Annotated in this window: 105 protein-coding genes and 2 pseudogenes (2 of these 107 running past the window's edge); 50 read left to right on the top strand and 57 right to left on the bottom strand. The window is 73.4% G+C overall.

What is annotated here, in order from left to right; genetic code table 11:
- Both metF and BLW47_RS25645 read right to left on the bottom strand, forming a co-directional pair.
- A protein-coding gene (gene metF / locus BLW47_RS15730; protein WP_091557269.1) for a methylenetetrahydrofolate reductase [NAD(P)H] crosses the window boundary here: on the bottom strand, nucleotides 1–361 show its 5' portion. Its footprint begins 557 nt before the window's first position; only the first 361 of its 918 coding nucleotides appear in the window; the start codon lies at nucleotides 359–361; the stop codon falls past the left edge of the window.
- 67 nt (nucleotides 362–428) lie between these two features.
- Nucleotides 429–716 carry a hypothetical protein gene (locus BLW47_RS25645; protein WP_175543653.1) on the bottom strand — a complete coding sequence of 96 codons (288 nt, stop codon included), beginning with the start codon at nucleotides 714–716 and terminating at the stop codon, nucleotides 429–431.
- Nucleotides 717–903: 187 nt separating this feature from the next.
- Here BLW47_RS25645 and BLW47_RS15725 point away from each other — a divergent pair, with 187 nt between their 5' ends.
- Together BLW47_RS15725 and BLW47_RS15720 are read left to right on the top strand one after the other, a co-directional pair.
- Nucleotides 904–2280, top strand: a complete 1377-nt coding sequence (locus BLW47_RS15725) for a helix-turn-helix domain-containing protein (RefSeq protein ID WP_245736682.1) — start codon at nucleotides 904–906, stop codon at nucleotides 2278–2280.
- A gap of 9 nt (nucleotides 2281–2289) precedes the next feature.
- Nucleotides 2290–3369, top strand: coding sequence for a polyprenyl synthetase family protein (locus BLW47_RS15720; RefSeq protein WP_091557262.1), 1080 nt, complete (start codon nucleotides 2290–2292; stop codon nucleotides 3367–3369).
- Between the two features lie 43 nt (nucleotides 3370–3412).
- On the opposite strand, the gene BLW47_RS15715 is transcribed toward BLW47_RS15720, so the two are convergent.
- The 4 genes from BLW47_RS15715 to BLW47_RS15700 all read right to left on the bottom strand — a co-directional run bounded on the left by BLW47_RS15715 (nucleotide 3413) and on the right by BLW47_RS15700 (nucleotide 5250).
- Nucleotides 3413–3943 (bottom strand): barstar family protein, encoded by a 531-nt coding sequence (locus BLW47_RS15715; protein ID WP_091557258.1) that lies wholly within the window; start codon nucleotides 3941–3943, stop codon nucleotides 3413–3415.
- A 201-nt stretch (nucleotides 3944–4144) separates the two neighbouring features.
- Nucleotides 4145–4501 (bottom strand): lycopene cyclase domain-containing protein, encoded by a 357-nt coding sequence (locus BLW47_RS15710; protein WP_091557255.1) that lies wholly within the window; start codon nucleotides 4499–4501, stop codon nucleotides 4145–4147.
- Nucleotides 4498–4863 (bottom strand): lycopene cyclase domain-containing protein, encoded by a 366-nt coding sequence (locus tag BLW47_RS15705; RefSeq protein WP_091557251.1) that lies wholly within the window; start codon nucleotides 4861–4863, stop codon nucleotides 4498–4500. Before BLW47_RS15705 ends, BLW47_RS15710 begins: the two co-directional genes overlap by 4 nt.
- 6 nt (nucleotides 4864–4869) lie before the next feature.
- Nucleotides 4870–5250, bottom strand: coding sequence for an Rv2175c family DNA-binding protein (locus BLW47_RS15700; RefSeq protein WP_091557247.1), 381 nt, complete (start codon nucleotides 5248–5250; stop codon nucleotides 4870–4872).
- Nucleotides 5251–5419: 169 nt separating this feature from the next.
- Between BLW47_RS15700 and BLW47_RS15695 the strand changes: the two genes are divergently transcribed.
- The 3 genes from BLW47_RS15695 (at nucleotide 5420) to BLW47_RS15685 (ending at nucleotide 8953) form a co-directional block, all read left to right on the top strand.
- Nucleotides 5420–6004 (top strand): hypothetical protein, encoded by a 585-nt coding sequence (locus tag BLW47_RS15695; protein ID WP_139307317.1) that lies wholly within the window; start codon nucleotides 5420–5422, stop codon nucleotides 6002–6004.
- Between the two features lie 122 nt (nucleotides 6005–6126).
- On the top strand, nucleotides 6127–8091 hold the full coding sequence (gene pknB / locus BLW47_RS15690; RefSeq protein WP_091557240.1) for a Stk1 family PASTA domain-containing Ser/Thr kinase: 1965 nt from the start codon (nucleotides 6127–6129) through the stop codon (nucleotides 8089–8091).
- A 1-nt stretch (nucleotide 8092) separates the two neighbouring features.
- Entirely contained in the window at nucleotides 8093–8953 is an 861-nt protein-coding gene (locus tag BLW47_RS15685; RefSeq protein WP_091557238.1) for a deoxyribonuclease IV, read from the top strand.
- A gap of 32 nt (nucleotides 8954–8985) precedes the next feature.
- Here BLW47_RS15685 and BLW47_RS15680 read toward each other — a convergent pair whose 3' ends face one another.
- The 5 genes from BLW47_RS15680 to BLW47_RS15660 form a co-directional block, all read right to left on the bottom strand.
- Nucleotides 8986–9402 (bottom strand): hypothetical protein, encoded by a 417-nt coding sequence (locus BLW47_RS15680; RefSeq protein ID WP_091557234.1) that lies wholly within the window; start codon nucleotides 9400–9402, stop codon nucleotides 8986–8988.
- Nucleotides 9403–9568: 166 nt separating this feature from the next.
- Entirely contained in the window at nucleotides 9569–10591 is a 1023-nt protein-coding gene (locus BLW47_RS15675) for a threonine aldolase family protein (RefSeq protein ID WP_091557230.1), read from the bottom strand.
- Nucleotides 10584–11990 (bottom strand): class II 3-deoxy-7-phosphoheptulonate synthase, encoded by a 1407-nt coding sequence (locus tag BLW47_RS15670; protein WP_091557226.1) that lies wholly within the window; start codon nucleotides 11988–11990, stop codon nucleotides 10584–10586. The genes BLW47_RS15675 and BLW47_RS15670 overlap by 8 nt, the downstream gene beginning before the upstream one ends.
- Before the next feature lie 214 nt (nucleotides 11991–12204).
- A complete protein-coding gene (locus BLW47_RS15665) occupies nucleotides 12205–13821 on the bottom strand; it encodes a glycosyl hydrolase family 18 protein (protein WP_091557223.1) in 1617 nt (538 codons plus the stop codon).
- A 220-nt stretch (nucleotides 13822–14041) separates the two neighbouring features.
- A complete protein-coding gene (locus tag BLW47_RS15660; RefSeq protein ID WP_091557220.1) occupies nucleotides 14042–16972 on the bottom strand; it encodes a M36 family metallopeptidase in 2931 nt (976 codons plus the stop codon).
- A gap of 232 nt (nucleotides 16973–17204) precedes the next feature.
- On the opposite strand from BLW47_RS15660, the gene BLW47_RS15655 reads away from it, so the two are divergent.
- Nucleotides 17205–17762, top strand: a complete 558-nt coding sequence (locus tag BLW47_RS15655; protein WP_091557216.1) for a flavoprotein — start codon at nucleotides 17205–17207, stop codon at nucleotides 17760–17762.
- Nucleotides 17763–17781: 19 nt separating this feature from the next.
- Here the strand turns inward: BLW47_RS15655 and BLW47_RS15650 are convergent, their stop codons facing one another.
- Nucleotides 17782–18132, bottom strand: coding sequence for a DUF2203 domain-containing protein (locus tag BLW47_RS15650; RefSeq protein ID WP_091557213.1), 351 nt, complete (start codon nucleotides 18130–18132; stop codon nucleotides 17782–17784).
- A 74-nt stretch (nucleotides 18133–18206) separates the two neighbouring features.
- Here BLW47_RS15650 and BLW47_RS15645 point away from each other — a divergent pair, with 74 nt between their 5' ends.
- On the top strand, nucleotides 18207–18584 hold the full coding sequence (locus tag BLW47_RS15645; protein ID WP_091557209.1) for a hypothetical protein: 378 nt from the start codon (nucleotides 18207–18209) through the stop codon (nucleotides 18582–18584).
- A gap of 138 nt (nucleotides 18585–18722) precedes the next feature.
- On the opposite strand, the gene BLW47_RS15640 is transcribed toward BLW47_RS15645, so the two are convergent.
- The 4 genes from BLW47_RS15640 to BLW47_RS15625 all read right to left on the bottom strand — a co-directional run bounded on the left by BLW47_RS15640 (nucleotide 18723) and on the right by BLW47_RS15625 (nucleotide 21860).
- Nucleotides 18723–19088, bottom strand: a complete 366-nt coding sequence (locus BLW47_RS15640; protein ID WP_091557206.1) for a hypothetical protein — start codon at nucleotides 19086–19088, stop codon at nucleotides 18723–18725.
- A gap of 99 nt (nucleotides 19089–19187) precedes the next feature.
- The gene (gene proC, locus BLW47_RS15635) at nucleotides 19188–20006 is read right to left on the bottom strand and encodes a pyrroline-5-carboxylate reductase (protein WP_091557201.1); all 819 of its coding nucleotides are present in this window, start codon (nucleotides 20004–20006) and stop codon (nucleotides 19188–19190) included.
- A 103-nt stretch (nucleotides 20007–20109) separates the two neighbouring features.
- Nucleotides 20110–21138: a 6-phosphofructokinase gene (locus BLW47_RS15630; protein ID WP_091558152.1), complete on the bottom strand. Its 1029-nt coding sequence runs from the start codon at nucleotides 21136–21138 to the stop codon at nucleotides 20110–20112.
- A gap of 221 nt (nucleotides 21139–21359) precedes the next feature.
- Nucleotides 21360–21860 (bottom strand): polyadenylate-specific 3'-exoribonuclease AS, encoded by a 501-nt coding sequence (locus BLW47_RS15625; RefSeq protein ID WP_091558148.1) that lies wholly within the window; start codon nucleotides 21858–21860, stop codon nucleotides 21360–21362.
- A gap of 505 nt (nucleotides 21861–22365) precedes the next feature.
- Here BLW47_RS15625 and BLW47_RS15620 point away from each other — a divergent pair.
- A complete protein-coding gene (locus BLW47_RS15620) occupies nucleotides 22366–23058 on the top strand; it encodes a Crp/Fnr family transcriptional regulator (RefSeq protein WP_091557198.1) in 693 nt (230 codons plus the stop codon).
- Between the two features lie 45 nt (nucleotides 23059–23103).
- On the opposite strand, the gene BLW47_RS15615 is transcribed toward BLW47_RS15620, so the two are convergent.
- Nucleotides 23104–23394: a hypothetical protein gene (locus BLW47_RS15615; RefSeq protein ID WP_139307316.1), complete on the bottom strand. Its 291-nt coding sequence runs from the start codon at nucleotides 23392–23394 to the stop codon at nucleotides 23104–23106.
- A gap of 182 nt (nucleotides 23395–23576) precedes the next feature.
- On the opposite strand from BLW47_RS15615, the gene BLW47_RS15610 reads away from it, so the two are divergent.
- Nucleotides 23577–27206, top strand: a complete 3630-nt coding sequence (locus BLW47_RS15610) for an adenylate/guanylate cyclase domain-containing protein (RefSeq protein ID WP_245736701.1) — start codon at nucleotides 23577–23579, stop codon at nucleotides 27204–27206.
- 10 nt (nucleotides 27207–27216) lie between these two features.
- Here the strand turns inward: BLW47_RS15610 and BLW47_RS15605 are convergent, their stop codons facing one another.
- Nucleotides 27217–27933: a lysophospholipid acyltransferase family protein gene (locus BLW47_RS15605; RefSeq protein WP_091557190.1), complete on the bottom strand. Its 717-nt coding sequence runs from the start codon at nucleotides 27931–27933 to the stop codon at nucleotides 27217–27219.
- Between the two features lie 212 nt (nucleotides 27934–28145).
- Here BLW47_RS15605 and BLW47_RS15600 point away from each other — a divergent pair, with 212 nt between their 5' ends.
- Nucleotides 28146–29027 carry a DUF308 domain-containing protein gene (locus BLW47_RS15600; protein WP_091557186.1) on the top strand — a complete coding sequence of 294 codons (882 nt, stop codon included), beginning with the start codon at nucleotides 28146–28148 and terminating at the stop codon, nucleotides 29025–29027.
- A gap of 157 nt (nucleotides 29028–29184) precedes the next feature.
- Nucleotides 29185–30597, top strand: coding sequence for an alpha,alpha-trehalose-phosphate synthase (UDP-forming) (locus BLW47_RS15595; protein WP_091557183.1), 1413 nt, complete (start codon nucleotides 29185–29187; stop codon nucleotides 30595–30597).
- Nucleotides 30598–30629: 32 nt separating this feature from the next.
- Here the strand turns inward: BLW47_RS15595 and BLW47_RS15590 are convergent, their stop codons facing one another.
- From BLW47_RS15590 to BLW47_RS15565, 6 genes and pseudogenes are all read right to left on the bottom strand, one after another.
- Entirely contained in the window at nucleotides 30630–31448 is an 819-nt protein-coding gene (locus BLW47_RS15590) for an alpha/beta hydrolase (protein WP_091557178.1), read from the bottom strand.
- Nucleotides 31445–32842 (bottom strand): flavin-containing monooxygenase, encoded by a 1398-nt coding sequence (locus BLW47_RS15585; protein ID WP_091557175.1) that lies wholly within the window; start codon nucleotides 32840–32842, stop codon nucleotides 31445–31447. Before BLW47_RS15585 ends, BLW47_RS15590 begins: the two co-directional genes overlap by 4 nt.
- 117 nt (nucleotides 32843–32959) lie before the next feature.
- Complete coding sequence (locus tag BLW47_RS15580) at nucleotides 32960–33700, bottom strand: endonuclease/exonuclease/phosphatase family protein (RefSeq protein WP_091558141.1); 741 nt, start codon at nucleotides 33698–33700, stop codon at nucleotides 32960–32962.
- A 44-nt stretch (nucleotides 33701–33744) separates the two neighbouring features.
- Nucleotides 33745–34692 (bottom strand): ROK family glucokinase, encoded by a 948-nt coding sequence (locus BLW47_RS15575; RefSeq protein ID WP_091557171.1) that lies wholly within the window; start codon nucleotides 34690–34692, stop codon nucleotides 33745–33747.
- 619 nt (nucleotides 34693–35311) lie between these two features.
- Nucleotides 35312–35662, bottom strand: a pseudogene (locus BLW47_RS25925) (hypothetical protein); the annotation flags it as partial.
- A 20-nt stretch (nucleotides 35663–35682) separates the two neighbouring features.
- Nucleotides 35683–36138: an SRPBCC family protein gene (locus BLW47_RS15565; RefSeq protein WP_091557168.1), complete on the bottom strand. Its 456-nt coding sequence runs from the start codon at nucleotides 36136–36138 to the stop codon at nucleotides 35683–35685.
- A 196-nt stretch (nucleotides 36139–36334) separates the two neighbouring features.
- Between BLW47_RS15565 and BLW47_RS15560 the strand changes: the two genes are divergently transcribed.
- The 3 genes from BLW47_RS15560 to BLW47_RS15550 all read left to right on the top strand — a co-directional run bounded on the left by BLW47_RS15560 (nucleotide 36335) and on the right by BLW47_RS15550 (nucleotide 40519).
- Nucleotides 36335–38131 carry an AMP-dependent synthetase/ligase gene (locus BLW47_RS15560; protein ID WP_091558138.1) on the top strand — a complete coding sequence of 599 codons (1797 nt, stop codon included), beginning with the start codon at nucleotides 36335–36337 and terminating at the stop codon, nucleotides 38129–38131.
- Nucleotides 38132–38202: 71 nt separating this feature from the next.
- Complete coding sequence (locus BLW47_RS15555; RefSeq protein ID WP_245736700.1) at nucleotides 38203–39825, top strand: sensor histidine kinase; 1623 nt, start codon at nucleotides 38203–38205, stop codon at nucleotides 39823–39825.
- A 25-nt stretch (nucleotides 39826–39850) separates the two neighbouring features.
- Nucleotides 39851–40519, top strand: coding sequence for a response regulator transcription factor (locus tag BLW47_RS15550; protein ID WP_091557164.1), 669 nt, complete (start codon nucleotides 39851–39853; stop codon nucleotides 40517–40519).
- 64 nt (nucleotides 40520–40583) lie between these two features.
- Here the strand turns inward: BLW47_RS15550 and BLW47_RS15545 are convergent, their stop codons facing one another.
- On the bottom strand, nucleotides 40584–41036 hold the full coding sequence (locus BLW47_RS15545) for a DUF4395 domain-containing protein (protein WP_091557161.1): 453 nt from the start codon (nucleotides 41034–41036) through the stop codon (nucleotides 40584–40586).
- A 94-nt stretch (nucleotides 41037–41130) separates the two neighbouring features.
- A complete protein-coding gene (locus tag BLW47_RS15540; protein ID WP_245736680.1) occupies nucleotides 41131–41736 on the bottom strand; it encodes a thioredoxin family protein in 606 nt (201 codons plus the stop codon).
- A 208-nt stretch (nucleotides 41737–41944) separates the two neighbouring features.
- On the opposite strand from BLW47_RS15540, the gene BLW47_RS15535 reads away from it, so the two are divergent.
- Nucleotides 41945–42754, top strand: coding sequence for an SAM-dependent methyltransferase (locus BLW47_RS15535; RefSeq protein ID WP_091557155.1), 810 nt, complete (start codon nucleotides 41945–41947; stop codon nucleotides 42752–42754).
- 97 nt (nucleotides 42755–42851) lie between these two features.
- A complete protein-coding gene (locus tag BLW47_RS15530; RefSeq protein ID WP_091558132.1) occupies nucleotides 42852–44516 on the top strand; it encodes a putative bifunctional diguanylate cyclase/phosphodiesterase in 1665 nt (554 codons plus the stop codon).
- A gap of 112 nt (nucleotides 44517–44628) precedes the next feature.
- On the opposite strand, the gene BLW47_RS15525 is transcribed toward BLW47_RS15530, so the two are convergent.
- From BLW47_RS15525 to BLW47_RS15510, 4 genes are all read right to left on the bottom strand, one after another.
- A complete protein-coding gene (locus BLW47_RS15525; RefSeq protein WP_091557151.1) occupies nucleotides 44629–45753 on the bottom strand; it encodes a glycosyltransferase family 4 protein in 1125 nt (374 codons plus the stop codon).
- Nucleotides 45750–47009, bottom strand: coding sequence for a M48 family metallopeptidase (locus BLW47_RS15520; protein WP_091557147.1), 1260 nt, complete (start codon nucleotides 47007–47009; stop codon nucleotides 45750–45752). The genes BLW47_RS15525 and BLW47_RS15520 overlap by 4 nt, the downstream gene beginning before the upstream one ends.
- 95 nt (nucleotides 47010–47104) lie before the next feature.
- Nucleotides 47105–47335, bottom strand: a complete 231-nt coding sequence (locus BLW47_RS15515) for a hypothetical protein (protein WP_091557143.1) — start codon at nucleotides 47333–47335, stop codon at nucleotides 47105–47107.
- Nucleotides 47336–47498: 163 nt separating this feature from the next.
- Nucleotides 47499–48884 carry an NYN domain-containing protein gene (locus tag BLW47_RS15510; RefSeq protein ID WP_091557140.1) on the bottom strand — a complete coding sequence of 462 codons (1386 nt, stop codon included), beginning with the start codon at nucleotides 48882–48884 and terminating at the stop codon, nucleotides 47499–47501.
- 128 nt (nucleotides 48885–49012) lie between these two features.
- On the opposite strand from BLW47_RS15510, the gene BLW47_RS15505 reads away from it, so the two are divergent.
- The 5 genes from BLW47_RS15505 to BLW47_RS15485 all read left to right on the top strand — a co-directional run bounded on the left by BLW47_RS15505 (nucleotide 49013) and on the right by BLW47_RS15485 (nucleotide 54436).
- A complete protein-coding gene (locus BLW47_RS15505; RefSeq protein ID WP_091557138.1) occupies nucleotides 49013–50746 on the top strand; it encodes a DEDD exonuclease domain-containing protein in 1734 nt (577 codons plus the stop codon).
- A 160-nt stretch (nucleotides 50747–50906) separates the two neighbouring features.
- Nucleotides 50907–52697, top strand: coding sequence for a RelA/SpoT family protein (locus tag BLW47_RS15500; RefSeq protein ID WP_091557134.1), 1791 nt, complete (start codon nucleotides 50907–50909; stop codon nucleotides 52695–52697).
- Between the two features lie 46 nt (nucleotides 52698–52743).
- Entirely contained in the window at nucleotides 52744–53262 is a 519-nt protein-coding gene (locus tag BLW47_RS15495; RefSeq protein ID WP_175543666.1) for an NUDIX hydrolase, read from the top strand.
- Nucleotides 53259–54119 carry a nucleotidyltransferase family protein gene (locus BLW47_RS15490; protein ID WP_091557125.1) on the top strand — a complete coding sequence of 287 codons (861 nt, stop codon included), beginning with the start codon at nucleotides 53259–53261 and terminating at the stop codon, nucleotides 54117–54119. The genes BLW47_RS15495 and BLW47_RS15490 overlap by 4 nt, the downstream gene beginning before the upstream one ends.
- 29 nt (nucleotides 54120–54148) lie before the next feature.
- Nucleotides 54149–54436 carry an Lrp/AsnC family transcriptional regulator gene (locus BLW47_RS15485; protein WP_091558128.1) on the top strand — a complete coding sequence of 96 codons (288 nt, stop codon included), beginning with the start codon at nucleotides 54149–54151 and terminating at the stop codon, nucleotides 54434–54436.
- 114 nt (nucleotides 54437–54550) lie between these two features.
- Here BLW47_RS15485 and BLW47_RS15480 read toward each other — a convergent pair whose 3' ends face one another.
- Nucleotides 54551–54895, bottom strand: a complete 345-nt coding sequence (locus BLW47_RS15480) for a hypothetical protein (protein WP_091557122.1) — start codon at nucleotides 54893–54895, stop codon at nucleotides 54551–54553.
- A 204-nt stretch (nucleotides 54896–55099) separates the two neighbouring features.
- On the opposite strand from BLW47_RS15480, the pseudogene BLW47_RS15475 reads away from it, so the two are divergent.
- The 5 genes and pseudogenes from BLW47_RS15475 to BLW47_RS24750 all read left to right on the top strand — a co-directional run.
- Nucleotides 55100–55468, top strand: a pseudogene (locus BLW47_RS15475) (transposase); the annotation flags it as partial.
- 47 nt (nucleotides 55469–55515) lie between these two features.
- Complete coding sequence (locus BLW47_RS15470; RefSeq protein ID WP_245736679.1) at nucleotides 55516–56376, top strand: alpha/beta hydrolase family protein; 861 nt, start codon at nucleotides 55516–55518, stop codon at nucleotides 56374–56376.
- Between the two features lie 493 nt (nucleotides 56377–56869).
- Nucleotides 56870–57289, top strand: coding sequence for a hypothetical protein (locus tag BLW47_RS24760; protein ID WP_139307315.1), 420 nt, complete (start codon nucleotides 56870–56872; stop codon nucleotides 57287–57289).
- Between the two features lie 64 nt (nucleotides 57290–57353).
- The gene (locus BLW47_RS24755) at nucleotides 57354–57785 is read left to right on the top strand and encodes a hypothetical protein (RefSeq protein WP_139307314.1); all 432 of its coding nucleotides are present in this window, start codon (nucleotides 57354–57356) and stop codon (nucleotides 57783–57785) included.
- Nucleotides 57786–57806: 21 nt separating this feature from the next.
- Complete coding sequence (locus BLW47_RS24750; protein ID WP_139307313.1) at nucleotides 57807–58316, top strand: hypothetical protein; 510 nt, start codon at nucleotides 57807–57809, stop codon at nucleotides 58314–58316.
- A gap of 164 nt (nucleotides 58317–58480) precedes the next feature.
- Here BLW47_RS24750 and BLW47_RS15460 read toward each other — a convergent pair whose 3' ends face one another.
- The 5 genes from BLW47_RS15460 to ctaE form a co-directional block, all read right to left on the bottom strand.
- Nucleotides 58481–58678: a hypothetical protein gene (locus tag BLW47_RS15460; RefSeq protein WP_091557112.1), complete on the bottom strand. Its 198-nt coding sequence runs from the start codon at nucleotides 58676–58678 to the stop codon at nucleotides 58481–58483.
- Nucleotides 58679–58873: 195 nt separating this feature from the next.
- Complete coding sequence (qcrB, locus tag BLW47_RS15455) at nucleotides 58874–60496, bottom strand: cytochrome bc1 complex cytochrome b subunit (protein ID WP_091557108.1); 1623 nt, start codon at nucleotides 60494–60496, stop codon at nucleotides 58874–58876.
- Entirely contained in the window at nucleotides 60493–61584 is a 1092-nt protein-coding gene (gene qcrA, locus BLW47_RS15450; RefSeq protein ID WP_091557105.1) for a cytochrome bc1 complex Rieske iron-sulfur subunit, read from the bottom strand. Before qcrA ends, qcrB begins: the two co-directional genes overlap by 4 nt.
- Complete coding sequence (gene qcrC, locus BLW47_RS15445) at nucleotides 61581–62438, bottom strand: cytochrome bc1 complex diheme cytochrome c subunit (protein WP_091557102.1); 858 nt, start codon at nucleotides 62436–62438, stop codon at nucleotides 61581–61583. The genes qcrA and qcrC overlap by 4 nt, the downstream gene beginning before the upstream one ends.
- A gap of 69 nt (nucleotides 62439–62507) precedes the next feature.
- Entirely contained in the window at nucleotides 62508–63107 is a 600-nt protein-coding gene (gene ctaE / locus BLW47_RS15440; RefSeq protein WP_091557099.1) for an aa3-type cytochrome oxidase subunit III, read from the bottom strand.
- Between the two features lie 108 nt (nucleotides 63108–63215).
- Between ctaE and BLW47_RS15435 the strand changes: the two genes are divergently transcribed.
- The 3 genes from BLW47_RS15435 to trpD all read left to right on the top strand — a co-directional run bounded on the left by BLW47_RS15435 (nucleotide 63216) and on the right by trpD (nucleotide 65808).
- Complete coding sequence (locus BLW47_RS15435; protein ID WP_425435406.1) at nucleotides 63216–64166, top strand: cytochrome c oxidase assembly protein; 951 nt, start codon at nucleotides 63216–63218, stop codon at nucleotides 64164–64166.
- A gap of 117 nt (nucleotides 64167–64283) precedes the next feature.
- A complete protein-coding gene (locus tag BLW47_RS15430; RefSeq protein WP_091557096.1) occupies nucleotides 64284–64688 on the top strand; it encodes a response regulator in 405 nt (134 codons plus the stop codon).
- 61 nt (nucleotides 64689–64749) lie between these two features.
- Nucleotides 64750–65808, top strand: coding sequence for an anthranilate phosphoribosyltransferase (gene trpD / locus BLW47_RS15425; RefSeq protein ID WP_091557093.1), 1059 nt, complete (start codon nucleotides 64750–64752; stop codon nucleotides 65806–65808).
- 121 nt (nucleotides 65809–65929) lie between these two features.
- On the opposite strand, the gene BLW47_RS15420 is transcribed toward trpD, so the two are convergent.
- Nucleotides 65930–66355, bottom strand: a complete 426-nt coding sequence (locus BLW47_RS15420; protein ID WP_091557090.1) for a cytochrome c oxidase subunit 4 — start codon at nucleotides 66353–66355, stop codon at nucleotides 65930–65932.
- Nucleotides 66356–66362: 7 nt separating this feature from the next.
- On the bottom strand, nucleotides 66363–67298 hold the full coding sequence (gene ctaC, locus BLW47_RS15415) for an aa3-type cytochrome oxidase subunit II (RefSeq protein WP_091557088.1): 936 nt from the start codon (nucleotides 67296–67298) through the stop codon (nucleotides 66363–66365).
- 169 nt (nucleotides 67299–67467) lie between these two features.
- Between ctaC and BLW47_RS15410 the strand changes: the two genes are divergently transcribed.
- Both BLW47_RS15410 and BLW47_RS15405 read left to right on the top strand, forming a co-directional pair.
- Nucleotides 67468–68619 (top strand): cysteine desulfurase family protein, encoded by a 1152-nt coding sequence (locus BLW47_RS15410; protein WP_091557084.1) that lies wholly within the window; start codon nucleotides 67468–67470, stop codon nucleotides 68617–68619.
- Nucleotides 68616–68840 carry a sulfurtransferase TusA family protein gene (locus tag BLW47_RS15405; RefSeq protein WP_091557081.1) on the top strand — a complete coding sequence of 75 codons (225 nt, stop codon included), beginning with the start codon at nucleotides 68616–68618 and terminating at the stop codon, nucleotides 68838–68840. Before BLW47_RS15410 ends, BLW47_RS15405 begins: the two co-directional genes overlap by 4 nt.
- 20 nt (nucleotides 68841–68860) lie before the next feature.
- Here the strand turns inward: BLW47_RS15405 and BLW47_RS15400 are convergent, their stop codons facing one another.
- The 3 genes from BLW47_RS15400 to BLW47_RS15390 form a co-directional block, all read right to left on the bottom strand.
- Nucleotides 68861–69838, bottom strand: coding sequence for a carbohydrate kinase family protein (locus tag BLW47_RS15400; protein WP_091557077.1), 978 nt, complete (start codon nucleotides 69836–69838; stop codon nucleotides 68861–68863).
- Between the two features lie 155 nt (nucleotides 69839–69993).
- Nucleotides 69994–70362: an iron-sulfur cluster insertion protein ErpA gene (erpA, locus tag BLW47_RS15395; RefSeq protein ID WP_091557074.1), complete on the bottom strand. Its 369-nt coding sequence runs from the start codon at nucleotides 70360–70362 to the stop codon at nucleotides 69994–69996.
- Between the two features lie 127 nt (nucleotides 70363–70489).
- A complete protein-coding gene (locus BLW47_RS15390) occupies nucleotides 70490–71635 on the bottom strand; it encodes a glycerate kinase family protein (protein ID WP_175543652.1) in 1146 nt (381 codons plus the stop codon).
- 44 nt (nucleotides 71636–71679) lie between these two features.
- Between BLW47_RS15390 and nadA the strand changes: the two genes are divergently transcribed.
- The 3 genes from nadA (at nucleotide 71680) to BLW47_RS15375 (ending at nucleotide 75134) form a co-directional block, all read left to right on the top strand.
- Complete coding sequence (nadA, locus tag BLW47_RS15385; protein ID WP_091558120.1) at nucleotides 71680–72849, top strand: quinolinate synthase NadA; 1170 nt, start codon at nucleotides 71680–71682, stop codon at nucleotides 72847–72849.
- A gap of 139 nt (nucleotides 72850–72988) precedes the next feature.
- Nucleotides 72989–74392 carry a UDP-N-acetylglucosamine 1-carboxyvinyltransferase gene (gene murA / locus BLW47_RS15380; RefSeq protein WP_245736678.1) on the top strand — a complete coding sequence of 468 codons (1404 nt, stop codon included), beginning with the start codon at nucleotides 72989–72991 and terminating at the stop codon, nucleotides 74390–74392.
- Between the two features lie 94 nt (nucleotides 74393–74486).
- Nucleotides 74487–75134 (top strand): DUF3043 domain-containing protein, encoded by a 648-nt coding sequence (locus BLW47_RS15375; RefSeq protein ID WP_091558113.1) that lies wholly within the window; start codon nucleotides 74487–74489, stop codon nucleotides 75132–75134.
- Nucleotides 75135–75243: 109 nt separating this feature from the next.
- On the opposite strand, the gene BLW47_RS15370 is transcribed toward BLW47_RS15375, so the two are convergent.
- Complete coding sequence (locus BLW47_RS15370) at nucleotides 75244–75552, bottom strand: AzlD domain-containing protein (RefSeq protein ID WP_091557066.1); 309 nt, start codon at nucleotides 75550–75552, stop codon at nucleotides 75244–75246.
- Nucleotides 75546–76166 carry an AzlC family ABC transporter permease gene (locus tag BLW47_RS15365; protein ID WP_245736676.1) on the bottom strand — a complete coding sequence of 207 codons (621 nt, stop codon included), beginning with the start codon at nucleotides 76164–76166 and terminating at the stop codon, nucleotides 75546–75548. The genes BLW47_RS15370 and BLW47_RS15365 overlap by 7 nt, the downstream gene beginning before the upstream one ends.
- 133 nt (nucleotides 76167–76299) lie before the next feature.
- Here BLW47_RS15365 and BLW47_RS15360 point away from each other — a divergent pair, with 133 nt between their 5' ends.
- Nucleotides 76300–76857 (top strand): helix-turn-helix domain-containing protein, encoded by a 558-nt coding sequence (locus tag BLW47_RS15360; protein WP_245736675.1) that lies wholly within the window; start codon nucleotides 76300–76302, stop codon nucleotides 76855–76857.
- Between the two features lie 921 nt (nucleotides 76858–77778).
- Here BLW47_RS15360 and BLW47_RS24745 read toward each other — a convergent pair.
- Nucleotides 77779–78402, bottom strand: coding sequence for a hypothetical protein (locus tag BLW47_RS24745; protein ID WP_139307312.1), 624 nt, complete (start codon nucleotides 78400–78402; stop codon nucleotides 77779–77781).
- 589 nt (nucleotides 78403–78991) lie between these two features.
- On the opposite strand from BLW47_RS24745, the gene BLW47_RS15345 reads away from it, so the two are divergent.
- Both BLW47_RS15345 and BLW47_RS15340 read left to right on the top strand, forming a co-directional pair.
- Complete coding sequence (locus BLW47_RS15345) at nucleotides 78992–80779, top strand: WG repeat-containing protein (protein WP_245736674.1); 1788 nt, start codon at nucleotides 78992–78994, stop codon at nucleotides 80777–80779.
- A gap of 57 nt (nucleotides 80780–80836) precedes the next feature.
- Nucleotides 80837–81835, top strand: coding sequence for an aldo/keto reductase family protein (locus BLW47_RS15340; RefSeq protein ID WP_091557052.1), 999 nt, complete (start codon nucleotides 80837–80839; stop codon nucleotides 81833–81835).
- 117 nt (nucleotides 81836–81952) lie between these two features.
- Here the strand turns inward: BLW47_RS15340 and BLW47_RS15335 are convergent, their stop codons facing one another.
- Nucleotides 81953–82747 (bottom strand): site-2 protease family protein, encoded by a 795-nt coding sequence (locus BLW47_RS15335; protein WP_091557048.1) that lies wholly within the window; start codon nucleotides 82745–82747, stop codon nucleotides 81953–81955.
- Between the two features lie 13 nt (nucleotides 82748–82760).
- Nucleotides 82761–82961, bottom strand: coding sequence for a hypothetical protein (locus BLW47_RS15330; RefSeq protein WP_091557045.1), 201 nt, complete (start codon nucleotides 82959–82961; stop codon nucleotides 82761–82763).
- A gap of 131 nt (nucleotides 82962–83092) precedes the next feature.
- Between BLW47_RS15330 and BLW47_RS15325 the strand changes: the two genes are divergently transcribed.
- From BLW47_RS15325 to BLW47_RS15315, 3 genes are all read left to right on the top strand, one after another.
- Nucleotides 83093–84979 carry a bifunctional adenosylcobinamide kinase/adenosylcobinamide-phosphate guanylyltransferase gene (locus BLW47_RS15325; RefSeq protein WP_091557041.1) on the top strand — a complete coding sequence of 629 codons (1887 nt, stop codon included), beginning with the start codon at nucleotides 83093–83095 and terminating at the stop codon, nucleotides 84977–84979.
- On the top strand, nucleotides 84972–85745 hold the full coding sequence (gene cobS / locus BLW47_RS15320) for an adenosylcobinamide-GDP ribazoletransferase (RefSeq protein ID WP_091557037.1): 774 nt from the start codon (nucleotides 84972–84974) through the stop codon (nucleotides 85743–85745). Before BLW47_RS15325 ends, cobS begins: the two co-directional genes overlap by 8 nt.
- A 69-nt stretch (nucleotides 85746–85814) precedes the next feature.
- Entirely contained in the window at nucleotides 85815–87092 is a 1278-nt protein-coding gene (locus BLW47_RS15315; protein WP_091557033.1) for a DUF2314 domain-containing protein, read from the top strand.
- A 10-nt stretch (nucleotides 87093–87102) separates the two neighbouring features.
- On the opposite strand, the gene gcvT is transcribed toward BLW47_RS15315, so the two are convergent.
- The gene (gene gcvT, locus BLW47_RS15310) at nucleotides 87103–88236 is read right to left on the bottom strand and encodes a glycine cleavage system aminomethyltransferase GcvT (protein ID WP_091557030.1); all 1134 of its coding nucleotides are present in this window, start codon (nucleotides 88234–88236) and stop codon (nucleotides 87103–87105) included.
- Between the two features lie 139 nt (nucleotides 88237–88375).
- Here gcvT and BLW47_RS15305 point away from each other — a divergent pair, with 139 nt between their 5' ends.
- A complete protein-coding gene (locus BLW47_RS15305) occupies nucleotides 88376–89947 on the top strand; it encodes a leucyl aminopeptidase (protein ID WP_091557027.1) in 1572 nt (523 codons plus the stop codon).
- Between the two features lie 24 nt (nucleotides 89948–89971).
- Here the strand turns inward: BLW47_RS15305 and BLW47_RS15300 are convergent, their stop codons facing one another.
- Nucleotides 89972–90295 carry a hypothetical protein gene (locus BLW47_RS15300; protein WP_091557024.1) on the bottom strand — a complete coding sequence of 108 codons (324 nt, stop codon included), beginning with the start codon at nucleotides 90293–90295 and terminating at the stop codon, nucleotides 89972–89974.
- A 176-nt stretch (nucleotides 90296–90471) separates the two neighbouring features.
- On the opposite strand from BLW47_RS15300, the gene lpdA reads away from it, so the two are divergent.
- From lpdA to BLW47_RS15285, 3 genes are all read left to right on the top strand, one after another.
- The gene (gene lpdA / locus BLW47_RS15295) at nucleotides 90472–91860 is read left to right on the top strand and encodes a dihydrolipoyl dehydrogenase (protein WP_091557021.1); all 1389 of its coding nucleotides are present in this window, start codon (nucleotides 90472–90474) and stop codon (nucleotides 91858–91860) included.
- A 70-nt stretch (nucleotides 91861–91930) separates the two neighbouring features.
- Nucleotides 91931–93712 (top strand): 2-oxoglutarate dehydrogenase, E2 component, dihydrolipoamide succinyltransferase, encoded by a 1782-nt coding sequence (gene sucB / locus BLW47_RS15290; RefSeq protein WP_091557018.1) that lies wholly within the window; start codon nucleotides 91931–91933, stop codon nucleotides 93710–93712.
- Nucleotides 93713–93904: 192 nt separating this feature from the next.
- Nucleotides 93905–94804 carry a TIGR01777 family oxidoreductase gene (locus BLW47_RS15285; RefSeq protein ID WP_091557014.1) on the top strand — a complete coding sequence of 300 codons (900 nt, stop codon included), beginning with the start codon at nucleotides 93905–93907 and terminating at the stop codon, nucleotides 94802–94804.
- Between the two features lie 131 nt (nucleotides 94805–94935).
- On the opposite strand, the gene BLW47_RS15280 is transcribed toward BLW47_RS15285, so the two are convergent.
- Both BLW47_RS15280 and BLW47_RS15275 read right to left on the bottom strand, forming a co-directional pair.
- Nucleotides 94936–95328 (bottom strand): SCO5389 family protein, encoded by a 393-nt coding sequence (locus BLW47_RS15280; protein WP_091557010.1) that lies wholly within the window; start codon nucleotides 95326–95328, stop codon nucleotides 94936–94938.
- Between the two features lie 16 nt (nucleotides 95329–95344).
- Nucleotides 95345–96325 carry an ATP-binding protein gene (locus tag BLW47_RS15275; RefSeq protein WP_091557006.1) on the bottom strand — a complete coding sequence of 327 codons (981 nt, stop codon included), beginning with the start codon at nucleotides 96323–96325 and terminating at the stop codon, nucleotides 95345–95347.
- Nucleotides 96326–96444: 119 nt separating this feature from the next.
- Between BLW47_RS15275 and BLW47_RS15270 the strand changes: the two genes are divergently transcribed.
- The 4 genes from BLW47_RS15270 (at nucleotide 96445) to lipA (ending at nucleotide 101038) form a co-directional block, all read left to right on the top strand.
- Nucleotides 96445–98295, top strand: coding sequence for a DUF6311 domain-containing protein (locus tag BLW47_RS15270; RefSeq protein WP_091558102.1), 1851 nt, complete (start codon nucleotides 96445–96447; stop codon nucleotides 98293–98295).
- Between the two features lie 82 nt (nucleotides 98296–98377).
- Nucleotides 98378–99025 (top strand): lipoyl(octanoyl) transferase LipB, encoded by a 648-nt coding sequence (lipB, locus tag BLW47_RS15265; RefSeq protein ID WP_091558099.1) that lies wholly within the window; start codon nucleotides 98378–98380, stop codon nucleotides 99023–99025.
- A 118-nt stretch (nucleotides 99026–99143) separates the two neighbouring features.
- A complete protein-coding gene (gene nadE, locus BLW47_RS15260) occupies nucleotides 99144–99968 on the top strand; it encodes an ammonia-dependent NAD(+) synthetase (protein ID WP_091557002.1) in 825 nt (274 codons plus the stop codon).
- Between the two features lie 77 nt (nucleotides 99969–100045).
- The gene (lipA, locus tag BLW47_RS15255; RefSeq protein WP_425435405.1) at nucleotides 100046–101038 is read left to right on the top strand and encodes a lipoyl synthase; all 993 of its coding nucleotides are present in this window, start codon (nucleotides 100046–100048) and stop codon (nucleotides 101036–101038) included.
- 6 nt (nucleotides 101039–101044) lie between these two features.
- On the opposite strand, the gene BLW47_RS15250 is transcribed toward lipA, so the two are convergent.
- Nucleotides 101045–103927: a helix-turn-helix transcriptional regulator gene (locus BLW47_RS15250; protein ID WP_245736672.1), complete on the bottom strand. Its 2883-nt coding sequence runs from the start codon at nucleotides 103925–103927 to the stop codon at nucleotides 101045–101047.
- A gap of 140 nt (nucleotides 103928–104067) precedes the next feature.
- Nucleotides 104068–104262: a hypothetical protein gene (locus BLW47_RS15245; RefSeq protein ID WP_091556999.1), complete on the bottom strand. Its 195-nt coding sequence runs from the start codon at nucleotides 104260–104262 to the stop codon at nucleotides 104068–104070.
- A gap of 220 nt (nucleotides 104263–104482) precedes the next feature.
- Between BLW47_RS15245 and BLW47_RS15240 the strand changes: the two genes are divergently transcribed.
- Both BLW47_RS15240 and glnA read left to right on the top strand, forming a co-directional pair.
- On the top strand, nucleotides 104483–105172 hold the full coding sequence (locus BLW47_RS15240; protein WP_091556995.1) for a DUF4191 domain-containing protein: 690 nt from the start codon (nucleotides 104483–104485) through the stop codon (nucleotides 105170–105172).
- Between the two features lie 119 nt (nucleotides 105173–105291).
- Nucleotides 105292–106716 carry a type I glutamate--ammonia ligase gene (gene glnA / locus BLW47_RS15235; protein WP_091556991.1) on the top strand — a complete coding sequence of 475 codons (1425 nt, stop codon included), beginning with the start codon at nucleotides 105292–105294 and terminating at the stop codon, nucleotides 106714–106716.
- 53 nt (nucleotides 106717–106769) lie between these two features.
- Here the strand turns inward: glnA and BLW47_RS15230 are convergent, their stop codons facing one another.
- The 5 genes from BLW47_RS15230 to BLW47_RS15210 all read right to left on the bottom strand — a co-directional run.
- Nucleotides 106770–108203: a pyridoxal phosphate-dependent decarboxylase family protein gene (locus BLW47_RS15230; RefSeq protein ID WP_091556988.1), complete on the bottom strand. Its 1434-nt coding sequence runs from the start codon at nucleotides 108201–108203 to the stop codon at nucleotides 106770–106772.
- A gap of 136 nt (nucleotides 108204–108339) precedes the next feature.
- Nucleotides 108340–109758 carry a polyprenol phosphomannose-dependent alpha 1,6 mannosyltransferase MptB gene (gene mptB / locus BLW47_RS15225; RefSeq protein WP_091556985.1) on the bottom strand — a complete coding sequence of 473 codons (1419 nt, stop codon included), beginning with the start codon at nucleotides 109756–109758 and terminating at the stop codon, nucleotides 108340–108342.
- A gap of 5 nt (nucleotides 109759–109763) precedes the next feature.
- Nucleotides 109764–111335 (bottom strand): hypothetical protein, encoded by a 1572-nt coding sequence (locus BLW47_RS15220; RefSeq protein WP_091556981.1) that lies wholly within the window; start codon nucleotides 111333–111335, stop codon nucleotides 109764–109766.
- Nucleotides 111328–114309, bottom strand: a complete 2982-nt coding sequence (locus tag BLW47_RS15215; RefSeq protein WP_091556978.1) for a bifunctional [glutamine synthetase] adenylyltransferase/[glutamine synthetase]-adenylyl-L-tyrosine phosphorylase — start codon at nucleotides 114307–114309, stop codon at nucleotides 111328–111330. The genes BLW47_RS15220 and BLW47_RS15215 overlap by 8 nt, the downstream gene beginning before the upstream one ends.
- A 5-nt stretch (nucleotides 114310–114314) precedes the next feature.
- On the bottom strand, nucleotides 114315–114604 hold the final stretch of the coding sequence (locus BLW47_RS15210; protein ID WP_091556974.1) for a type 1 glutamine amidotransferase. The gene runs 475 nt beyond the window's last position; the window shows 290 of its 765 coding nt (coding positions 476–765); its start codon lies beyond the right edge, outside the window; it ends in the stop codon at nucleotides 114315–114317.

Genomic DNA, 114604 nt, shown 5'->3' with positions numbered 1-114604 from the left:
CCCGGACGGCGAGCACGTTGCGCACCCCGGCCGCGGCGAGCCGGCCGATCACGTTGCGCAGCTCGGCGACGGAGTGGTTGACGGCGGTCAGGTGCGCCATCGGCAGCAGCGTGGTCTCGGTGGCGATCCGCTCGGTGACGGCGACGGTGGTGTCCCGGGTCGAGCCGCCCGCGCCGTACGTGATGGACACGAACGACGGCCGCAGCGGCTCCAGCTCCCGGATCGCCTGCCACAGCAGCCGCTCACCGTCGGCGGTCTTCGGCGGGAAGAACTCGAACGAGAACGTCGGGCCGGTCTTCCGGATGAGGTCCCCGATCGACGGCTGCGAGCCGGGGAGAACCGATGGAAGACCGAGCGCCATCCTCGGGACTTTACCGGCCGGGCCGCCGTACCCCCTCGCGCGTCTCAGCCCGTGGCCGCGACGACGATCACACATCGTCGCGTCGCCGATACCGATCGGGATCGCGGTACCAGTCGCCGGAGCGGCCGCCGCGCGGGTCGCGCAGGGCGGCGACGAGGCCACGGCGGGCGATCCGGTGGGGGCGGCACGGCCACGGGTCGCCGCAGGCGCGGCAGACCGGGTCACCGGCCGGACCGGCCGGCGCGCCCTGGTGGTCGCGCAGCAGCCGTACGGCCAGCCGCCACATCATCGGCTGCCGCACCTGCTCCGGCGGGTCGTCGGGGGGATCGTCGGGATCGAAGGGCAGCTCCGCCACGGAACGCTCCTCGGGGTCTCGGGTCATCGCGGACGGGCCCAGCAAAGCGTCGTACCGGTCCGGTAGGGAGGAGCCAGCGGGTGGGGGCCAGTTGGCGGCCCCCGGGGGCCGGCCCGCGGGGGTCATCACCGGTCGGCGCCGGCTGCGCGCCGGATCGCCGACGCCGCGACGAGCTGCGGAGGACCACGTGACGATCCCCGGCCCCATCGACACCGCGCCACCGCTCGGCGCGCTCCTGGCCCGGCTGCGGCGCGCACAGGGCTGGAGCCAGGCCCAGCTCGCCGAGCGCCTCTGCGCCGCCTCCGGGGTGCCCACCCTCACCCGGCACGAGATATCGCGGTGGGAGCGACAGCAACGGACGCCGGCGGAGTTCTGGCTCGGGTGGCTGGCGCGGGTGCTCGGCGCGCCGCGCGCGGAGCTGGCGGGGGCGGCCCGCGGGGAGCTGGCGAGGAGGGCACGCGGGGTCGGCGCCGAACGCGGGCCGGCCGGCGGCGAGCTCGACCGCGCCTGCGCGCGGCTGCTCCGCCTCGGGCACCTCTGGCTCGCCGACCCCACGGGCCCGATCACCGATCCCGACGCCGTCGGACTCCGACTGACGCCCGCCGCCGACCTGGCCGGGCTGCGCCGGTTGGACGACGTCGTCGGCGGTCTCGACCTGCTGCCGCTGCTCGGCGAACGGCTGACCGCCACCGGGCCGCCCGGACCCTCGCCGGCGTCCCGGCCGCGGCGACGCCGGCTGTTCGGACCGCTCGCCGAGGCCGCCCAGCTGACCGGGTGGATCACCGCCGACGCCGGGGACGCCGTCGCGGCGCTCCGCGCGTACCAGCGCGCGGTGCTCGCCGCCTCGGCCGCCGGCGACCGCTGCCTGGCGGCGCACGCGCTCGGCTCGGCGAGCCACCTCCTCGCCGGCCACGCCCACTCCGGCACCGCGTTGCTGCTGGCGCGTACCGCGTACGCCGGCGCCCGGCGGGGCGCGTCGCCGCGCGCCCGCGCCCTGTTGCTGCACCGGATCGCCCTGGCCGCCGCGGTCGACGGACGACCGCGGGAGGCGGAGCGGGCGCTGGCGGGCGCCCAGCGCGCGGCCGACCGGGTCGGGCGGCGCCCGGACCCGGCGTGGCTCTACTGGCTCGACGACGACGAGTTGGCGGCGATGACCGGGCGGTGCCTGGCGGCGCTCGGCCGCCCGCTGCGGGCCGCGCCACTGCTCGCCGCGGCGGTGTCCCGCGGCGGCCCCCCGCGGTCCCGCGCGCTGTACGGGGCCTGGCTGGCCGGCACCTACGCGGCGCTCGGCGAGTCGGACGAGGCGTGCCGGGTCGCCGGGGCGGCGCTGCTCGACGCGGTGCGGGCGGGCTCGGCCCGGGCGGCCGTCCTGGTCGACGAGGTGAGCCGGCGGCTCGGGTCGGAGGCCGACACCCGAGCGGCGCAGCGGCACGCCGCGCTGGTCGCGGCCGCCCGCCGCTACCTGCCGCCGCCGGCCGGCACGCTACCGCGGCCGGCGCGCATCGGCACCGCTCGACGGGACGCCGGCCGGTGCGGATCGGCATCGCACGGGCGGACGGGATAGCGTGCTGTCGTGACCGACTCTGCCCCCGCCGCTCCGGTTGATCGCGCCGGCCTCCGTCACCGCGTCGACAAGGCGCTCGCCGCGTTCCTGGCCGAGCGCCGGCGCTGGCTGGTCAGCGTCGATGACGCGCTGGTGCCGGTGGCGGACGTGCTGGAGGCGTTCGTGTTGCGCGGCAAGCGGCTGCGGCCGGCCTTCGCGTACTGGGGCTACCGCGGCGCCGGCGGGGTCGACACCGACCAGCTCGTGGCGACGCTGGCCGCGCTGGAGCTGGTGCAGGCGAGCGCCCTGATCCACGACGATCTGATCGACCGCTCCGACACCCGTCGCGGCGAGCCCTCGATCCACCGGCGGTTCAGCGCCCACCACCGGGCCGCCGCCTGGCGCGGCGACCCGGACGACTTCGGCGACTCGGCGGCGATCCTCCTCGGCGACCTGTGCCTGGTGTGGTCGGACGAGATGCTGCACGGCAGCGGGCTCGACGCCGACACGCTGGGCCGGGCGCGCCCGGTCTTCGACGAGATGCGCACCGAGGTGACGATCGGGCAGTACCTCGACGTGCTGACCCAGGCGACCGGGGACACGTCGGTCGAGCGGGCCAGCATGGTGGCGCGCTACAAGTCGGCCAAATACACGGTGGAGCGGCCGCTGCTGCTCGGCGGCGCCCTCGCCGGGGCGCCGGCCGAGGTGATGGCCGCCTACTCGGGGTACGGGCTGCCGCTCGGTGAGGCGTTCCAGTTGCGCGACGACGTCCTGGGGGTCTTCGGCGACCCGGCGCAGACCGGCAAGCCGGCCGGCGACGACCTGCGGGAGGGCAAGCGCACCTATCTGGTGGCGGTGGCGTTCGACGCGACGGACGCCGCGGGCCGGGCGACGCTGGAGACCCGGCTCGGGGATCCGCGGCTGGACGCGGCCGGGGTCGACCAGCTCCGCGAGATCATCACGGCGAGCGGGGCCCTGGCGCGCACGGAGCGCCGGATCGCCGAGCTGACACAGACGGCGCTGGACGCGCTGACGGGCGTGGACCTGGACGACGAGGCGCGCCGCGTGCTCGTCGAGCTGGCGGCCGCGGCGACGCGGCGGACCGACTAGCGGCGGCGGTCGCCGACCGGCGGGCTGGGGGCAGCCGCCGGCTTCAGAGCACCGGGATCGGCGCGCCCTCCGGGTCGGTGACCGGGCCGGGCCCGCGCAGCAGCACGTAGAGCGGGGGCAGCCCGGCCACCCGCCGCGACCGGGTCGCCGCGACGAGGCTCCGGTACGTCACCGCCCACGCGGTCGGATCGGTGCGCGCCAGCACCCCGTACCGTTCCCAGAGCAGCAGGTGTCCCCGCCCGGGCAGCCAGGACAGGTCGGCGAGGCAGTCGGCGAAGCCGTCCCAGGTGTGGCGGAACCAGCCGGGGAACGACAGTTGCTCGGCGTGCCGGTCCAGCACCTCGGTCGCCCCGGTCAATCCCCGGCCGTCGAGCAGATGGCTGGTCCAGTCGGCCGCGGACAGCTCGCGCCGCACCGGCTCGGGGTGCGCGCGGGACAGCCAGCGGTAGACGCCGGGCTCACGCGCCCCGCTGAGCACGGTGTCGAGTCGCGGGGCCACCGCCGGGCCGGCCGCGCCGTCGAACCGGGTGCGCTGCGCCGGACGGCCGGCCGCCGCGCCAGCGGGCGGGGTCATCGTGGCACCTGCCCGATCCCGTACACCGACTCCCCCTTGCGTCACCGCGTGCCCTCCCCAGGACGCACGTTCCGTTTCGGGCCCCCCGGCCCGGAACGTGCCTGCGCAGTCTGCTGCCCCGATCGGCTGGAGGCAAGCAGCCGGCCGGACGACACGGACCACGTCTGTCCGTACGGTTGACCTCGTTCGGGCCGGACGGGGTCAGGGGCCGCGGCGCAGCCGGCGCAGCAGCGCGCTGCCCTGCCCGGCGGCGGGACCGCGCTGCACACCGCGCCGCCCGAGCCACACCCACACCGACAGCGTGCACAGGATGAGGGCGAATCCGAAGAGCAGATCCTCGACGGGGGCGTACGCCAGCCGCAGCCCGACGATCGCCTCCGGGTCGTACCGGACGATGCCGCGCCCGGTGAGTACCCCGTTGGAGAGCAGCTGGAAGAAGACGATGATGGGGTAGGTGCACCAGAACACGGCCCGGGTGACCAGCCGGGTGCGCAGCACCATCAGGTCCACGACGAGCGCGCCGGCGACGCCGAGCAGCGCCGCGACGGTGTACGTCACGGTTCCGCGTCCGGCTCGTCGCCGAGCCGCCACCGGGGGTCGGTGCTGCCGGGCGGCGCGAGAACCGCCCGGACCGCCTCGAAGCCGAGCACCGCGCAGATCGGCACCACGACGAAGAAGAGCGCCTCGTCCAGCGGCACGCCGCCGGGGAGCAGCACCCCGGTGATCTGAGCCGGGTCGAAATCCCAGTGCCCGGCGGCGATCGCCGCGAGGTCCCAGGCGATGAAGACCGCGGCGACCGGCAGCAGGGTCAGCAGCAGCCGTCGCCAGCGACGCAGAACGTTGACCCGCAGCACCGGCTCCAGCCACACGGCGGCGACGAGACATCCGGCGAGCACCGCCAGATACGACAGGTGTCGCACGCGCGCTCAGAACCCCAACGCCTGCGCCCGGCGTTTCACCTCGCGCGCCCGGTCGCCGCCGAGCGCGGCGGCGGGGGTCCCCGGAAGGGTGTCGTCGGGCTGATACAGCCACCGCAACGCCTCTTCGTCGTTGTACCCAGCGTCGTGCAGCAACGTGAGAATGCCGGGGAGGTGCTTCAGCACGGTGCGATTCGCCACCAGCTCGGCGGGCACCCGCCGCACGCCCTCCCGGCGCACCGCGAGCAACTCCCGGTCCCGGATCATCTGGTGCACTTTGCTGATCGACACGTCGAGCCGCTCGGCGACGTCCGGCAACGTCACCCACTCGATCTGGCCCAGCGACGCGTCGGCGCTGCCCGGCGCCGCGGAAGGTACGGAATCGGTCACCCGATCACCCTCCCATGCCGCCGCCGTCGCGTACCACCGGCACTCCCCATCGGCACGTCAACCCCTCAGCCCCCCACCCATCGCGCGCTCCGGCAGCCGGTCCTGACGGACGCGCCCGTTCGTGCGGCGACCCGTTCCCCCGCGGGTCGTCGACGGAAGGACACTCGACGTGAGCACCTGGCAGGGCGTACGGCGGGAAATGGCGGGCGCGTGGCGTTCGCTGCGGTACGACCTGACGCGGCGGGCGGCGGCGAAGCGCCGCGCGGAGCGTCCGGTCGCCGGGGAGAACGGGCACCGGGCGCGTCGCCTGCTCGCGATGGCGGCGTTCGGACTGCTGGCCGTCGTCGGCGCCACCGGGACGTACTTCGGGGTCGTCGCCGGGCTGGGGGCGCTGCTCTCCGCGTCCCAGCCGCCGGTCGAGCCGGTGCCGGCGGCGGTCCGCCCCGATCGTCCGGTCACCGAGGACGTGGCGCTGACGCCCGACCCGACGAGGCATCCGGCCGTCAGCGCGTCGCCGGCGCCCGCGCGCCCCGGCACACCGTCGCCTTCCCCGTCGCGGGAGTCGGGCCGCGTCCCGGCGCCGGCCAGCCCGTCCCCGTCGGCGGCCCGCACGCCGTTCACGCCGCCGCGCACCTCACCGACGACGGTGCCGTCGAGTTCCAGCCCGTCGGCGACGCCGTCCCCGACCCCCTCGGCCAGCGCGCCCGCGACCCCGACCGAGGTGGCGGCCCCACCGCCGACGCCGGTCGACTAGCCGGACCGTCGGGGCAAATGTCCTGGTCGGCGTCGTTGGGCGGACGGCGGGGCGTTCCTGTTCCCCGGCCGGTGTGGCATCCTGTTCTGCCGTCACCCTTCTGACACATAGACTGCCTGCCGATGGACACACAGGTCGCCGACACGCTGCTGGGCTCGCTGATCGACGGGCGCTACCGCATCCGCGGTCGCGTGGCGCGCGGCGGCATGGCCACCGTGTACACGGCCGTCGACGAACGACTCGAACGCACCGTCGCGCTCAAGATCATCCACCCCGCCCAGGCCCGCGACGCGCATGCGAGCCTGCCCGGCTTCGTGGAGCGCTTCACGGACGAGGCGAAGACGATCGCGCGGCTCACCCACCCCAACGTCGTCGCCGTCTATGACCAGGGCACCCACGCCGGCCTGCCGTACCTGGTCATGGAGTACGTGCGGGGTCGTACCCTGCGCGACATCCTGGCCGAGCGGCGGCGGCTCAACCCGCCCGAGGCGCTGTCGATCCTCGAGCAGATGCTCGCCGCGATCGCCGCCGCGCACCGGGCCGGCCTGGTGCACCGCGACGTGAAGCCGGAGAACGTGCTGGTGGCCGAGGCGCCCAGCGGCGGCGCCGGCAACCTGATCGACAGCGTGGTGAAGGTCGCCGACTTCGGACTCGCCCGGGCCGTGGAGGCCAGCGCCGAGGAGGACGCGGCCGGGCCGTTGATGGCGACCGTCGCGTACGTGGCGCCGGAGCTGGTCGCCACCGGACACGCCGATCCGCGCACCGACGTCTACTCCGCCGGCATCGTGCTGTTCGAGATGCTCACCGGGCGGGTCCCGTACGACGGGGACAAGCCGGTCGAGGTGGCCTGGCAGCACGTCGACCGGGACGTGCCCCCACCGTCGAAGCTGGTCGCCGGCCTCCCGCCGGTCCTCGACGAGCTGGTCACCCGGGCCACCCGCCGCGACCCGGCCGCCCGCCCCACCGACGCCGGCGCGTTGCTCGCCGAGGTGCAGGTGGTCCGCGACGACCTGGGCAACGCCAGCGCGGCGACCGCCGTGTTCCAGCAGGTGGCGCAGCCGACCGTCGTGGTGTCGACGGTGCGCCCCGCCGACCGCCCCTCCTGGGCGCGGCTGCCCGAGGCGAAGGCGACGCCGCAGCCGCGCCGGCGCCGCGCCGAGCAGCGTCCGGGCGCGCTGACCCGGCTGCAGCTGGCGTGGCGGCAGATCGTGTCCGATCGGCGCGGCCGGCGCGCGGTCACGGCCGCGCTGGTGGCGGTCGCGCTGCTCGTGGTGACCGGCGGGTGGTGGTTCGGCTTCGGGCGCTACACCGTCGCGCCACAGCTGGTCAACATGCCGAGGGCCGCGGCGGAGGCGCAGGCCGCGCGCGGCGGTTTCACCGTCGAGTACGGCGAGGAACGCTTCGACGAGAAGGTCGCCAGGGACGTGGTGCTGGTGCAGCAGCCGGCGTCCGGTGACCGGATCATCAAGGGCGGGAAGATCACCCTGATCCTCTCGCTGGGTCCGGAGCGCTACCAGGTGCCCGACGTGCTCGGCAAGACGTTCGAGCTGGCGCAGGTGGAGCTGGACTCGGCACGGCTGACGGTCGCCCGCGGGCCGGACCGGTTCGACAACAACCTCCCGGCCGGCACGGTGGTCGCGGTCGACCCGCCGGTCGGCACCCAGGTCAAGCCCGGCGACAAGGTCACCGTGGTGATCAGCAAGGGCAAGGCGCCGATCACCGTGCCGAACGTGATCGGCAAGAACATCACCGAGGCGCGCGCGATCCTGCAGCAGCTCGGGCTGCAGGCGGTCGAGTCGTACGTCGACTCGGAGAAGCCCAAGGACATCGTGCTCGGGCAGGACCCGGCCGACGGCGCCGGGGCGGAGCAGGGCGGGCAGATCAAGCTCGAGGTGAGCAAGGGGCCGTTGGCTATCCTGGTACCGCGCGTGGTCGACCTCCCCTGCCAGCAGGCGAAACAGCTCCTGGAGAGCCAGCAGCTGAAGGTGCGGGTCGACTTCAACCCCAACGGGACCGTGCGCTACCAGTCCCCGGGCGAGAACTCCCAGGTCCCGCCCGGCACCGAGATCGCGATCGGATGCTTCTGAGATGTCCCTGACCCGCCCTGTGGGCTCGCACACGCCCACCTCCGGCGGCCTGGCCAAGGCGGCCCTGCCCTACGTCGACGCGGCCGCCTCCGAGGTCGTCCAGGTCTACGTCGCGAACTCGCGCGGCTGGGCGCTGCCGGCCGGCAACCCGGCGCAGGACGCGGCCTTCCGGGCCGGCTGCGCCGAGCGGGGCGTCCCCGTCTACATCCACGCGTCGCTGCTGGTGAACCTCGGTTCCCCGACCGCCGCCACCGTCGAGAAGTCGATCGCGACGCTGAACCACGCGGTGCGGCGCGGTGCGGCGATCGGCGCCCGCGGCGTGGTCTTCCACGCCGGCAGCGCGGTCGACGCCACGCACGCCGACAAGGCGATGGCGCAGGTGCGCGAGGCGCTGTTGCCGGTGCTCGACGCCGCCGAGGCGGCCGGTGGCCCGGCGCTGCTGGTGGAGCCGAGCGCCGGCGGCGGGCGGTCGCTGGCCGCCCGGGTCGAGCAGCTGGAGCCGTACCTGGCGGCGGTCGACTGGCACCCGCGGCTGGGGGTCTGCTTCGACACCTGCCACGCGTGGGCGGCCGGGCACGACCTCGCGGCCGAGGGCGGCATGACGCGCACCCTCGACGCGCTGGTCGGGGCGGTCGGCGCGGACCGGCTCTGGCTGGTGCACGCCAACGACTCGAAGGACCTGTGCGGCTCGACGCGCGACCGGCACGAGACGATCGGCAAGGGCAACATCGGTGAGCCCGCGTTCGCCGAGCTGATGACGCATCCGGCCACCGCCGGCGTCCCGATCGTGGTCGAGACCCCGACGGAGGGCCACGTCGGTCACGCCGCCGACATCGCCACCCTCAAGCGCCTCCGTCCCTGACCCGGCGGTCCTGCCCGGCGCTGGGGGCGGGTTCAGACCTCCGCCAGGCCCATCGCCGCGAGCAGGCGTCGCTCGAGCGCGGCGGACTCCCGATTGAGGATCACCGCCCGGATCACGGTCTCCAGCAGCACCGCCTCGTGCCGGTCGCTGCCCCGCCGGTAGCGCGCGCGGTCGCCCTCCACCCACGCCGTGCGGATGCGCCGGCCGCCCGGGCACGGGGCGAAATCGGCGCGGTAGACGCCGTAGCCGGTCCAGCTGCGGTGCAGATGCAGCCGGTCCCCCTCGACCAGCGCCAGCCAGCGTTCGTCGAGAAGTTCGGCGTTGACGCCATACCGGATCCGCGCCCACTGCTCGGCGGTCCAGATCCGCGGCGGCGGTGCGATCGGCTGCGGCCGCCGGATCGGGATCAGGCGGCGGAAGTCGGCGCGGGTGAGCGGATCGGCATCCATCGGCGTCAGCGTAGCCAGCGCCGTCCCCCGCGGATCCTGACCGACGGTTCAGTCTGCACCGCTGATCGGCCGTTCCGGGCGTCCCCCCGGACGCGTCGCGCCCGCCGATCAAGGGATGACTCGCCAGGCGGGTGAACGAGTACGTGATCGACGGGACGCGGCGGGGTCAGCCCCGGAAGATGGCGACGAGGACCTCGATCGCGCGATCGATGGCGGCGTCGTCGAGGTCGAGGTGGGTGACGAGCCGCGCGGTACGCGGGCCGAGCACCGACACCAGCACGCCCTCGGCGCGGGCCGCCGCGCCGAGCCCGGCGGCGTCCAGCGGCGCCTTGGTCAGGTCGAGCGGGACGATGTTGGTGCGCACCGCCGCGGAGTCCACGACCCCGAACGGGGCGAGCGCCTCGGCGAGCCGCGCCGCCCGGGCGTGGTCGTCGGCGAGCCGCTCGATGTGGTGCCGCAGCGCGTACCGGCCGGCGGCCGCGAGGACGCCCACCTGCCGCATGCCGCCGCCCATCCGCTTGCGGATCCAGCGGGCCCGTTCGATCTTCTCGGCGCTGCCGACCACGAGCGAGCCGACCGGCGCGCCGAGTCCCTTGGAGAGGCAGACCGACAGCGTGTCGAAGAGCGCACCGTACTCGGCCAGCGGAACCCGATCGGCCACGTGCGCGTGCCAGATCCGCGCGCCGTCGCAGTGCAGCGCCACCCCGGCGTCGTCGGCCACCCCGCGCAGCTGGCGCAGGGTGGCGAGCGGGATCACCCCGCCGCCGCCCCGGTTGTGCGTCTGCTCGACGGCGATCGCCCTGGTCGGCACCGCGAAGTAGCCGTCCGGCCGGATCATGCCGGCCACCACCTCGGGGTCGATCTCCGCGCCGACCGCGGGCCAGGTGCGCGAGGAGATCCCGCCGATCGCGGCGGCCGCGCCGATCTCGTACGTCACCACGTGCGCGTCGGCGTCGCAGAGCAGCTCACTGGCCGGCGGCACGAGCAGCTGCAGCGCGATCTGGTTGGCCATCGAGCCGGTCGGGGCGAACAGCGCCGCCTCGTGCCCGAACAGCGCCGCGACCTCGGCCTCGAGCGCCGTGACCGTGGGGTCCTCGCCGTAGACGTCGTCACCGACCTCGGCGCCGGCCATCGCCTCCCGCATCGCGGGGGTCGGCTTGGTCACGGTGTCCGAGCGGAGATCAACCACGGAGCATCTCCGCGACCAGGAAGGCCAGCTCCAGCGACTGCTGCGTGTTGAGCCGCGGGTCGCAGGCCGTCTCGTAGCGGTCGGGAAGGTGGATGTCCTCGATCGCCTGGGCGCCGCCGAGGCACTCGGTGACGTCCTCGCCGGTCAGCTCGACGTGCAGGCCGCCGGGGTGGGTCTCCAGGCCGCGGTGCACCTCGAAGTAGCCCAGCACCTCGTCGACGATCCGGTCGAAATGGCGCGTCTTGTAGCCGTTGGACGACTCGTGGGTGTTGCCGTGCATCGGGTCGCACTGCCACACCACCTTCGCGCCGGCGGCGGTGACCTTCTCCACGATCGGCGGCAGCGCGTCGCGCACCTTGTGGTTGCCCATCCGGCTGATCAGCGTGAGCCGCCCCGGAATGTTGTCGGGGTTGAGCTTCTCGCACAGCTCCAGCGCCTGCTCCGGCGTGGTGGTCGGGCCGAGCTTGACGCCGATCGGGTTGGCGATCCGGGAGATGTAGTCGATGTGCGCCCCGTCGAGCTGCCGCGTCCGCTCGCCGATCCACAGGAAGTGCCCCGAGAGGCCGTACGCCCTGCCGTCGGAGACGCGGGTCAGCGCCCGGTCGTACTCCAGCGCGAGCGCCTCGTGCGAGCAGTAGAGCGTGACGGTGCGCAGCGCCTCCTCGTCGGTCATCCCGCAGGCCCGGATGAACGCCAGCGCCCGGTCGATCTCGCGGGCGATCGCCTCGTACCGCTCCCCGGCCGGGGACTTTCTGACGAAGCCCTTGTTCCAGTCGTGCACGGCGTGCAGGTCGGCGAGGCCGCCGGCGAGGTAGGCGCGCAGCATGTTCATCGCGGCCGCCGAGTTGGCGTACGCCCGGATCATGCGCTGGGGGTCGGCGACCCGCGCCTCGGGCGTGGCCTCCAGGGAGTTGATCAGGTCGCCGCGGTAGGCCGGCAGGCCGAGCGCGTCGGTCGCCGACGAGCGCGGCTTGGTGTACTGCCCGGCGACCCGGGCGACCTTGACCACCGGCAGCGACGCGCCGTAGGTCAGCACCACGGCCATCTGGAGCAGGGTGCGCGCGTTGGCCAGCAGGTGGCTCTCGGTGTTGTCCGCGAAGGTCTCCGCGCAGTCGCCGCCCTGCAGCAGGAACGCCTTGCCCTCGCAGACCAGCGCCAGGCGCTGGCGCAGGTGGTCGACCTCGTACGGCGCGACGATCGACGGCACGTTGTCGAGGACCTTGCAGACATCGGCGACCGCGTCCGGGTCCGGCCACGGCGGGGTCTGGGCGCGCGGCAGCGTCCGCCACCGGTCCAGCCCGAGCGCCTCGTCCTCGGCGGAGTCGACGGTGGGGCGGCTGGTCTGCAGGCCGGGATTGCCCACGGCGGGGTAGCTCAACTGGTGCCACTCTTGGCGCATGCCCAAAAGCGTACGGCGGCCCACCCCCGTACCCGCCCGCCAGCCCCGCCATTCCGCTGCGTGAGAACCCCCACCCCTCCCCCGCGATCTTGCAGTTGTGGCCCTGGTTTTGCCCGGCGCCGCCCTTTTTGCCCCGGCCACAACTACAAGATCGGCGAAGTGAAGCGGGGAGCCGGCGATGCCGACTCCCCGCTTGCGCCCGGGCCGCGTGGGGTCAGCCGAGGCCGCTGCGCATGGCGCTGATCAGCTCACCGTTGCCGGTGTCGCCGGAGAGCTCCCAGAAGAAGGCGCCGCCGAGGCCCTGGCCGTTGGCGTACGACATCTTGCCGTTGATCGTGCTCGGGGTGTCGTAGCTCCACCAGTTGCTGCCGCACTTGGCGTACGCGGTGCCGGCGATCGTGCGGTTCGCCGGGCAGGTGTTCTTGAGGACCTTGTAGTCCTCGATGCCCGCCTCGTACGTGCCGGGCGCCGCGCCGGTCGCGGTGCCGCCGGGCGCCTCCTGGGTCACCCCGGTCCAGCCGCGGCCGTAGAAGCCGATGCCGAGCAGCAGCTTGTTCGCCGGGACGCCCTTGCTCTTCAGCTTCTGGATCGCCGCGTCCGAGTTGAAGCCCTGCGTCGGGATCCCCGAGTACGACGTCAGCGGCGAGTGCGGGGCCGTCGGGCCCTGGGCGTTGAACGCGCCGAAGTAGTCGTACGTCATCGGCATGATCCAGTTGAGGTGCCCGGCCGCGCCGGCGTAGTCGGTGGCGTCGATCTTGCCGCCGTTGCTGCCGTCCGCGGTGATCGCCGCCGTGACCAGCGCGTTGGCGCCGAACTTCGATCGCAGCGCGGCGACGACGTTCTTGAACGCGTTCGGGCCGCTGGTGTCACAGGTGAGGCCGCAGGCGTTCGGGTACTCCCAGTCGACGTCGATCCCGTCGAAGACGTCGGCCCAGCGCGGGTCCTCGACCAGGCTGTAGCAGGAGTCGGCGAACGCCGCCGGGTTCTGCGCGGCCTGGGTGAAGCCGCCGGACCAGGTCCAGCCACCGAAGGACCAGATCACCTTGAGGTGCGGGTACATCTTCTTGAGCTTGCGCAGCTGGTTGAAGCTGCCACGCAGCGGCTGGTCCCAGGTGTCGGCGACGCCGTCCACACTCTCCGCCGCGGTGTACGCCTTCTCGTAGTCGGCGTAGCTGTCGCCGATGGTGCAGCGGCCGCCGGTGGTGTTGCCGAAGGCGTACAGGATGTGGGTCAGCTTCGACGCCGAGCCGCTGGTGTGGATGTTCTTGACGTGGTAGTTGCGGCCGTAGACGCCCCACTCCGCGAAGTAGCCGACGATCTTCTTTCCGCCGGTCGGCGGGACGGGCGGCGGCGTGGTGGGGGGCGTGGTCGGCGGCGTCGTGGTCGGCGGGGTGGCCGTCGGCGGCGTGGTGGTCGGCGGCGGGGTGCCGCCACCGCCGCAGGGCGCGCCGTTGATGGTGCAGTTCAGCGGCGCTTTGTAGCCGCCGGTGCCGTTGTAGCCCCAGCTGAACGACGCGCCGGGGGCGAGCGCGCCGGCCCAGCTCTTCTTGACCGCCACGTAGTGGTTGCCGCTGCTGGTGACGTCGGCGTCCCAGAAGCTGCTGATCGTCGTGCCCGCCGGGAGGTCGAACTCGATGCGCCAGGTGCTGACGGAGGCGTCCGAGCCGTTGGTGATGGTCACCCGCGTCTCGTGGCCGGTCCCCCAGTCCGAGGCGCGGGTGAAGGTGGTGGTCACGCTGCCGGCGCCGAAGGCCGACGTGATCGGCACGGCGGTGACCGCGAGTACGGCCGCCGCGCCGGCCCAGAGCGCGCGACGCAGTGATCTCTTCATAGCGTCTCCCAGAACAGTTAGGAAACCTTTCAATAAGTTAAGGGGACGCTACTCAGAACGTCATCACTTCGTCAAGATGTCTATCTTTCGATGACTTCCCCTGACCGGCGAAGCGATCTTGGCGGCGGCCAAGGTCAACTGACAGTCTCGAATGAGCCCTCCACCAACACAGTGGACGGGCCGACCGGCCCGCCCACTGTGTTCGATGCCGTGCGTCGTGCTATCCGGCAAACGCCTGGAACTCCGCGACCCGCACGTTCAGCGCCTGCGGGCTCGCCGTCGCGCAGTCCGTGTTGGCCCGCGGGTCGTTGTCCTGCTCACCGGCGTAGTCCGGCGCGCCCGTGCACTGGTTGGTGACCACCTCGAGCCGCAGGTGGGTCGCCTTGGTGCGCGGGATGTCGAACGACCGGATGAGCAGCTCCGGGGCGCGCGGACGCGGCGCCACGGACGGGAACGCGTCGGCCGGGCTGGTGTAGACCCGCCAGAAGTCGGCGGCGTCCGAGCAGTCGACGTCGCCGTGCGCCGTGCAGGCCAGGACGCGGAACTGCCGCAGCGCGGAGAACCGGTTCTGCCCGGCGTTGTCGGCGTCGGTCGGGATCGTCGGGCGCAGCATCGCGCTGACCTGCACCCGGCGGACCTCCTGCACGCCGCCGGCCAGGTCAACGGTCACCTGCTTGCCGGCGACCGGGCTGTTCAGCGACGCCCAGTTGGTGGCCTCGTCGTCGTCGACGATCTTGTCGAGGTTGATGCCGTCACCGGAGACCGACGCGCCCGACGCGCCGGCCGCGAGGTTGGCGCGCATCAGCACCGGCAGGACGCGCACCTGCCCGGCCCTGACGGTGACCGGCCCGACCCGGACGTGCCCGCGGCCCGGCGCCCGGGCGACGAACTCGTACGTGCCCGGCACCAGCTTCACCTCGCCGGTCAGCGGGGTGGCCGCGTCGGTGTCGGCCATCGGCACCGCCCGGGCCTGGTAGTCGCCGACGAACAGCTGCGCACCCGCGACGGGCCCGCGCTCGCCGAGCGGCAGGAACTTCACCGTCGCCTCCTTCGCGTGCGGCGACGCGAAGCTCGGCACCGGGTCGACGTCGGTGTGGCCGTTGCTGCTGGCTCCCTCGCCGAGGCCGCGCTTGGCGAACGCGTTCCACAGCAGGTCCTGGTTGGCCCCGCCGAAGCGGATCCGGTCGGCGGCGAGCATCGCGTCCCGGGCGTCGACCATGCTGACCTGGCTGACCGCCATCAGCAGGAACGAGTCGAACACCAGCTGGACCCACCGGCGGTTGCCGGGGCAGGCGGTGACCGGCGTCTTGCCGGTGGCGCAGGACTTCTGCAGCGCGGCGTTGCCGGCGCCGTACCGCTGCATCATCGCGGCCCGGATGTCGACGTTGGCGGCGCTCCACACCTCACCGGAGGCGTGCACCTGCAGCCCGACGAAGTCGTAGTCGATGTGGCTGTAGTTGAGCGGGCTCTCGCTCATGTTGTAGTTGCGGATGCCGGCGCCGGGGTCACCGGTGGCGTACTCGCCGATGGTGAACGCGGCGCGCCCCTTCGGCGCGTACCCGTGCTCGTAGAGGTACTCCATGGCCAGCTGGTCGGACCAGCTCTCGCTCATCCCCTGCGGGGAGCTGACGCCCGCGCTCGGGCCGGCGATCATGCGGTTGGTGATCGCGTGGGTGTACTCGTGGGCGATCACCGACATGTCGTAGTCGCCGTCCACGCAGGGCGCGTAGAAGGAGCCGGCGATCGGCTGCCAGAGGTACATGTTCGTGATCGGCGCGACGCCGTCCGGCGGGGTGATCTGGTTGGCGTTGTCGCGGGCCGCGAAGCTCGGCGGGCCGCCGCTGACACCGCCGGCCTGGGCGTTGCCCTGCTCCATGTCGTTGCCGGCGCCACCCTTGCCGAAGTTGTCGTTCTGCATGTTCCAGGTCGCCTCGGTGAAGCCGAGGTGGTACGACCAGTCGTGCATCCGGTTGTGCATGGCGAACAGGTTCGCCCGCGCGGCGTCGAGGTCGTTGCGCTGCGGCGAGGTGAACACGTCCGGGTTGCACTGCTCCTCGAACCACTGGTTCGTCCACGGGTACGTGTAGTCGCGGTTCGGCCGCGCGGTCGCGGTCTCCGTCCCGACGCTGAGCGCGTCGTTGCTGAACCAGTTGTGCACCGCGATCGCGTTGTTGCCGCGCGTGGTGTGGGTCGACTCGCCGGTCGCCGGGTCGACGTCCCACGCGAGCGGCGAGCCGGCGCCGACGGCCTCGTCACAGCCGCGCTGCGGCGTCGCGCACCAGCGGACCCGGGTGTCCTTCGACGAGTAGTCGGTCTTCGGCGAGTTGGGGAAGACGTCCCACTCGGGGTTGTCGGAGTGGTGGTCCACCAGGCTCTCCCGGACCAGCACCGCGCCGTCGCGCGCGTCGACGTACGTGGCGAACGCCTGCGGGTCCGCCCCGGACAGGTCGTCGCCGAGCACCACCTGGTACGCGGCGCGCGTGCCGTGGTCGGCGGTCGGCACGGCCACCAGCTGGGTGCGCAGGATCTTCGCCCCCGGCAGGCCGGCGTCGCTCCGGGCAATCTGCTCGGCCCGCGCCTGCGACAGCGTGGCCGGTGCCGGCGCCGCGCCGTCGCGGGCCAGCGACGACGAGACGTGCCAGACGGCGCCGTCACGCAACCCGACGGAGAGGACGCCGTCGACCGCAGCCGGGAGCTCCCCGAAGCGCTGCCGGAACAGGACGGTGGCGCCCTCCCCCATCGGCGCGACGGTCAGCAGCTCCAGGTTCTGCGCGCCGCTGGCGGACAGGCCCAGCAGCTCGCGGTTGGCGTCCACGTACGCCCGCGCGGCGGCGACGGGCTCGGCCGGCAGGCCCGTCGCCAGGGGACGGCCGGTGGACGCGAGCGACGCGGGCGTGCCGAAACTGGTCCAGCGGGCCCGCGCGCCGAGCGCGTCGGCCCGGTCGCGCTGCCGCGCGGTCGGGGAAACCCGGCCCTTGCGGTTGTCCCTGCTCTTCTCGTGACTGTGGTCTCCCGGCACTTTGACGGATTCGGCCTGGGCCGCCGCCGGCTCGCCGGGTGCCGCCTGGCTGCCGGATCCGGCGGCGAGGACGAGCCCGGCTGCGACCAGCAGCGCTGTGGTCCCGGCGGCCGCACGGGAAGGTGTGCGCACGGTGCCTCCTTGGTTGATCGGCTGGTACCGATCCTGGCATCGGATCAGGAACCAACGCCGTCACGACATGGGTCGAACATCCAAAAGTCGGGGCATCTCCATGTGTCGACGTCCGTGCCACAGTGGAGGCGTCGCTGTCGGTGACGAATGCTGGCGTCTCGTCGCGCGGAGGGTCGGCGGCACGCGACAATGCGACCCGGCGGCATCGAGCGCGGACGCGTAGGGAGCGGCAGTGACCGACAGAGCGCGACAACCAGTCCTGTACGTGGTCGCCTGCGGCGGTCGCGCGGCCGGCGAGCTGGCGCCGTTCGTGAAGGCGGTTCAGGACGAGGGCTGGGACGTCTGCGTGGTGGCGACGCCGTCGGCGCTGAAGTTCATGAACGCGGGCGATCTCGCCGATCTGACCGGGCACCCCGTGCGGCACGACTACAAGCACCCGGACGAGCCGGACGTGCTGCCGCCCCCGGACGCGATGATCGTCGCGCCGGCCACCTTCAACACCATCAACAAATGGGCGTACGGGGGCAGCGACACACTCGCGTTGGGCCTGCTCAACGAGGCGGTCGGGCTCGGCCTGCCGCTGGCGGTCGCGCCGACACCCAACGCCGCGCTGGCCCGGCACCCGGCCTTCGCCGAGAGCGTCGCCCGGCTGCGTTCCTGGGGGGTCGCGGTGCTCTTGGATCCCGGGCGCCTGGCCACCGGCGACACCCCGCCGTTCATCCCGTGGGACGCGCTGATCGAAACCGCCGCCTACTGGCGTGACCGGCGCCTCCCCGGCGCGACGCCGTGACCGGCCGCCGGTGGCGGGGTCAGATGGGGCGGCGGCCGGAGAAGCCGCACTCGACCCGGTGGTACCACCGGATCTCCTCATCCCCCTCCAGCCAGCACCAGAGCACCGGCCGACCGTCGAGCTCGCCGGAGAAGTCCAGCAGCATCGGCGCGAAGCCCTTGACCTGGATGTCGTGCGTGTTGAACTCCTCCAGGATCGCGTAGATCCGGGCCTCCAGCGCCTTGACCTCCGGCACCCCGCCGAGCGGGCTGCTGCCGCCGTTCGCGAGATCGGCACGCAGTTCCGCGAGGTCGGCGCGGAGCGTGATCAGCTCGGCTATCCGGGGACGCAGCGTCGCCATCAAATGACGCGCCTGGGCGAGAGTGAACACGTCCGCCAGTATGGTCCATTCGTTGAGGCGATATGAGACTGCCGGATTTGTCAGAATATCGCCTGCATAAGGTGATGACGGACGTCGATCTCGACGGCGTCGTCGTGCCCGGCCTGTCGGCCGCGTTCCACCGGCGCGCGGCCGGAGGGCGGATCCGGACCGTGGGCGTCTACCGCTACGCCGGGGTCGAGCTCTTCATGGCCTGGGGGTACGTCGGCGAGCCGCACTGCCGCTTCACCGCCGTACGCCGCCCGGATAACTCCTGGGGCCCGGCCCGACCCGGCTGCCCGCCGGTCGTGCGGCTGCGCGACGGCGGCCGGGTCACCGCCCTCGCGATCGACGGGCACGTCCTCACCGCGCTGCTGCCGGACATGCCCGCGCCGCCGGTCGTCCGGCCCGGCACCGTCGGGCCGGACGCGACGCCGCGGACCGCCGCCGCCGCGTGCCGGTAGCGCGTGTCCGGCCGACCGGTCCGCCGCGAAACGGGGCCGGACGGCAATCCGGCGACGGGCGGCCGGACACGCGACTGGCGAACGTCCCGCCGATCGACGCGCCGCGGGGGTCGGGCGGCGCGGCCCGGCGGGACGGCCCTACACCGGCTCCGAGGCGGCCGCGGGGGAAGACGCGGACCGCCGCACGGAGACCAGGGAAGCGATCGTCAGGCCGAGGGCCACTGTCAGGCCGACCGCGTGCACCGCCGGGTGCACGATCGGCACGAAGGCGATCACGGCCACGGGCAGCTGCACCACGGCGACGAGCGCGAGCAGCAGGCCGCGCCGCCGCCCGCCCCACAGGTACGCGGTCCAGAGCGGTGCGGTCACGACCGCCAGCACGAGCACGTCGAGCGCGGCGTGCGCCGCCGGGTTGGTGACCTTGTCATGGGCGAAGGCCGAGGCCGGCGCGGCGACCCAGAGCGCCGCCATCACGCCACCGAGGATTACCGCGAGACGTCGCATGATCCATCACCTCCGAGAGTGCCGCGATAGCTACTCCTTGTGGTGACGCTATGGCCTCGGCCCTCCCGGGGGAAGGGGCTGAAACGTGAATGAATGCCGTTACCGGTTCTGGTCGGCGAGTTCCCGCGCCCGGTCCCGGGCGGCCTCCAACGCGGCGAGCAGCGCGGCGCGTACCCCGTGGTTCTCCAGCTCGCGCACGGCGGAGATGGTCGTGCCGGCGGGCGACGTGACGGCCTCGCGCAGCTTGACCGGGTGCTCGCCGGAATCGCGGAGCATGACCGCCGACCCGATCGCGGTCTGCACGATCAGGTCGTGCGCGACCTGACGCGGCAGCCCGAGCAGGATGCCGGCGTCGGTCATCGCCTCGACGAGCAGGTAGAAGTAGGCCGGGCCGGAGCCGGAGAGCGCGGTGACCGCGTCCTGCTGGGCCTCGGGCACCCGGATCGTCGCGCCGAGCGGCTTGAACATCTCCTCGGCCAGCGCGAGGTGCTCGGCGGTGGCGTGCGGACCGGCGGAGATCGCGGTCATCGCCTCGTCGACCAGCGCCGGGGTGTTGGTCATGACCCGCACCACCGGGGTGCCGTCGGGGAGTCGACGGTTGAAGAAGCTCGTGGGCAGGCCCGCGCAGAGCGAGATGACGACCTTGTCGGCCGGCACCTTCGGGCCGATCTCCTCCAGCAGTGCGGCCGCGTCCTGCGGCTTGACCGCGATGGCGAGCACGTCGGCCTCGTCGACCGCCGCGACATTGTCGACGACGCGGACCCCGTAGCGCGCGCCCAGCTCGGCGGCGCGCTCCGGCCGGCGCGTGGTGGCGATCAGCTTCTGGGCCGGCCAACCCGCGCGCAGCAGCCCGGAGAGCACCAGCTCGCCGATCTTCCCCGTCCCGATCACCGCGATCGTGTGCGCTCCCGGCACCATCGCGCCCGTCCCCTCAGTCACGTCCGCATCCCCCGCTGTTGTACGGCCGCCGCCCGCCGACCATGGACCTACCATGATCGGCGGGGGCGGCCGGCGATCCAACTCAGCTGCCGAAGAAGACCTCGGCCTCGGCGTAGCGCTCCAGCGGCACGGTCTTCAGCTCCCGCGTCGCCTCGACCAGCGGCACCCGGACGATGTCCGTGCCCTGCATCGCGACCATCTTGCCCCAGTCACCCTCGTGGGCGGCGTCGATCGCGTGCAGCCCGAGCCGGGTGGCGAGCACCCGGTCGAACGCGGTCGGCGTGCCACCGCGCTGGATGTGGCCGAGCACCACCGTGCGGGCCTCCTTGCCGGTCTTGGCCTCGATCTGCTCGGCCAGCCACTGGCCGATACCGCCGAGCCGCACGTGACCGAAGGCGTCCAGTTCCTGGTGCTGCAGCACCATCTGGCCTTCGAGGGGGTGCGCCCCCTCGGAGACCACGACGATCGGCGCGTACTGCTTCTGGAAGCGCTTCTCCACGTACGTGGCGACCTGGTCGACGTCGAACGGCCGTTCCGGCAGCAGGATCACGTTCGCGCCGCCGGCGAGCCCGGCGTGCAGCGCGATCCAGCCGGCGTGCCGGCCCATCACCTCGACGACCAGGGTGCGGTGGTGGCTCTCCGCGGTGGTGTGCAGCCGGTCGATCGCCTCCATCGCGATGTTGACCGCGGTGTCGAAGCCGAACGTGTAGTCGGTCGCGCCGAGGTCGTTGTCGATCGTCTTCGGCACCCCGACGACCTGGACGCCCAGCTCGTGCAGCTTGGTCGCGACGCCGAGGGTGTCCTCGCCGCCGATCGCCACCAGCGCGTCGACCCCCTGCTCGGCGAGGTTGTTCTTGATCTTCTCGACACCACCGTCGATCTTGAACGGATTGGTGCGGGACGAACCGAGGATGGTGCCGCCACGCGGCAGGATGCCCCGCACCTCGGCGATGCCGAGCGGCTTGCTGATCCCCTCCAGCGGCCCTCGCCAGCCGTCACGGAAGCCGATGAACTCGTGTCCATACTCCGCGACGCCCTTGCGCACCACCGATCGAATCACCGCGTTCAGACCTGGACAGTCACCGCCGCCGGTGAGCACGCCGATACGCATGATCTGCTCATCCTCCAGGAACTCTTGAGGTAAGCCCATTCAAGCCCCAGGTGCGCAGTCAGGTCAGACCATCGGCGTCATTGCCGGCCCGGGGCGGGCCGTCAGTGCGCACTGTAGTCGTCGCGCGGTACCCGGGCCAGCGCGTCAAAAATGATCCACCCGTCCGGCACCGGCGCGTGTGGACGGGACGCGCGACATCGGTCGCGAGGGTGATCACACGATCACGATCGGCGATGAATGGCCTGCCAGCGGGCGAGGTTGTGTCGCGCGTCGACGAGCGCGTCGTGCCGTTCCGAGGCCGCCTCGGGCAGCCGTGGCCGGCCGCGGTCGTCCCAGAGTTGGCGCAGCTCCTTGGTGAAGCGCGGGATCTCCCTCGGCAGCGCCGGCATCGCCCCCCACAGCTGCGCGAGCGCAACGTGGTCGTACGCCGCGTACCAGGCCCAGAGCTCCAACTCCTCCCCCGGGCGCTCGCGCAGCGGCGCGACCAGGAAGTCGTAGAGATCGTCGCGGATGCGCTCGCGGGAGCGCCAGGCGCGGTCCGCCGGGGAGGGCAGCTTGTCGAGCACGTTGCGGCGGACCCACGGGATCGCGCGGGAGTCGTCGAACTGCGTGGAGACCGCGTAGAACTCGCGGCCGTGCTCGTCGACGACGCCGATCGAGACCAGGTCGACGACCTGGCCGTCCTCGATGAACTCACAGTCGTAGAAATAGCGGTAGACCATCACCGCCATCCTCGCCGATCGACCCCGGCCGTGTCCGCGCGGGGCGCGAACCCGTTCCGGCGCGCCGCACCGGACGGCGGCACGGGCGGGTCGCCACCGTCGGCACGCCCTCCGGCCGGGCATCGGCGCGCGCCACTGTCGAATTGTCGCGGGCGCGGCGTGCATGGCGATATCGCAAAAGCGTCGGTTTCCCGGTGATAAGCGGTAACCGGCCGGAGAGGAACCGATTTCCCCGCTCTCCGGCCGGCCCCGCATCCCCGCGGCCCCGACCCGCCGCGCCCCCGTGCGGCCCCCACCCGACGGCGGATCTGGCGATAATCCTGCGGGACCGCGAGACACAGGACTGTCACAGAAATGATTGCCGGGGTGTACAGCAGGCGACAGGGCGGCCATGATCTATGTTGATAGGACTCAACGAGTGGGTTCTGGTGTTGTTCGCCTGCTTCCGGGCGACACGGATTTAACCGGAGCAGGACTGCCGTCCTTGCCGGGGAAGGGTGGGACCGTGGAGGTTCGCCTGCCGGATCCCGGTGACGCGCTCACCGGCGTCGAGATGTTCGCCGGCCTCGAGCCCGAGGTGCGGCAACGCGTGATCGCGGCGGCCGTGCCCCGCACCTACCGCAAGGGCCAGCTGCTGTTCGTGGAGAACGACCCCGGCGAATCGCTCATCGTGCTCAAGCGCGGCGCCGTCGCGGTCTTCCGCACCGCCCCGACCGGCGAGCGCGCGGTGCTCTCCGTGGTACGCCCCCCGGACGTGCTCGGCGAAGTGTCCCTGCTGGACGCTTCCACGCGCTCGGCCTCGGCCGAGGCGATCGAGGACTGCAGCGCCCTGGCGCTGTCCCGTCCCGCCTTCATGGAGCTGGTGCACTCCAACCCGCGCATCCTCGACGCGGTGATGCGCTCGCTCGGCGCGCTGATCCGCCGGCTCACCGAGCAGAACGCCGACCACGTCTTCCTCGACCTGCCCGGCCGGGTTGCCAAGACGCTGGTCCGGCTGGCCGGCGAGAGCCAGGCGCCGATGATCACGATCGAGCTCAACCAGAGTCAGCTCGCCGAGATGGCCGGCGGATCGCGGCAGAGCGTCAACCAGGCGATCGGGTCGTTCGCGAGCCGCGGCTGGCTGCGCACCGAGGGACGGCGGATCGTCGTCACCGACGTGTCGGCGCTGCGGCGCCGCGCCGGGATGGCCGACCGCTAGCGCGACGCGGGCACCCGGGCGTCGGCGTGCCCGCGCCGCGTGCCGTCACGGCTTGCTGGTCGTCGGCCCCGCCCACGCCTGCTTCTCGGTCACGGGCGGGCTCGTCGGGCCGGCCCACGCCTCCTTCTCGGTCGCCGGCGGGCTCGTCGGCCCCGCCCACGCCTGCTTGTCGACCGTCGGACCCGCCCACGCGTCGCCGGCCTCGCCGTCACCGCGCACGACGCCCGTCGACTCGAGCTCCGCCAGCGTCGCGGCATCCACATCGACCATGTCTCCGGCCGCGTACGTGGTCCCCTGCGCATCGGTCCACTCGGCGGCCAATCGGACGTAAACCATCGACACATCTCCCTCTATCAGTGATGATGAACGGCTGCCCGACTGTAGCCCCGACCGGCCCGGGTGGACTGTCCGTTAACCAACAGCCGGGTTCCCGACACCCTGGCCGGACCGCGATACTCGGCACTGGCGACCCGTCGGGGTCGCCGCGTGGAACACGCTCACCCTCCGAGGAGGCCGGCATTCCCGCCCCATGCGCCCGGTGCGGCCGCAACGGCGCCGACGACGACCGCTTCTGCGCGGGCTGCGGCGCGCCGCTGACGTCCGCCTGCCACCACTGTGGTCATCAGCTTCCGACCGACGCCGCGTTCTGCCCGTCGTGCGGGACGGCGGTGGGCGGAGGGGCCCCGGCGGCGCCCGCACCGCTGGAGGACCGGCGCCGGGTGAGCGTGCTCTTCGTCGATCTGATCGACTTCACGCCATACGTGGAGCAGTCCGACCCGGAGTTGGTGCGCGCGACGCAGACCGGCTTCTTCTCCGCCGCTCGCCGCGTGGTCGGGCAGTACGGCGGCGTGGTGGAGAAGTACATCGGCGACGCCGTGATGGCGCTGTTCGGCGCGCCGGTCGCGACGGAGACCGACCCGCTGCGCTGCGTGCGGGCCGGCCTTGAGCTGCAGCGGGTGCTGGCCCGGTTCGCCCCGGCCGAGGACCAGCGGCGCCGCCCCGACCAGCGCCGGGACCGCGGCGGCGCGCTGCGGTTCCGGGCCGGCATCGCCACGGGCGAGGCGCTGGTGGACGTCGCGGCGGCGCGCGACGGCGGTCAGGCGATCGTCGCCGGCGACGTGGTCAACACGGCCTCCCGGTTGCAGTCGGTGGCGCCGCCGGGCGGAGTGCTGGTCTGCGGCAACACGTACGGGCTGACCAAGACGGCGATCCAGTACGAGGAGCAGGCCGCGGTCACGCTGCGGGGTCGCTCCTCCCCCACCCAGGTGTGGCTGGCGCTGGCGCCGACGCAGCGGCAGCAGCCCGACCGGGAGCCGGACGCCGCACCGCTGATCGACCGGGAACATGAGCTGGGGCTGCTGGTCAACGCGTTGCACCGGTCCATGCGCGAACAGCTGCCGCAGCTGGTGACGCTGCTCGGCCGGGCCGGCATCGGCAAGAGCCGGCTGGTGCGCGAGCTGTTCCGGCACACCGAAGGGCTCATCGACGTACCGCTGACCTGGCGCACCGGTCGCTGCCCGCCGTTCGGGGAGAACGTCACGTTCGCCGCGCTCGCGGACATCGTCAAGGCCGAGGCGGGGATCCTCGACACCGACACCGCGGGCACCGCCGCGCAGCGCCTGGAGTCGGCGGTCGCGGAGCTGGTCGATCCGCTCGAGGCCGACCGGCTGACCGACGCGCTACGCCCGCTGGTCGGGCTCGCCGGGCCGAAGCTGCCGGCCGAGGAGACCGAGTCGGCGTGGCGACGGTTCCTCGTGGCGCTGGCCGCCCGCCGCCCGACGGTGCTGGTCTTCGAGGATCTGCACTGGGCCGACGACACCATGCTGCGCTTCGTCGAGCTGCTCGGCAGCTCGGCCCGGGACGTACCGCTGCTGCTGCTCTGCACCGCCCGACCGGAGCTGGTCGACCGGGACCCCAGCTGGGCCTCGGCGATCGGCGGCTCCCTGACCATCACCCTGCCGCCGCTGCGCGACACCGGCATCGCCACCCTCTACGCGCACATGTTCGGCCGGGCCGCGTTCTCGGCGGACCTGCTCAGCCCGCTGGTCGAGGTCGCCGACGGCAACCCCCTCTACGCCCACGAGTACGTCCGGATGCTGATCGAGCAGGGGGCGCTGCAGCAGTCCGGGCGGGGCTGGTCGCTGGAGCAGAGCCAGGATCTGCCGATGCCGGACAGCGTGCACGCGGTGATCGCCAACCGGGTGGACCTGCTCGACACCCAGGACCGAACGGTGCTGCTCGCGGCCTCCGTGGTCGGCATGCAGTTCTGGCCGGGCGCGGTCGCCGCCGCCCTCGGCCGGCCCGTCGAGGCGATCGAGCGGTCACTGCGGCGGCTGGAGCAGCGCGACTTCGTGCACGAACAGCCCGCCTCCACCATGGCCGGGCAGGCGGAGCTGCGCTTCCGGCACGTCCTGGTCCGCGACGTCTGCTACCAGCGGCTGCCCCGCACCGAGCGGGTGGCGCGGCACGAGCGGACCGCGGACTGGCTCGACGCGCTCTCCCGCGGCCGCGACACCGACCTGGCCGAGGTGCTCGCGCACCACCGGTGGGCGGCGCACGAGATCGCGCGGACGCTGGGGATGTCCACCGACCGGTACGCCGCGCCGGCGCGGGAGGCGCTGCACCGGGCGGCCCGCAGGGCGTACTCGTTGCACGTGCTGGACGCGGCGGCCAGCCACGCCGCTCGGGCGCTCGCGCTCGCCGACGACACCGACCCGGTCGGCCGGCTCCAGCTCGAACTGCTCAGCACCGAGATCTCGTTCTACCGCGACGGCGACGGCTTCCTCTCCGGGGGCGGCACCGACCAGCTGACCGCGCTCGCCGAGCGCCTCTACGCGCTCGGCGACCGGGCCTGCGCCGCCCGCGCCTGGACGCTGCTGGGCAAGGCCGCGTGGCTGCGCGCCGACCGGGCCGCGGCGCTGTCCTGCCTCGACCGCGCGGTGGCGCTCTTCGAGACCCTGCCGGACACCGCCGAGAAGGCCGACGCCTACGCCGAGCTGGGCCGGCTGCACATGCTCAACTACGAGCGCGATCCGGCGATCAACGCGGCCGGGGTGGCGGCCGACATCGCCGAACGGCTGGGCCTGGTCGAGGCGCGTACCAACGCGCGGATCACGATGGCGGTCGCGCGCTACCAGGCGGGTGACCGGGCGGGCCTGGACGAGCTGCACGCGGCCACCGACTACTGCCGCCGGCACCAGCTGCTGGCGCTGCCTCGGGCGATCCAGAACCTGGCGTACGCGGTCCGCGAGGAGGGCGACTGGCTGCGCTCCGATGAGCTGCTCACCGAGAGCGCCGACGACGTGCACGGTGGACACACGCTGGCGACCGGGTACTCCGGCGAGGCGATGCGGGCGTACTTCGCCGGGGAGTTCGGCGAGCTGCTCGCCGCCGCCGACGCCTTCGTCGACACCCCCAGCGGACGGTGGGACATGCAGGTCCGCGGCCTGCGGTCCTGCCTGCGGGTGCTGCGCGGCGAGCCGGTGCCCGGCCCGGAGCCGCTGTCCGGGGCCGCCGGCGGCGGGCGTTCAATGATCGACCCGGCGGCCGCCCCCGTCGACGACGTGAGCGATGCGCTGCAGACCGCCCGGGCCAGCGGCTTCCACCGCCTGCACTGGACCACGCTCGGCCTCGGCGCGTTCTGCCGCGTCCTGCAGGGGCGGCACAAGGAGGCAATCGAGCTGCTCGACGAGCTCGCGGCGGCCTGGTCGGCGGTGCCGGCCCTGGCCAGCGGGGAGTGGATCAGCGCGGCCGCGTACGCGGGGGCGCTCGCCGGACGGGACGCGGCCGCCCAGGTGCGCGGAATGCTCGAGCGGGTCGCCCACCGTACGCCGTGGGCGGAGGCGGCGCTGCGCACGGTGAGCGCGGCGGTGGTGGCGGCGGACGGTGACCACGCGCGGGCCGCGCAGCTCTACCTGGCCGCCGCCGAGACGTACGCCCAGATTCCGGACACCACGGACCGGATGCTGGCGCTGGCGCTGGCGGTCGGGGAACTGCGCCGGGCCGGCGAGCGGGACGTCGCGGAGACGACGCTGACCGAGGTGCGCGCGTTCGCGCTGCGCAATCAGGCCCCGGGACTGCTGCTGCTCACCCGGGCCTCCGACGCCGACCCGTCCGGCACCGGCTGGTCCCCCACGCTCGCCTCCTGACGGCGACCCGTCAGGCGGCGAGCGACTCGCGCGGGCCGGGCTGGGTGGGGACGGGCTGCTGGGTCTTCACCTTCTGAGCGTAGATGTCCACGTATTCCCGCCCGGAGAGCTCCATCAGCTCGTACATGATCTCGTCGGTGACCGCCCGCTCCACGAACCGGTCGCCGGCCATCCCGGCGTAGCGGGAGAAGTCCAGCGGCTCCCCGAAGCGGATCTTCACCCGCTTGATCTTCGGGATGAGCGTGCCCGGCGGCTGGATCTCGTCGGCGTTGAGCATGACGACCGGGATCACCGGGGCCCCGCTCTCCAGCGCCAGCCGCGCGACCCCCGTCTTACCGCGGTAGAGCCGCCCGTCCGGGGAGCGGGTGCCCTCGGGATAGATCCCGGCGAGGTTGCCGCTGCGCAGCACCCGCAGCTGGGTGTCGAGCGCGGCCTGCGCGGCGCGCCCGCCGGAGCGGTCGACCGGGATCGTGCCGGTGCCGACGAAGAACTGCTTGATCAACCAACCTTTGATCCCCTTGCCGGTGAAGTACTCCGCCTTTGCGACGAAGGTCACCTTTCGCTTGACCATGAGCGGCATGAAGATCGAATCGGAGAACGACAGGTGGTTGCTGGCGAGGATCGCGGGGCCGGAGCCGGGGATGTGCCCGCGCCCCTCGACCTGCGGCCGGAAGATCATCTTCAGCCATGGGCCGAGGATGATGTACTTGAGCAGCCAGTACAGCACCGGTGTCCTTTCCCACGGGTCCCGCGCGGCCCCGCGGCGATCGCGGTGGCGGAACTGTCGGCACTGAGCCTACGAAGCGGGTACGCCGCGCCACAACGCACTCCCACAACGACCGGCCGCCGTGTCACGATTCAGTGCACGGCCCGGGGCGGGCGCAGCCGCCGCCGGAGCCGGGATCGGGCGCTCGGCCGCGCCGATGAGGGGAGTGACAGGTGTCAGCGGGTGGGGCACGGCGGGGACGGCGCGACAACGGTCTCGACGCCAGCGAGTACGCCGTCGTGGGCGACGTCGACCCCCGGGTCGGCGAACACCTGCTCGACGTGCTCGCCGCCGGGGGCATCGCCGCGTACCTGCAGCCCTCCGCCGACCTCAATCCGATCACCCGCACCACGACGGTGCCGTCGCGCCCCGTCGACCGGCTCTACGTCGACCGCGCGCACGTGGAGACCGCGCGCGGCTACCTGGCGCAGCTGACCGAGGAGAACATCCCCTCGTCCGCCGGTGCGGCGCGCGACCCCGACGTCGACGCCGCCTGGGCCAGCATCGTCGCCGGTTACCACGCCGAGGTCGATCCGGCCGCCGCCCCGTGGCCCGCCGCCGAGGGGCTGCCGACCGAGGCGCGCGAGACGCCGGCGTCACCCGATCGCGGGGCCGTGGGCACCCGCGCGGACGGGCCGGCGCCCGACGGTGACGGCGGTGGCGCGCCCACCACGCCGGAGCGCGGCACGGAGCCCCGGCGGCTGCCGTACGCCGGCGACATCTCGGGCATCTCGCTGGGGCGGCGGCCGGACGAGCCGTCGCTGCTGGACGGGCTCGACACCTTCGGGGCGGACCTGCCGGACGACGACGAGGGCTACACCCCGCCCCCGCCACCGCCGCTGCCCCGGGTATCGAAGTACGCGGCCGTCGGCGTGCTCGGCATCGTCGCCGGATTCGTGCTCTTCTTCTTCCCCGACCTGCTGCCCGTGGACCGCGCCCTGGTGACCGTGATCGGGTTCGCCAGCGTGCTCGCCGGCTTCGTGACGCTGATCTGGCGGTTGCGGCCGGACAAGGACGACGACGAGCGCGACCCGGACGACGGGGCGGTCGTCTGACCGGCGGATCTATCCATTTAGCCCGGTAGATATCGTCACTCTGTAACGCTCGCGTAACTTGACGTCAGTAGGAATACTGCTGGTAGGCCGTCCCCCCTGCGAGCACGCGATCGCTGACCAGACGCGGTCGTCGCGCCTCGTCGAAACGAGGTGCCGGATGCGACAGAGTTCTCTCGTGGTGGTGGCCAACCGCCTGCCGGTGGACGACAGCGTGGCGCCCGACGGCGCCTGCGAGTGGCGTCGCAGCCCCGGCGGCCTGGTCGGCGCCCTGCACCCGATCCTGCAGCACACCCCGGCGACCTGGGTGGGCTGGGCCGGCGACGCCGGTCCGGCGCCCACGTTGCCCGACATCGACGGCGTCCGGATGCACACCGTCGCGCTCTCCGCGGAGGACATCCGCGACCACTACGAGGGCTTCGCCAACGCGACCCTGTGGCCGCTCTACCACGACTCGGTCGAGCATCCGAGCTTCCACCGCCGCTGGTGGGAGGCGTACCACCGGGTCAACCAGCGCTTCGCGGCCGCCGCGGCGGAGGCGGCCGAGCCGGGCGCGCTGGTCTGGGTGCAGGACTACCACCTGCAACTCGTCCCCGGCATGCTGCGGGCGCTCCGCCCCGACCTGCTCATCGGGTTCTTCCTGCACGTGCCGTTCCCGCCCCCGGAACTGTTCATGCAGCTCCCCCGCCGGGCCGAGCTGCTGCTCGGCATGCTCGGCGCCGACCTGGTGGGCTTCCAGCGGGTGCAGGCCGCGCACAACTTCGCCCAGCTCGCCGCGAAGGTGCTCAAGGTCCCGGCGACCGACCGGCGGATCGCGGTCGAGGGCCGGGTGGTGCGGATCGGCGCGTTCCCGGTCTCCATCGACATGGCCGAGATGGAGGCGCTGGCCAGCCGCCCGTCCGTCGCGGCGCGGGCGCGTCAGCTGCGCACCGATCTCGGCGATCCGCGCCGGGTCGTCCTCAGCGTCGACCGGATGGACTACACCAAGGGCATCGAGCACCGGCTCAAGGCGTACAGCGAGCTGATCGAGGGCGGGCACATCAAGGTGCACGACACGGTGCTGGTGCAGGTCGCGGTGCCGAGCCGGGAACGCGTCGCGCAGTACCAGATCCTGCGGGACCGGGTCGAGCGCGAGGTGGGGCGGATCAACGGCGAGTTCGGGCGCGTCGGGGAACCGGCGATCCACTACCTCAACCAACCGTTCGACCGCGCCGAGCTCGCCGCCCTCTACCGCGTCGCCGACATCATGGCGGTCACGCCGCTGCGCGACGGGATGAACCTGGTCGCCAAGGAGTACATCGCGGCGCGCGTCGACGACACCGGCGCCCTGGTGCTCAGCGAGTTCGCCGGCGCCGCCGCCGAGTTTCCCCAGGCCTACCTGGTCAACCCGCACGACCTCGACGGGCTGAAGCTGACGCTGCTGCACGCGCTGGACGCCAGCCCGGAGGACGTCACCGACCGGATGCGCGGCATGCGCGCGCACCTGCGGGTGCACGACATTCGCGCCTGGGCCCGCGCCTACCTCACCGCCCTGGACCGCACCGGCACCCTGGCCGCCCGACTGGCGCCCTGACCGGCCGATCATCACCCGCCGCGGAACGCGGGTCAGAAGGACGCCCCCTTGTCGAGCCAGTCGAGGATGGCGTCGATCGGTTCGCGCCAGCGGGCGTCGAGCATCAGGTCATGGCCCATTCCGGGGAAGAGCAGCGGGGCATGGCCGTATCGGGCGGCGGCCCGGTCGAGCGCCCTCGCCGGCACCACCCGGTCGTCCGGGCTACCCACCACCAGCACCGGCGGGTCACCCACCGGCGGCTCCGGGGCGCGGTGCGCCAGCACCTGCCACTGGGCGCGCGCCGCGGCCCGGCCGAGCCGCGCCTGGTACGCCCGCGCCACCGGTTCCGGCAGCTCCCGGCTGAACAACTGCCGCCGGGTCAGCCGCAGCCGTCCACCGACGAGCGCCGGCAGGGTGCCGACCGGGTTGCGCCGCAGCGCGGTCACCACGGTGCCGAGGTCACCGAGGACGGGGGCGAGGAGCACCGCGGCGCGGGCGGGATAGCGGGCCAGCGCGCGGGTCACCACGAGCGCACCGGCGCCGTGCCCCACCAGCACCGCCTGCCGCGGCAGGCCCGCCGCCACCTGGACCACGTCGTGGGCGTACGCCCGCAGCGTCGCCTTCGGCGCGGCTGCGCTCCCGCCGTGCCCCCGCAGGCTCACCGCGTACGCCGCGAACCCGCGCGCCGCGGCGTGCTCCAGCCAGTGCTCCGCGAATGCCCACGCGCCGTGCCCGAAGCCCGGCACGAAGAGCACCGGCGGCTTGCCCTCGTCGGTCTCGGGCGTCGCGTGCAGCACCTCCCGGCGGGCCGGCGGCACCGGCCGGGCCCAGTCGCGGATCCGCATGATCCGGACACGGTCCCGCGCCGTCATGCCACCACCCCCAGCTCGTCCAGCGCCTTCTGCAGCGCGCGCAGATAGTCGACGTGAGCGACCTCGAACCAGTGCCGCGTGGAGTCCTCCACGTCCGCCGCGTGCCACCGCCGTCCCGCGTCCGCCTCGACGCGCGCCTGGAAGCTGCCGGACCGCTCCGGCGCGTCGCGCCGCAGCCGCAACCACCGCGCGATCGCCACGGTCTGCCAGTGGACCAGCGGGAACAGCCCGGAGTCGGACTGCAGCAACCCGGCCACCGCGAGCGTCGGCTGCCGGCGCGGGAACGCGTTGAGGTAGAGCTCGGGCCGGCCGTCGCCGTCGGCGCCGAGCAGCTTCGGGTCCAGGAACTCGAAGCGCGGCAGGTAACCGGTGGCGAACACGACCACGTCCGGCTCGATCTGCTCCCCACCGACGAACTCGACGGAGTGCCGCCGGAAACGGACGATGTCGCGTACCGGCGTGATCCCGCCATGGCCCACGTAGTAGACGAGCTGGCTGTTGGCGATCGGGTGGGTCTCGAAGACCCGGTGATCCGGCCGGGGCAGACCCAACCGCGTCACGTCGCCGACCGTCATCCGCAGCGTGCGCTGGTACAGCCACTGCCGCAGCCGCAGCGGGAGTCGCAACGCGAGCATCGCGTCGTTGACCTGATCGGTGGGGCGTCCGAAGAGGTACTTCGGGGCGTACCAGTAGCCGCGACGGGTGGAGTGCCAGCAGCGGGCCGCCTGCTGCGCGGCCTCGACGGCGATGTCGCAGCCGGTGTTGCCGCCGCCGACCACCAGCACCCGCTTGCCGCGCAGCTGCGCCGGGTCCTTGTACGCGGACGCGTGCAGCACCTGGCCCGTGAACTCGTCCAGCCCCTCGTACATCGGGGTCTTCGGCGCCCAGTTGTGCCCGTTGGCGACCACCACGGCGGCGTAGCGCTGCACCCGCTCGGCGCCGTAGCCGCCCGTGCTGCGGGTGGTGACGTCCCAGCGCTCACCGTCGGCGGGCTCGACCCGCACCACCTCCGTGCCGAACCAGACGTGCGGCCGCAGGTCGAAATGGTCGGCGTAGCTATCCAGATAGGACAGGACCTGACTGTGGTGGGGGTAGTCGGGCCACGAGTCCGGCATCGGGAAGTCGGGGAACTGCGTGAACGGCTTCGACGAGATCAGGTGCGCGCTGGCGTACACCGGACTGCGGTCGTGCCGCCAGTTCCAGGCGCCGCCGATCCCGGTCTCGCGCTCGTAGCAGTCGACCGCGAAGCCGTGCTCCCGGAGGTTCTTCACCGCGACGAGGCCGCTGGCCCCGGCCCCGATGACGCAGACCGTCTCACCCCGGTCGTAGACCGGCCGGTCGTCCCGCCCGAGGGTGGCGGCCGCGTGGCTGTCATGGTCGGTGGGGATGGACACCGAGCGATTCTCCTTCTGACGCGGGCGGCGAAATCCTCCCGGCTCGGGGCCGCCTTGTCCACCCCGGCGGCAGGATCGCCACGCCGTCGGCGGGATCGCCACGCCGACGGCGCCGGGTCAGCCGAGCGCCGGCACCATGAGGTCGGCGACGACCGGGAAATGGTCGCTGGCCCGGCGACTCGTCTCGGTGTCGACCACGTCGTAGTCGACGACCCCGATCCGCGGGTCGACGAAGAGCGCGTCGATGCGGTCGCGCGGATTGGCGCAGGAGAAGGTGAGCCGGTCGGCGCGGTCGGCGGCGAGCGCGGTGTCCGTGAGCCCGTCGGCGATGGTGCGCCAGGCGGCGCCGCCGGAGTTCTCGTTGAGGTCGGCGCCGACGATCAACGGCGACCCCACCCCGGACATCGCCTCCTTGAAGAGCGCGGCCTGCCCGGGACGCTCGGTCGGATCGGTGCCGAGGTGCGAGCCGGCCACCACGAACGCCGCGGGCCCGACCGCGCAGCGCGCGAAGACGGCGCCGCGCAGGTGCCGCCCGGGCGTGAGCGGGTACCGCAGGCACCAGGTGTCGACGACCCGCACGCGCAGGGTGGTCAGCACGACGTTGCCCAACGAGGGCAGCCCGCCGGCGGCGACCACCATGCCGAAGGAGCGCGCCAACGCGGCGGCCTTCTGCCGCCACCGGAACCGCCGCGGCCCCTCCTGCACGATCATCACGTCGGGCCGCAGGTCGCGCACGACCGCGACCAGCGCATCGACGTCGTCGCGCCGGCTGTGCACGTTGTACGACAGCACCCGCAGCCGCACCCCCGTGGCCGGCTCGGTCCCGGGGCCCCCGGGATCGGCGTGCGCCTGGCTCACGTCCCGCCCCTCCGTCGTCGCGGTCGCCCGGTCGGCGACCGCCGTCACCGCCGCCGGGCCAGGTCGGCGGCGCCGACCATGCCCGCGGTGTTACCCAGCTCGGCGGGGCGCAACTCCGCCACCGGCAGTCTGCCCCGCTGCGCCAGCGCCTCTACATAGGAGCGCCGGGTGGGCCCGAGCAGCAGGTCACCGGCCTCGACGACGCCGCCGCCGAGCACCAGCACCTGCGGATCGAGGATCTGCACCATGTCGGCCAACCCGATGCCCAGCCAGTGCCCGATCTGGGCGAACGCGTGCTGCGAGACCGGGTCGCCGGCCTGCGCGGCGGCGGTGACCATGGGGCCCGTGATCAGCTCGGCGTCGCCGCCGGCCAGCGCGAGCAGCCCGGTGGCCCGGTCCGGCTCCTGCCGCGCGCCCGCGCGGGCGAAGCGCACCAGCGCGTGGCCGCTGGCGTACTGCTCGATGCAGCCGAGCCGGCCGCAGCCGCACAGGTGGCCGCTCGGCACCGCCAGCATGTGCCCCAGCTCCGCCGCGATGCCGTGGGCGCCGCGCACCAGTTCGCCGCCGAGCACGATGCCGCCGCCGATGCCGGTGCCGACGGTGAACATGATCATCGAGTCGTCCGCGTGCCGGGCCGCGCCGTAGCGGAACTCGGCCCAGGCGGCCACGTTCGCGTCGTTCTCGACGATCACCGGGAGCTCGACCGCGGCGCTGACGTAGTCGCGCAACGGCTCGTCGCGCCAGGCGATGTTCGGCGCGAAGAGCACCGTCGACCGGGCGGCGTCGATCCATCCCGCCGCGCCGATGCCGACCGCCGTCACCGGGTGGCTCGCGGCCAGCTCCGTGACCACATCGACGATCACGTCCCGGGTCTTCGCGACGTCCTCCGCCGGAGTGTCCCGACGGGTGCGCGCCAGCACCTTCCCGTCCGGGTCGACCACGCCGCCGGCCACCTTCGTACCGCCCACGTCGACCCCGATGGTCAGCGTCATGCCGCCACTCCCCTCTGCTGTGCCCGACGCCGGATCGCGATCCGGCGTCGCCGCCCCCTGAGCCTGCGCAGCCGCCTCACGCCTCGGCGCGCGGTTCCGCGTCCCCGCCGTCGGACGCGTCCGGATCATCGTCGATCCGGCGCGGCGTCGCCTTCTTCGGCGACCTCCCCGACCCGACGGACGCCGCGTCCGACCCCGGCGGCGCGCCCGCGGGCCGCCGGACCGCCTTGCGCGCCATCGGCTTGACGCGCCGCGGGCGCGTCCCGCCCGCGGCGTCGCCGGACGCGTCCCCATTCTCGGCGTCCGCGCGGGTCGCCGCCGCCCACACGTCCTGCTGCTCGGACGCGAACGCCACGTCCTGCTCGGACGAGGACGCCACGTCGCGCTGTGCGGGCGCCGGCGACGCGTCGGTGGCCGCCGGCCACGAATCATCGCCGGGGCGGGTGGCGGCGCGCCAGATTCGATCATCGGGGGCCGACGGATCGGGCCGCGCGGCGTCGGCGCGCCCCGACTCGGGCGCGCCGGCGGCGGCCGTCCAGCCGCCGGTATCGCCGGCGGCGGCCGTCCGCCCGCCGGCGTCGTCCTCGGGGGCGGCCGTCCGCTCGCCGGCGTCGCCGCTCGCGGCCGCGAACGAGCGGAGCAGGCTGGCGAGGCCGGCCGCGAAATCGCCCGCACCGGTGGCGAGCCGCTCGGCGAACTCGGGGCTGGGGTCGCGCAGCGCGGCCATCACGCGACAGACCGGGCAGACGCAGCACTCGGCGCTGCCGGTGGCGAAGCCGCCGGCCGGCGTCCCGCCGTGCCGCCCCGCGCCGGCCGCCGGCCCGAAGGCACCCAGGACGGCGTCGCCGAGCGCGGCGAATGGACCGGCCCCGCGCGCGTTGTGCCCGGCGGCGAGCCGGGCCGCGGCGAGCACCGTGGCGACCAGGCGTTCCGCCTCCTCACGCGCCGAACCGGGATCCGTGCCCCGCATCGTCGTGCTCCCCCGCCGTTCTACGAAGTCCGCCCGGGTCCCTCGACCCGGCGCTTGAGCTGCTTCAACGCGGTATCCATGATCATCTTCTCGGCCTTGCGCCGGAACATCCCGAGCATCCCGACCGCCAACTCCACCTCGAGCGTGTACGTCACCGTGGTCGTGCCGTCGCCGTTGTCGTCGAGGTCGTACGACCCGATCTGCCGCTTCTGCATCGTGGAGGGCGCGACCAGGCGCCACTCGATCCGCGAGATATCCTCGGCGTACTCGTACGCGAGGGTGTACTCGTCCGCCAGCACCCCCGCGTCGAGCACGAACCGCACCTGGCTGGCGTAGCCGTCCTCGTACTCCTCGATCACCTCGACCCGCTTGAGCGCCTCGGTCCACTCCGGGTAGCGCGGGAAGTCACAGATCACCGCGGCCACCTGCGGCGGTGGCGCGTCGATGACGATCGACTGGGTGGAGGAGTCGGCCATGGGGGGCAGGCTACCCCGTGCCGACGCGTGATCGATCGGCCGGTTGACCGGCTCCCACGCCGGGCTGGGCGACGGCGGGACGCCGGGGCCGACCGCGCGGGTCCGTCGGCCCGCCGGGTAGGTTTCGTTCCAGCCGGACCGGCCGCACCACGGCCCCACCCCGTCCGGGCCCCCCGAAGAGCACGAGGGAGTGCACGTGCGCGAGTTCTCCGTACCCCCGGTGGTCACGATCGGTGACGCCGCCAACCTGACCGATCCGGTCTGGGACAACGCGGAGCTGGCTCCGGACACCGTGCAGTTCGTCCGTCCGACCCCGGCCGGGTGGACGGACGTGACGTGCGCGCAGTTCCGCGACGACGTGGTGGCGGTGGCGCGGGGCCTGGTGGCCGCGGGCGTCGGCCCGGGCGACCGGGTCGCGCTGATGAGCAAGACGCGGTACGAGTGGACGCTGCTGGACTACGCGATCTGGGCGGTCGGCGCGGTGACGGTGCCGATCTACGAGACCTCCAGCGCGGAGCAGATGGCGTGGATCCTTTCTGACTCGGGCGCGATCGGCTGTTTTGTCGAGACCAACGGCCACGCGATGGCGCTGGCCGGCGTCCGCGACGACCTTCCGGCGCTGCGCGAGGTGTGGCAGATCGACGCCGGCGACCTCGACGCGCTGCGCGAGCGCGGCGCGTCGGTTCCGCCGGCCGAGATCGACCAGCGGCGCCGCGCCGTCAAGGCCGGCGACATCGCGACGATCATCTACACCAGCGGGACGACGGGCCGGCCCAAGGGCTGCGTGCTGAGCCACCGCAACATGCACTCGGACATCTCCAACGCGATCCCGATGCTGCCCGACCTGTTCCACGCGGGCGCCCGGACGCTGCTCTTCCTGCCGCTCGCGCACGCCTTCGCCCGGTTGATCCAGATCGGCATGGTGCAGGCCCGCGCCACGATGCGGCACGCCCCGGACACCAAGAACCTGGTCGCCGAGCTGCAGGACTTCAAGCCGACCTTCGTGCTGTCGGTTCCGCGCGTGTTCGAGAAGGTCTACAACACCGCCAAGCAGAAGGCGCACGCCGACGGCAAGGGCAAGATCTTCGACAAGGCCGAGCGCGTGGCCATCGCCCACAGCGAGGCGCGGGACACCCCGGGCGGCCCGGGACTGGGCCTGAAGCTGCAGCACAAGCTCTTCGACCGGCTGGTCTACGGCAAGCTGCGGGCGGCCCTGGGCGGCCACTGCGCCACCGCGATCTCCGGCGGCGCCCCGCTCGGCGCCCGGCTCGCGCACTTCTTCCGCGGCGTCGGCGTGACCGTCTACGAGGGCTACGGCCTCACCGAGACCTCGCCGGCCGCCGCCGCCAACCTGCAGAACGCGACCCGGATCGGCACCGTCGGCCGGCCGCTGCCCGGCGTCACGATCCGGATCGCCGACGACGGCGAGATCCTGATCAAGGGTGACATCGTGTTCCGGGAGTACTGGAACAACCCGCAGGCCACGGCGGAGGCGATCGACACCGGCGGCTGGTTCCACAGCGGTGACCTGGGCGAGCTCGACGCCGACGGCTTCCTGAAGATCACCGGCCGCAAGAAGGAGATCATCGTCACGGCCGGCGGCAAGAACGTGGCCCCCGCCGTGCTGGAGGACCGGATCCGGGTCCACCCGCTGGTCAGCCAGGCGGTGGTGGTCGGCGATCGGCGGCCGTTCATCGCCGCGCTGGTCACCATCGACGAGGAGGCGTGGCCGAACTGGCTGGCCGAGGCGGGCCACCCGGCCACCGCCACCGTCGCCGAGCTGCGCGACGACGAGCGGCTGCGGGCGGAGATCCAGAAGGCGATCGACGAGGCCAACGCGGCGGTCTCCAAGGCCGAGGCGATCAAGGTGTTCCGCATCCTGCCCCGCGACTTCACCGAGGCGACCGGCGAGATGACCCCGTCGTTGAAGGTCAAGCGCAACGTCGTGCAGCAGACGTACGCGGACGAGATCAGCGGCATCTACGGTCACTGACTACGATCCGTCACGTGTCCGTATCCGCAGCCCCCGTACCCCGCCCCCACCCGCTCGCCGCGACGGCGCGGGTGGTCATGCTCGCGCTGGTGGCGGTGCTGACCCTGATCACGACCCACGACGTCACCGAGCTGCGCTGGATCGGGCTGCTCGCGGTGGCCGGTGTGCCGGCCGTCGTCGCGCCGCGGCACCGGATCCTCGGGCCGCTCGGCCGCTTCGCCGAGGTGGTGATCGTCGCGCTGGCGGCCAGCCAGGTCGCGGCGATGGCCACCGTCGGCGCCTCGCTCACCCCCGGGCTCGGCGCCTCCGCCATGCTGCCCTACCTGTCGGTGCCGCTGACCGTCGCGGCGCTGCACCGGCGCCTCCGCGAGGCGGCCGCGCTGCTCGGCGTGGCCGCGCTGACGCTGCTGGTCAGCGGGGTCCTCACCCGCAGCGGCGGGCAGCCGCAGATCACCCAGCTCGGCTACGTCGCGGTCTGCGCGCAGTGGCTGGTCCTCGCGGCGCTCGGCACCGTGGCGGCCGGCACGCTGCAACGGATCATGCAGACGCGCGGCGAGACCAAGCCCCAGCCGTACGCCGAGGCGACCCGGCTGCTCACCCAGCTGCGCAGCGTGGCCCGGCAGCTGCCCGGCGCCACACTGGATCCGGGCGGCATCTCCGAGCACCTCATCGAGGAGCTGCGCACGGTGGCCCGGGCCGACCGGATGGCGGTGCTGTCGGCCAGCGGCGGCGGCCGGCTCGTGGTGCTCGCGCAGGCCGGCGTCGACCGGGTCGACTGGGAGACCACACTCGACGCCGACTCCGCGATCGCCGACGCCTGGGCGAGCCAGCAGCCGCAGACCGCGAGCCGGTCGCAGGCGCGGTCGCACCGCGGCGGCGACGTGTCGGCGCTGGTGGTGCCGCTGGTCGCCGGGGTCCGCACGATCGGCCTGGTCACGCTCGAGGCCGACGTGGCCAACGCCTACCCGGCCTCGGTGGTACGGCTCGTCACCGCGCTCACCCGCCCGGCCGCGCTGCGCCTGGAGGCCGCGCTCCTCTTCGACGAGGTGCGCTCGCTGGCCACGAACGAGGAGCGGCAGCGGCTGGCGCGGGAGATCCACGACGGCGTCGCGCAGGAGCTGGTGATGGTCGGCTACGGCATCGACAACGCGCTCGCGACGCTGCCCGAGGAGGCCACGGAGACGGCGGAGGAGCTGCGCACCCTGCGCGGCGAGGTCACCCGGGTCATCACCGAGCTGCGGCTGAGCCTCTTCGAGCTGCGCAGCGAGGTCGACCGGCACGGCGGGCTCGCGGCCGCGATCGCGGAGTACGCGCGCACCGTCGGCGCGTCGGGCGGGCTGCGCGTACACCTGTCGCTGGACGAGTCGACCGCGCGGCTGCCCGCCGCGACGGAGGCCGAGTTGCTGCGCATCGCGCAGGAGGCCATCACCAACGCGCGCAAGCACGCGGGCGCGGCGAATCTGTGGGTCACCTGCGCCGTGGATCCGCCCTTCGCCCAAATCGAAGTGTCGGATGATGGTCAGGGCATTGCCGACCAGCGCCCGGACGGGCGGTACGGTCTTGCGATCATGGCCGAGAGAGCGGAACGTATCCGGGGCCGGCTGGAGATCAGACCACGACACCCCAGCGGTACTACAGTGGCCGTGGTGCTGGGAACCTCGCCTCGGCGCGATAGCGTGCGAGATAGCGTGTGAGCACCAGAAGGGGAGTAACCGGAGCATGACCACCAGCCCCATGCCGACGACCCGTACCAAGGTCCTGCTTGTCGACGATCACGACCTGATCCGCAAGGGCCTGCGGCACGCGTTCGAGCGGGACCGGCAGTTCGAGGTCGTCGGCGAGGCCGCGACGGCGGCGGAGGGCGTCCGCCAGGCGGGCGCGCTGCAGCCCGACGTCGTGATCATGGACCTGCGCCTCCCCGACGGCAGCGGCCTCGAGGCCACCCGCGCGCTGCGCAAGTCCAGCGCCACGATGGGCATCGTCGTCCTGACCATGTACGCCGGCGACGACCAGCTCTTCGGCGCTCTGGAGGCCGGCGCGAGCGCGTTCGTGCCGAAGACCGCCCCCGCCGACGAGGTCGTCGCCGCCGCCCGGCACGCCGCGTCCTCGCCGAGCGCGTTCACCGCCGCCGACCTCGCCGAGGCGATGAAGCGGCGGTTGGCCCCCTCCGGGCCGCAGCTGTCGCCGCGGGAGGGGCAGGTGCTCCGCCTGCTCGCGGACGGCATGAGCGTCGCCGGCATCGCCAAGCAGCTCTTTGTCAGCGAGTCGACGGCGAAGACCCACATTTCGAAGCTCTACGAGAAGCTCGGCGCCGCAAACCGTGCGCAGGCGCTGATGACCGCGCTGCGGCTCGGGCTGCTCGAGGCGCCCGACGCGCCGAAGTTCTGATCCCCCACCCGCGCCGGATCCGGGGAGCCGCCGGCACGCCGTCGGCTCCCCTTTCGCGGCGCGGTCAGGAGGTCGGCTGCTCGCCGGCGGCCGGCACCCGCGCCGCCATCGGCCGACCGGTCAGCCGGCGCATCGCCAGATACCCCTCGCATCCGAGGCAGAGATCGAAGGCAGCGTTGAGGAACGCCGCGGCCAGCCCGGCGCCGGCGAGCGTCATGCCGACCACGGGCGCCCCGAGCAGGTACGCCAGCGCCGCGCCGAGCGCGAAGACCAGTCCCACCACCTGCGAGAAACGCACCGGCGCCGCCGGCTCCAGCTCCGCGGGGCGCGGCAGGCGCGGCGCCACGAGAGCGCGGAAGAGCAGGGCGTACGGCCCGCGCCGTGGATCCACGGCGGTGACGGCGAAAACCACCGCCTGAGCGAGAGCGAGCCACCACGCGCCGGTGACGAGGACGGCGACGAAGACGATGGCGGTGAGTACCGCGCCGAAGCGCGGGCCGCGCGGGTCGAGCAGCATCAGGGACTCCGATGGGTACGGGTGGTGCGGCGCCGAGCGTAGCTGAGTGGATGACGCCGCCGGCCGACGCACCGGGCGCGACCGACGGCGGAGGTCATGGACGCGCCGGGGCCAGCAGGGGTGCCAGCGCGGCGATCACCTGCGCCTTCGCCGGCACACCCGAGGCCCGTTGGACGATCCGCCCCTCCCCGTCGACGACGAGCACGGTCGGCGTCCGCCACACTTTCAGCGCCCGGACCGCGTCGAGGTGGCTCTCCGCGTCGACCTCGACGTGCCGTACACCGTCGAGGACCCCCGTCACCTCGGTCAGTACCCGCCGCGTGGCGCGGCACGGCGCGCAGAACGCGGAGGAGAACTGCAGCAGCGTCACCGGCACGCCGGCCTCGACGCCGAGCCCGGCGAGCAGCTCCGGCGGGACCGTGTCCGTCGCGGCCCGGCCCGGCGTCCTGCCGTGGGCGTCCGCCGCCGGGGCCGGGTCGGCGGTCGTTCCGTCCGGGGCCGCCGCGGCCGGGTCCGGGGTCGCGCGGTGAACGTCCGGCGTCGTGGCGGCGTCCGGCATTGTCGCGGCGCGGCGGTGCGGCGTCACGGTGGCGACGGCACGCAGCCGACCGGCGCGGCTGCGCCGCCACAGTCCGAAGGCGGTGGCGCCGGCGAGCACCAGCGCGGCGACCAGCAGACCGGTCATGGGCGAGGTTTGCACGAAATATACGGTGCCACGCCGACCTGGCATTGACCATTGCCGCTCCCGGGGACGGGACTGCGGCACGCCGCGAACGGTCGATGCGACCGAGTGGACGCCGCTACACATATCGCTCGGTCTGGATAGCCGGGCACGGGGCGGGCAGAATACCTAGCGGCGTCAGTGAGCAGGGAAAACAGTGCAACCTGGGACAAATGAGGAGCGAGCTATGCAGCGCCCCGACTGGGCACCGGAGAGCATCGACATCGAGCGACCGAGCGTCGCCCGGATGTACGACTACTACCTGGGCGGGTCGCACAACTTCGCCGTCGACCGGGCAGCCGCGCAGGCGATGATCGCCGCGGTGCCCGAGGCGCCGCTGATGGCCCAGGCCAACCGGGCGTTCCTGCGCCGCGCCGTGCAGTTCCTGATCGACGCCGGCGTCCGGCAGTTCCTCGACATCGGCTCCGGCATCCCCACCGTCGGCAACGTCCACGAGATCGCCCAGCGGGCCGCACCGGACGCGCGGGTCGTCTACGTCGACGTCGACCCGGTCGCCGTCGCGCACAGCCGCGAGATCCTCGCCGGCAACGACCGCGCGACGGTCCTGCACGGGGATCTGCGCAACCCCGAACGGATCCTCGAACACCCCGAGGTCCACAAGCTGCTCGACTTCACCCGACCCGTCGCCGTGATGATCGTCGCGGTGCTGCACTTCGTCCCCGACTCCGACGACCCCGCCGGGATCATCGCGACGTTCCGTGAGACGCTCGCCCCCGGCAGCTACCTGACGCTCTCCCAGGCCAGCGACGACGGCCGCCGGGCCGACGAGCGCGCCGAGGCCGAGCACGTCTATCAGCGCACGGACAACCCGCTCCGGGTACGCAGCCGCGCCGAGTTCGTACGCCTCTTCGACGGCTTCACGCTCGTCGAGCCGGGCCTGGTCTGGGTGCCGCAGTGGCGCCCCGACTCCCCGGAGGGCGCCGAGGACGGCGAGGCCTCCGGCTTCATCGGTGGAGTGGGTCGGCTCGGTGGTTGACCAGGATCAACCGACAGCGCCCACGCCCGCGCCGTCCGGCCTGACCGCCTTCGTCGACGCCTGGGCGAAGGCGGTGAGCGGGACGAGCTACGTCCCGATGACCCCGGCCCAGCTGCAGGAGTTCCTGGCCGGGCTCACCGTCCGGCTCGTCGAGGCGCTTCGCTCCGAGCCGTTCGGCCTGCGCACCGGCCAGCAGGTCGGCGCGGAGCTGGTCGGCGCCCACATCGCCTCCGCGGAAGGGCTCGGCCGCACGCTGGAGGTCATCGACCTGCGCCTGCTGCGCGACCTGGACCTCGCCGGCGCCGGCCTGCACGACCGGATGGCCCGGCTGCTCGGGGCGGTCGCCGCCGGGTACGCCCGGGCGCTGCGCGACCGCACCCTCGACGAACAGGAGACGATTCGGCGGGCCGCGATGGTCGCGCGGGAGCAGGCCGAGCAGGCACTGCGCGAGAGCGAGGCGCGCTTCCGGCACCAGGCGACGCACGACCCGCTGACCGATCTGCCGAACCGGACGCTGTTCACCGAGCGCCTCGGGGCCGCCCTCGACCGTTCCGGTCCGCAATCGCGGCGGCTCGGCGTCTGCTTCGTCGACCTCGACGGATTCAAGATGATCAACGACACGCTCGGACACCAGGTCGGCGACCTGCTGCTCGTGTCGGTCGCCGACCGGCTCCGGCGCACCATCGGCGACCATCTGGTCGCCCGGCTGGGTGGCGACGAGTTCGTCATCCTCGTCGAGGAGACGACCTGCACCGACGACGTGCTCAAGGTCGCTGACGCGGCGCTCGCGGCGATCGGGGCGACCGAGGTGGTCGATGGGCACGAGCTGACCGTCTCGGCGAGCATCGGCATCGTGGAACGGCCGGTGCGTGGCACCACCGCGAGCGAGCTGATGCGGGCGGCGGACATCACGCTGCACTGGGCCAAGGCCGCGGGCAAGGGGCGGTGGGCGCTGTTCGACCCGGAGCGCAACGAACGCGAACTGGCGCGGTACGCGCTGTCGGCCGCGATGCCCGGGGCGCTGGACCGGGCCGAGTTCTATGTGGACTACCAGCCGCTGGTCTCCCTCGAGACCGGCGGGCTGCTCGGCGTCGAGGCCCTGGTCCGGTGGGATCATCCGCAGCTCGGCCGGCTCCGCCCCGACCAGTTCATCACCCTGGCGGAGGAGACCGGGCTGATCGTGCGGCTCGGTGGGTGGGTGCTGGCGGAGGCCTGCCGACAGGCGCGGCGGTGGCTCGACCTCAGCCCCCGGGCCCCCTACGTCAGCGTCAACCTCGCGGTCCGGCAGGTGCAGGATCCCGGGCTGGTCGACGAGGTGATCGAGGTGCTCGACCGCACGGGGCTGCCGCCGGAGCAGCTGCAACTGGAGATCACCGAGAGCGCGCTGATGAGCGCGGCGGACCGGCCCGTACAGGCCCTGCGGCGGCTGGCCGACGTCGGCATCCGGATCGCCATCGACGACTTCGGCACCGGCTACTCCAACCTCGCGTACCTGCGATCGCTACCGGTGCGCGGGCTGAAGGTCGCCGGCTCGTTCGTCGCCGGGCTGCGGGCGGCGGACGGCCCCGCCAGCCACACCGACGAGCGGATCCTGGCCGCCCTGGTAACCCTGGCGCACACCCTCGACCTGACCGTCACCGCGGAGGGAGTCGAGACCGCGGGCCAGGCCGAACGACTCCGGTCGATCGGCTGTGAGGCCGCCCAGGGCTGGCACTTCGGCCGCCCGGGACCGTCGGCCCGGATCGCCGCGCTGCTGGCCTGACCGCCGCCCGGGACCGTCGGCCCGTCGCCCGCGCTGCTGGCCTGGCCGCCGCCCGGCGCGGCGCAGCCCGGCGCGACGCGCCGGCGGATCCCGCTGGCGGCCGGGGCCGCGCTCAGCCGGCGAGCAGTCGGGTCATCCGCGCCGACTGGGTCTCCCAGCGCCACTCCCGTTCCACCCAGGCACGGCCGGCCGCCCCCATCCGGCGGGCCAGCTCCGGGTCGGCGAGCAGGGTCGCCACCCGGTCGGCGAGCTGCGGAACGTCCCGGCCGTTGACCACGTAACCGGTCTCCCCCTCGCGCACCGCGTCGGGAGCGCCACCGGAATCCCCCGCCACCACCGGCAGCCCGGTCGCCGACGCCTCCAGGTAGACCATGCCCAGCCCCTCGACGTCGAGGCCGCGGTTGCGGGTGCGGCACGGCATCGCGTAGACGTCACCGGCGGCGTAGTGCGCGGGAAGCTGCGCCCACGGCACCGAGCCGGTGAAGACCACGTGGTCGGCGACCCCCGCCTCCCGGGCGAGCCGCTGCAGCGTCTCCCGGTACGGCCCACCGCCGACGATCAGCAGCGCGGCTCCGGGCACCCGGCGCCGGATCTCCGGCAGCGCGCGGATCAACGCGTCCTGCCCCTTCCGGGGAACCAACCGCGAGACACACACGACGACGGGCCGGTCGGACAGGCCGAGCCGGCGGCGCACCTCGGTGCCGTCCACGTCCGGGTGGTACGCCTCGACGTCCACCCCCGGCGCCAGCCGCTGCAGATCGGTCAGCCCGTGCAGCGCGCGGTCCAGCCGCACCCGCGTGTACTCGCCGAGGTACGTGACCACGTCGACGCCGCGCCCGATCCGCCGCAACGCCGTACGCGCACCCGGCAGCGCGGCCCAGCCGACCTCGTGCCCGTGCGTCTGGGCGACCGCCCGGGTGATCCCGGCCCGCCGCCGCAGCCCGGCGGCGAGCAGCCCCAGCGGGGCGGCCGCGCCGAACCAGACGGTGTCGCAGCCGTGCTCCCGGGCGAGTTGCGCGGCGCGGCGGGCGATCGCCGGAGTGGGCAGCAGCACCTTCGTCGGCTCCCGGACCACCTCGAACGGCTGGTCGGCGTCGAACTTCTCCGCCCCCCGCCAGGTCGACGCGTAGACCACCAGCGAGCCGGCGGGTTGGCGCAGCGCGAGATTGTGCACGAACGACTGGATCCCGCCCGGCCGCGGCGGGAAGTCGTTGGTCACCAGCAGCGTACGGTTCACCGGCCCGCCTTCCGCGCGTGCGCCCGCGCCGCCGCGATCCGCTCCACCGTGGAGGGATGGGTGGCGGAGTAGAGGTACTCCCAGCGCGGCGGGTCCGGGTCGCTGAGATTGATCCCGGCGAGCCGGCGCTGCATCGCCTCGAACGCCGCCGGGTCGCCGGTCAACGCGAGCGCGTGCGCGTCGGCGCGTGCCTCCACCCGCCGCGACACGAAGGCCTGCAGCGGCGTCGACAGCAGCCCCGCGACGGTGACGACCGCGACGATCAGCGCGAACGCCCGGGGCTCGGCTATCGACTCCACCCCCGCCGCCCGCAACAGCCCGCGCCACGACCCGAGCAGGTAGAGCCCGACGACGACGGCCGCCGCGCCGAGCGCGCCCAGCAGCGTCCCGGCGAGCACATCGCGGTCCTTCGCGTGCCCCAGCTCGTGCGCCGCCACCGCGACCACCTCGCCGGGCGGCGCCTCCCGCAGCAGCGTGTCGTAGACGACGATCCGGCGGGTCGGCCCGATCCCCGAGACGTAGGCGTTGACGGCGCGGGTCCGCCGGGACGCGTCGGCGACCAGCACGGTGCGCACCGGCACGCCGTCGCGTTCGGCGAGCGCGATCAGCTCGGTGCGCAGCGGGCCCGGCTCCATCGGCGTGAACTTGTTGAAGACCGGCTCGACCAGCACCGGCAGGACGAACGACAGGAGCACGACCAGGGCGGCCGCGCCCGCGGCGCCGAACGCCCACCACCAGCGCGGCGCCAGCCGGATCACGGTGTAGAAGCCGAGCAGCGCGACGGCCCCGATCACGGCGGTGATCGCGTACGACTTGAGCACGTCCACCGCCCAGCCGCCCCAACTCTGCGTCGACAGGCCGTAGCGGTCGACGACGGCGTGCCGCCACGCCGCGAACGGCAGCGTCAGCACGTCGGCCAGCAGCACCACCGCCAACCCGCCGACGACCGCCTGGGCGATCCAGTGGTCGCCGAAGGGGCGGCCGGCCAGGGTGATCATCTTCGCGCCCAGCGGCGTCAGGCCGAGCGCCAGCGCCACGACGAGGCCGAGGAGCAGCGCGGCGTAGCCGCCGGGCCGCAGGGCCGCGTGGAACGCCCGACCCCGCGCCACCTGCTGGGCCGGCAGGTCCCGCAGCGCGGCGAGCTGATCGGCGCGCGGCGCGGGCGGACGGGTCCACGGCACCAGCAGCAGCGCCGCGACCGCCAACGCGACGACGAGACCGGCGAGGGTCACCGCCGCCCACGTCCGAGGGGTCATCGTGTCGCTCCTCCCGCCGCCGTCAGCGCCGCCCATCCTATGGCCGGCGCTTGCGGCGACCGACGCCGCGCCGGTCGGCCGCGGGCCGGCCGCTCCTACGCGACGCGGCGTCGACGACGCGGACGCGGCACGAGCCGCAGCGGCGCGGTCTGCCGCGGCGCCGCCAGCACCTGCGGCTCGAGCCCGGCGCGGGCGAGAAGCTCGATCGCCCCCACCTCGTCGGGGGTGAGCTCTCCGACGTCCTGCGACGGGTCGAGCAGGGCCGTCACGGCACACCCGGCGCACGCCGCGCCGCGCACCGCGCAGTTGTCGCAGTCGATCAGCATCGTGCCTCCTCCAGGTCGTGAGCGGACACGTGCGGTCCGACCACCGTGGGTGACATCGACGCTAGGCGACGGGTACGACAACCCGGACGCGCGGCCGGTTCGGGGCGAGGAGGACCTCCCCGCCGATCACGCGAGAGTCCCCGGTCGGCGCGGGACCGCGAGGTCAGGCGCGGGCGAGGCGGCGCAGCAGGGAGTCGGCGCCCATCGGGTAGGCGCCGTGCCGGCGTACCCCGTCGGCGACCTCGCGGTCCGACGAGACCACGATGACCGGGCGGCCGGACGGCTCGGCCCGGACGAGCCGGCGGATCAGGTCGTCGGCGGTCTCCCCCTTGCGGGAAAAGAGCACCCGGACCCCGCGCGGCGCCGGCGGCAGACCGTGCATCCGCTCCGCGCCGTCGAAAACGACGGTCACCTCGTCGCTGGTCCGCGCCGCGATGCCGCCCAGGCCGGTGACGAGCCGCTTGCGCTGCTGCTCCAGTGGCATGTCGCCGAAGCCGCGCTTGGTCACGTTGTAGCCGTCGACGATGAGGTGCGCGCGGGGCAGGGCCAGCAGGTCGTCGAGACGCGCCGGGTCGTCGGTGTCGCGGGCCCGCGCGGCGCTGGCCGCGACCGGCCGCTCGGCGAAAGCGTCCGCGACGAAGTCCGCGGGCAGCCGGTCGGCGGGATCCAGCGCCAGCTCCCGGCGCAGCCCGACCGCGGCCTGACCGATCGTCTCCAGCAGTAGCCACAACCGCGCGTCGTCGACGGCGCGCGCGTCCCTGGCGGTCTGCCGCGCCGTGCCGGCCGCCGCCTCGACGTCGGCGAGCTTGGCGCGCAGCCGTCGCAGCTCGGCGTCGTGGTCGGCGGCCGCCCGCGCGGTCCGCCCCTTCTCGGTGGCGAGCAGTTCCGCGGTGCGCCGCTGGGCGGCCTGCTCCTCGCGGAGCGCCTTGGCCATCACCCGGCTCTCCTCGCGCAGCTGGCCGAGCTCCTCGCGCACCCGCGCCAGCTCGTCGCGGAGCTTGTCGGCCTCGATCTTGGCGACCGCCCGGTCGTGCTCGGCGCGCGCGGCCCGCTGCTCGGCCTCCCGGACGAGGTCCGCCACGGCCGCGCTCTCCGCCTCCGCCCGCACCGCCGCGCCCGCCGCCTCGACCACGTCGCGCCAGCCCGCCGGCCGGGCCAGGTACGCCAGCGCGGCGACGTCGACGGGGTCCGCGGCGCCCGGCGAGACGCCCTCGACGATCGCGGCGCCGAGGTCACCGGCCTCGCCCAGCGCCCGGGCGCCGATCCGCTGCCGGAACAACGGGTCGCCGGCGAGCTGCGTGGCGATCGCCCCACCGCCCAGCCGGGCCCGCCGGTTGGGCGCGAACTTCGCCACCCGGCGCAACGGCACCGGCAGCTCGTCGAGGGGCAGGCCGGGCAGCGCGGCGGCGGCGAGCGCCACCACCCGCTGCCGGACCGGCTCCGGAAGCGCGGGCTCCGGCTCGCCCTCCGGCCCCTCGGGGGCCGCGGCGCGCGCGGGCTCGACCGCTTCGGCGGCGAGGCGATCGTCGGAGGGTTCCGGAGCGGACATGTGCCAAGTCTCCCACCGGCCAGGTCACCGTCGCCCGACGGGCGAAACGATCTTTCCAAGTGGAGCCGATCGTCACGGTGCGCGCACCCGAAAGGAGCGTGTCGTACCCGGCACCTACGCTGCGGCGCGTGGCACAACCGGAGTATGTCCAGGGCACCCTCGACGGCCTGCCCACCGACGTGGAGCTGGGCCCCACCGCCCTGTCGCTGCGGGAAACGACCTTCGTGGTGGTCGACCTGGAGACCACCGGTGGCGCGCCGGCCGGCGGCGGGATCACCGAGATCGGGGCGGTGAAGGTCCGCGGCGGCGAGGAGCTCGGCGTGCTCGGCACGCTGGTCAACCCCGGCGAGCGGATTCCGCCGTACATCACGGTCCTGACCGGCATCACCCAGGCGATGGTCACGCCCGCCCCGCCGATCGAGGTGGTGCTCCCGAGCTTCCTGGAGTTCATCCGCGACGCCGTGCTGGTCGCCCACAACGCCCCCTACGACGTCGGGTTCCTCAAGGCCGCCTGCGTCCGGCACGGCTACCCGTGGCCGAACCCGCGGGTGCTGGACACCGCGGCGCTGGCCCGTCGCGTGCTGACCCGCGACGAGGTGCCCAACCGCAAGCTCGGCACCCTGGCCGCGTTCTTCCGCACCCGCACCCAGCCCACCCACCGGGCCCTGGACGACGCCCGGGCCACCGTCGACGTGTTGCACGGGCTGATCGCCCGGCTGGGCGGCCACGACGTACAGACGCTGGGCGACGCGATCGAGTTCAGCAAGGCGGTCACGCCGACGCAGCGGCGCAAACGGCACCTCGCCGAGGGGCTACCGCACGCCCCCGGCGTCTACATCTTCCGGGCCGCCGACGACCGGCCGCTCTACGTCGGGACCTCCGGCGACATCGCGACCCGGGTGCGCAGCTACTTCACCGCCTCGGAGAAGCGGGCGCGGATCTCGGAGATGCTCGCGGCGGCGGAGCGCGTCGACGCGGTCGAGTGCGCCCACGCGCTCGAGGCGGAGGTCCGCGAGCTGCGGTTGATCGGCGCGCACGCCCCGCCGTACAACCGGCGCTCCAAGTTTCCGGAGCGGGTGCAGTGGCTCAAGCTGACCGCCGAGGCGTATCCGCGGCTCTCCGTCGTGCGCGCCATCGGCCACGGCGACGACGCCTACCTGGGGCCGTTCACGTCGCGTCGCACCGCGGAGCTCGCCGCGGCCGCCGTGCACGACGCGCTGCCACTGCGCCAGTGCAACCACCGGCTCTCCCCCCGCACCACCATGCCGGCGTGCTCGCTCGCCGAGCTGGGACGCTGCCCGGCGCCGTGCGAGCACCGGATCTCGGTCGACGAGTACGCCGACCGGGCCGCGACGCCGTTCCGCACCGCCACGGTCGGCGACCCGCAGCCGCTCGTCGACGCGCTGCTCGCCCGCATCGACACCCTGTCCGCGGCGCACCGCTACGAGGAGGCGGCGGTCGTGCGCGGCCGGCTCGCCGCGTTGCTCCGCGCGACGCTGCGGATGCAGCGGCTGGCCGCGTTGACCCGGATCGAGGAGCTGGTCGCGGCGCGGCGGGCCCGCGACGGCGGCTGGGAGCTGGCGCTGGTGCGGCACGGCCGGCTCGCGGGGGCGGCCACGTCGCCGCCGCGCGTGCATCCGCGGCCGACGCTGGAGGTCATGCGCGCCACGGCGGAGACGGTGCTGCCGGGGCACGGCCCGGTCCCGAACGCCTCGGCGGAGGAGTCCGAGCGGATCCTGGCGTGGTTGGAACGTCCGGAGACCCGGCTGGTGGCGCTCTCCTCCGGATGGGCGTCACCCGTTCGGGGGGCCGCCCGGTTCCGGGATCTGCTGGCCAGGGCGGAGGCGGGAGCGTCGGCGTAAGACTCAACCGAACGACCAGCCGCAAGTGACCGATCGGGCTACGTCCACTCACTTAGTCTGTTAGGCAAGTGCAGTCCTGACAGCCAACGCCCCCGTTGTGCGGCGCTCTCCGGCGTCGATCCCCCGCGTTCGCCGGAGTTCGGTGAGGAGGTGTCCCCGCGTGGACGTCGACGCCGGCCACGGCGCCGCCCTCGGACGTGTCCTGTCGAGTCAGTCAACCGAACTCCCCCTCACCGCCCGGCTCCGGTCGTTCCTGTCCTGGCCGATGTCCGACGACGACCCCGTCACCCGGCTGGCGCGCACCCACCGCGGCATCCATCCCTCCGCCGACACCTCGGTGCTGCGGCGCGGCTACGCGATCGCGGAGAGCATGCACCGGGGGCAGTTCCGCAAGAGCGGCGATCCGTACATCACGCATCCGCTCGCGGTCGCCCAGATCTGCGCCGAGCTCGGGATGGACACCATCACGCTGGTCGCCGCGCTGCTGCACGACACCGTCGAGGACACGCGGTACACGCTGCAGGCGCTCGACGAGGACTTCGGACCCGAGGTGGCCCACCTGGTCGACGGCGTCACGAAGTTCGACAAGGAGTTCTACGGCAAAGCGGCCGAGGCGGAGACGATCCGCAAGATGATCGTGGCAGCCGGCAAGGACGTCCGGGTGCTGATCATCAAGCTCGCGGACCGGCTGCACAACATGCGTACCCTCGACGCCCGCTCCCCCGCGTCCCGGCACCGCATCGCCCGCGCGACGCTCGACGTGCTGGTGCCGCTCTGCGACCGGCTCGGCATCCAGGCGCTCAAGCGCGAACTCGACGACGTGGTCCTCTATCACCTCGAGCCCGAGGAGTACGCGCGGATCGACGACCACGTGCAGAACCGTCCACACTGGGCGGAATATCTCGCGCAGGTGGAGGCGCAGGCGAAGGTCGCGCTCAAGCGGGGGAAGGTGGACGCCACGGTCACGCCGCGCCCGCGCCACTACTACTCCATCTGGAAGGACACGGTCGCCGGCGGCCACCCGGTCCCGTTCGACCTGCCGCGCATCGCGATCGTCGTCGAAGGCCCGGAGACCGACTGCTATGCGGCGCTCGGCGCCATCCACGGCGTCTGGCGGCCCGTCCCGGGACGCTTCAAGGACTTCATCGCCTCCCCCAAGAACAACCTCTACCGCTCGCTGCACACCACGGTCACCGGCCCCGATCAGCGCATCGTGGAGGTGCTCATCCGCACCGAGACCATGCACCAGGTCGCCGAGTACGGCATCGCGGCCAACTTCCGGTTCCCGAGGTTGACCGACGCCGAGAGGGCCCGGGCCGACCAGCTGGCGTGGCTGCGCCGGGTGCTGGACCGGGAGCAGGAGACCGCCGACGCCGCGCAGTTCGTGCAGTCGCTGCGCTGCGATCTGGCCGAGGCGCAGATTCAGGTCTTCGCGCGCGGGCGCCCCATGGTGCTCCCCGTCGGCTCCACCCCGGTCGATCTCGCGTACGAGCTGGACGCCGAGACCGGCGACCAGTGCCTGGCGGCGGCGATCAACGGCCGGCTGGCGCCGCTCTCCTCCGAGCTGGAGGAGGGAGACGTGGTGGAGATTTTCACGGAGAGCGACGGCCACACCGGGACCGACACGGCCGCGGGACCGCGCGGGCCCCGCCGGGAGTGGCTCGGCTTCGTCAAGTCGCCCCAGGCACAGATGCAGATCAACCGCTGGTTCGCCGAACACGACGAGCCCGGCATCACGATCGCCGACAAGGTCCGGGTCGGCCGGGCCACGATCGGGCTGACGCTGCGCAAGCACGACCGGGGGCTGGCGAACGAGACACCGCTGCGCAACCTCGCCGAGGAGCTGGGGTATCCGGACCTGGAGACGATGCTGGTCGCGGTGGTGGACCGGGTGATCGATCCGGACGTGGTCGTGGAGCGGCTGATCGCGCAGGTGGACCGGCGGAGCTGAGCGCGTCTCGCCACGGTCGGGTCCGTACCTCTAGCCTGGTCCTGTGATCACCCGCCGCTCGCCCCTGCGCACCCTGTTCTACCGCGCCTTCTACGGGCTGCCGTTCCCGCTGCGCCGGCGGCTGGTCCGGCTGTTCGTTCCCAAGTACGTGGTCGGCTCGGTGACCCTGGTCCGGGACGCGGAGGCCACCGGCGCGGGCCGGCTGCTGCTGCTGCGCCAGCCACCCGCGCGGCGGGGCTGGGGGCTGCCGGCCGGGCTGCTGGAGCGGCGGGAGCCGCCGATCGTCGGCGCGGCGCGCGAACTCGCGGAGGAGACCGGAATCCGCCTCGCGCCGGACCGGCTTCGCCCGGCGGTGCCGAACGCGGTGGTGCACGCCCAGGGCTGGGTGGACATGGTGTTCGAGACCGAGGTGCCGGCCTCGACGACTGAGCTCGTGGTCGACGGCGCGGAGGTGCAGGAGGCGGCCTGGCACCCGATCGACGATCTGCCGCACCTGACGACCGCCACCGCCCGGTTGCTCGGGCACTACGGCATCGGTCCGCTCGCCGGCCGTTCGGACGCATGACGAGCGGGACCGCCGGGCTCTGCGCCGTCGTGCTCGCCGCCGGCGAGGGCCGGCGACTGCGTCCGCTGACCGAGCACGTGCCCAAGGCGCTCTGCCCGGTCGGGAACGTGCCCCTGCTGGACCGCGCCCTGGCCCGGGTGGCCGCGCTCGGCTTCGATACGCCGGAAACGGTCGCCGTCAACGCGTGCTACCTCGGCGAGCAGGTGGTCGCGCACGTGGGGCGGCGGGCGCACCTCTCGGTGGAGCCGGGCTCGCCGCTGGGCACCTCGGGCGGGGTGGCGCGGCTGCGCGACTGGATCGACGGCCGGGGCGTGTTGGTCGGCAACGCCGACGCCTACCTGGCGGACCCGCACGCCGCGCCGGGGCCGGACATCGCGCGCCTGCTGGCCGGCTGGGGCGGCGACACCGTACGGCTGCTGGGCCTGCCGCTCGACCACGACGAGGTCGGCGCGTTCAGCCGGCACCGCTTCGCCGGCTTCTCGCTGCTGCCCTGGCGGTACGTCCGCGACCTGCCGGCCGACCCCGCCGAGCTGGTGCGGACCGTGTGGCGGCCGGCGGAGGCGGCCGGACAGCTGGAGGTGGTGCCGTTCGGCGGCACGTTCCTGGACACCGGCACGCCCCGCGACTACCTCGCGGCGAACCTGCACGCGGCCGGCGGTGGCAGCCTGATCGACGCGGACGCCCGGGTCACCGGCGCGTGCGAGCGGGCGGTCGTCGGCGCCGGCGCGGTCGTGGCGGGCGCCGTGCGCGACGCGGTGGTGTGGCCGGGCGGGCGGGTCGCGGCCGGTGAGCGGCTCACCATGGCGGTACGGGTGGGACGGGAGCTGACCGTCCCGGCCGGGCCGCCGCTAGCATGAGCGACGTCATCGACGAGAGGAGCCCAGCGGTGATCACCGCGATCGTGCTGATCGACTGCGCCACCGACTCGATCCCCGAGGTGGCCGAGGCGCTGGCCAACCTCCCCGGCGTCAGCGAGGTCTACTCGGTGGCCGGACACGTCGACCTGATCGCGATGGTGCGGGTCCGCGAGTTCGACCAGATCGCCGAGGTGATCGCGGGCCGGATCTCGAAGGTGCCCGGCGTGATCAACACCGAGTCGCACATCGCGTTCCGCGCCTACTCGCAGCACGACCTGGAAGAGGCGTTCGCGATCGGCCTGGCCGACACGGACTAGGCGGCGACGCGTCCGGTCGGTCAACAGGCGCTGTGAGGGCCTGTGGATCTCGCACCCGCCGACCACCCCCGCCCGCTGTCAAACGTGCGTCTGACAGCGGGCGACTGGACGTGATCAGTCGAGAAGGTCACTGATGGGGGTGGTGGGCGGCCCTTGCCGCTGCGCTTCTTCGTGCCGTTTCCGCTTGGTGGCGATCGCCGCCAGAGTCACCAGGGCGCCGATGCCGGCGATGGACAGCACGGTTGACCCGATAGACAGCACTGTCCTTGCCGATTCCCACCGCTCGCTGGCAACCAAGGTCAGGCCGCCGGCGCCGAGCAGACCCCACATCGCCGCAACAGCGCGGGGTGCCGCTCGGAACTGGGCTCCTATCCACCGCGCGGGGGCCGTGCGGGGAAGCACCAGCAGGAACACGGCCAGCCCGAGAAAACCTGCGCTCGACCACGTGAGCGGGGTCATGTCAACGACACCGGAACTTTGAATTCGTGTACCAACGGTGACTCCAACTGCTGTTGATTATGGAGGGCGGCCGGAAGAGGTTCGGGACGCAGCGCCACCAAGGTTCGCACACAGTGCAGCACCGATCACGGAGGTGAACACGGAGATAGCGGATCCCCGTAGCCCATCCAAGGCGTTCATCATCCGCCAGGAGTCGTTCGTGCTCAGCGTGCAGCGCTGCTCGACGCGATCCGCGCCAACGCGCCAGGACCCGGGCGACCTCGCAAGCGGCCCGACGTGCTGATCGCGGACAAGGGCTACGGCCACGACTCCACCCGGCGGGCCCTGCGTCAGCGCGGCATCCGGAACGTCATCCCGGAACGGCCCGATCAGGTCGCCCGCCGGGCCGCCAAGGGCAGCGCCTGCGGGCGACCCCCGGCCTTCGACAAGGTGGTCTACCGCAAGCGCAACGTCGTGGAGCGCTGCTTCAACCGGCTCAAACAGTGGCGTGACCTGGCCACCCGCTACGCCAAACGCGCATCCCTCTACCGCGCCAGCCTGGTCCTCATCGCCGCCATCATCTGGCTTCCATGATCGACAGGTCGGGCCCTAATCAAACTACTGGCCGGTAACATATGGACGTGAGCTCAGCACCCGAATACCGGCAGGAGTACGTCGACCGCGGCGGCGACCGCATCGGACTGCAGATCTATCCCGATCCGGAGGGCGTGACCGGCGCCCCGGTCGCGGTGATCTGCCCCGCGATGGGGGTCCCGGCCCGCTACTACCGGCCGTTCGCCGCCGACCTGCGCGCCGCCGGTCTCGCCGTCGCGGTCGCCGATCTGCGCGGCACCGGCGCCAGCACTCCCCTGCCGAGCCGCGCCTCCGGGTACGGCTACGCCGAACTCGTCGCCGACGTCGGCGCGGTGCTCGACGCGCTCAAGCCGCACCGGGACGGGCGCCCCACGCTGCTGCTCGGGCACTCGCTCGGCGGGCAGGCGGCCGCGCTTCACCTGGCGCTCACCGGGGACGCCACCGTGGACGGTCTGGCGCTGGTCGCCTCCGGTGTCCCCTACTGGCGCGCCTTCCCCGGCGCGATCCGCTACGGGATCCTGCCGTACACCCAGGGGATCGCCGCCACCGCGGCGCTGCTCCGCGTCTGGCCGGGGTGGGGGTTCGGCGGGCGGCAGGCGCGCGGCGTGATCCGCGACTGGGCGTACGCGGCGCGCACCGGGCGTTTCCCGCTGATCGACGGCATCGACCCGCAGGCCGCGCTGCGGGCGGTCACGACCCCCGTGCTGGCGCTCAGCGTCGACGGCGACCGGTACACGCCACACGAGACGCTCGACTACCTCTGCGCGAAGCTCGCCGGCGCGCCCGTGCGGCGCGAGCGGCACCGGCCGGACAGCCCCGTCGACCACTTCACCTGGGTCCGCTCCGGCGCACCGATCGCCGCCCGGATCGCGGCGTTCGCCGCCGATCTCCGCACCCCCGCGCACTGACCATTCCGCGCCCCCGCGGCACCTGTCAGCCACCGATCGTGCCGGACACGGTCGCCCTGATCAGCAGCAGCGCTGGCCGGTAGCTGCGGCCATGTTCGCTCCGCGCAGGGTGAGGGTGCGCCCCGTGCCGCTGTCGGGCGGTTGTCACGGGATGCGTGAACCAGTTTGGTCGGACCGGGCGGGGGCCGCTTCCGGTGTTCGCGCGATGCGGGCTGATGCGTCGTTGAGGCGTTCCGGAGCGGGACGTGGTGACTTGCTGGATGGGCAACTATGGGCAGATGTCAGGAGGTGGCCGACTGGGATGGAACGGCCCCGGTTTGTGACAGACATCTGTCGATGTTCGTTTACAGGCGACCTTTGTGCGTCCTACAGTCAGTCGGACTTGATCAACGACGGCATCTCCGTTCGCACCGAGCGTCCTTGACGGGTTAAGAGGTTGATGGCCGTGAGGGGCGCAGCGCGACGGGTCGGTGCAGCGATCGCATGCCTCATCATGGTGGTCACGGTTGCCGCGTGCGGACGTGAAAGCGCCGACCCTCGCGCCCTGCCTGGCAGTAATCCGGACACCACTCTCGATGAGATCGTCGCGGAAAAAAAGATATCCTTGCCGCGATGCGAGAACGCCGAGGTGCGTTACCTCGACACGAACCACGAATGGGCGGGTCGAGTACTGATCATGATGCGGGTGCCTGGAACATGTCTGGACGAAACGCTGCGAGGCGTCGGATACCACGACACAGAATCTGTTCGCAAAACGTCCTACCTGGACCATCTATTCGAGGACGAATTCGGCGTGAAGCGAACCCCTCCGCGATCGCGTGAAACCTTCTTGCCCGATGATGCCGGTTGCGCACAAGTCATTTTTGACCGAACGGCCGAACCGGCAGAGGTATTTGTCATGTGCGGCTGGTAAGGGGCTCCCCATCCGAGCCCGATCGAACCTCCTTTACACGGTCTGCACTTGCTGGAGGACACCAATGATCGCCGATCGCCACGCCCCGCGAGGGCGGCTACTGAAGGCTGCTGCGATCACCGTCTGCCTCTTGCTGTGCACTGCCGGCTGCTGGGCGGTCGGAGGATCGAATCTCTGGCCAGTCCAACCAAGCGAACTTGTCGGCACATGGGAAGGCCCGTCGGGGCAGAGACTTCTCCTCGAAGCGAATGGCAGATTCGCAGCAGTCAAGGTCCCCAGCGGCTCCGACGCGCTTGACGGAACGGGGCGATGGGCGGTTACCTCGCTAAGCGGCGGCAAGCTAGTCCACCTCCACTTCGAAGAACAGAGATTCGGCACAAGCCTGCACATCCAGCGCAGACCCAACCTTGATATCCGCCTGTTCGAGTTCATCGGCGATCCTGACGGCGGCCAGCGCCTCTATCTCGATCGGAAGCAGGTTCACATCGATGGCTGAGCATTATCGACGGACCTGCAAATGAGACGCGGAAAAAAATTACTGCTCGCCACGGTGGCGCTGGCCGTCACCGCCTTGACCGTGTTCTGCGCACGAGAATCGCCGGAGCGGCGTGCCGCGACGGACTATGCGAGCAAAGTTGACGTGCAAGGGTTCAGGCATACGCACACGAGCAACAATCCGGAAGGGGTGACACGGACGTTCGTGGGGCCGCGTTCCATTGACCTCGCGGCAGCCGTCACCGCACCCGGTTTCACCTTCTCGTCATCGCGGCCAGGTTCCGAGCCGACATCGAATGCGCTGTACACCTACATCGCCAAGGCTAAGGACATCAAAGTCGGCGACATGTCGTGCGCCCTTTCGATTGCTCATTTGAAGGTTGGGGGGCCCGCGGTCCGCGACGAATCGGACGCGGCGGCCGACGGGGATTGGCTCAACACTTTGGGGCTCACGGAGGCCGAGATTTCGGCGGTAGCGCACGGTGACGCGATCGTTCTCGAAATCTACACCGTATGCCATTCCGCGATGTGACGTTGAATCGGACGTGCAGCTCGGCGAGGGGCGGCTACGGCCACACCGCCCGGCCTGCGGCCACCGCGAGTTCTGATGCTGAATCCACAATGCACAGACGATCACGCGGTGGCCGCTTCGCGTCTCCGCCCCGACCAGCGGCACCTCACACGACGGCCGCCGTGCTAGGCGGCGTGCCGGCGCGATCTGGCGGTGCCGGTGCGGCGCGGGCGCGGGACGGTGATCGCGGCGACGAGGACCGCGGTGCCGCAGCCGGTGCAGATCAGCTCCGGGCAGTCGCCGTCGTGCCCGTCCGCGCACGGCGGGGCCTCGAAGAGCATCTCCGCCGCGCAAATCGCGCAGCGCAGCTCACGTTCACGCACGGGGGCCTCCTCTCTCCCGAGGTGCAAATCTGTCCGAGGTGACAAATTACCCCGTTGTCATTCCACGCCACCCACGCCCCGCCCCGGCGGAGGCGCCCCGGCGTGTCGGTGAGAGAAAACCCTCGAAACCCGCGGAAAACGAGCGTGGCGCCCGCCGGAATCCGGCGGGCGCCACGTCGGCGCGGAACTGTCGGCTCAGCGGTGGCCGCTGCCGATCTCCTCGCGGTCGGGACCGGAGGAGACGGGCGGGTGCCCGGGCGATACCGGCGCGTCGACCGGCTTCTCGATCGGGAAGAAGAATCCCTTGACGGCCGGGCCGAGCGCCCCGAGCCGGTTCATCTTCTTCGGCACCGTCCAACCGATGTACGGCAGCTCCTGCGGGTGGCCGTGCTCGTCCACCTGGGCGAGCGGCTGGTGCACCTCTTCGAACCGACCGTCCGGCAGCCGCCGGATGATGCCGGTCTCCACGCCGTGCACCAGCACCTCGCGGTCGTGCTGCTGGAGACCGAGACAGATGCGGTGCGTGAAGTAGTACGCGAGCGGCGGGATGATGATCAGCCCGATCCGGCCCGCCCAGGTCATCGCGTTCAGGCTGATCCGGAGCTTGTCGGCGATCACGTCGTTGGCGCCCGTGAACGTCAGGACCAGGAAGAACGAGACCGCCATCGCGCCCAGGGCCGTGCGCTCGGGCACGTCGCGGGGGCGCTGCAGCAGGTTGTGGCTCGCCTTGTCCTTGGTCATCCGCGCCTCGATGAACGGGTACGCGATGGTCAACATGACCAGGATGCCGGGCAGCACCACGGTCGGCCAGAAGATCGGCGGGATCACGTAGCCGTCCCCGATCGGGATGTGCAACTCCCAGCCGGGCATCAGTCGTGTCGAGCCGTCGAGGAACATGACGTACCAGTCGGGCTGGCTCGCCGCGGAGACGACGGCCGCCTCGTACGGGCCGAACAGCCAGATCGGGTTGATCTGGAACAGGCCGCCGAGCAGCGCGATCACGCCGGAGACGAGCAGCATGTAGCCGCCCTGCTTGATCGCGTACCGCGGGAACATCCGCTCGCCCACGACGTTGTCGTTGGTCCGGCCGGGGCCGGGCCACTGGGTGTGCTTCTGCTTGAACACCAGGCCCAGGTGGGCGCCGATGAGCGCGAGCAGGAGCGCCGGGATCAGCATCACGTGCGCGATGAAGAAGCGCGAGATGATGATGTCGCCGGGGAACTCCCCACCGAAGATCGACGAGGTCACCCAGGTGCCGATCACCGGGATGGAGAGCATGATCGCCGAGGCGATCCGCAGACCGGTGCCGGAGAGCGCGTCGTCCGGCAGCGAGTAGCCGGTGAAGCCGGCGAGGAAGCCGACCCAGAACAGCAGGCTACCGATGATCCAGTTGCCCTCACGCGGCTTGCGGAACGCGCCGGTGAAGAAGATCCGGAGCATGTGGCAGACGATCGACGCCATGAACAGCAGCGCCGCCCAGTGGTGCATCTGCCGCATGATGAGGCCGCCGCGCACGTCGAACGACAGGTTCAGCGACGACTCGAACGCCGCCGACATGTGCACCCCGCGCAACGGCGCGTAGGAGCCGTCGTACGTGACCTCCCGCAGAGACGGCTCGAAGAAGATCGTCAGGAACGTGCCGGTCAGCAGCAGCACGATGAACGAGAAGAGCGCGATCTCACCGAGCAGGAACGACCAGTGGTCCGGGAAGACCTTGTTGAGCAGCCCGCGGAGCGGGGTCGCTACCTGGAATCGCTCGTCGACGCCGCGCGCCGCGGCGGCCGGCATCGACTTGAGGTCAACTTTCCGGCGCTTCATGGCCGCTCCCAGAAGTCGGGGCCGACGGTCTCGGTGAAGTCGGACTTCGCCACCAGGAAGCCCTCGTCGTCGACGGTGAGGGGCAGCTGGGGCAGTCGACGGCTGGCGGGTCCGAAGATCGGCTTGGCGTTGTCAACGATGTGGAACTGCGACTGGTGGCACGGGCAGAGCAGCCGGTTGGTCTGCTGCTCGTAGAGGCTCGCGGGGCACCCGGCGTGCGTACAGATCTTCGAGTACGCGATGTAGTTGCCCCACATGTAGCCGTTCTTGCGCTCGCGCTCGTTGGCCTCCCGCGCCTTCTGCGCGTCATCCGGGCGCAGGTGGATGAGGAGGGTCGGCGAGTCGGCGTGCAGGTTCTTGGCGCCACCGGGGATGCCCGGGAAGACCGTCATCTGGCCGCCCGTGGTCACGTCCTCCGGCCGGATCGGCGTGCCGTCCTCGCGGGTGAGCCGCACCAGCTTCCGGCCGCCGTGGTCGTCCTCGATCGGCGCCCACCCGGTCCGGAACATCTGGTTGTTCTTGTGCGGCTGCGAGATGAGGCCACCGACCAGCGGGGCCGCCACGACCGCGCCGATCGGCGCGAGCCCGGCCAGCAGCGAGATGCCGAGCAGCGGGCGACGCTTCACGCCCAGCTCGTCGGCCATGTACGACATGGTGTCCGCGACCGCGGTGACGTCCTCGGCCTTGGACGCGCCCTCGTGCCGGTCCTGGATCGAGACCTCCCGCGGCAGCAGCTTCTTGCCCCAGGTCAGCACGCCGATGCCGACGAACAGCAGGGCGAGGCCGAAGGTGAGGCCGAGCAGCGGGGTGTAGAGCTTGTCCGGGCCGGAGCCGTACTCGTTGCGCCAGGGCCACCAGATGTAGATCGCCAGGAAGGCGGTGCCGGCGAGACCGGCGAGCAGGAACAGCGACGCCACCGTCCGCGTCATCCGCCGCTCGGCCTTGCTGCCGGGCTCGAACTGCGGCTCGTAGTGGACGATGTTGATGCCGTCCGCCCGCGCGTGCTCGCGGACGACCTCGAACCGCTGCTGGACCGGGTCGTTGACCTCCGGCCCCTGTCCGGCTCCGTGAGCCGTCGTCGTGCTCATGACTTCCCCGCAATCCAGAGGCTGGCGAAGACCAGCGCCGTGACGCCGACCACGAAGATCGCCAGGCCCTCGGTGCTCGGGCCGTAGCGGCCGAGGTTGAACCCACCCGGGTCCTTGTCGCCCTTCAGCGTCTCCTGGACGTACGCGATGATGTCGCGCTTCTGCTCCGGCGTCAGCTGGTTGTCGCCGAACGCCGGCATGTTCTGCGGCCCGGTGAGCATCGCCGCGTAGAGCTGACGGTCGCTGGCCGGGCGCAGGCTCGGCGCGTACTTGCCGGACGAGAGCGCGCCGCCGCTGCCGGCGAAGGCGTGGCAGGACGAGCAGTTGAGGCGGTAGAGCTGGCCGCCCTTGGCGACGTCGGCGCCCTGCTTCAGGTCCCGTCCCTCCGGCAGCTGCGGTCCGCCGCCCAACTCCTGGACGTACTGGGCGAGCTGGCGGGTCTGGGTGTCGTCGAAGACCGGCGGCTTCCGCTCCGCCTGCGCCTCCTGACGCGCCATCGGCATCCGCCCGGAGCTCACCTGGAACTCGACCGAGGCGGCGCCGACGCCGATCAGGCTGGGTCCGCGGTCCTGCACGCCCTGGGCGTTGCGCCCGTGGCAGCTCACGCAGCTCTGGTCGTACAGCACCTTGCCCTCCTGGGCGGCGCTGGAGAGCTGCGGGGTGTCCTGCGCCTGCAGGCCCGGCGCGAACACGGTGTAGGCGCCGCCGGCCAGGAACAGCGCGGCGAGCAGCCGCGTGGCGGCGCCCAGACGTCGGCGACCTCGGCTGCGCGGGGCGGACCGCCCGCTGCGGAGCCGCGCGAGCAGGCCGCGATCGCGGCCGCCTCGCCGGTCGGCGGGGGTGTCAGAAGTCATGGCCTGTCCTTCAACGGTTTTCGACCTGTTTTCAAGCGGGGCATCAGCGCGAAAAAGGCGGCGCGATGGTCACCGGAGCCAGTAGATCATGAGGTACAGCCCGATCCACACGACGTCGACGAAGTGCCAGTAGTAGGACACGACGATCGCCGAGGTGGCCTGGGCGGGCGTGAACCGACCCATGGTGGTGCGGATCATGTAGATGACGAACGCCACCAGACCGCCGGTCACGTGCAAGCCGTGGAAGCCCGTGGTCAGGTAGAACATCGACCCGTACCCGTCGGTGTTGATCTTGATACCGTGGTGGACCAGCTCGCGGTATTCGTTCAGCTGGCCGAGCACGAAGACCAGGCCCATCACGAACGTGATCGCGAACCAGCGCCGCAGCGCGTGGACGTCGCCCTTCTCGGCCGCGAAGACACCGAGCTGGCACGTCACCGAGGACAGCACCAGGATCACGGTGAACGTGGTCGCGTACGGGATGTTCAGCAGCGGGGTGTGTTTCTCCCACTGGCTGTAGTCCGCCGCGCGGATGGAGAAGTACATCGCGAACAGCGCCGCGAAGAACATCAGTTCACTGGAAAGCCACACGATCGTCCCGACGCTGACCATGTTGGGTCGCGTCAGAGAGTGGATCCGGCTCTTGTCAATGGCTGGGGCCGCAGTCACGCGGTCATTATTGCCCGCGATCAGGACAGTCGTTCGGCGGGGTGGCAAACCTCGTCGTGTCGCGGCCCGCCGGACTTCGACCAGCTCGACTGGCCTAGCCTTTCAGGCGTGGCCCACGTCGATCCGATCCTCACCGCCACCTCGGCGCCGACGCTGATGTTGGCGGCCGGTGGCGACGCGCCGCCGCCGTTCACGGTGTCGGCGATGCTCACCGAGACCCGCCTGGACAGCTGGCTGGCGGTGCTGCTGGTGCTGGCCGGCGGGGTCTACCTCTACGGCGTCCACCGGCTGCGGCTGCGCGGCGACCGCTGGCCCGTTCTCCGCACGGTGCTCTTCCTCGGCCCCGGCCTGGGCGGCATCGCGTCGGTCACCGTCAGCGGCCTGCACGCGTACGACACCGCGCTGCTGTCGGTGCACATGGTCCAGCACATGATGCTGTCCATGGTGGCCCCGATCTTCCTCGCCCTGGGCGCCCCCGTGACGCTGGCGCTGCGCACGCTCCCCGCGGCTCCCCGCCGACGCCTGCTGGCGCTGGTGCACAGCCGGTTCGCCCGGGTGGTGGCAAACCCGCTGGTGGCCTTCACGATCTTCGTGATCAACCCGTTTGTGCTGTACTTCACCGACCTCTATCCGCTCACGCTGCAGAACGTGTTCGCCCACGAGGTCGTGCACGCGCACTTCATCCTGACCGGCTGCCTGTTCTTCTGGCCCCTGGTCGGCCTGGACCCGCTGCCCGGACGCTGGCCCTACCCCGCACGGGCGCTGCTGATGGTGCTCTCCGTGCCATTCCACACCGTCCTCGGTCTGACGGTCATGCAGAGCACCACGCTCTTCGGCGGGGACTGGTACCCGTCGCTGCAGCTCGGCTGGGTGGACCCGTGGGAGGACCAGAAGGTCGCCGGCGGCATCCTCTGGGCCGCCGGGGAGTTCGTCAGCGTCACCATGCTCGGGGTGCTCGTCCTGCAGTGGATCCGGCAGTCCGAGCGGGAGGCGCGCCGCATCGACCGGGAGCTGGACCGGCGCGAGGCCCGGGAGCGGGTCGCCGACGCGGCGTCCTGACCAGGCCCGCGTTCCCGGCATGCGAACCACGCCACCCCGGAGATCCGGGCGGAGCGGAGCCGGCGGGCGTCGACCGGTACGATCAGCGGGCAGCTACGACGTGGGAGCCTTCCGACGATGACCGATCGTGTTTACACCGTCCTGCTCTACAGCGACGACCCGCAGGTCCGCGACCGGATGCGGCTCGCCGTCGGCACCCGACCGGCGCACGACCTCACGGTCGAGTTCGTCGAGGCGTCCGACTACGGCCAGTGCGTGCGGCTCGTCGACGAGTACGAGGTCGACCTGATGCTGCTCGACGGTGAGGCCAGCCCCGCCGGGGGCATCGGCATCGCACGGCAGATCAAGGACGACCGCGACGACGCGCCGCCGACCTGCGTGGTCATCGCCCGGGCCGCCGACCGCTGGCTCGCCGCGTACGCCCACGTCGACGCCACCCTCATGCACCCCCTCGACCCGGTGACCACCGGTCAGACCGTCGCCGGCCTGCTGCGTGCCGGTGGGGCGGTGCCGGCAGCGTAGCCGGCGCGGCAGATCGACGGGGGCCCTCGCACACGCACTACCGCCCCTCGGGAGGCCCACCATGGGCGAACGGACCTGGCCGAACCTGCTCGCCGCGCTGCTGCGCGGGGAGGAGCTCTCCACCGCCGACACCGCGTGGGCGATGAGCGAGATCATGTCGGGCTCGGCCACGCCGGTACAGATCGCCGGCTTCGCGGTGGCGTTGCGCGCCAAGGGCGAGACGCCCGGCGAGCTCGCCGGTCTGGTCGAGGCGATGCTGACCAGCGCGGTCCCGGTCGGACTGCCCGACGCGCTCCGCGCCGACGTGGTCGACGTGGTCGGCACCGGCGGCGACCGGGCCCACACGGTCAACATCTCCACGATGACCGCGATCGTGCTCGCCGGCGCCGGCGTACGGGTCGCCAAGCACGGCAACCGGGCCGCCTCCTCGTCATGCGGCGCCGCCGACCTGCTGGAGTTCCTCGGCGTCCCCCTCGACCTCGGGCCCGCGGGCGTGGCGCGCTGCGTCGAGGAGGTCGGGATCGGGTTCTGCTTCGCGGCCCGCTACCACCCCGGCATGCGGCACGCGGCCGTGCCGCGACGCGAGCTCGGCACGCCGACGTTCTTCAACTTCCTCGGGCCGCTCACCAACCCGGCCCGCCCGCGCGCCGGGGCGATCGGCTGCTTCGACACCCGGATGGCGCCGGTGATGGCCCGGGTCTTCGCCGACCGCGGCGACTCGGTGCTGGTGATGCGCGGCGAGGACGGGCTCGACGAGTTCAGCACGGCGGCGCCGACGCGGCTCTGGGTCGTGCACGACGGCACCGTCCGCGAGGAGCTGGTTGACGCCGCGGAGCTCGGCGTGCCGAGCTCGAAGCCGGGCGACCTGCGCGGCGGCGACGCGGCGTTCAACGCGGACGTGGCCCGGCGGCTCTTGGCCGGCGAGACCGGACCGGTCCGGGACGCGGTGCTGGTCAACGCCGGTGCCGCGCTCGCCGCGCACGGCGGACTCGGCGGTGACGTGGTCGGCACGATCCGGGCCGGCATGACGCGGGCGGCCGAGGCGATCGACTCGGGCGCGGCGGCGCGGCTGCTGGAGCGCTGGGTGGCGTTGGCCCGCGAGGCCAAGGCCGCCGAGTAAGCCGCTCCAGCGGGACGCTCCGGCCGGGAACGGCACCGCGACACGCCGCCGCCGATCACGGAAAAGCCCGCCGATCAGGGACGAGGTCCGTGATCGGCGGGCTTGAAGCGCGTCGTGCGGGTCAGTGCTCCGCGGTGCGGCGGGTGCCGGAGTAGTACTCGAAGAGCATCGCGGCCGAGGCCACCGTGGTCAGGGCCAGCCCGACACCGATCAGCCAGAACTGCCAGAACGCGAGCCCCAGCCCGGCGATCGTCGCGGAGAGCGCGATGCCGAACGGCCAGTAGCTGCCCGGGCTGAAGAAACCGATCTCACCGGCCCCCTCCGCGATCTCGGCGTCCGCCCGGTCCTCCGGCCGCGGGTCGATGCGGCGCGAAACGAACCAGAAGAAGCCGGCCAGCATCGTGCAGAGCAGGCACGACAGCAGCAGCGCGACGGTGCCCACCCAGTCGTAGTGGTGGAAGAAGATCTCATTCCACACCGAGTAGACGATGGCGATCAGCAGCAGGAAGGCCGCGACGATAGCGAACAGCCGCCATTCAGTCTTCATGCCGTCCTCACCTTCCGGTGCCGGTGGTGTTGTTGAAGTTCTGCAGGTCCCGCTTGGTCTGGAACGGGTCGGTGGTGGTCGCCGTCGGCGACTGCCCGATCGCGATCAGCGCGTCCTGCGTCGACTTGCCAGCCCGCTTCGCGGCGAGGAACTGGTCGAACTTGTCCGGCGTCACCGCCCGCAGCTCGAAGTTCATCATCGAGTGGTACGTGCCGCAGAGCTCGGCGCAGCGTCCGACGTAGCTACCGGGGCTGGTGACGGTCACCTCGAACACGTTGCGGGTCTTGCCGGGGAACACGTCCCGCTTGAACAGCAGCTCCGGCACCCAGAACGAGTGGATGACGTCGCGGCTGATCTGCTCGAACCGGATCGTCTTGCCGGTCGGCACGACCAGAACCGGGATCAGGTCGGTGGTCCCGAGCGTCGAGGCCACGGTGTTCGCCTCCGGGCCCTTGCCGTCCCGGTAGTTGAACTGCCAGTTCCACTTGAACGCGACGACCTCGACGTTGACGTCCGGGTTCTTGCTGAGCTTGTCGACGCCGTTCTGAACGACCGCCGTGTAGTAGAAGAGCACGGAGATGATCAGGATCGGCGTGATGGTGTAGAGGAACTCCATCGGCATGTTGAACCGGGTCTGCACGGGCAGCGTGTCGCCGCGCCGCCGGTACCGGATGATGCACCAGAAGATCAAACCCCACACGAAGACGCCGACCGCGAGCGCCGCGATCGTCGACGCGATCCACAGGTCGTACATCTTCTCGGACTGCTCCGTGATGCCGTGCTGCGGCCAACCGAAGCCGTGGAACGTCCTGCCCACATCGCATCCCGCGAGCAGGGTCAGCAGCACCGCTCCACTGACACCGAGCCCGGCCAGCCGCCCGGCACGGCTGCGCTGGCTGTGCCGACGGGCTGTGGGCCGTACTTCCGAACCCCTTGCGACCACCTGGTCCTGCCTCCCTGCAGCGCCGCTGGTGTCTGTTTCGTGTGCACCGGCGGCAAAGGCGTCACCGACGGTCGCAGATTACTCGACCATGCAGCACCGGACCGCCTTGGGGTCGGCGTGTCAACCCTGGTCTGATCATGCTCGATCGCCCGCGCGATACCGTTCATTTGTGACCGTGACAGGCGCCTACTTCGACGCGGCCACCGCCGCGCCGCTGCACCCGGTGGCGCGGCAGGCGTTGCTCGCCGCCCTCGAGGACGGCTGGGCCGACCCGAACCGGCTCTACACGCAGGCCCGCCGGGCCCGCCAGCTGCTCGACGCGGCGCGGGCGGTCACCGCCGACATTCTCGGGGTACGCCCGGACGAGCTCTCCTTCACCGCGAGCGGCACCGCCGCGGCGCACGCGGCGGTGCTGGGCGGACTGGCGGGGCGGCACCGCGCCGGGCGGACGTTCGTGCACTCCGCGATCGAGCACTCCGCGGTGCTGCACGCCGCGCAGCGGCACGTGGCCGCCGGGGGTGCCGCCGCCTCCGTGCCGGTCGACCGCCTCGGCCGGCTCGACCCGGACGCCTGGGCCGCCGCGGTCGCGGCGCCGGGCGTCGGGCTGGCCGCCCTGATCAGCGCCAGCCACGAGGTGGGCACGGTGCAGCCGGTCGCGGCGGCGGCCGAGGCGTGCGCGGCCGCGGGGGTGCCGCTCTACGTCGACGCCGCCCAGTCGGTGGGTCGGACGCCGGTGCCGGAGGGCTGGTCGCTGCTGTCGGCGAGCGCGCACAAATGGGGCGGGCCGCCGGGCGTCGGCGTGCTGGTGGTGCGCAAGGGCACCCGGTGGGAGTCGCCGTACCCGGCGGACGAGCGCGAGTCCGGGCGTACCCCCGGGGTGCTCGACCTGCCGGCGGTGGTCGCGGCCGCCGCGGCGCTGCGGGCCGTGACCGCCGACGCGGCCGCCGAGGCGACCCGGCTCCGGGCGCTGGTCGACCGCGTCCGGACGACCGTGGCCGCGACCGTGCCGGACGTGGAGGTGGTCGGCCATCCCACGGACCGCCTCCCCCACCTGGTGACGTTCTCGTGCCTGTACGTCGACGGTGAGGCGCTGCTGCACGCCCTGGACCGGCGGGGCTTCGCGGTGTCGTCCGGCTCGTCCTGCACCGCCTCCACGCTGCGCCCCAGCCACGTCCTGGAGGCGATGGGGGTGCTCTCGCACGGCAACGTGCGGGTGTCGCTGCACCGCGACACGACGGAGGCGGAGGTCGACCGGTTCCTGGCCGAGCTGCCGCAGGTCGTCGCGGACCTGCGCGCCGAGGCGGGGGCGGCGGGGCTGTGACCGGACCCACAGAGGTGCTGGACTGCCTGGGGCAGCGGTGCCCGCTGCCGGTGATCGCGCTCGCCCGCCGCCTGCCCGAGTTGCCGGTCGGGGCGGTGCTGCGGGTGCTCGCCGACGACCCGGCCGCGGCGGTGGACATCCCGGCGTGGTGCCGGATGCGCGGCCAGGAGTTCGTCGGCCGCGTCTCCCCGACCTCGTACGACGTCCGCCGCGAGCGCTGACCCGGCGGCGGGCCGCGGCGCTACGCGCCGAGGTGACGCGCGACCTCGGCCGCGGCGTCGTCGCCGTACGACTCGGTGAGGCGCTTGACGAAGACGTCCCGCCGGACCGTGTACTCCTGGGTGCCGACGGTCTCCAGGACGAGGGTGGCGAGCAGCGAACCGACCTGCGCGGCGCGTTCCAGGCCGAGCCCCCAGGAGAGCCCCGCGAAGAATCCGGCCCGGAAGCCGTCGCCGACGCCCGTCGGGTCGTACGCCTCGATCTCGCGCGCGATCGGCACGTGGATGCGCTCGATGTCCCGGCCGGTGATCTCGACGCCGTGCTTGCCGAGCGTCGTCACCCGCACCTTCACCCGGTCCAGCACCTCGGCGTCGGTCAGCCCGGTCTTGCTCTCCAGCAGCGACTTCTCGTAGTCGTTGGTGAGCAGGTAGTCGGCGCCGTCGATCAGCTTCAGCACATCGCCGCCGTCCATCCGCGCGAGCTGCTGCGACGGATCGGCGGCGAAGGCGTAGCCGCGGTCCCGGCACTCCTCGGAGTGCCGGATCATCGCCTCCGGGTCGTTGGCGCTGACCAGCACGAGGTCGAGCCCGCCGGCCCGCTCGGCGACCGGGCGGAGCTCGATGTTGCGCGCCTCGCTCATCGCGCCGGCGTAGAACGACGCGATCTGGCACATGTCCACGTCGGTGGTGCAGACGAACCGGGCGGTGTGGGCGATCTCGCTCACGTGCACCGAGTCGCAGTCGACGCCGTGCCGCTCCAGCCAGGACCGGTAGTCGGCGAAGTCGGCGCCGACCGCGCCGAGCAGGATCGGGCGGAGCCCGAGCTGGGCCATCCCGAAGGCGATGTTCGCGGCGACGCCGCCGCGGCGCAGCACCAGGTCGTCGACGAGGAACGACAGCGACACCTTGTGGAGCTGGTCGGCGATGAACTGATCGGCGAACCGGCCCGGGAAGTGCATCAGGTGGTCCGTGGCGATCGAGCCGGTGACGGCGATCTTCATATCGGCCTTCGGGGTCGTGGGACGATGGCGGCGGTCAGCCTACCGGGCGCCGGAACAGCGAAACGGGGCCGCCGCGGCGCGCGCCGATCGCGGGCCGCGTGGCGCGGCGGATCGGCGGCGCCGCATTCGGCGGCCCCGTCAAGCGGTTGTCCGGCTCAGTGGAACGAGTCACCGCACGCGCAGGAGTTCTGCGCGTTGGGGTTGTCGATGGTGAAGCCCTGAGCGTCGATGCGGTCGGCGAAGTCGATGGTGGCCCCGGCCAGGTAGGGGGCGCTCATCCGGTCCACGACGACCTCGACGCCGTCGTAGTCGGTCACGATGTCGCCGTCGAGCGAACGCTCGTCGAAGAAGAGCTGGTAGCGGAGGCCGGAGCAGCCACCCGGCTGCACGGCGACGCGGAGCCGCAGGTCGTCGCGGCCCTCCTGCTCGATCAGGGCCTTAACCTTCTGCGCCGCGACGTCGGTGAGGACGACGCTGGTCGGGGCCGTGGCCTCGGTCGACTCGGGCTGCGCTGAAGTGGTCACGATGAAGGTCTCCCTGCGCCGGTGGCGGTCTAGTCCGTACTGGCCAACGCTAACCGGCTGGCCGCTCATTCCCAATCCGGGTTCGAATTTTACTGCGGTGAGGTGCAGCTCACGGCGGGCGACCCGCTCACCGGCTCCACTGGCCGGCGAGGCGCGCGGCGATCTCCCGCAGCCCGGCCGCCGGCTCGGCCATCGCCCGCTCCACGTCGCCGCCGAAGTGCTCGACCAACGCGTACGCGTCGGTCACGCCCGCCGCGGCGGCCTCGCGCCGCCCCGTGCTGACCCGCCCCGCCACGACCACGCACGGCAACCCCCGGTCCCGCGCCGCCCCCGCGACCCCGGCCACCACCTTGCCCCGCAGTGACTGATGGTCGAACGAGCCCTCGCCCGTGATCACCAGGTCCACCTCGTCGAGCGCGGCGTCGAGACCGATCAGGCGGGTGACCAGCGCGATTCCCGATTCGCACCGCCCGCCGAGGGCGAGGATCGCCGCGCCGAGCCCACCGGCGGCGCCGGCGCCGGGCACCGCGGCCAGTCCGGGCGGGCAGCCCGGCAGATCCCGTTCGAGCACACCGGCGAAGCGCTCGAGCGCCGCGTCCAGCAGCAGCACGTCCTCCCGGGTCGCGCCCTTCTGCGGCCCGTAGACGTTCGAGGCCCCGTGCAGGCCGGTCAACGGGTTGTCCACGTCGGTGGCGGCGACGAGCTCGACCCCACGCAGCCGGGGCGCGCCGTCCAACGCGGCGACGGCGGCGAGCGCGGCGCCGCCGTACGGCAGGGCCCCGCCGGTCTCGTCGAGCACCACGGCGCCGAGCGCGGCGAGCATCCCCGCGCCGGCGTCGTTGGTGCCGGACCCGCCGAGCCCGATGACGACCCGCCGCGCGCCGGCCTCGACGGCGGCGAGCAGCAGCAGCCCTAGCCCGTACGAGGTCGTGTGTTTAGGGTCACGCTCGCCGCCGGCCAACAGGTGCAGGCCGCACGCCTGGGCGCTCTCGACGTACGCCGTGTCGTCCACCAGCAGCACCTCCCCGGCGGCCGGGCGGCCCAGCGGGTCGACGGTCGCGACCGGCAGCCGCCGGCCGGCCAGCGCCGTGGCCAGCACCTCGACAAATCCGGGTCCGCCGTCCGCGAGGGGGCGCAGCAGCGTCTCGTCGGCCGGGGCGCGTTCGTGCCAGCCCTCGGCGACCGCGGCGGCGACCTCGGGCGCGGAGAGGGTGCCGGCGAACTTGTCCGGACAGATCAATACGCGCATGTCCGGCAGTGTGGCAGGCCACATCGCTGCCGGCCGCACGCCATCCGCGCTATGGGACGATGTTGGACGTGACTTCGACCTGGGTTGAGCCCTCCAGCACCGCGACCGCCCTGCTGCTGCTCGGACGCGGCAGCGACCCGGCCACCGAGCGTGGCGTGGAGTGTCCCGGCGAGCTGCCGGCCCCGAGCGACCCGGATCTGGTGGCGCGGGCGACGGCGGCGAAGGCCGCGCTGGGCGAGAAGGTGTTCGTGCTGGGCCACCACTACCAGCGCGACGAGGTGATCCAGTTCGCGGACGTGACCGGCGACTCGTTCAAGCTGGCCCGGGAGGCCGCGGCGCGGCCCGACGCCGAGTACATCGTCTTCTGCGGCGTGCACTTCATGGCCGAGAGCGCGGACATCCTCACGAGCGACGCCCAGAAGGTGATCCTGCCGGACCTGGCGGCCGGCTGCTCGATGGCGGACATGGCGGTGCTGTCGCAGGTGGAGACGGCGTGGGAGACGCTGGCGGAGCTCGGCGTGGCGGCCGGCACGGTGCCGGTGACTTACATGAACTCCTCGGCGGACATCAAGGGCTTCGTGGGGCGCAACGGCGGCGTCGTCTGCACCTCCTCGAACGCCGAGCGGGCGTTGACCTGGGCGTTCGAGCGGGGCGAGCGGGTGCTGTTCCTGCCCGACCAGCACCTGGGCCGCAACACCGCGGTGCTGGAGATGGGCTTCGACCTGGCCGACTGCGTGCTCTACGACCCGCACAAGCCGGGCGGGGGCCTGACGCCGGAGCAGCTGCGCGACGCGCGGATGATCCTGTGGCGGGGACACTGCTCGGTGCACGGCCGGTTCACCCTGGACAGCGTTGACGAGGTGCGCGAGCGGGTGCCCGGGGTGAACGTGCTGGTGCACCCGGAGTGCCGGCACGAGGTGGTCACCGCCGCCGACCAGGTCGGGTCGACGGAGTACATCATCAAGACCATCGAGGCGGCCCCGGCCGGTTCGGCGTGGGCGATCGGCACGGAGCTGAACCTGGTGCGCCGGCTGGCGAACGCCAACCCCGACAAGCAGATCATGTTCCTGGACCGCGCGGTCTGCTACTGCTCCACGATGAACCGCATCGACCTGCCGCACCTGGTGTGGGCGCTCGAGGAGTTGGTCGCGGGTCGGGTGCCCAACCAGATCACGGTCGACCCGGCCACCGCGGAGCACGCCCGGACGGCGCTGGACCAGATGCTCGCCCTGCCGTGACCCTCGGTAACCGGCGGTAACCGTCAGTAGGGAAAATTGCGCCACTTCCCCGATTAATGCCAAGCCAGGCGGCGGTGTCGCCCTTTCACCGTCACGGAGCGCTATGCTCCCACGGGCACCAATCCGGGCAAAGTAGATCATGGCCGCCGGATTTCAGAACAGCAGCATCGATGCGCTGGAGGTTGCGTTGACCGACGACGTCCTGATCGTGCACGGCAACACGCCGCTGCGCGGGCAGATCCGCGTGCGCGGCGCCAAGAACCTGGTCTCCAAGGCCATGGTCGCGGCGCTGCTCGGCGACGAACCGAGCCGGCTGTACGACGTGCCGCGCATCCGGGACGTCGAGGTGGTGCGCGGGCTGCTGGAGCTGCACGGCGTCAAGGTCAGCGACGGCGACGAGGACGGGGAGCTCGTCTTCGACCCGGCCAACGTCGAGCGCGCCTCCACCGACGAGATCAATGTGCACGCCGGGTCGAGCCGCATCCCGATCCTGTTCTGCGGCCCGCTGCTGCACCGCCTCGGCCACGCCTTCATCCCCGACCTGGGCGGCTGCCACATCGGGCCGCGGCCGATCGACTTCCACATGCAGGCGCTGCGCGAGTTCGGCGCGGTCGTGGAGAAGCGCCCGGAAGGGCTGCATCTGACCGCACCGAACGGGCTGCACGGCACCAAGTTCTCCCTCCCCTACCCGAGCGTCGGGGCGACCGAACAGGTGCTGCTCACCGCCGTGATGGCGGAGGGCGTGACCGAGCTGCGCAACGCGGCCGTGGAGCCGGAGATCATCGACCTCATCTGCGTGCTGCAGAAGATGGGCGCGATCATCAAGGTGCACACCGACCGGGTGATCGAGATCCAGGGCGTGACCCGGCTCGGCGGCTACTCGCACCGGCCCATCCCCGACCGGATCGAGGCGGCGAGCTGGGCGGCCGCCGCCCTGGCGACCGGCGGCGAGATCGAGGTGCTCGGCGCGGAGCAGGTCGACATGATGACCTTCCTCAACGTGTTCCGCTCGGTCGGCGGGGCGTACGAGGTCACGGACGCGCGCGCGCCGCGCGCCGGCTCCGCCGGTCAGGAGGGCGGCATCCGCTTCTGGCACCCCGGCGGGGAGCTGCGGGCGGTGGCGCTGGAGACCGACGTGCACCCGGGTTTCATGACCGACTGGCAGCAGCCGCTGGTGGTCGCGTTGACCCAGGCGCGCGGGCTGTCGATCGTGCACGAGACGGTGTACGAGCAGCGGCTCGGCTACACCGACGCGCTCAACTCGATGGGCGCGACCATCCAGGTCTACCGAGACTGCCTCGGCGGCACCCCGTGCCGCTTCGGCCGGCGCAACTTCAAGCACTCCGCGGTGATCGCCGGACCGAGCAAGCTGCACGCGGCCGACCTGGTCATCCCCGACCTGCGGGCCGGGTTCAGCCACCTGATCGCCGCGCTCGCCGCGGAGGGCACGTCGCGGGTCTACGGCGTGGATCTGATCAACCGCGGCTACGAGGACTTCGAGGCGAAGCTTGCTGCGCTCGGCGCCCACATCGAGCGCCCCTGACCACCCCGCAAGATCGCGACGATCGTGGAGTTATGGCGAAGATTCGTCCCCTTTGTGGAGCCATAAGTCCAAGATCGTCGCGATCTCGGCGGTGATGTGCAGCAGGGGGGCACGGGCGGCTACTCTTCATGCCGTGCCGTCGCTGTTTCGTCGTAAGTCCACCACCCTCGTCGAGGAGCCCATCGCCGTGTCGACGGCCACCGACGAGTCCACGCCCGCGCGCGCGAAGGGCCACACCCCGAGCAAGAAAGAGCTCGGCAAGGTGACCCCGAAGCGTCCGGCCATGGGCCGCCGACCGGTCGCCGAGACGCCGCCGGCGACCAAGGAGGAGGCGCGGGCGCGCCGCCGAGCGCAGCGCGCCGAGGCCGCCGCCGAGTTCCGGCGCGAGGGCGGTCCCCGGGACCGGGGCCCCGAGCGCGCGCTGGCCCGCGACGTCGTCGACTCCCGCCGTACGGTCGGGACCTGGTTCTTCGGCGGCGCGCTGGTCGTGCTGATCGGCTCGGCGCAGACGATGCCGCCGATCGTGCGGCTCGTCTCCAACGTGCTCTGGGTCGTGCTCGCCCTCGGCGTCGTGATCGACTCGGTCCTGATCTCGCGGAAGATCAAGAAGCTGGTCCTGCAACGGTTCCCGAAGACCGACCAGAAGATGGGGTCGCTCTACCTCTACGCGATCATGCGCGCGATCACGTTCCGCCGGATGCGGGTCCCGGCGCCGCGCGTGGAGCTCGGCGACAAGATCTGACGTCCCCCGCCACGGCCCCGGTGCGACCGCACCGGGGCCGTGGCGTTCCCGGCGGCGTCACTCGACGCCGGATGCAGGTGGCGTCACTCGACGCCGGATGCGGGTGGTGTCACTCGACGCCGAGCAGGCGCAGCACTGCGGCGGTGCCGGCGGCCGCGAGGACCACCACGACGAAGGGCGCGCGCCGCCACGCCAGCACCGCGCCGACCAGCACCCCGGCCGGGCGCGCCACCCCGGCGAAGCGGCCGGCCTCGGTCAGCGCCGCGGTCGCCGCCAGCGCCGCGAGCAGCACGGCCGCGGAGACCGGCAGCAGCGTGCGGAGCCGTTCGGGCAGGTCGAGCCGGTCGCGCAGCACGACACCGGCCAGCCGGAAGGCGTACGTCCCGACGGCCAGCGCCAGGATCACGGCGATCAGCACGGCTGCTCCTTCCGTCGCCGCGGCACCAGGAGCACGGCGAGGCCGCCGAGCGCCAACAGCACGGGAAGCCCGGCGGGCAGCACCGGCGTGGCGAGCACGGCGATCGCGGCGCCGGCCGCCGCCACCGTACGGGTCCGCGGATCCCGCAGCGCCGGCATCAGCAGCGCGAGCAGACCGGCGGGGAACGCCGCGTCCAGGCCGAGCACGGCCGGGTCGCCGGCGGTCCCGCCGAGCAGCACCCCGAGCAGCGTGCCGGCGTTCCAGGCCAGAAAGAGCACGATGCCGGCGAGCCAGAACGCCCGGCGCCGGGCGGCGCCCTCGGGCTGCGCCAGCGCGAACGCGGTGGCCTCGTCGGTCATGAAGTGGCTGCCGAGCAGCTTGTCGCGCCAGCGGGCACCGAGGGTATCGCCGAGCGCCAGGCCGAACGGCAGGTGCCGGGCGTTGATCAGCAGCCCGGCGAAGATGGCGGCGAACGGGCTGCCGGCGGCGATCAGTCCGACCGCCATGAACTGCGCCCCGCCGGCGTACAGCACCGAGGACATCGCGACGACCGCCCACACCGGCAGTCCGGACGCGATCGCGATCGCGCCGAACGACGCCCCTACCGCGGCCATGGCCGCGGCGATCGCGGAGACGTCCCGAACCAGAGTGCGGTCGGGTGTTCGTTTTGCCGTACGCATAGTCCAGAATATTGAACGCCAGACCGTGCGTTCGTCAACGCGAACAGAGCGACCGATGGAGCGAACATTGTCACAGAGCGCTTCACCACTGCCGACGATCGCGGCCGCCCTCCGCCGCGAACGCGAGCGGGCCGGGCTGTCCCTCACCGAACTCGCCCGCCGGGCCGGCATCGCCAAGTCCACGCTCTCCCAGCTCGAGTCCGGGGCCGGCAACCCGAGCGTGGAAACCCTCTGGTCACTCGGCGTCGCGCTCGGCGTGCCGTTCAGCCGGCTCGTCGAGCCGGTCACCCCGACCGTGCAGGTGATCCGGGCCGGGGAGGGGCCGCGCGTGCAGGCGGAGCGGGCCGAGTTCGCGGCGACGCTGCTGTCCGCGGGCTCGCCGCACGCCCGCCGCGACATCTACCTGCTCACCATCGAGCCGAGCGCGGGGCGGGAGGCCGACGCACACCTGCCCGGCAGTATCGAGCACCTGATCGTCGCGGCGGGCCGGCTGCGAACCGGACCGGTCAGCGAGCCCGTGGAGCTGGGGCCGGGCGACTACGCCACGTTCGGCGGCGACGCGCCGCACCGCTACGAGGCGCTCGAACCCGGCACCGTCGCCGTGCTCGTCATGGAGCACCCCTGACGCTCGGGCGCAGAACGCGAGTTCGGGTCGCGTAGCGGTAGCCTGATGCGGTTATCGCGGTAAATGTCCTGAACCAACGGACAAAGTTTGTCGTCAGGTGCGGTGGCGCAGTGGCGGTGACCGAGTCCACGCCGCTACCCTCCTTGCGCGACCACGCTGCGCGGATGCGGGGGACTCCATCCGGAGCGGGCGGGCGCTCAGCGACACATTTTCGACGAGGTGACACCGTGACCGAGCGACGCGGGCGCGACGCCGGGTCATGCCGCGCGCGGCACGGCGGTCACCACGCGGCGGAAGCGACTCACGGCGAGGTGGCGGTGTGACGGACGACCGCCGGCACCGGCCGGGCGAGCCATCCTGGGTGGGCGAACCCACCTCGGAGTGGACCCCCATGCCCGGCCAGCGCTACCCGGGCGACCCGGGCCCGCAGCGCCGCCGCCCGCCGACCGCCGCCGGCCGCGCCGGCGTCTACCCGTCGGGCGGCCCCGGGCCCCGTCGCACCGACGCCGAAGGCGGTTCCTGGACCGAGCGTTCCGGCGCGCAGGACGGTCGGTCGCGGCCCGAGCCGCAACCGACCGACCCCCGGGACCGCCGCTGGCCGGTGCGCCCGCCGCGCGAGGCGGACGACTCGCGCGGACGGCGCGAACCGGACGGTCGCGACCCGTACCCATCGGGGGGCCGCGCCCCGCACGACCGGACCCCCCACGACCACCGGCCCGGCCACGGTCCGGAACCGCTGCCGCCCGGCCGACCCGGCGGGCCAACCCGCGGCTACCCACCGCCACCCCCCGGGCACCCCGGCTTCGACCGGTTCGTGCCGCCGCCCGGTCGCGAACCCGCCGCCGGGCAGGGGCCCCGCCGCGCGGGCGAACAACCCGAGTACGGCGCCCGCCGGCCCGGGCCCGGCCCCGTGCCGCCCGCTCACCCGCCCGCGCGTCCCGGCACCGCGCCGGGCATGTCCCGTCCGGCCGCGCAGGCCGGGCCGGGCGGCTGGGGGCCACGGCCTTCCGGGGAGCCGGCCGGCCGGCCACCGTTCGGGCCACCGCCGGCCACCGGCGACCACCGTCCGTACCGGCCCGGTCCGGGCGGCGAGTCCCGCACCCCGCCGGGGCCGCCCCCCTCCCGACTGCGCCTGGAGTTCCTGCCGGGACCCGGCACACCGCCCGCGCCGCCCGCCGCCCCGGTCTCCGGACCACCCACGCCGGTCTCCGGACCGCCCACGCCGGTCTCCGCGCCACCCACGCGCGTCTCCGGGCCACCCGCATCGCGTCCGGAGACCGCGCCGCCCGTCTCCGCGCCGCCGCAGCCCGCGTCGCCCGTCTCCGCGCCGCCCGTCTCCGCGCCGCCGCAGCCCGCGTCGCCCGTCTCCGCGCCGCCCGTCTCCGCGCCGCCGCAGCCCGCGCCGCCCGTCTCCGCGCCGCCCGTCTCCGCGCCGCCGCAGCCCGTCTCCGGGCCACCCGCGACGCGCGCCGAGAACCCGGCACCCGTCTCCGCACCACCACGGCCCGTCCCCGGGCCACCCGAGACCGCGCCACCCGCCCCCACACCGCCACGGCCCGTTCCCGGGCCACCCGCGGCGCGCGCCGAGAACCCGGCACCCGTCTCCGCACCGCCACGGCCCGTTCCCGGGCGACCCGCGGCGCGCGCCGAGAACCCGGCACCCGTCTCCGCACCGCCACGGCCTGTCCCCGGGCCACCCGCCGCCGCGTCGCGCCCGGAAGGCTCCACGCCGGTCTCGGCGCCCCCAGGCACGGCACCGGTCTCCGCTCCCCCGGCTCCGGGAGCGCCGGCACCGGACGCTGCCGCGGCCGCGCCGACCTCCGCACCGCCGGCGGCCGCCGCGCCCCGCGCCGTCGCGTCCCCGCCCCCGGCATCCGCACCGACCACCGCGCCGTCAACCGCGCGCCCCGCCGACACCGCGCCGCCAACCGCGCGCCCCGCCGACACCCCGCTGCCAACCGCCGCCGTATCGCGCACCACCGCGTCAGCAGGCCCACCCGCTGACGCGCCGTCAGTACCCGCGGACACCGGCCCGCGGCCCGCCACCGGCTCCGACACCACGCCGCCGCGCAGCACCGACTCCGACACCGCACCAGCGCGCAGCACCGACTCCGACACCGCACCGGCGCGCAGCATGGGCTCCGACGCCGCCCGGGCGGCCGCCGCGGGCTCCGACGCCCCGGCACCGACGGACGAGCCGGCCCACGCGCCATCGGGCGCCCCGGAGCCGGCGCCGGCCGGGCCGACCGTCGGCGGCACCCCGGAGGCGTCGAGCGCGCCGGGCACTCCCCCGGCCGATCCCGCCCCGGTCCCGCAGGTCGGGTCCGCCGGTCGGGCGGGCGGCGACGGTGACGCCGACGCGCCGTCCGAGCAGACGGACCCGCCCGGCTCCGCGCCGGGCGACGACGGCTCCGCGCCGGACGACGACCGGGCGCGCGCCGGCACGCCGGTCGCCGAAGCGAGCCCGGACACCGTGCTTCCGGCGCCCGAGGGGGCCGCGGCCGGTGCCGCCACCGCGCTCGCCGCGCCCACGATGCTCGCGCCGATCGTCCGGCCGGGCGAGCCGAATCCGGCCGCCGAGCCACCCGCCGAGCCGCGCGGCACCGAGGCGCCGGCCGGGGACCCGGAGCAGGTGCTGTCGTCGTACCGGTGGCGGTTCCACCATGAGACGTTGCGCGAGCTCGTCGAGGACCCCGACGAGCTGCGGGCGATCCGCGACCGGCTCACCGAGAAGCTGGAGCCGGCCACCGACAACCGCACCCGGGCCCGGCTGTTGAGCCTGCGCGCCGTGGTGTCGCGGATCCTCGGCGACCTGGGCAAGGCGCTCTCCGACGGCAAGCTGGCGCTGGCGCACGCGGAGGCGACCGGCGAGCTGCGCCGCATCGCGATCGCGCAGGCGCGGCTGGCCCACGTGCTGCAGTGGCGGGGTGACTTCGCGGAGGCCGACCGGCTGTTCGAGGAGGCGAACTCCTCGGAGCTGCCGGACCGGCTGCGGGCGACGATGCACGAGCACGCCGGGCGGTCCTGTTACGACCAGGGCCGCTACATCGAGGCGTGCAACCACTTCGAGCGCGCCCTGGAGCTGCGCAAGGTGGAGGATCCCGACCTGATTGCGCGTACCGAGCTGGCGCTGGACGCCGTGCTCACGAAGGTGGCGCAGAAGGGCTGGGGGCCGTACCCGCGCAGTCGGGACGAGGTCCTGCAGGCGCACCGGCCGCCGGCGCCGCGGTTCAGCGAGCGGGTGCAGCGGTGGGGCTACGCCGACGCCGACGGCGAGCTGGCGATCGCGCCCAGCTACGCGGACGTGCAACCGTTCCGGGACGGGGTGGCCTGGGTACGACGGCCGGAGACCGAGACGTGGGAGCTGATCGACGAGACCGGTGAGCTGCTCGTCGGGGCGTCCGCCGGTTACCTGGGCGTCGGCTCGTTCTCCGACGGACTCGCCTGGGTGTCCCGCAACGGCGCCGGATCGTGGATCGCCATCGACAAGACGAACACGGTGGTGATCTCGGAGGGCTTCGACGACGTCCGGCCGTTCCGGCGCGGGGTGGCCGCCGTCCGCAAGGGCGGATGGGGCGCCGTCGACAAGTCCGGCCGCCTCGTCGTGCCGACCCGCTACTCCGGCTTCACCACGGCGCTGACCGACGGCCGGTACGTGGACGGGTTCACCGACGAGGGCCTGGCCATCGTGGACGTCAGCGGGCGCAAGGGTGTGGTCGACCGGGGCGGACGGGTGATCGTGCCGCCGGCGCATCCCGCGCTGGTCATCCATCCGGTGGCGTTCCTGGTCGGCAGCGGCGCGGGCCAATGGGGCGCGCTGGACCGGCGGGGCGAACCGCTGATCGACATGGTGCACCCGAGCCGGGCGGACGTGATGGACGAGATCGACCGACTGCTCGCGGACACGAAGCCCGTGTTGTGACCTTCTCGCCCGGCGGTCAGCGAGTGGGCGACGTCGAGGGCAACTAGGGTAATCGGTATGGAATTCCGACACCTTGGCCGCTCCGGCATGCTCGTGAGCGAGATTTCGTACGGAAACTGGATCACCCACGGCTCCCAGGTGGAGGAGGAGGCGGCGACGGCGTGCGTCCGCGCCGCGCTGGACTCCGGGATCACCACGTTCGACACCGCCGACGTGTACGCCGGCACGCGCGCCGAGGCGGTGCTGGGGCGGGCACTGAAGGGCGAGCGCCGTGAGGGGCTGGAGATCTTCACCAAGGTCTACTGGCCGACCGGCGAGGGCCCGAACGACCGCGGCCTGTCGCGCAAGCACATCATGGAGTCGATCAACGGTTCGCTGCGTCGCCTGCAGACCGACTACGTCGACCTCTACCAGGCCCACCGCTACGACTACGCGACGCCGCTGGAGGAGACGATGGAGGCGTTCGCCGACATCGTGCACTCGGGCAAGGCGCACTACATCGGCGTCTCGGAGTGGAAGGCGTCGCAGATCCGCGAGGCGCACGCGCTGGCGCGCGAGCTGAAAATCCGGCTGGTCTCGAGCCAGCCGCAGTACTCGATGCTGTGGCGGGTCATCGAGTCCGAGGTGATCCCCACCTGCGAGGAGCTGGGCATCGGCCAGATCGTCTGGTCGCCGATGGCGCAGGGCGTGCTGACCGGGAAGTACCAGCCGGGGCAGCCGCCGCCGGCCGGCTCGCGCGCCACCGACGAGAAGTCCGGCGCGGCGATGATCGCCCGGTGGATGACCGACGAGGTGCTCGGCACCGTGCAGCGACTCCAGCCGCTGGCCGAGCAGGCCGGGCTCACCATGGGTCAGCTCGCGATCGCGTGGGTGCTGCAGAACCCGAACGTCTCCTCCGCGATCGTCGGCGCCTCCCGTCCGGAGCAGGTGTACGACAACGTCAAGGCCGCCGGGGTGAAGCTGGACGCGGCCCTGCTGAAGGCGATCGACGAGGTGCTCGACCCGATCACCGAGCGCGACCCGGCCAAGACCGACAGCCCCAAACAGCGCCCCTGACCCCCGTCATCCCGCCGATCTTGCAGTTTCGGCCCGGGCAAATCCGGATTTATCAGGACGAAACCAGGGCCATAACTGCAAGATCGGCGGGAAAGGGCGGGGCGGGAAAGGGCGGGGTTAGGACCAGAAGCGGATCAGGGTTAGGCCCTGGGCGTAGAGGGGGGCGGGGAGGGCGATCGCGTCGCCGACGGCGAACACCGCCGTGAAGAACCAGCCCCCGATGCGGGGGTTCCACAGCAGCCCGAAGAGCAGGATGAAGCCGAACGGCGCGAGCATGTCGTAGCCGCGCCGCCACTGCGGCGACAGCCACGGCTGGAGCATGTTGCCGCCGTCGAGGCCGGGTACCGGCAGCAGATTGAGCACGCTCGCGGTGAGCTGGAGGAAGCCGAGCAGCGCCACCCCGGCCCAGAACGCCGGGCGGGCGGCGACGTCCACGCCGATCGCGAACGGCACGACCAGCAGCAGGGTGAAGAGCACGTTGACGGCCGGGCCGGAGAGGCTCACCAGGGTGTGGCGCAGCCGGCCGGGGATCTGGTGCCGGTCGACCCAGACCGCCCCGCCGGGCAGCCCGATGCCGCCGAGCAGCACGACGACCACCGGAAGGATGATCGACAGCAGCGGGTTGCTGTACTTCAGCGGGTTGAGTGTCAGGTAGCCGCGGTGCGCCACCCCGGTGTCGCCGGCCCGGAAGGCGACCAGCGCGTGGGCGTACTCGTGGAGGCAGAGCGAGACGAGCCAGCCGGAGACCACGAAGAGGAACACGTCGACCCGGACGTTGCCGTAGCCGACCCACGCCATCGCGCCGCTGGCGACGAAGAGCGCGACCAGCGCGAGGAAGATCGGGCTGGGGCGGAACGCCCCGCGCGGCACGCCGAGCACGAGCCGGTCGCCGCCCGGCCGGTCCCGACTCACCTGCTGCCCCGGCTCATTCGGCGGCCGGCAGCAGGCTCATCTTGTACTCCACGCGGTCGTCCTCGAGCAGCACCACCGAGGTGACCCCCGCCGCCGCGAGGTCGCGCCACGCCTGACCGATCCAGGACTCGGCGTCGGACTGGCTGCCGAACGTCTCGGCCGGTCCGCTGACGGCCTGTCCGTCCGTGCTCTCGTACCGCCAGCTCCACGGCATGTCGCAGCTCCCCTCGGCGTCGGACCCCGCCAGCGTAGCCGCAGCGGAGCGTCGATGGCCGGCACGCGCTGTCGGGCGGACCGCCCCGACCGGCGCGCGTGATCCCGCCACCGTGGATCTAAGGTACGGGCATGTCCGATGACGGGTGGAACAGGATTCTCGTGCTGGGCGGGATCCGCTCCGGCAAGTCCGAGTACGCGGAGTCGCTGGTCGCCGCCGCGCCGACGGTCCGATATGTCGCTACCGCGCCGGGACACGAGGCCGATCCGGAATGGCAGGCACGGATCGAGGCGCACCGCGGCCGCCGGCCGGGAAGCTGGACCACCGAGGAGGTCGGCGCCGACCCGTCCCTGCTGGTCGAGGTGATCTCCGAGGCGAAACCGGGCGAGACGCTGCTCGTCGACGACCTCGGTGGCTGGGTGAGCGTGCTGCTCGACCCGGCGCACCAGCCGGCGGACGACACCGCCACGATCAGTGAGCTGGCCGCGGCGATCCGCGGCAGCGCCGCGCGGCTGGTGCTGGTCACCCCGGAGGTGGGGCTCTCGCTGGTGCCGACCACCCCGATCGGGCGGGCCTTCGCCGACGCGCTCGGCGTGACCAACCAGGCGGTGGCGCGGGAGTGCGACGCCGTGGCGCTGGTCGTCGCGGGACAGCCGACGTGGCTGAAGCAGCGCCCCAGCGACATCGCCGGGGGCGCGGCGAGCGCCGGGGGCGCGGCGAGCGCCGGGGGCGCGGCGAGCGCCGGGGGCGCGGCGAGCGCCGGGGGCGCGGCGAGCGCCGGGGGCGCGGCGAGCGGTCGGGAGAGCGCGCGGACCGACGTGACCGGGGTCGGGGGCGCCGAGCGGGAGGCGCCGCCGGTCGAGACGCCCGAGGTGCTCACCCCGGTGGCCGCGCCGACGCCGGCCGCCCGGCCCGGGCCCGCCGACGGAGCGACGATGATGCTGCCGATCGTCGAGACCGGCCTGGTCATCCAGCCCGGCATGGACCTGCCGATGCCCGACGAGTCCGCCGCCGAGGCGGCCCGCGACCGCCTCGCGGCGCTGGATGTGCCCGGCGCCGGGCTGGGCCGGCTCGAACCCCTGGTCACGTTCGCGGCCGCCACCCAGGGCACGGGCGTGCCCGCGGCATGGCGCTCCCCCCGGGTGCTGCTGCTGCACGGCGACCACGATGGCGGCGCGTCCGCCGGCGCGCTGCCCGGCGAGTCCGCGCGCCGCGCCGAGCAGGCGCGCGCCGGGCAGGGCCCGCTGGCCCGGCTCGCGGCGGAGGCCGGCGCCGATGTGCAGGTGGTACGCGCGCCGACGGCGGCGGCGATCGAGGACGGGCCGGCGTTGGGCGTGGAGGCGGTCGAGGCGGCGCTGCACTACGGCTGGCGGCTCGCCGAGGAGGCGGCGGCGAGCGGCGTGGACGTGATCGTGCTGGCCGCCTGCGGCGCCGGCACCGAGGCGGCCGCGGCCGCGGTGCTGGCCGCGACGTCCGGGGCGGAGCCCGTCCGGGTGCTGGGCCGGGTCGTCACCCCCGGCCGGGGCGTGGACGACAACGCCTGGATGGCGCGCTGCGCCGCGGTCCGGGACGCGCTGCACCGCAGCCGGCGGGAGCTGCGCGGCCCGATCGAGATCCTCGCCGAGCTCGGCGGTGGGGACATCGCGATCGCGACCGGGATCCTGCTGGGGGCGACCGCCCGCCGCACCCCCGTGCTGCTCGACGGCCCGGTCGGGGTCGCCGCCGGCCTGGTGAGCCGGGACTTCGCCGGGCAGGCACGCCACTGGTGCCTGCTCCCCGACCACAACGGGCAGCCGGCCGTGCGGCTCGGCGCCGACGTGCTGGGGCTGGAGCCCGTCCTCGACCTGCGGCTCGATCTCGGCGAGGGGGCGACCGCGCTCACCGCGCTGCCGCTGCTGCGCGCCACCCTGACCGTCGCCGCGAGCCTGTCCGGGCACCCGGCGCGCAGCGACGACGACGGGTCGTACGCCGAGCCGGAGCCCGCCGGCCCCGGTCCCACGGCGCCGCCCGGTGCCTGAGGGGCGGCTCGTCGCCGGCGCGCGGCTCGCCGTCACGACCTTCACGGTCCTGCCGCTGCGTCCCGGCCGCGTCGACCGGCCGGCGGCGGCCGTGGCGATGGCGCTCGCGCCGGCCGCCGGCGCGCTGCTCGGCGCGGCGCTGGCGGCGGCGCTGCTGGGTCTCGCCGCGGCCGGCGCCCCGCCGTTGGTCGCCGGGGTCGCCGTCGTCGGGCTGGCCGCGCTGCTGACCCGCGGGCTGCACCTGGACGGGTTGGCCGACACCGTCGACGCGCTCGGCTCGCACCGTTCCGGCGAGGCGGCGCTGCAAATCATGAAGAAGCCCGACGTCGGGCCGTTCGGCGTGGCGGCGCTGGTCGTCGTACTCCTGCTCCAGGCAGCGGCCCTCGCGGCGCTGCCGACGCGGGGCTGGCCCGGCACGCTCGCGGCGGTGATCGCGGCGACGGCGGTCGGGCGGCTCGCGGTGAGCTGGGCCTGCCGGCGCGGGGTGCCGGCCGCTCGCCCGGAGGGGCTGGGCGCGCTGGTCGCGGGCACCGTCCCGGCGCCGGTGCTGGTGGTCTCCACGGCCGCCGTCGCGCTCGCCGCCCTCGGCGCGGCGCCCGGCCGTCCGTGGCAGGGGCCGCTCGCCGTGCTGGCCGCGCTCGCCGTCGCGCTGCTGCTCCTGCCCCACCTGGTACGCCGCTTCGGCGGCATCACCGGCGACGTGCTCGGCGCGGCGGTGGAACTCACCACGACCGTGGCGTACCTCGGGCTCGTCCTCGGCGGGTAGCCCGATCCGCGCCGTCGGCGGTAGTAGCGTTCGACAGACAGCACCAGTGCGGTCGAGCGGGGGGCACGCATGGCGATCACGGATGAGTTCCTGCCGGTGCCGGTGCCGGAGTCGCTGTCGGCGACCTACCTGGTGCCGACCGCCCGGGGTTCGGGGGCGAAGCCGGCGGAGGCGGTCGCGGCGCTCGGCGAACGGCTGAGCGATCCCGTCGGGGACCTGGCGCTGCAGATGATCGACAGCCCGCTGATGACCGTCGACACCCGCCCGGTGTCGCAGTTCCCGGAGCTTCCGCCGGACCTGCTCGCGGCGTTCGGGGCGACGCCGGGCCAACTGGAACAGCTGCGCACGGCGAACGAGCTGGTGGTGGTGCAGGCCGGCTACCGCCCCGGCTGGCCTCCCGTGCACGAGTGGTCGGCGCGGGCGGTGGCGGCGGCGATCGCGCAGTCCCTCGACGGCGACCTGATCGACGTGTTCAGCCTGCAGTTCCTCGACCCCGCGACCGCGCTGCGCTCGCTGCCCGACAACGACGGCCGGCTCCGGCTGGTCGACTGGATCCTGGTCCCCTACTCGCCCACCGACACCGGGCTGTGGTTCACCACGAAGGGACTGCGCCGTTTCGGCCTGCTCGAACTGCAGGCCCAGGAGGTGCCCGCCCAGTTCACCCGGGCCTGGGGCGCGATCATGACCGGCGCCGCCCGCCGGCTGCTGCGGATCTGGACCGAGTCGCTGACCGAACAGGACGTGCCGGCGTTCGTCCAGCTCCCCATCGAGACGACGGTGACCGGCCACGACATCGCGGTGGCGTACGGCAGCCCGGAGCGGCACGACTCCGCCGGGAGCGCGGGGCTGCGGCTGGACCTGGACCCGGCCACCGACCCGGACGCCGACTCGTTCCTCACCCTGCTGCCCCCGGCCGGGCAGGCCGCTGCCCCGGCCGAGTACTTCGCCCAGATCTGCACGCGGCTGTTCGGCAGCGGACAGCCGGAGATCCGTTACACCCGTCCGAGCGACGCGATGGCCCGGGCCGTCGAGACCGCGCGCCGCTCGCTGCGGTCGGCCCGCGACCGCTTCCTCATCGGGGGGCTGCCGCCCGGCGTGCAGCTCGTCGTCAAGTACGGGCTGGCGACCGACGAGGGGCAGGAGTTCGTCTGGGCGAGCGTCACGTCCTGGTCGAACCCGGGCCGGATCGTCGCGACGAGCACCAGCGACGCGGCCTCCGACCCGACGGTGCGGGTCGGCACGCCGGTGGTGGTGGAGACCGCCGACGTGGTCGACTGGGCGCTGCTCGACGGCCGCGGCGTCATCGAGGGCGGCTGGACGCAGGCGGTCCTCGACGAGCGCCTCTGACGCGGCGGGACTACTTCACCGACGGGGTGACGAACGGGGGCTTGACCACCCGCATCGCCGAGTGGCGGCCGCGCACGTCGACCTCGACGGTCGACCCCTCGCCGAGGCCGGCGGCGGTGTCGAGCAGCGCCAGCGCGATGCCGGTCCGGCGGGTCGGGGAGAACGTTCCGCTGGTGACCTCCCCGACGGCGGTGTCGCCGGCGTACACGGTCATGTGGCAGCGCGGGATGCCCCGGTCGACCGCCTCCAGCCCCCACAGCGCGCGCCGCGGACCCGCGGCCTTCTCGGCGACCAGCGCGGCGCGCCCCCAGAACGCCGGCTTGCCCCAGCCGACCGCCCAGCCCAGCCGGGCCTGCACCGGGCTGATCTCCGGCGACAGGTCCTGGCCGTGCAGCGGATAGCCCATCTCGGTGCGCAGCGTGTCCCGCGCGGCCAGCCCGCAGGCGCGGATCCCCTCGGGCTCCCCCGCCGTGAACAGCGCGTCCCAGACCGCCACCGCGTGCTCGGCCGGCACCACCAGCTCGTAGCCGTGCTCGCCGGTGTAGCCGGTGCGGCAGACCACGACGGAGACGCCCGGCCCGGCCAGGTCGGCCTCCACGAAGCTCATGTACGCGTGCCCGGCCGGCAAGCCGAGCGCCGTCAGCACCGCGGCGGAGCGCGGCCCCTGCACCGCGAGGATCGCGTACTCCTCGTGCTCGTTGGTGACGATCACCGAGGGGGGCGCGGCGGCCTTCAGCCGGCGGACCACCTCGGCGGTGTTGGCCGCGTTCGGGATCAGGAAGACGTGCTCGTCGGTGAAGCGGTACGCGATCACGTCGTCGACCACCCCGCCGGTGGCGTCGTCGCAGCAGAGCGTGTACTGCGCCTGCCCGCCGCCGATCCGGTCCAGGTCGTTGCTGAGGCAGGCGTTGACGAAGGCTGCCGCGCCCGGGCCGGTCACCCGTGCCTTGCCCAGGTGGGAGACGTCGAAGACGCCGACCGCCTCGCGCACCGCGGTGTGCTCCTTGATGACCCCGCCGCCGGCGTACTCCAGCGGCATGTCCCAGCCGCCGAACGGGGCGAACTTGGCGCCGAGCGCGGCGTGCCGGTCGTGCAGCGGGGAACGGCGCAGGTGCGTGGCGGCGGGAGCGGTCACGTCGGTCATGGGTCGCAACTTACCTGTGATCCACCGCGTGGCTAGCATCGGCGGGACATCGCCCGATCCGGCGGGTAGGTTGCGCCGGAGGAACATCATCGCCGGTACGCACACAATGCGGCCGGCCAGGCCCGTCCGGAGAAACCGCGTGACATCGCCCATCACCACCCTCAGCCTGGTCGACACCGACCCCGCGGAGCTCGCCGTCGACGCCGTCGTCATCGGTGTGCACAGCCAGACCGGGGAGGAGGGCGACGGGGGTCCCGCGTCGGCGCTGCTGCTGGCGAGCGGGGCGGAGAGCATCGCGGCGGCGTTCGACGGGAAGCTGACCGAGACGCTGGCGCTGCTCGGCGCGACCGGCGGTGCCGGCGAGGTCGTGAAGCTCGCGACGCTGGGCACGATCACGGCCCCACTGGTGGCCGCCGTCGGCCTGGGTCCGGAGCCGACGGGCGCGGCGCCGGCGCCGGAGACGCTGCGCCGGGCCGCCGGCGCGGTGGTGCGGGCGCTGGCCGGGTCGGGCTCGGTGGCGCTGACGCTGCCGCTGCCGGACGACGGGGACGCGCCGGCGGCGCTGCGCGCCGTCGCCGAGGGGGCGCTGCTGGGCGGGTACCGCTTCGCCGGCTACAAGACCAGGCCGCAGCCGACCCGTCGCGCGCCGGTCGCGTCGGTCGCCGTGCACGTGCCCGACGCGGCCGACGCGACCGCCCGGGCCGAGATCGCCCGCGCGACCGTCGTGGCCGGGGCGGTCGCGCGCAGCCGCGACTGGGTGAACACCGCCCCCAACGAGCTGCGCCCGCCGGCGTTCGCGGACGCGGTCGCGGCCGCCGCGCGCGATGCGGGGCTGACCGTCGAGGTGCTGGACGAGGCGGCGCTGGCCGCCGGCGGGTACGGCGGCATCCTGGCGGTCGGGCAGGGCTCGGAGGCGCCGCCGCGGCTGGTGAAGCTCTCCTACACCCCGGCCGGGGCGGCCGCCGACGCCACGCGCGTGGCGCTGGTCGGCAAGGGCATCACGTTCGACACCGGCGGCGTGTCGATCAAGCCGGCGCAGGGCATGTGGGAGATGAAGTCGGACATGGCCGGCGCCGCCGCGGTCGCCGCCGCGATGCTCGCGGTCGCCGAGCTGAAGCCCGCGGTGCCGGTGACCGGTTACCTGCCGATGGCCGAGAACATGCCCTCCGGCAGCGCGTACCGCCCGGGCGACGTGGTCACGATGTTCAACGGCAAGCGGGTCGAGGTGCTCAACACCGACGCCGAGGGCCGGATGGTCCTCGGTGACGCGATGGCGCGGGCCTGCGCGGACGGCACCGACTACCTGCTGGAAACCTCGACGCTGACCGGCGGGCAGGTGGTCGCGCTGGGCAAGCGGATCGCCGGCGTGATGGGCACGCCCGAGCTCTGCGAGCGGGTGCGCACCGCCGGTGACGCCGTGGGCGAGCCGGCCTGGCCGATGCCGCTGCCGGACGACGTCCGCAAGGGGATGGAGTCCGAGGTCGCCGACATCTCGCAGGTGAACGCGGGGATGGACCGGGCGGGGCACATGCTGCAGGGCGGCGTGTTCCTGCGGGAGTTCGTCACCGACGAGGTGGCCTGGGCGCACATCGACGTCGCCGGTCCGGCATACCACTCGGGCGAGCCGACGGGCTACTGGACGAAGGGCGGCACCGGCGTCCCGGTGCGTACCCTGCTCGAGCTGATCGACGACATCGCCGCGAACGGCTGAGGCGTCGCCGGCGCGCGGCGGCGCTCAGCCCGCCGCGCGCTTGCGGCGCTCGTTGTAGTCGCGCATCCGCTGCGGATAGCCGACCAGTTGAATGTCGTAGACGGGGATGGCCATCTTGTGCGCGAACCGACGGGCCCCCTCCGGGCTGTCGATCCGCCGGCGTGTCCACTCGCCGTCGTGCGCGATCAACAGGACGGTGGTCTCGGTGACCGTGGTGCGCGGCTCGATGAAGGCCTCGACTCCGCGGCGGCTCCGGACAAATTCCTCAAGATGATCTAGATCAGCCCGATGTGCCTGCCGGCCGCCTGGCACTGAGCCCGACTGTCGACGCCGACGAAACCACGCCACCCGCGATCTCCTCCCCAGCCACCACGGTCGATTGCGGCAAGCCTACGTCGCGCCGACGTGTCGTTGGGCACCTCGATGCGCCATGTGGCGGTACAAGTGACAAGATGACCGAGGCGGGTCTGCCCATCTCCGTGGGACGACACCCTCGTAGCAACGAAGCGACCTGGGAGAGAACTGTGAGTGAGCCGAACGGCGGGACCTTCGACGTCGTCATTCTCGGGGGCGGCAGCGGGGGTTACGCCGCCGCGCTGCGCGCCGCGCAACTCGATCTCTCGGTGGCGCTGATCGAGAAGGCCGAACTCGGTGGCACCTGCCTGCACCGCGGCTGCATCCCGACCAAGGCGCTGCTGCACGCGGCGGAGATCGCCGACCAGACCCGCGAGTCGGAGCAGTTCGGCGTGAAGGCCGACCTGGTCGGCATCGACATGGCCGGGGTGAACAGCTACAAGGACGGCGTCATCAGCCGCCTCTACAAGGGACTCCAGGGCCTCGTCGGCTCCACGAAGATCACCTTTGTCGCCGGCGCGGGCCGGCTGGTCGCGCCGAACGCGATCGAGGTCGACGGCCAGCGCTACACCGGGCGCAACATCATCCTCGCCACCGGCTCCTACTCGCGCAGCCTGCCGGGGCTCGAGGTGGACGGCGAGCGGGTGATCGCCAGCGAGCACGCGCTCAGGCTCGACCGGGTTCCCTCCTCCGCGATCGTGCTCGGCGGCGGCGTCATCGGCGTCGAGTTCGCCAGCGTCTGGAAGTCGTTCGGCGTCGACGTGACGATCATCGAGGCGCTGCCCCGGCTGGTGGCCGCCGAGGACGAGGAGTCGTCGAAGGCGCTGGAGCGGGCGTTCCGCAAGCGCGGCATCAAGTTCAAGACCGGCAAGCCGTTCGAGAAGGTCGAGCGCACCGACGCCGGCGTCCAGGTGACGATCGCCGGCGGCGAGACCATCGAGGCGGAACTGCTGCTCGTCGCCGTCGGCCGCGGGCCGACGACCGCGAACCTCGGTTACGAGGAGCAGGGCATCCGGATGGACCGCGGCTTCGTCCTGACCGACGAGCGCCTGCGCACCAACCTGCCCAACGTGTACGCCGTCGGCGACATCGTGCCCGGCCTGCAGCTCGCGCACCGCGGCTTCCAGCAGGGCATCTTCGTCGCGGAGGAGATCGCGGGGCTCAACCCCGCCGTCATCGACGAGAACGGCATCCCGCGCGTCACGTACTGCGACCCGGAGCTCGCCTCCGTGGGCCTCACCGAGGCGAAGGCCAAGGAGCAGTACGGCGCGGACAAGGTCAAGACGTACAACTACAACCTCGGCGGTAACGGCAAGAGCCAGATCCTCAAGACGCAGGGCTTCGTCAAGCTCGTGCGGGTGGAGGACGGCCCGGTGGTGGGCGTTCACATGGTGGGCGCGCGGGTCGGCGAGCTGATCGGCGAGGCACAGCTGATCTACAACTGGGAGGCCTACCCGGCCGAGGTGGCGCAGCTGATCCACGCGCACCCGTCCCAGAGCGAGGCGCTCGGCGAGGCGCATCTGGCGCTCGCGGGCAAGCCGCTGCACGCGCACGCCTGACCACGCATTTACCGCGGCTCGCCCGGTCGGCAGTCCGGGCGGGCTTCGCAACACAAAGGAGTCTTGAGAGATGCCGGTATCGGTAACCATGCCCCGGCTGGGCGAGAGTGTCACCGAGGGCACCGTCACGCGCTGGCTGAAGCAGGAGGGCGACCGGGTCGAGGCCGACGAGCCGCTGCTCGAGGTCTCGACCGACAAGGTCGACACCGAGATCCCCTCCCCCGCCGCCGGCGTGCTCAGCCGGATCGTGGTGGGCGAGGACGAGACGGCCGAGGTGGGCAGCGAGCTCGCGGTGATCGCGGGCGAGGGCGAGGAGGCCGGCGCGCCGGCCGAGCCGCAGGCGCAGGCCGCCCCCGCCGAGCAGCCCGCCCAGCCGGAGCCGCAGCCCGAGCCGGCCCAGACCGCGCCCGCCGCGCAGCAGCCGGCCCAGCCGGCCGCGCAGGGCGGCGGCGAGGGCACCGCGGTGCGGATGCCGGCGCTCGGCGAGAGCGTCACCGAGGGCACGGTCACCCGCTGGCTGAAGCAGGTCGGCGACACCGTCGACGTCGACGAGCCGCTGCTCGAGGTCTCCACCGACAAGGTCGACACCGAGATCCCCTCCCCCGTCGCGGGCACCCTGCTCGAGATCAAGGTCGGCGAGGACGACACCGCTCCGGTCGGCGCCGAGCTGGCCGTGATCGGCGCGGCCGGCGGCGCACCCGCCGCGGCGCCGGCCCCGGCGCAGGAGCCGACGCCGGGCGCCGGGTACTCCACGCCGGCGCCGGCGGCCGAGAAGGCCGCGCAGCCGGCGCAGGCCGAGCGGGAGGCGCAGCCCGCACCGCCGCAGGCCGCCCCCGCGCCGGCCCCGCGCCCCACCCCGCAGCCGGCCGCGCAGGCCCCGGCTCCGGCCGCGCAGGCCCCGGCCGCGCCCGCCGCGGGCGAGGACGCCGCCGGCTACGTCACGCCGCTGGTCCGCAAGCTCGCCGCCGACAAGGGCGTCGACCTGTCGACCGTCACCGGCACCGGCGTCGGCGGTCGGATCCGCAAGCAGGACGTGCTCGACGCGGCCGAGAAGGCGAAGGCCGCCGCGCCGGCGCGTCCGGCCGCCGCCGCGGCGGCCGCGCCCGCCACCCGCGAGCCGAGCCCGCTGCGGGGCCGCACCGAGAAGATGTCGCGCACCCGCGCGGTCATCGCCAAGCGGATGTACGAGTCGCTGCAGAGCTCGGCGCAGCTCACCACCGTCGTCGAGGTCGACGTCACGAAGATCGCCCGGCTGCGGCAGCAGGCCAAGAACGACTTCCAGGCCAAGCACGGCGTGAAGTTGTCGTTCCTGCCGTTCTTCGCGCTGGCCGCGATCGAGGCGCTGCGCACGTACCCGGTGGTCAACGCCTTCATCGACATGGAGGCGGGCACGATCACGTACCCGGAGAACGAGCACCTCGGCATCGCGGTGGACACCGAGAAGGGTCTGCTGGTTCCGGTGATCAAGGATGCCGGCGACCTCAACCTGGCGGGCCTCGCGCGGCGCATCGCCGACGTGGCCGAGCGGACCCGGACCAACAAGATCGGTCCGGACGAGCTCTCCGGCGCGACGTTCACGCTGACCAACACCGGCAGCCGGGGCGCGCTCTTCGACACCCCGATCGTCCCGTCGCCGCAGGCGGCGATCCTGGGCACCGGCGCGGTGGTCAAGCGGGCCGTCGTGGTCGACGACCCCGACCTGGGCGAGCTGATCGTGCCGCGGTCGATGGTCTACCTGGCCCTGTCGTACGACCACCGGCTGGTCGACGGCGCCGACGCGGCCCGCTTCCTCAGCGCGCTGAAGGAGCGGCTGGAGGCCGGCAACTTCGAGGCGGAGCTCGGCCTGGCCTGACGCCTTCGCACCTGCCCGAGGGGCGCGCCGGCCACCGCCGACGCGCCCCTCGGCCATCCCCCACCCCCCACCCGCGACGATCTTGGAGTTATGGCTCCACAATCCGGACATATCCTCGCCATAAGCCCAAGATCGTCGGGATCATGGCGGGGGGCGGGGGCGGGGGCGGGGGCAGGCGACGAAGATGGCGGTATGCGGATCCTCATCGCCGGCTCGTCCGGTTTCCTCGGCACGCGGCTCACCGCCCGGTTGCACGCCGACGGTCACGAGGTGGTGCGGCTGGTGCGGCACGAGCCACGCGGGGCGGGGCAGGTCTTCTGGAAGCCGTCGGCCGGGGAACTCGACCCCGCCGTCATCGCCGACGCCGACGCGGTGATCAACCTGGCCGGCGCGGGGGTCGGCGACCGACGCTGGACCGACGCGTACAAGGCCGAGATCCGGTCCAGCCGGGTCGACAGCTCCACGACGCTGGCGCGGGCGATCGCCGACGCTCCCCCGGAACGGCGCCCCCGCGTGCTGATCAACTCCTCGGCCATCGGCTGGTACGGCGACACCGGCGACCGGATCGTCGAGGAGGACGCCCCGCCGGGCGACGGGTTCCTCGCCGACGTCTGCCGGGTCTGGGAGGCCGCCACCGGGCCGGCCGAGGACGCCGGCGTCCGGGTGGTCCGGCTGCGGACGGGGCTACCGCTGCACCGCGACGGCGGGCTGCTCAAGCCGCAGCTGCTGCCGTTCCGGCTCGGCATCGGCGGGCGGTTCGGCAGTGGGCGGCAGTGGGTGCCGTGGATCTCGCTGGCGGACTGGCTCTCGGCCACCCTGTTCCTGCTGGACCGCGACGACATCGCCGGACCGGTCAACGTGGTCGGGCCGGCGCCGGTGACCAACGCGCAGTTCACCAAGGCGTTCGCGGCGGCGCTGCACCGGCCGGCGGTCCTGCCGATCCCCGGGTTCGCGCTGCGCGCCGTGCTCGGCGAGTTCGCCACCGAGCCGCTGTCGAGCACCCGGGCCCTGCCGGGGGTGCTGAGCCGGACGGGCTTCGCGTACCAGCACGGTGACCTGCCGACCGCGCTGCACGCGGCGCTGCACGACTGACCGCCGTGCCCTCCGCGTGGGACACCCTGCCGTCGGACCGGGTGCCCCACACGGTCCGTCACACATCTATGCCCGTGGAGTAAGGGTCCCTGCTTGTGCCTCTTCGCACCGCAGGGACCCTTAGTCACGACTCAGCAGTCGCGCAGCTCCGGCGACTGGTTGCGGATCTGCGCGACCGGCGAGATGAACCGCCGGTACGTCTCGCCGCCGACCGCGCCGAGCGGGAACGCCGCCACCCGGTGGCAGTTCTGGAAGGCCAGCTTCACGCCGAAGTGCCGCTCCAGCCCGCCCCGGATCGCGTCGCTGGCCAACGCCCGCAGCAGTTGGCCGCGCTCGGCCTCGCCCGGCGGCGGGACCGCGTGGTCGGCGAACTCGGCGGTGGTGACGGCGGCGCGGGCGGCCACCTCGGACACGACCGACCAGGCGTACGGCAGGGAGCGCCGGACGCAGTCGACGAACTCCGCGTCGTCGATCCGGCCGGACTCGGCGCGCTCCAGCAGCGCGGCGGGTACGTCGAGGGACATGGGTTTCTCCTTCGGGTCAGCGGACCAGCAGCTCCGGTCCGAGGACGAAATCGGGGTCGACCTGGGCGGCGAGGTTCTCCCCCACCCGGTCATTCGCCCAGGCGTTCGCGTTGCGCAGGTGGAACTCGACCGCCTGCCGGGTGTAGGTGACCCAGTCCTTGCGCGCGGCGTCGACAGTGGCGCGCATCAGCTCCAGCGCCGCCCGGTTGCGCGGCTCCAGGGATGCGATCGGTGCAGGCCGGCCGCGTTCGGCCGCCTTCACGTACGACGAGCGGCCGATCCAGGTCAGCAGGTCGTCGCCGACGTGCCCGCGCAGGAATTCGAGGTCCGACTCGTCGTCGATCTTGTTGCCGACCACATGCACGGCCACCCCGAACTCGCGTGCGTAGCCGACGTACTGCCGGTAGACCCCGACGCTGCGCAGCGTCGGCTCGCAGACCAGGAAGGTCGCGTCGAAGCGGGTGAACAGCCCGGAGGCGAACGAGTCGGCGCCGGCGGTCATGTCGACCACGACGTACTCGCCGGGGCCGTCGACGAGGTGGTTGAGGAGCAGCTCGACGGCGCCGACCTTCGAGTGGTAGCAGGCCACCCCGAGGTCCTCGGTGGCGAACGGGCCGGTGACGGCGAGCCGGACTCCGCCGACGTCGCGGACGAGCGCGTCGTAGATCGGGTTCGGGCCGCCGATGGTCAGCAACCGGGAACCGCGGCCGGGCGGCGTGGTCTTGACCATCGCGGCGGCCGACGAGATCCGCGGGTTGTCGCCGCGCAGGTACTCCTTGATCTCGGGCAGGTGGTCGCCGAGCGCCGGCAGCAGCACCGCCTCCTCCTCGCCCGCCCCGAGCGCGGCCGCCAGGTGCTGGTTGATGTCGGCGTCGATGGCGAGCAGCGGCGGCGCGGCCGGGTGGTCGGCGGCGGGTCCGGCGATCAGGTGTCGGGCGAAGAGGGCGGCGAGCGTCGTCTTCCCGCTGCCGCCCTTGCCGACGAAGCAGATCTTCACGGTACGAGTCTCCTATCCGGCGGGCGTAAGAGGAATTGGTAGTCGTTTTCAATAACGACGTCAACCATCGCCGCGACACGGGGGTCCCCGGCCGGATTGGTAGTCTGCGCCGCGTGCCGATCGCCTCGACCCAGTCCGCCGCAACGCCGGTCACCTCCCCGGACGCGGCCCCGACACCCCGGCGCCGCACCGATCTGCTGGTCGCCGTCGCCGCCCTCGCGCTGGCGTTCTGGGTGACCAGCGGGCTCTGGCTGGACCCGAACGGACGGGCTATCACCGTCAACTCCAGCGACCAGGCGTTCTTCGAGTGGCTGCTGGCGTACGGCGGGCACGCCGTCACGCACGGCGGCAACCCGCTCTTCACGAACCTGATCAACGTGCCGGACGGCGTCAACCTCGCGGTCAACACCTCGATCACGGTGTACGCCGCCGCGTTCGCGCCGCTGACGTACCTGATCGGGCCGCCCGCGACGTTCCTGGTGATCCTCACCCTGAACCTCGCCGCCACCGGCTACGCCTGGTACTGGTTCCTCTCCCGGTTCCGCCCCGCGCCCGGCGCCGACCCGCTGGTGCGCTCCCGGCTCGCCGCCGCGGTCGGCGGGCTGTTCTGCGGGTTCGCGCCCGGCATGGTGTCGCACGCCAACGCGCACCTGAACTGGACCGCCGGCTGGCTCGTGCCGGTCATCCTGTGGCGGGTGCTCCGGCTGCGCCGGCCCGACCGGTGGCTGCGCAACGGCATGCTGCTCGGCGTGCTGGTCGCGGTCGCCTTCTCGATCGCCGCCGAGGGGCTGTTCTTCACCGCCCTCGCCTGCGGCATCTTCCTCGCCGCCTGGGCGCTCGACCCCGGCCGCCGCGCCGAGGCGCGCGCGGCGCTACCCGCGCTGCTGCGCGGCCTCGGCGTCACCGCCGTGACCGCCGCCGCGCTGCTGGCGTACCCGCTGTGGCTGCACTTTCTCGGGCCGCAGCGCTTCCACGGCACCGGCTTCGACGCCCGCATCCACGCCGAGGACATCGCCGCGTTCGGGGCGTTCCCGGAGCGCTCCCTCGCCGGGATCGCCGGGCTCGGCACCTCGCTCGCGCCGAACCCGACCGAGGAGAACTCGTTCCTCGGGCTGCCGCTGCTGATCCTGACCGTCGCCGGCCTGGTGCTGCTGTGGCGGGCCGCCGGGCCCGGCCGCCGGGCCACGCTGCGCGCCCTGGCGATCACCGCCGCCGTCTTCACCGTGCTCTCCTGGGGACCGCAGGTGAAGTGGTTCGGACACATCACGGACGTCCCGCTGCCGTACGCCCTGCTGGAGCACGTACCGGTCTTCAACGCCGCGCTGCCGGCCAGACTCGCCCTGGTCGTGACGCCGGTGATCGGGATCGTGCTCGCGCTCACCGTCGACCACCTGCGCACCGCCGCGCCGCGCACCGCCGCGCCGCGTCGATCGGGGCTCGCGTGGACCGCCGGGTTCGCGGTCGCGCTCGTGCCGCTGCTGCCGACCACGCTGCTGACCATCGAACGCGAGCCGATCCCGACGTTCATCACCTCCGGCGCCTGGCGACAGCACGTCCCCGCCGGCGGGGTGCTCGCGCCGGTGCCGTTCACGCTGGACGTGCTGCCGGACGGCCAGCGCTGGCAGGCGTACGCGTTGGCGCACCGGCAGGGCGAGTTCGCCATCCCGTCCGGCTTCTTCCTCGGCCCCGGCGGCCCCGACGGGCGCGGCCGGATCGGCCCGGTCCCCCGCACCACCGACGCGCTGCTCTTCGACGTCGCCAGGACCGGCGTGGTGCCGCCGATGACCGACGCGGACCGCGCCGCCGCCCGGTCCGACCTGCGGCACTGGAACGTCGACGTGGTGGTGCTCGCCGACCGCGTGCACGGCGCGAAGTTCCCCGTGCACCAGCCGGAACTGCTCCGCGCGACCACCGACCTGCTCGGCCCGCCCCAGCGCGTCCACGACGTCTGGCTCTGGCGCGTCCAGTGAGCACTCCGCCTTCTCGGTGACCACGGCGTGACTCCGGCCACGGGCCGGGGTGACCGGACGGTAGCGGATTAGGGTGGGGACCGTGACCAGCATCGTTACTCGACCGGAGAGCGTCCGGGTGGGTGTGATCGACTACGAGAGCGCCTGGGCGGAGCAGCGGCGGCTGCACGAGGCCGTGGTGGCCGGCGAGCGGCCCGGCACCGTGCTGCTGCTGGAGCACCCCAGCGTCTACACCGCCGGGAAGCGCACCGAGCCGTGGGACCGGCCGATGGACGGCACCCCGGTGGTGGACGTCGACCGCGGCGGCAAGATCACGTGGCACGGGCCGGGGCAGCTGGTCGGGTACCCGATCGTCAAGCTGCCGGACCCGGTCGACGTCGTCGCCTATGTACGCCGCACCGAGCAGATGCTGATCGACGTCTGCGCGGAGTTCGGCCTGGGGGCCGGGCGGGTCGAGGGACGCAGCGGCGTCTGGGTGCCGGAGGACGACCGGGGACCCGCCCGCAAGGTCGCGGCGATCGGCATCCGGGTGGCGCGCGGCGTCACCCTGCACGGCTTCTCGCTCAACTGTGACTGCGACCTGACGTACTTCGACCGGATCGTGCCATGCGGCATCCGGGACGCCGGGGTCACGTCGCTGAGCGCGGAGCTGGGACGCCCGATCACCGTCGACGACGCGCTGCCGGTGGTCGAGCGCCACCTGCCGACCCTGACCACGGTGGCCGGCTGACGCGCCATCGATCGCGTGACGGCGCGCCCGTGGCCGAGTGACGGTGTCGCCGGCCGGGTAGTGGTGTGTCACGCCCCGCAACCCCCGGCCCCGCCGCGACGTAAACGGAAGGACCCCCATGAGCGACGTGATGTCGGCCCAGCAGCAGATCGCCGACGAACTTCAGGTCAGCGCGACGTTCGACGCGGAGCAGGAGATCGAGCGCCGCGTCGTCTTCCTCGCCGACCGCCTGGTCGACACCGGGCTGACGGCGCTGGTCCTGGGCATCAGCGGCGGAGTCGACTCCACCACCGCGGGCCGCCTCTGCCAACTGGCGGTCGAGCGGGCGCGCGCCGCCGGCCACTCCGCCGTCTTCGTCGCGATGCGGCTGCCGTACGGGGTGCAGGCCGACGAGCACCACGCGCAGGCGGCGCTGGAGTTCATCCGCCCCGACCGGGTGCTCACCGTGGACGTCAAGCCGGCCAGCGACGCCGCGCTGGAGACGCTGGTCAACGGCGGGCTCACCTTCACCGACGACGCCCAGCAGGACTTCGTGCACGGCAACATCAAGGCCCGGCAGCGCATGATCGCCCAGTACGCGGTGGCCGGCGCGATGAAGGGGCTGGTCGTCGGCACCGACCACGCCGCCGAGGCAATCACGGGCTTCTTCACCAAGCACGGCGACGGCGCGGCGGACGTGGTGCCGCTGACCGGACTGACCAAGCGCCGGGTGCGGGCCATCGCGCAGGCGCTCGGGGCCCCCGCCGAGCTGGTCGGCAAGCCGCCCACCGCGGATCTGGAGAGCCTGGCGCCGGGCAAGCTCGACGAGGACGCGCTCGGCCTGGCGTACAACGAGATCGACGACTTCCTCGAGGGCCGGCCCGTCCCGGCGGCGGTGGAGGCGGCGCTGGTGGACCGGTACCGGGCCACCGAGCACAAGCGACAGCTGCCACTGGGCCCCTAGCCGGTACGCCGGCGGCCGGCGGACAGGCACGGTCATGTATCCCGCGGCCCGGTGATCGACGTCACGCCGCCGCCGGCGTGAGCCGGGTCGCCCACCGGATCCCACCTCGCGGACATCGGCGTAGGCTCGGCCCCGTGACGATCGCTCCCGAGGGCCGGCGCATGCTGCGCATCGAGGCCCGCAACGCCGAGACCCCGATCGAGCGCAAGCCGCCATGGATCAAGGTCAAGGCGAAGATGGGCCCGGAGTACACCGAGCTGCGCGGCCTCGTGCAGCGGGAGGGCCTGCACACGGTCTGCCAGGAGGCCGGCTGCCCCAACATCTACGAGTGTTGGGAGGACCGGGAGGCAACCTTCCTCATCGGCGGTGACCAGTGCACCCGCCGCTGCGACTTCTGCCAGATCGACACCGGCAAGCCGGCCGAGTTCGACGCCGACGAGCCGCGCCGGGTGGCCGAGTCGGTGGCCGCGATGGGGCTGCGGTACGCGACCGTGACGGGCGTGGCCCGCGACGACCTGCCCGACGGCGGCGCCTGGCTGTACGCCGAGACCGTGCGGCAGATCCACGCGCTGCAGGCGGGCTGCGGCGTCGAACTGCTGATCCCCGACTTCAACGCCGACCCGGCGCAGCTCGCCGAGGTCTTCGGGTCGCGGCCCGAGGTGCTGGCGCACAACGTCGAGACCGTGCCGCGGATCTTCAAGCGGATCCGCCCGGCGTTCCGCTACGAGCGCTCGCTCGATGTGATCCGTCAGGCCCGCGCGGCCGGGCTGGTCACCAAGTCCAATCTGATCCTGGGCATGGGCGAGGAGCGCGCCGAGGTCTCCCAGGCGCTGCGTGACCTGCACGACGCCGGGTGCGAGCTGATCACCGTCACGCAGTACCTGCGCCCGACCCCCCGGCACCACCCGGTGGAGCGCTGGGTCAAGCCGGAGGAGTTCGTCGAGCTGCGCGAGGAGGCCGAGGAGATCGGCTTCGCCGGGGTGATGAGCGGCCCGCTGGTGCGCTCGTCGTACCGCGCCGGCCGGCTCTACCGGCAGGCGATCGACGCCCGCAACGCCGCTTCCGCGTAAGGCGTTTCAGCTCGGGGTGAGCAGCCCGAGCCGGTGCGCCACGGCGGCGGCCTCCACCCGGTTGCTGACCGCCAGCTTCGCGATGATCCGGGAGACGTGCACGCTGGCCGTCTTCGGCGAGATGTAGAGCTCCTCCGCGATCCGGCTGTTGCTGTGCCCCTCGGCGACCAGCCGCAGCACCTCCAGCTCGCGGCTGGTCAGCCCGTCGCTCGCCGCCCCCGGCCGTCCGCCGTCGCGCAGCCCGACCCGGCGCGCCAGCGTCGCCGCCTGCTCGGCCAGCGGTCGCGCACCCAACTGCCCGGCGATCGTCGCGGCCTCCGCCACCGCCGACGCCACCGCGCCGCGGTCCCCGGCCGCCGCGGCGGCGGTCGCGGCCGCCAGCAGGGCACCCGCGAGCTGGTACGGCTGCCCGTCGGTCCGCCGCGCCTCGACCGCCGCCCGCCAGGCCGCGAGCGCCTCCGGCGGCGGGGCCAACGTCGCGGTGACCTCGGCCGCCGCGGCCCGCTCGGCCGGGTGCCGGGCGGGCACGGCGTCGACGATCTCCCGGATCCGGGCCGCGAGGACCGCGTCCGGGGCGGACGCGTCGGCCGACACGGCGGCGCGGGCCGCCGCGACAAGCAACGGCCAGGTGTAGCGCGGCTCCCGGGGCAGCACCGGATCGTCGAGCGCCGTGGTGGCGGCGGCGACCGCTTCGGCGTGGTCGTCGGCCGCGAGCGCGGCGGTGATCCGCAGCTCGTAGAGGGGGATACGCTGCTGCGGCGACAGGTACGGCTTGCCGAGATAGCCCAGCACCCGGGCCACGGCCCCGACGGCGCCGGCGTGCCCGCGGGCCAGCCGCAGCCGGGCCCGGATCTCCAGCCACGGCACGGCGAGGGTGCCCGGCGGGTCGAGCCGGGCCGCCTCGGCGCAGAGCGTCTCCGCCTCGTCCCAGCGGCCCAGCGCGACCAGCGCCTCGGCATGGTTGGCGATCAGGTACGCCCCGCTGGTGCGGTCGATGCCCACCCGGCGCGCGTCGGGCATCGCCTCCGCGGCGGTCCGCGCCGACTCGGCGTACCGCCCGAGTTCGAACAGAAGGTGGGAGACGCTGACCTGGGCCCTGATCAGGTTCGTCACGTCGCCGAGCTCCCGCGCGGTGTCGGCCACGCGCGTGACCTCGACGAGCGCCTCGTCGGCCGCGCTGGCGGGGCTGCACACGTTGGTGGAGGTGATCCGGGCGGAGAGGTGCAACGTGGCGTCGTCCGAACCCGCGGCCGCGGCGACCGCCTCGCGGGCGATCCGGGCCGCCTCGTCGGCGGCGACCGGCCCCAGCGACTCCGCGATGTGCGAGAGCAGCCGCACCCGCTCCGGGCCGTTCTCGGCGTCGCGCGCCAGCTCGTACGCCTGGCGCAGCTCGGCGACCCCGTCGCTCTTGCCGAAGTTGCGCTTCAGCTTGCCGCGCCGCTGCAACAGCCGGGCGGCGCGCAGCGGCTCCGCCGCGCTGTCCACCTCGCCGAGCGCGGCGCGCGTCAGGCTCAGCGCGCGCGTGTAGTCCCCGGCCGCGACCGCGGCGCGCAGCGTCTCCTCCACCAGCGCCAGGTGGTCCATGCCGATCCGGTCGGCGGCGTCCGGGACCTGCTCCCACAGCTCCAGGGCGCGCTCCAGCAACCGGCTCTGCTCCGCGTACGCGTACCGCGCCTCGGCGGCGGCCGCGGCGTGCAGGGCCGCGGTGAGCGCGCGCGGGTGGTCGTGCGCGGCGTGCCAGTGGTGCGCGATCTCGGCGGGGGCCCGGCCGGCGACGACGAGCTGCGGGTCGGCCTCGATCGCCGCGGCGTACCGGGCGTGCAGCCGGACGTGCTCGCCGGGGAGCAGGTCGTCGTGGACCGCCTCGCGCACCAGCGCGTGCCGGAACTCGTACCCCTCCTCGGGGATCGCCACCAGCAGCTGGGCCGCGACGGCGGCGCGCAGCGCCTCCTCCAGCTCGGGCTCCGGCATGCCGGCGACGGTGAGCAGCAGATCGTGTCCGAAGCGGGAACCGCCGGCCGCGGCGATGCGCAGCACCCGCTGGGCCGGCTCCGGCAGCCGGTCGACACGGGAGAGCAGCAGGTCGCGCAGCGTGTCGGGGATCTCGCAGCAGCCGTTGGGGTCGCCGCAGGCGGCCAGCTCCTCGATGAAGAACGGGTTGCCCTGGGCGCGCTTGTGGATCGATTCGACGGTGCCGGGGCGGGGTTCGGAGCCGAGCAGGTCGGCGAGGATCTCGCCGGTGCCGTCCCGGTCGAGCCGGGCGAGCTCGACGCGCTCGACGCCGCGCACCCGGTCGAGCTCGGCGAGGAACGGGCGCAGCGGGTGGCCGCGGTGCAGCTCGTCGGTGCGGTACGTGCAGAGCAGCAGCATCCGGGCGGTGCGCGCGGAGCGGACCAGGAAGGCGATCAGGTCACGGGTGGAGCGGTCGGCCCAGTGCAGGTCCTCGATGACGAGCACCAGCGGACCGTCGGCGGCGAGCCGGCCGACCAGGCCGGCGACGAGGTCGAAGAAATACCCGCGGTTGCTGTCGGCGGCGATCTGCGGCCCGGCGGGGCCGAGCTCCGGCAGCAGGCGGGCGAACTCGGGCTCGTGCCCGGCGAAGGCGGCCGGGCCGTCGCGGCGCAGCACCTCACGCAGCGCCGCGGCGAACGGGGCGAACGGCAGGCCCTCCTCCCCCAGTTCCAGGCACTGCCCGGTGAGCAGCCGCGCGCCGTCACGCGCGGCGAGCCGGCCGAACTCCTCGACCAGCCGGGTCTTGCCGACGCCCGCCTCGCCGCCCACCAGCAGCGCCGCCGGCTCGTCGGCGCGGACGCGCTTGAGCGCGTCGGTCAGGGCGCCGAGCTCGGCCTGGCGGCCGACGAGGACGGTGCTGGTGGTGCGTGCTGTCACGGCATCGAGAATGCCATGGTGGGCGGCCGCGGCGGCATCGCCGCTCCGGGCGGCCAGGCCGGCATCGCCGCTCCGGGCGGCCAGGCCGGCATCGCCGCTCCGGGCGGGCGGGCCGGCCGGTCGGGCGCGGGTCGGGGCGGTCACGGCAGCGCCGGGGTACGGGTGCCGCCGTGGCGCGGGCGCCGGAGCAGCCGGCCGATCCAGCGCACCGGCTGGGGTTGCGGGCGGGGGCGCGCGGCACGGACCAGCCGGTCGTGCGTGGCCAAGGCGCGCAGCTCGGCGGCGCGCGCCTCGTGAGCGCGGAGGGCGTCGTGGACGTCGGGGTACGGAAACACGGGGAACTCCTCGCGGATCGTCGGTCGAGTGCTGACTGAAACTCTTCGCGCGAAGGCCCCCGACGCACATGGGTGCCGTGCCTCATCTTCGGGCGTGATCACCCCCTTACGCGCCGCTAAGTACCCGGCGGCGCGGCCGTAAGGTCCTTACGTCGGCGGTGGTCCGGCCCGGCCTCGGCCACGCGACAGCGGTGCGGCGGCCGACCACTACACTGCCCGCATGGCAAAGCCCCAGGAGAAGGTCTCGTTCGGCCAGCGGCTGAAGCAGATCGGGATGGTGTTCTCGTTCACCGCTAAGCGCGACAAGTGGTTCGCACCGCTCGCCGCCGCCGCGGTGCTGATCCCGCTCGCGCTGACCGTGGTCGCGGTCCTGCTCTGGGGCTGGATCTGGCTGCCGGTCGGCGTCCTGGTGGCGCTGCTGGCGCTGCTGATCGTGCTCAACCTGCGCTCGAACACCGCGATGATGACCGCCGCCGAGGGCCAGCCGGGCGCCGCCGCGTCGCTGTTGGAGACCATGCGCGGCGACTGGCGGGTCACCCCGGCGGTCAGCTCGACCACGCAACTGGACATGGTGCACCTGGTGATCGGGCGGCCCGGCGTGATCCTGCTCGCCGAGGGCAACCCACAGCGGGTGCGCGGCCTGCTCGGCCAGGAGAAGAAGCGCCTGGCGAAGGTGATTGGCACGGCCCCGCTGCACGACTACGTCATCGGCCAGGGCGAGGGCGAGCTGCCGATCCGCAAGCTGCGGATGACGCTGATGCGGCTGCCCCGAGCCCTCAACGGCAAGGACGTCAACGCCCTCGACAAGCGGCTGACCGCGCTGACCGCCCGGCCGCAGATGCCCAAGGGCGCGATCCCGAAGAACATGCGGCCGCCGAAGGGCGCGGGCCGGCAGATGCGCGGCCGGTAGGCGGACGTCACACTCCGCAGGTGACGTAACACAGCAGAAACACACCGAACATGCCGGGGCAACGGCACGGCCATAGCGTCGCTACCAGCCAGCCACCCGTGGACGTGCCAGGAGGACGTGTGTTCGCCAATCCCGAGGAACTGCTGCGTTACCTCAAGAACGAGGACGTGAAGTTCGTCGACGTACGCTTCTGTGACCTGCCCGGCGTGATGCAGCACTTCAACCTGCCGGTCGAGTCGTTCGACGAGAGCGTCTTCACCGACGGCCTGGCCTTCGACGGATCGTCGATCCGCGGCTTCCAGGCGATTCACGAGTCGGACATGCTGCTGTTGCCGGACGTCGCCACCGCCTTCATCGACCCGTTCCGGGCGCAGAAGACGCTGGCGCTCAACTTCTTCATCCACGACCCGTTCACCCGGGAGGCCTACTCCCGGGACCCGCGGAACGTGGCGAAGAAGGCCGAGGCCTACCTGGCGGCGAGCGGCATCGCCGACACCGCCTACTTCGGCGCCGAGGCGGAGTTCTACATCTTCGACTCGATCCGCCACGAGACCTCCGCCCACCAGTCCTTCTACTACATCGACTCGATCGAGGGCGCCTGGAACAGCGGGCGCGAGGAGCCGGGCGGCAACCGCGGCTACAAGACCGCGTACAAGGGCGGCTACTTCCCGGTGCCGCCGGTCGACCACCTCGCGGACCTGCGCGACAGCATGGTGCGCCGGCTTGTCGACGCCGGGTTCGCGGTGGAGCGCTCGCACCACGAGGTCGGCACCGCGGGGCAGTCTGAGATCAACTACCGGTTCTCGACGCTGCTGCACTCGGCCGACCAGCTGCAGCTGTTCAAGTACGTCATCAAGAACGAGGCGTGGGCGGCCGGCAAGACCGCGACCTTCATGCCCAAGCCGCTCTTCGGGGACAACGGCTCCGGCATGCACACCCACCAGAGCCTCTGGCTGAACGGCGAGCCGCTCTTCTACGACGAGACCGGCTACGCGGGCCTGTCCGACATGGCCCGCTGGTACATCGGCGGCCTGCTGCACCACGCCCCGTCGCTGCTCGCCTTCACCAACCCGACGGTCAACTCGTACCGTCGCCTGGTGCCGGGCTTCGAGGCGCCGGTCAACCTGGTCTACTCGCAGCGCAACCGCTCCGCCTGCACCCGCATCCCGGTCACCGGCAGCAACGCCAAGGCCAAGCGGGTCGAGTTCCGGGTGCCGGACCCGTCCAGCAACCCGTACCTCGCGTTCTCCGCCATGATGATGGCCGGCCTGGACGGCATCCGCAGCAAGATCGAGCCGCCGGCGCCGATCGACAAGGACCTGTACGACCTGCCGCCGGAGGAGTGGGGCTCGGTCAAGCAGGTTCCGGGCTCGCTGCCGGAGGTGCTCGACGCGCTCGAGGCCAACCACGACTTCCTGCTGGAGGGTGGGGTCTTCACGCCCGACCTGATCTCCACCTGGATCGAGTGGAAGCGCACCAACGAGGTCGACCCGGTCCGCCTGCGGCCGACCCCGCACGAGTTCGCGATGTACTTCGACTGCTGAGCACCGCGCTCCGCTTGTCAGGGCCGGCCCGCCTTTGCGGGCCGGCCCTTTCGCTAGCCGGCGAGACGGGCGGTGAGGTCGCGGACGACGTCGACGAGGGCGTCGATGTCGGCCTCGGTGGTGCGCCAGTTGACGATCGCCGGGCGCAGCGCGACGCGACCGCCGTACACGGTCGTGCCGGCGAAGACCCGGCCGTCGTCCAGCAGCGCCTCCCCCAGCCGCCGGTTGAAGTCGTCGAGCTCCGCCTCCCGCATCCCCGCGGGACGTGCCCGGAAACAGACGATGCAGAGCGGCACCTCCGCGAGCCGCTCCAGCTCCGGCGCCGCGTCGACCAGTCCCGCCAGCCGCTGCGCGAGATCGAGGTGCCGTTCCACCATCGCCCGGTGGCCCTCGCGGCCGTACGCGGCGAGCGTCGCCCAGATCGGCAGCGACCGCGCCCGCCGCGACGACTCCGGCCCGAGCAGCGCGTAGCCGCCACGCGGACTGTCCGCGCCCGGCAGGTACGCCGCGCCCGGCATCCCGAAGGCCGCGCCGAGCCGGGCCGGCTCCCTCAGGAACGCGAAGCCGCTCTCGTACGGCACGTTGAGCCATTTGTGCGCGTCGCAGCCGATGGAGTCGGCGCGCTCGATGCCGCGTACCAGGTGGGCGGTGCGCGGGGAGAGCGCCGCGAAGAGCCCGAACGCCCCGTCGACGTGCAGCCAGGCGCCGTGCCGCTCGGCGATCTCGGCGAGGTCGGCGACCGGGTCGAAGTCACCGGCGTTGACCTCGCCGGCGTTGGCGATCACCACGGCGGGCGTGCGGAGCTCGGTCAGCCGCCGGTCGAGCGCGTCGAGATCCACGCGTCCCACCGCGTCCCGCGCGAAGACCTCCACGCTGTCGCGGCCGTGTCCGAGCATCTGCAGCGCCTTGCGGGCGCTGGCGTGCACGTACCCGCCGGAGAGCACGGGCATCCGGGGCAGGCCGGCGAGTCCGTCCGCGGCGATGTCGGCGCCGTGCCGCTCCCCCCACCAGTGCGTGGCGCAGGCCAGGGAGGTGAAGTTGGCGAAGGTGGCGCTCGCGACCAGCGCCCCGCCGTACGTCTCGGGCAGGCCGAACAGCTCGCGCAGCCAGCGCAGGGCGACGGTCTCGGTCTCGGTCGCGAGGGCCGAGGAGGCCCGGAAGGCGGCGTTCTGGTCGAGCATCGAGGCGGTCCAGTCGGCGGCGAGCGCCGCCGGGGTGACCCCGCCGATGACCAGGTGGAAGAAGCGCGGGCCGGTCGAGTGGGTCGCGGCGGCCGTGCCGACCCGGAGCAGCCGGTCCACGACGGCGTCGGCACCGTCGCCCTCGTCGGGCAGCGGATCGGCCCGGCCGAGCTCTGCCAGCAGCGGCGCGGCCCGGGGGTCGTGGACCGGGCGGGCGGCCAGCGAGTCGAGGTACGGCCCGGCCGTCTCGTACACCCGGCGCAGCACCGAATCGGTAGCGCCACGCTCCCCCAACGGATCGCCCATCGGCGTCCCCCCTCCAGGCACGGAAAATCATCCCACGCATCCCGGCGATCTTGCAGTTGTGGCCTGGGCAAAAAGGGCATAAGGCCACGTAACGACGGCCAAAACTGCAAGATCGCGGGGGGAGACCGCAGGGGGGTTAGGAGGGGTGGGTTTGGTGGGGGCGGCGCTGGGCGCGGGTCCAGCGGAGGGCGCGGTGGGTAACCCACACGATCAGCACGACCATCACGATCGTGCCCTGGAACTTCGTGAACCGGGCGAGGTTGTTGCCGTCCGGCAGGGTGAGGAAGACGGCCACCGCGACCGGGATCAGGAACCACCGGGTCCGCCGGGCGGTCGCCGCCAGCACGGCGAGCGGCCAGGTCGCGTACCAGGGGTGGAAGACCGGCGCGAGCGCGACGGTGGCGGCCAGCGCCAGCCCGGCGTAGAAGACCGGGTCGCGGTGCCGGGCCCGCCACCAGAGCACCACCAGGACCACGGCGAGCACGAGGAGCGAGAGCGCCCGGGTCACCGGCACCGCGTGGTAGTGCAGCCCGAAGGGGCGACCGAGGTACTCGACGAAGATGCCGAGCGCGGTCGGCGGCGCCGTCCACTGCACGGAGTCGCCGCTGTGGCTGAGCCCGCCGATCCAGCCCAGTCCGAGCCCGGAGACGAGCGTCGAGCCGAGGATCGCGGCGATCGCCCCCACCCCGACCCACGCGCCGTGGCGCAGCAGCGCCGGCAGCCGGTACCGCCCGGGGATCGCGGCCAGCGCCGCGAACGGCAGCACCACCACGGCGGTGATCTTGATGGCGACGGCGAGCCCGAGTAGCAGGCCGGCGCCGAGCTGGGCGCCGGGCCGGCCCGGCCGGGCGGCGACGACCAGCAGTCCGGCGACGAGCAGCCCCACCATCAGCGCGTCGTTGTGGGCGCCGGAGACCAGGTGCACGGCGACGAGGGGGCAGGCCAGCGCGAGCCAGAGCGCGCGTCCCGGCGGGATGCCGCGCCGGCGGGCCAGCGGCGGTACGCAGAGCGCCATCAGCACGACGCCGACGACCGCGAGCGCGCGCAGCAGAGCGATGCTGCCCCACAGCGTGCCGCCGAGCGCGACCGCGGCCCCGGCGAGCAGCACGAAGACCGGCCCGTACGGCGCCGGGGTGTCCCGCCACATCGGGGTGACGGTCGAGAGCCACGGACAGCCGAGCTCGGCGACGCCGTGGGTGTACGGGTCCCCGCCGCTGTCGTAGACGGCGCCCTGGCAGGCGTACGAGTAGACGTCGCGGCTGCCGAGCGGCGGCGCGACCAGCAACGGCAGCAGCCAGAGCCCGACGGTCACGTAGATCCAGCGCAGCGGCGGGTCGGCGTGCCGCGCCGACCACCACGCCCAGAACAGCAGGCCGGTGCCGAGCAGCCAGGTGAGCAGGACCCACGCGCCGTTGCCGTGTTGCGCCAGCTCGACCGGGTTGCGGTTGCGCGGCAGCGGCGGCAGCGCGCCGCCGAGATAGGCGGCGACGGCGAGCAGCAGCGCACCGACGAACCCGGCGTACCGGATGACGCTATACCGGGGCGCTCCAGGCATATGTGTCACCGTACCTTTCCGCAGCGGGCTCCCGGCCACACTCGACCGGACACCACGTGCCGGCCGGGACGGGTCACCCGGACCGTCGTCCAGCCGCCCGCCGCCGGCGCCAGACACGCGCCCGGGCCGTCCACGGTCAACCAGCGCGACCAGCGCACCCGGACCAGCACGTCGCCCGCCCGGTCGGCGTCGAGCGTCACTCCACCGGCGTCCGCCGCCACCAGCCGGCCCGGCGCCGCCACCATGGGGGTCGGGTCGATCACGGCGTACAGCCGCCATCGGGGGTCGCGCCACACCTCGCGCAGGTAGGGCAGCCCACCCCCGATCAGCTCGGCCTCCCGCCGCCCCACCCAGGACGGCGGGGCCGCGGCGACCGCGACGTACGCGACCGCATTCTCGCGCAACCAGGCGGCGTACGAGCGGGCGTCCAGCGTCCCGTCGAAGAAGACCGGGTTGCGGGCGAGGTCGAGCTGCCGCAGCCAGCCCCGGGCCAGCGGCGCCACCTCCGGCACGTACGCCGCCTCCCAGTAGTTCGCCGTCGGCACCACCTCGACCCGCCCGGCCGGGCGGCGGGCCAGCTCGGCCAGGAGCGGCGAGAAGTAGCGTCGCCCCGCGGTCGGGTCGCCGGCGCCGAACAGATCGGTGCGGGACACCGGCGGCTGCGCCAGCGCCACCACCGCGAGCAGCACCGCCAGGGCGGGCCGCGGCCGCACCAGGCGGTGCCGCGGCAGCCGGGCGTACCCGGCGAGCACCGGCAACGCGAACATCGCCGCCAGCCGGGTGGCGTTGAGCCCGACCGGGGTGTGCAGCGCGAAGGCGGCGGCCACGCCGAGCGCCGACAGGAGCGCGCCGACCCGTACGGTGCGGCGCGGCACCAGCAGCGCCACCACGAGACTGGCGCCGCCCGCCCGCGCCGCGTCGAGCGCGCTGATGTTCATCCAGCCGCCGTCGCCGAAGAGCAGCGCCATCGCCGCCATCGGCACCGCCGCGGCGAGCGCGATCGTCGCCCCGTCGGCGCGCCGACGCCGGTCCCCGATCGCCAGCGCCACCCCGGCCAGCCCGGTGAACAGCCCGGCGACCGGGCTGGCCGCCGCGGCCAGCGCGGCGGCCGCGACCGCCCCGCCGCCGCGCAGCCAGCGCCGCGTCGAGGTGAGCGCGAGCAGCGCGAGCAGCCCGAACGCCACCCCGACCGCGTACGTGACCCGGCCGGAGACCAGGTTGCCGGCGATGCAGCACGCGCCGACCACGCCGCCGAGCAGCGGACGGCGGGCCCCGGTGCGCACCAGCAGCAGCGCGAGCGCGACCGCGGAGACGACCGCGGCGAGCGCCCCGGTGGACCGCGCCCCGAGCAGGCTCATCACCGGCGGGGTGATCAGGCTGTAGCCGTACGGCGAGACGCCGCCGTACCAGCCGAGGTCGACCGGGGCGACGCCGTGCCGCGCGAAGAAGCCGGCCCGGGCGACCTGCGCGGACAAATCGGTGCCCAGCGGGGGCGCGAGCAGGAACACCGCGGCCAGGGCCAGGGCGACCGCCGCGGTGGCCGCCACCGCCCACGGCCGGGCGCGACGGTCAGGCATCGAGGACGCGCTCGACGGCCGCGCGCGAGCGCCGGGCCGTACGCAGGTACTCGTCGAGGAACTCCTGCGGGTCCGTGCCGCCGAGCAGCCGCACGGCGCCGGCGAGCTCCACCCCGTGCCGGGGCAGCTGGTCGGTGGCGCGGCCGCGGACCAGCATCAGCGCGTTGCGCACCTGAGCCGCGAGGGTCCAGCCGGCGGCCATCGCGGCGGCGTCGACCGGGTCGACCAGCCCGGCGTCGCGCGCGGCGGTCAGGGCGTGCAGGGTACGGGTGTCGCGCAGCGCCGGAAGGGTCCCGGCGTGCCGCAGCTGGAGCAGCTGGACCGCCCACTCCACGTCGGCGAGCCCGCCACGACCCAGCTTCGTGTGGGTGGCCGGGTCGGCGCCGCGGGGCAGCCGCTCGTGCTCGACCCGCGCCTTGATCCGGCGGATCTCGATCACCTGCTCCCGGCTGAGCCCCTGTTCGGGATAGCGCACCGGGTCGGCGATCGCCAGGAACTCCCGGCCGAGTTCCGCGTCGCCGCAGACGAAGCGGGCCCGCAGCAGCGCCTGCGCCTCCCAGACCTTCGACCAGCGCGCGTAGTACTGGGCGTACGCCGCGAGGCTGCGCACCAGCGGCCCCTGGCGGCCCTCCGGGCGCAGGTCGGCGTCGACGCCCAGCGGCGGGTCGGGGGCCGGCATGCCGAGCAGCCGGCGCAGCTCCTCCGCGACCGCGTGGGCGGCGGCGCTGGCCGCGTCCTCGGCCACCCCGGACGGGGGGTCGTAGACGAAGAGCACGTCGGCGTCGGAGGGGTAGCTCAGCTCGTACCCCCCGAGCCGGCCCATCCCGATCACGGCGAAGCGCAGCCCCGGCATCGGCGGCGCGGCCACGCACGCCACCCGCAGCGCGGCGGCGAGCGTGGCGTCGGCGAGGTGCGTCAGCGCGGTGCCGACCGCGGCGATGTCGACGGGTTGCGCCGGCGCGAGCGCGCCGGCCCGGCTGAGCACGTCGGCGCAGGCCACCCGGAGCAGCTCGCGGCGGCGCAGCGCGCGCACCGCGGTGATCGCCTGCGTCGGGTCGGCCGGGGTTTCCAGGTGCCGGGCCGCGGCGGCGGCGAACCCGTCGTGCAGCACCTCGGCGTCGCGCGGGGTGAGCTCGGCGTCGTCGGCGAGCAGCCGCAACGCCTCCGGCTCGCGGGCCAACAGGTCGGTGACGTACCGGGAGAGCACCAACGAACGGGCGAGTCGCGCGGCGACCGGACCCTCGTCGCGCAGCAGGCGGAGATACCACGGGGTACGGCCGAGCTTCTCGGAGACCTGGCGGTAGCTGAGCAGCCCGCGGTCCGGCTCCGGGGCGTCGGCGAACTCCTGCAGCAGCACCGGCAGCAACGTGCGCTGAATCGCGGCGGTGCGCGACAGCCCGCCGGTGAGCGCCTCCAGGTGGCGTAGCGCCCCGGCGGGATCGGCGAAGCCGAGGATCTCCAGCCGTTGCCGGGCCGCCGCCGGGGTCATCCGCAGCGACTCGGCGGGCACCCGGGCCACCGACTCCAGCAGCGGCCGGTAGAGCAGCTTCGCGTGCAGCCGCCGCACCTCGGTCGCGTGGCTGACCCACTCGGCGCGGAACGCCTCCACGGCGTCGCGGCCGGGCGTGGCGGTGTAGCCCAGCGCGTGGGCCAGCCAGCGCAGTCCGCCCGGATCGGCCGGCACGGTGTGGGTGCGGCGCAGCGCCTGCAGCTGCAGGCGGTGCTCGACGGCGCGCAGGAACCGGTAGCCGCCGAGCAGCGCCTCCCCGTCGGCCCGCCCGACGTACCCGCCGTCGACGAGCGCGCGCAACGCCGGCAGCGTGCCCGGCACCCGCAGCGACTCGTCGATCCGGCCGTGCACCAGCTGCAGCAACTGCACCGCGAACTCGATGTCGCGCAGCCCGCCGGGCCCGCGCTTGATCTCCCGCTCCAGCTCGCGCGGCGGAATGTTGTCGATGATCTTCCGGCGCATCGCGCGCACGTCCTCGACCGCCTCGGGACGCTCCGCCGCCGCCCAGACCAGCGGGGCGAGCCGGTCGATCCACTCCTGCGCCAGCGCCGTGTCGCCGGCCGCCGGGCGCGCCTTGAGCAGCGCCTGGAACTCCCAGGTTCGGGCCCAGCGCTGGTAGTACGCGAGGTGGCTGGCGAGGGTGCGCACCAGCGGGCCACGGTTGCCCTCCGGCCGCAGCGCGGCGTCGACCGGCCAGGCGACGAGGCCGCAGACGTGGATCAGCCGGGTGGCGAGCGTGGTCGCGGCGGCGAGATCGTGGTCCTCGGCGGCAACGAAGATCACGTCGACGTCGGAGACGTAGTTGAGCTCGCCGCCGCCGCACTTGCCCATCGCCACCACGGCCAGCCGCGGCGCGGGCGTGCCGGCGGGCAGTTCGCGCAGCGCGATCGCGTACGCCGCCGCCAGGGTGGCGTCGGCCAGCGCGGAGAGCGCCGCCATGGTCTGCTCCAGGTCGCGCCCGCCGGTCAGGTCGGCCGCCGCGATCCGCAGCAGCGCCAGCCGGTACGCCCGGCGCAGCGCCGCGATGTCCGCGTCCGCCCCGGCGATCTCCAGCATGCCGTCGGCCTCCGGGGCCGCGCCGTCGGCGCCGCTGACCAGCACCGCCCACTGGTCGGGGTTGGCGACCAGATGATCGCCGAGCGCGCTGGAGGCGCCGAGCACCGCGATCAGGCGCTGCCGCAGCCCCGAGTCGTCCCGCAGCGCCTCGACCAGCGGCGGGCCGGGCGGACCGACGCGCCGCTCGGCCTCCACGATCCGGTGCAGCTGGCGCAGCGCCAGATCCGGGTCGGCCGCCCGGGACAGCGCGGTCAGCAGCTCGGCGGCGCAGGCGTCGGCCGGCTCCCGGGTGGCGGTGTTCCACAGCCCGAGCCCGTCCGGGCCGAGCATCTCGGCGGTGCGTGCCCCGTTGGCGATGTCGAAGCCGTACCGGGCGAGCCGGGCCGGCGACCCCGTCGGTCTGGTCATGACCGCTACTGCCCGAGCAGCGGCAGCGTCCGCGGCGGCGCGCCGTCCAGCTCACCGAGCGCGAGCGCGGCGAACCGCGCCACGAACGGCTGCCACACGTCCTCCACGTCGGGCAGCACCGCGTCGCAGGCGGCCACGACCGCCGCCGCGTCGTAGCCCAGCTCCGTCAGCGCCGCCGAATCGGCCGCCCAGTCGGCGATCATCGCGGCGTCGCACTCGATGTGGAACTGCAGCCCCCACGCGCGGTCGCCGACCCGGAACGCCTGGTGCGGGTAGCGGGTCGAGGCGGCCAACA

Origin of the sequence: Micromonospora pattaloongensis, assembly GCF_900107255.1 — a bacterium.
GTDB classification, from domain to species: domain Bacteria; phylum Actinomycetota; class Actinomycetes; order Mycobacteriales; family Micromonosporaceae; genus Micromonospora_I; species Micromonospora_I pattaloongensis.
The sequence above is the reverse complement of the archived record's forward strand: the minus strand, read 5'-3'. Positions and strand labels throughout refer to the sequence as shown.

Coding starts and splice junctions, on each gene's coding strand:
- BLW47_RS15535 (WP_091557155.1), top strand. CDS start 41,945: ATGCAGCGCCCCGACTGGGCACCGGAGAGCATCGACATCGAGCGACCG.
- BLW47_RS15510 (WP_091557140.1), bottom strand. CDS start 48,884: ATGTCCGCTCCGGAACCCTCCGACGATCGCCTCGCCGCCGAAGCGGTC.
- mptB (WP_091556985.1), bottom strand. CDS start 109,758: ATGCCTGGAGCGCCCCGGTATAGCGTCATCCGGTACGCCGGGTTCGTC.
- BLW47_RS15215 (WP_091556978.1), bottom strand. CDS start 114,309: ATGACCAGACCGACGGGGTCGCCGGCCCGGCTCGCCCGGTACGGCTTC.
- BLW47_RS15625 (WP_091558148.1), bottom strand. CDS start 21,860: ATGGTCTACCGCTATTTCTACGACTGTGAGTTCATCGAGGACGGCCAG.
- BLW47_RS15670 (WP_091557226.1), bottom strand. CDS start 11,990: ATGCGCCAAGAGTGGCACCAGTTGAGCTACCCCGCCGTGGGCAATCCC.
- BLW47_RS15640 (WP_091557206.1), bottom strand. CDS start 19,088: ATGCGACGTCTCGCGGTAATCCTCGGTGGCGTGATGGCGGCGCTCTGG.
- BLW47_RS15645 (WP_091557209.1), top strand. CDS start 18,207: ATGACGGACGTCGATCTCGACGGCGTCGTCGTGCCCGGCCTGTCGGCC.
- trpD (WP_091557093.1), top strand. CDS start 64,750: ATGGGCGAACGGACCTGGCCGAACCTGCTCGCCGCGCTGCTGCGCGGG.
- BLW47_RS15400 (WP_091557077.1), bottom strand. CDS start 69,838: ATGAAGATCGCCGTCACCGGCTCGATCGCCACGGACCACCTGATGCAC.
- BLW47_RS15280 (WP_091557010.1), bottom strand. CDS start 95,328: ATGTCCCTCGACGTACCCGCCGCGCTGCTGGAGCGCGCCGAGTCCGGC.
- BLW47_RS15530 (WP_091558132.1), top strand. CDS start 42,852: ATGACCCCGGCCCAGCTGCAGGAGTTCCTGGCCGGGCTCACCGTCCGG.
- BLW47_RS24750 (WP_139307313.1), top strand. CDS start 57,807: ATGAGACGCGGAAAAAAATTACTGCTCGCCACGGTGGCGCTGGCCGTC.
- BLW47_RS15315 (WP_091557033.1), top strand. CDS start 85,815: ATGGCGATCACGGATGAGTTCCTGCCGGTGCCGGTGCCGGAGTCGCTG.
- BLW47_RS15390 (WP_175543652.1), bottom strand. CDS start 71,635: ATGTGGCCTGCCACACTGCCGGACATGCGCGTATTGATCTGTCCGGAC.
- BLW47_RS15420 (WP_091557090.1), bottom strand. CDS start 66,355: ATGAAGACTGAATGGCGGCTGTTCGCTATCGTCGCGGCCTTCCTGCTG.
- gcvT (WP_091557030.1), bottom strand. CDS start 88,236: ATGACCGACGTGACCGCTCCCGCCGCCACGCACCTGCGCCGTTCCCCG.
- BLW47_RS15545 (WP_091557161.1), bottom strand. CDS start 41,036: ATGCTGCTCGACCCGCGCGGCCCGCGCTTCGGCGCGGTACTCACCGCC.
- BLW47_RS15220 (WP_091556981.1), bottom strand. CDS start 111,335: ATGCCTGACCGTCGCGCCCGGCCGTGGGCGGTGGCGGCCACCGCGGCG.
- BLW47_RS15345 (WP_245736674.1), top strand. CDS start 78,992: ATGGGCTCCGACGCCGCCCGGGCGGCCGCCGCGGGCTCCGACGCCCCG.
- BLW47_RS15520 (WP_091557147.1), bottom strand. CDS start 47,009: ATGACCCCTCGGACGTGGGCGGCGGTGACCCTCGCCGGTCTCGTCGTC.
- BLW47_RS15340 (WP_091557052.1), top strand. CDS start 80,837: ATGGAATTCCGACACCTTGGCCGCTCCGGCATGCTCGTGAGCGAGATT.
- BLW47_RS15375 (WP_091558113.1), top strand. CDS start 74,487: ATGTGCAGCAGGGGGGCACGGGCGGCTACTCTTCATGCCGTGCCGTCG.
- BLW47_RS15480 (WP_091557122.1), bottom strand. CDS start 54,895: ATGACCCCGCTCACGTGGTCGAGCGCAGGTTTTCTCGGGCTGGCCGTG.
- BLW47_RS15615 (WP_139307316.1), bottom strand. CDS start 23,394: ATGGTTTACGTCCGATTGGCCGCCGAGTGGACCGATGCGCAGGGGACC.
- qcrA (WP_091557105.1), bottom strand. CDS start 61,584: ATGAGCACGACGACGGCTCACGGAGCCGGACAGGGGCCGGAGGTCAAC.
- BLW47_RS24755 (WP_139307314.1), top strand. CDS start 57,354: ATGATCGCCGATCGCCACGCCCCGCGAGGGCGGCTACTGAAGGCTGCT.
- BLW47_RS15715 (WP_091557258.1), bottom strand. CDS start 3,943: ATGACCCCGCCCGCTGGCGCGGCGGCCGGCCGTCCGGCGCAGCGCACC.
- BLW47_RS15230 (WP_091556988.1), bottom strand. CDS start 108,203: ATGGGCGATCCGTTGGGGGAGCGTGGCGCTACCGATTCGGTGCTGCGC.
- BLW47_RS15330 (WP_091557045.1), bottom strand. CDS start 82,961: ATGCCGTGGAGCTGGCGGTACGAGAGCACGGACGGACAGGCCGTCAGC.
- BLW47_RS15430 (WP_091557096.1), top strand. CDS start 64,284: ATGACCGATCGTGTTTACACCGTCCTGCTCTACAGCGACGACCCGCAG.
- BLW47_RS15575 (WP_091557171.1), bottom strand. CDS start 34,692: ATGACGCTGACCATCGGGGTCGACGTGGGCGGTACGAAGGTGGCCGGC.
- BLW47_RS15550 (WP_091557164.1), top strand. CDS start 39,851: ATGACCACCAGCCCCATGCCGACGACCCGTACCAAGGTCCTGCTTGTC.
- BLW47_RS15325 (WP_091557041.1), top strand. CDS start 83,093: ATGTCCGATGACGGGTGGAACAGGATTCTCGTGCTGGGCGGGATCCGC.
- BLW47_RS15365 (WP_245736676.1), bottom strand. CDS start 76,166: ATGGCCGCGGTAGGGGCGTCGTTCGGCGCGATCGCGATCGCGTCCGGA.
- BLW47_RS24760 (WP_139307315.1), top strand. CDS start 56,870: ATGGTGGTCACGGTTGCCGCGTGCGGACGTGAAAGCGCCGACCCTCGC.
- murA (WP_245736678.1), top strand. CDS start 72,989: ATGGCCGCCGGATTTCAGAACAGCAGCATCGATGCGCTGGAGGTTGCG.
- BLW47_RS15665 (WP_091557223.1), bottom strand. CDS start 13,821: ATGAAGAGATCACTGCGTCGCGCGCTCTGGGCCGGCGCGGCGGCCGTA.
- qcrC (WP_091557102.1), bottom strand. CDS start 62,438: ATGACTTCTGACACCCCCGCCGACCGGCGAGGCGGCCGCGATCGCGGC.
- nadE (WP_091557002.1), top strand. CDS start 99,144: ATGAGCGACGTGATGTCGGCCCAGCAGCAGATCGCCGACGAACTTCAG.
- qcrB (WP_091557108.1), bottom strand. CDS start 60,496: ATGAAGCGCCGGAAAGTTGACCTCAAGTCGATGCCGGCCGCCGCGGCG.
- sucB (WP_091557018.1), top strand. CDS start 91,931: ATGCCGGTATCGGTAACCATGCCCCGGCTGGGCGAGAGTGTCACCGAG.
- BLW47_RS15565 (WP_091557168.1), bottom strand. CDS start 36,138: ATGGCCGACTCCTCCACCCAGTCGATCGTCATCGACGCGCCACCGCCG.
- BLW47_RS15630 (WP_091558152.1), bottom strand. CDS start 21,138: ATGCGTATCGGCGTGCTCACCGGCGGCGGTGACTGTCCAGGTCTGAAC.
- BLW47_RS15285 (WP_091557014.1), top strand. CDS start 93,905: ATGCGGATCCTCATCGCCGGCTCGTCCGGTTTCCTCGGCACGCGGCTC.
- BLW47_RS15240 (WP_091556995.1), top strand. CDS start 104,483: ATGGCAAAGCCCCAGGAGAAGGTCTCGTTCGGCCAGCGGCTGAAGCAG.
- BLW47_RS15515 (WP_091557143.1), bottom strand. CDS start 47,335: ATGCTGATCGACTGCGACAACTGCGCGGTGCGCGGCGCGGCGTGCGCC.
- pknB (WP_091557240.1), top strand. CDS start 6,127: ATGGACACACAGGTCGCCGACACGCTGCTGGGCTCGCTGATCGACGGG.
- BLW47_RS15590 (WP_091557178.1), bottom strand. CDS start 31,448: ATGACGGCGCGGGACCGTGTCCGGATCATGCGGATCCGCGACTGGGCC.
- BLW47_RS15490 (WP_091557125.1), top strand. CDS start 53,259: ATGACGAGCGGGACCGCCGGGCTCTGCGCCGTCGTGCTCGCCGCCGGC.
- BLW47_RS15680 (WP_091557234.1), bottom strand. CDS start 9,402: ATGGATGCCGATCCGCTCACCCGCGCCGACTTCCGCCGCCTGATCCCG.
- proC (WP_091557201.1), bottom strand. CDS start 20,006: ATGGTGCCGGGAGCGCACACGATCGCGGTGATCGGGACGGGGAAGATC.
- BLW47_RS15595 (WP_091557183.1), top strand. CDS start 29,185: ATGCGACAGAGTTCTCTCGTGGTGGTGGCCAACCGCCTGCCGGTGGAC.
- BLW47_RS15685 (WP_091557238.1), top strand. CDS start 8,093: ATGTCCCTGACCCGCCCTGTGGGCTCGCACACGCCCACCTCCGGCGGC.